This is a genomic window from Fictibacillus sp. 23RED33 (assembly GCF_015903925.1).
Lineage (GTDB): Bacteria > Bacillota > Bacilli > Bacillales > Fictibacillaceae > Fictibacillus > Fictibacillus phosphorivorans.
On the sequence record NZ_JACZDX010000006.1, the window covers coordinates 115,343 to 219,052 of the forward strand.

Genomic DNA, 103,710 nt, shown 5'->3' on the forward strand with positions numbered 1-103,710 from the left:
AAAACTTCCATGCACCAAACGAACACTTCCATCTCGAAAACTTCGACAAAGGCATGGAAACCCTAGCAGACTACTGGTTCGAACTCGAAAAATCCATTCAAAAACAAACAACAACAAGATAAAGCAGAAGAAGCTGACAAGAAAGTTACTTAGGTAACCTTTTCTTGTCAGTTTTTTATTTTATACGTGTGACTGAAACAGTCATCTCTTGAATTTGTTTTTTGATTGTTAGACACCTTTGCTAGTTGATTGGAGTGTAGGGTGCGAGACTCCTGCGGGACAAGCGGTCAGGTGAGACCCTTAGGGCGCAAAGCGGCAAGGGGCTCACCGCCTGCCCCGCGGAAAGCGAAGCACCCGAAACGGAGATCAACTACTTACAAAACAACCTGTTTATTCATATAACCATTTTTCCCCTAACAGTTTCCCCTGAGACCTTTTCGTTTTCACCTCTCAGTATGATATAATCAACCAATCACAACAAAGAAACGGAGAGTATAAACCATGCTTTCATTTGAAGATAAAATTGCTTTAATCGAAGAAAACTTCCCAGAGCTCGACATGCACGAGGTATCCCTCGGCCGCTTGAACTTCCACTTCGAGGAAAGTGTACAAGACAAGAAAATCGTCGTGTACCACCTTCACCCGAACGGAAACGGCTTCGTTTATGGCGGACACCTGCCACAGAGCGTAAAAAACGACAAAGGCTATGTGAACATCCGTGACTACGAAGCAGAAGAACTAATCGCTCTGATCCAAGAATCTATGGAGTTTCTATCGAAAAAACATGGTTGGCAACAGCCAAAGAAAGATCGTTCTGATGAAGAAGAAGAACGTAAAGAAGAACACTGGTACAGCCACAGCCACGAGGAAATTCGTCTCGTAGGAGAAGATGGCATGTGGTTCATATTTGATGAAGATGATGCACTAGAAGCTGCATTTGAAACATATGCAGAAGCAGAAGGTTATTTAAAAGAAGCAGATTTTAAAAAGAAAAAATAGAGGTGACTAAGATGGCTGAGGAGAAAAAGAAATTAAGCTTTCAAGAAATCGCGAAGCAGCGCTTAGCTGAAAAGAAAGCACAGCAATCAGGCGGATCATTTAGCAAGGGGCCAGTGAAAGTGGCGAACCAGCTAAAAAACCAGCAAACCAAAAAAGCAAACAACCAGGCACGGAGAACAGGTGTTTAATGCATCGTAAGCGAGCAAATATCACCCCTGGTCTTCCTGTGAACGTAATCTTAAAAGCAGATCAGCGTTCTGGCAAGAAAACTAAAGGTATTGTAAAAGATATCTTAACGAACTCACCTACACATCCACACGGCATTAAAGTACGCCTTGAAGACGGTCAAGTTGGACGAGTTATTGACATATTGAATGCCTAACACAAAAACGGTCACCTCCTCGGGACCGTTTTTTCTGTACATGGAATACATTGGATATCCGTATACTAGTTGATAGATTTTTTTTAAAGGAGTTCACTTCATGAACATAGATGCTCTAAAAAAACGAATTGATGTTAGTACAAAAAGAATTCCAGCAGATGTTGTAATAAAAAACGGAAAAATCATTGATGTGTTTAATCTTCGAGTTATGGAAGGCGATGTTGCGATCGTTGATGGCTATATTGCCGGTATTGGGGAGTACGAAGGACTTGAAATCATTGATGCAACGGGCAAATTTATATCCCCTGCCTTCATTGACGGCCATGTTCACATCGAGTCATCTATGGTGACGCCGGCAGAGTTCAGCAAAGTGCTGCTCGCCCATGGTGTTACAACGGTCATAACGGATCCTCATGAGATTGGCAACGTTTCTGGAGCTGATGGGATCTCTTTTATGCTGGATCAGTCTGAAGGGCTTCCTCTGGACGTTAGAGTGATGTTACCTTCATCTGTTCCTGCTACTCCTTTTGAGAATGCAGGAGCTGTCTTAAAAGCATCTGACCTAGAACCCTTTTTAGCCCATCCCCGTGTTCTCGGTTTAGCAGAAGTGATGGATTTTCCTGCTGTTTTTAGAGGAGATGAGGATATGCTGCAAAAAATCGTTGCAACAGCTGATCAAAACGGAATGATCGATGGCCACGCTGCAGGTTTAGACGCTAATGGCATCAACGTCTATCGCTCCTCACTGATTACGACGGACCACGAATGTACAACAAAGGATGAAGCACTAGATCGGATTTCTCGAGGGATGAACGTGTTAATACGTGAGGGATCTGTAGCCAAAAATTTAAAAGCGCTCATAAAAGCTGTAACACCAAATAACGCTCGTCGCTTTTTATTTTGTACAGATGATAAGCACCTGGATGATTTGGTAGCAGAAGGAAGCGTAGATCATAACGTGAGGCTCGCAATTCAAGAAGGTATGGATTCTCTTCAAGCAATCCAACTCGCAACCTTGAACGCAGCTGAATGTTACGGTTTAAAAGAAAAAGGTGCTATCGCTCCAGGTTATAAAGCAGACTTTCTTTTGCTTGATAATTTGAATTCCATAGCCATTTCAGATGTTTTTGTAGGAGGAAAATGGGTTGCTAAGGATGGAAAGATTGTTGGGTCGTGGTCTCAAAGCTCACAGCCTCCAGCCTCTTTAACACAGTCAGTAAACATGACGAAGATAGATTCAGAAAAGCTTTCTATTCCTATAATCGATGATAAGCCCATCCATGTGATTGAAATCATCCCGAACCAAATTGTTACCAAGAAGAAAATTCTTGCGGCAACGGCAGAAAACGGAAAATTCATACCCTCTATCACGAACGATTTATTGAAGATGGCTGTGATCGAACGTCACAATAAGACTGAAAACATTGGGCTAGGCGTGGTAAATGGACTTCTTATCCAGAATGGTGCGATTGCTTCAACTGTTGCACATGATTCACATAATCTAGTCGTTGCCGGAACAAATGATGAGGATATGTTGGTCGCGATCGAGGCGATACGCGAGATGCAAGGTGGCTATGTAATCGTGAAGGACGGAGCAGTGCTCGCATCTGTCCCGCTTCCGATCTCAGGGTTGATGTCAGACAGACCATTTACAGAAGTCAATCAACAGATCATCCACTTAAAAGAAAAATTAAAGGAGATTGGATTCAACGGGGATTTTGATCCGTTCCTGACCCTATCCTTCTTAACTCTTCCTGTAATTCCAGAGATAAAGCTTACAGACCTAGGTCTCTTTGATTTCAAAACCTTTCAGCATATCTCTGTGCAGGCAGAATAAGCGTTACACGAGTGAGTGGTTGAACGCATAGATAACAGCTTGCGTACGATCTTGTACATCCAGCTTGCTCAATATATTACTCACATGTACTTTGACTGTTTTTAATGCGATGAACAGATCATCAGCAATCTCTTGGTTCGTCTTCCCTTTCGTCATCAATAAAAGGATCTCCATCTCGCGCGCAGTCAGCTCTTCATGTGGCTCGCGCGTCTGTTTTTTCCGCATCTTGCTCATCATCTTCCCTGTTACTTCCGGTTCAAGAACGGATTTCCCATGATACGTATCGCGAACAGCTTGAGCGATATCACTCGCTTTTGACGTTTTTAACATATAACTAGAAGCCCCCGCCTCGAGTGCCGGATATACCTTTTCATCATCAAGAAAACTTGTTACCACAATGATTTTCGCTTCTGGCCATGCCGATGTGATCTCTCTTGTTGCTTCAATCCCGTCCATCTCATCCATAACAAGATCCATTAAGATGATATCCGGTTTCAGCGCTAGTGCCTTCTCAATCGCTACTTTTCCGTTCTCTGCTTCTGCCGTTACTTCGATATCAGGCTGTGCAGAAAGGTAAGCCGAAACCCCGATACGCACCATCTCATGATCATCCACTAATAATACTTTGATCATTGCTGTCATCTCCCGCTTTTAAAATAGGTACTTTCACTTCAAGCCGCGTTCCTTCGCCTGGCAAACTCACAATCTTAAGTGTTCCTCCAATTTCTGCTGCCCGTTCATGCATGTTCTGCAGACCGTAAGAACCTGTTTTTTCCTGATCCATCTTAAAGCCAACACCATCATCTTCAATGCGAAGGATAATCAGATCGTCTCTTTGGACCAGTAAGATTTGAGCTTTATTGGCCTGTGCGTGCCTTAAGATGTTAGACACCGATTCTTGAAGAATACGAAACAGGTGATCTTCGACTCCTTTAGCAAGAGGAATCGTTTCAATCTTCCATTTCAGTTCGATCGGCACTTTTTGCAGAAGCTCCTGTAAAAGCTCTTCCATTCCCTTCTGCAATGATTTTCCGTTTAATGCAGCAGGACGAAGGTGCAGCAGAAGTGCTCTCATCTCCAGCTGTGTCTGATGGATCGTTTCTTCAACAAGTTTTAACTGTTTGGTTTCACGAGTGTCTTCTTCTCTGCGCGTTTCATTTACAGCAGACATGATCATACTAGCAGCAAAAAGTTGCTGCGAAACAGAGTCATGAAGTTCCCTCGCCAAACGGTTTCTTTCTTGGGAAATAATCTCCTGTATTCGCTTCTCTTGATCGACCGCTTTTTCGGTAGCCATCTTTTGGGACTGACGAATCTTTTCCCCTAGCTGCTTTTGAATGCCTTCCATCCGCTTCGCTATCGTTCGCAACTCAAGACTGCTCACTTCTTTCATGTCTACTTGCCTACCGTCTTCAATCGATTTCAGTGTACGATTGATGGAGTTTAATTGTTTACGAGATGTGATGCCCGAATTCAAACCAAAGAACGCGCCCATGATGAATACTAAAAAAGGCAAGACGAAAGCAACAGGGATATCAAGCAAGTGTTTCTGTAATAAAAAATCCCAGTTATCGATCGGAAATATCGTGTAAACGATAGACCCTAGCACGATCGCTACAGCAAATGCAGCTACGATACCGGAGAACATATGGCGTAAAACAGTACTCATACCCGTTTCACCTCCAGACTTCCGGCAAACATACTTGTCACGATTTTTATTTTTTTATTCGCCTCTCCATACCCTTTCGTTCGATAAAAGAGCGTCTGGTTGAAAAGCTTAGATTCACTTCGGTCAAAAATCCTTGAATTCCCCATAATCATAGAATGGCTGACAGCGGCCTCCATCTCATAAGGAACATAGATCGTAATATTTCCGATCGTACCGCGAACCAGAATAACCGATTCCCCATCAGGTAAAATCGTTTGATTCAAGTCAATGATCGTATCACCAGGGCCACACTGGATGTTAATATCGTTCCATTCATACACATGCTCTGGGGTTTGCTGAGTGCCTAAAAGGATGTTTTTTAATAGCGTTTCTTTTTTGTATACATCATCTTGTGTCATAGTCGGAACCTGTTCGAACTGAGGCGTAACGAAAACAGGATTTTGTTTAGATTGATAAAATTCATAAATCACATAAATAACGAACGCTACTAGTAAGAGCTTAAAGGTGAACATGCTTAATACGTTCATGACAGCGATGAAAACACCGAGCCAGAACATAATTTTACCGGAGCGCCTCGGCATTCGTTTTCGTCCAAAAAACAGGAGTGCAGCACTAAACAAGAGAGAAAATAAGATTCCTCCTCCGTTTAAGGTAGCTTCTAATAACACCAAAACAACCGCTAGTAAAAGCCCCCAACTTATGAAATCACTTCTTTTCCGATTCAGCATCTGCACTCACTCACTTTCTGTCATAAACGAGGTAAAAGGCGCAGCAATTTGCGCCTTGTATCTTATTTTATCGTATCACATACTGTCTTAAACGGTAGTAGATGATTCTTCCTTTTTCCAATCTTTTTCAAGTTTCGCTAGCTTCGCTTCCATCGAGCTGGCATGATAATCAGCGTTTACTTTCTGCTCAAGACGATCCATATAGCTTTCAAGCTCATCAAAACGGAATGCCGATTTTTTTATGGAGTGAGACGGATCGATCACACGGTCCATCTTCTGGTGAGCGCGTGCTACATTTTCACGACCCATCAATTCCATACGTTTGATCTGCATATCTTTGAGCTTATGTTTCATCTGCTCATATTTTTGCTCGAGCTCTACAAGATCTTTTTCTGCTTGCAGCGTAGATTCTTTTAAGTGGGCTGCTCGTAGCGCATGCTGTTCTTTTTCTTGAAGTGCGAACTGATACAGCTCTTGTTCGTTCGCTTGTTGAGCGATTTCAGCTTGATGAGCACGCTTCGCTGCTTTTGCCTCTGCTTCTTCCATCTCGCGTACGAACTGGTCTTTTAACAGCTGCTGACGCTCGACTAACTTACGTGCTTTATTGACTTCTAACTCACATTGTCTTAAATATTGGTTCAGAAGAGATAACGGATTTTTTTCCTCTTTTTGATCTAAAAGCTCATGTACATCTGCCGAGATTGAGTTTTTGATGCGTTCAAATAAATTCATAATGATTCGCTCCTTTTTAGCGTTTGTTTTTAGCTATTTTTAAGTTTTGCCCATTCTCTTTCAAAATTGGTGAAAGGGTCATTACTGTCGTTCTCTTCTACCGATGCTGATTGATTCCATTTCTTATAAACCACGTAGAGAACATAGATCGCGACAGCACCTAATATCGCAGGCAGATTGCTAACGGACACACAAAGTCCTACGACCGATAGAGCACCCCACCAAAATTTCTTTCCTCCATTGTTTGCAGCCATCGCCTTCTTAAATGCGTAATACATGACTGCCAGACCGATTGCAAGACCTACCATCGGGCCAAGATTTGCGATCAAAACGATTGCTGCAATTCCTCCAACTACAAGCAAGCCTAATTTTTTCATATTGGCTTCCTCCTTTCGTATCTTTAGCTTACCTCCCTCAGCATTTTCTCAAAACTGGCCGTAGCTGTATCTTTACATAAGCCTCAAGGCGTAGTGGGGTCTGACCCCATACAAATACAAAAACCCCACTTTGTACAAGTGGGGTGGACACAGACTATTATTTGCGCGGTAACATCACATAGGACGAGTACAATTGATTAGACGGGTTTCCACTTCTTTCTTCTCTGCATACGCTGAGAAGATAAAATGTAAGGGGTGGGTAGTTTTGAAACATAATGATTGCGGAGATGGCTTTCAACCGTTTGTTAGCCCTAATCCTAAGACGACATTTAATCCAATTCAGATCGCACCAACCATTGATCAAAGTTCATTTTTAAGTCCATTTACTAGCGTAATCGGTGATGTAAGAATACAAGAGAACGTATATGTCGCACCACTCGTGAGTATTCGGGCAGATGAAGGAACGCCATTTTATATCGGCTCTAATACCAACCTTCAGGATGGCGTCATTCTTCATGGATTAACGAATCAATTCGTCAGAGTTGATGGCAGAAAGTATTCCATCTACATCGACAATGAAGTCTCTGTCGCACACGGCGCTCTCGTTCACGGGCCTTGTTTTATCGGAGAAAAAGTATTCGTAGGCTTTAAGGCGATCGTTTATAACGCTACTGTGGAGAAAGGGAGCTTTATTTCCTACAATGCCGTAGTGACGAACGGAGTGCGTATTCGAAAGAATCGTTTTGTCCCACCTGGAGCTTATATCGATTCTCAAAAGAAAGCTGACGCGCTCTCCCGCGTACCAACGGATGTAAAAGAGTTTGCACGTGGCGTACAGTTAGTCAATCAAGAGTTCCCTGCTGCTTATCATCTCTTATTCGGTGATTGTCGTTGCTCTTGTGGATTGGCTTACAACAATAACAGCAGTGAAGAAGAATCTGATTAAACAGGCGTAATAAAGAAAGGTAAGCAGCAAAACAGCTAAACACTCGTTAACCTCGCTACTTACCTTTTTCATTATTCTCGTACCTGTTGAGTTTGCATTATTACTCGTTATGATTGGTCTACTAAGAAATAATCCGGCTCAAAAGAACCTTCTATCAGCTTTTGCTTCACCACTTGGGGATGCAGCACATACTCATTCAAATCCTCTAATGATACCCATTTAAAAACAAGCCGATCTGCTTCTAACACGGTAAATTCTTCACCATCATGAAGTGGCAACGGGTTTTCAGCTGTGATCTTAAAATATAATCCAACCTCGTGTATCTCTTTTTCTGCATATGTAAAAAAGTTTTCAACTGTCCATAAGAAACCATCAACCGTCACGTTCAAATCCAGTTCTTCTCTCATCTCACGCTGCAAACTTGTCTGCGCATCTTCTCCAAGCTTCACCCGTCCACCTGGCAATGACCAGTTTGTCTCCGTTTTTGCTCGATGCATGAGGACTCGACCTTCTTTAATCATTACGGCAGCCACACGATAATTAAAAACTTGATGTTCCACATGAAACACTGCGTCCATTTTTATCTTCCCCCTTTTAAGCCAGCTCCTTATTTTACCACTTCGAGCATTTTTAGTGAAAGCCGTACCATTTACCGTTACACTAAAAAAAATACAAAAATAAGGAGCTTGAGAAAATGTCTGTATACGATTTTTCAGTTGAAACGATCAAAGGCGAGGAAACAAACCTAGACACTTACAAAGGCGATGTGCTCTTAATTGTAAATACAGCAAGTAAATGCGGTTTTACCCCTCAGTACAAAGGTCTTCAATCCATTTACGAAAGCCATAAAGAACAAGGATTATCCGTGCTTGGATTTCCATGTAACCAATTCGGAGCTCAAGAACCAGGATCAAGTGATGAGATCATGGAGTTCTGCGAGTTGAACTATGGCGTTAACTTTCCGATGTTCGCAAAAGTAGACGTAAACGGTGATGGAGCGCATCCCCTATTTAAATACTTAGCTGCCGAAGCACCAGGAATCTTGGGGTCTAAAGCGATCAAATGGAACTTCACAAAATTTTTAGTAGACCGAAACGGACAAGTTGTTAAGCGCTTTGCCCCAACGGACAAGCCTGAAACGATTGAAAAACATATACAAGAGCTTCTATAACACACAAAAATAGCTGCTTAGAGGAACATTCCTCTGAGCAGCTTTTTTTTTAAAACATAAGATGTGCCATTCCCACAACAATCGGAAGTGAGATGAAAGTACGTAAGAAAAAGATGATAACTAGTTCTTTAAAGTTAACAGGAATCTTAGAAGCTAATAGCAGACCGCCAACTTCAGACATATAGATCAATTGAATAACTGACATTGCCGCGATTACGAATCGAGTCAACTCACTTTCAATACCTGCTCCAATGATAGAAGGAAGGAACATATCCGCAAATCCGATTACAATTGTCTGTGCTGCATCTGATGCATAAGGAACTTGCAGCAACTCTAAGATTGGTACAAAAGGTGCTCCAAGGTACGTGAAGAAAGGTGTGAACTCTGCGACCATCAATGCAGATGTTCCGATTGCCATTACGATCGGTACAACGCCCATCCACATATCAAGTACGTTTTGAATTCCTTCTTTCACTAACGGTGCAGCTTTTTTATTTTGATCAGCGCGTTCAACCGCCTTTTTAAGACCAAATCGAAAAGGTGTCTGACCTTCAGGAATCACTTCATCTGCCACGTTTTCTTTTGCGCCCTCATAATACGTATCAGGCTTTCTGGACAAAGGCGGGATGCGTGGGATAATAATCGCACAAACTAACCCTGCTAAAACGACCGTTAAATAATACGGAACAATCATATGAGCCAAATCTACTTGAGCAAGAACAACAATCGCGAATGTAATAGATACGACAGAAAATGTTGTACCGATTACTGCTGCCTCACGCTTCGTATAATATCCCTCTTCATACTGTTTGTTCGTTAATAGAACACCGATCGTTCCATCCCCAAGCCATGATGCTAAGCAATCGATTGAAGATCGCCCAGGCAGTTTGAAAACGGGACGCATCACCTTAACGAGCATAGCTCCACAAAGCTCTAACAAGCCGAAGTTGAATAACAAAGGTAAGAACAGTCCTGCAAATAAGAACACAGAAAACAATACAGGAATCAAATCAAAAAGCAGAAGCTGCCCTGTATTTTCGGACCATACCGCTTCCGGCCCAAGCTTGAACAACGTCATCACAGCAAAAATCAATCCTACTAAACGAATCAATTGCCATACGATATTCACATTGAACAATGTATTTAAAAACGGTTTATTTACGATTGCTTTAGGCTTAAACAAGAATGTTCCTAAAGATCCAATGACCGTAATCGCTATGATAGCCGTCATGATCTTCGGAATATGTGGACCTATTCCATCCTGCAACATCCCTGCTAAAATCGCTACAGGAATGGTAATTTCCCCATCATATGAGATAGGAATCATAAATAAAAATATTCCAACCAGTGATGGTACTATAAATTTCATTAATCGACTAGAACTTGTTTGTTTCATTTGATCATCAATCTGTTGTTTTGGTAAACCCATAATCTTATGCCTCTCTTCCTACGATGTAAAGCGCTTTCATACACTTTCCATTTCCAAGTATATGTTGATTCTACAATTTTCGCAATATTGTAAGAAATGCTAGTTTTATTATAAAATACTAGTGTTTCTTTCCTTTTTCACTAAATCTCTAAACCTTTTTTTAGGTCACTAAGCTCGTCACCCCTTAAGTACCGCCACTTCCCAGTTTCCAATGCATGAAGGTGTATATTCATAATGCGTATACGCTCTAATTTCTCTACTTCGTATCCTAGCGTTTTACACATACGTCGAATCTGCCTGTTTAATCCTTGGGTAAGCGTGATTCTAAAAACAAACTTGCTTACAAGTTCTGTTTTCGCAGGTTTGGTTACAGCATTTAAGATGAGAACACCTTGAGCCATTTTTTGAAGAAACAATTCGGTAACAGGTTGATCGACTGTCACTTCATATTCTTTCTCATGGCCATAATCAGATTGTGAAATCCGATTTGCCAGCTCTCCATCATTCGTTAATAGAATCAAACCTTGGGAGGCTTTATCTAACCTACCAACAGCAAAAACACGCTCCGACATATCGATATATTCTAGAATGTTTCCATCAATATCAGGATTTGATGTGGTCGTGACTCCAACTGGTTTGTTAAAAGCGAGGTAGATTGCTGACGCTTTTTGAGGAATTACTTTACCATCAATAAGGACAGTATCCATCTCATGTACAAAACTATCTTTATTTGCAATCTCACCATTTATAGAAATCCGGCCACTCTTCAATAGCCGATTCGTCTCTCTTCTAGAACAAAAACCCGTTAAACTTATATATTTATGAATGCGCATGCTGATCCTCGCTTCAACGTTGTGATTATGCACAACAGTTTATAATTATAACTCCAAATGAATATAATTTCGATAGTTTTTATAAATATCCATTATTTTTCACTTCTATATACATACTAACATTTTTATTTACTGCGATTTATTGATGCTCTTAGTGTTAAAAACAATGACCAAAAATTTTTTCATCGAAATTCTTTTCAACCCTCTTATCTAACTTGTACTATGAAGGAGGAAAGGGAGGTCATCAAAATGGAACGTAGAGTATTGTCAGAAACAGAATTTGAAAAATCCATACAGCTTTCTCAATATGCTTTTCAGTACATCGTAAAGAAAGAGGATCTGCCAAAACGTTTTGAAATGATGAAAAGACAAGAAATTTGGGGAGAGTTTGAAAACGAAGAGCTTATTTCTAAACTTCACATTCATTCTCTAGAAATCTCTATTGAAAACCAGCGCTTTTCAATGGGTGGAATTGCAGGTGTAGCTACATGGCCAGAGCATCGCAGAAAAGGGTCAGTCACCCGCCTATTACAACAAGCGCTTATTAGGATGAAAGAAAATGGCCAAAGTATCAGCTTTCTGCATCCTTTCAATATTCAATTCTATCGTCGGTTCGGCTGGGAGCTTACTGCCTCATTGAACAAATATACACTAAATAAGAGCGATCTCGTCCGTTATGAAGATGTTTCTGGAACGATTTCCAGGTTATCTGAAGAAGACGGAAATGAATTACTGAATACGGTTTATGAAGGATGGTTCCATTCATACAATCATCTGCTTGTGCGCTCAGACTATTGGTGGAACAATCATGTGTTCACAGAAGGCTACAACCGTATCCTGTATAAGGATGAAAACGGAGTACCAAAGGGATATTTATGCTGCAAGGTAGCAGATAAATTGCTTGATGTTCAAGAGTTTATCTATGTAAACGATGATGCGCGTCGAGCTTTATGGAATTTTATCTGTCAGCATGATTCGATGGTGGACAAGGTAAAGATAGTAGCGCCATCGGATGATCAGCTTCCGTTTTTACTGAACAATCCACGGATTCACCAAGAGCACTATCCATACTTCATGGCACGAATTGTAGATGTTGAAAGCTTTTTAAAGCAATATCCGTTTAAAAACATGGAAGGTAGACTCACTCTATCCATAACGGATGAAAAAGCTGAATGGAACAACGGTACGTTCACTATCGATGAAGATGGTGTTACAAGAGATTCAAAAACGGGAGCAGAAGCATTAGTTATGGATGTACAAACGTTAGCAGCAGCTCTTTTAGGCTCACAAAAGCCTCAGTTTTTATTTTCATGCGGCAAAATCAAAGGAAAACAAGAAGACGTTGAATGTTTTGAAAAAATTATTACAAACAAGCCCGCAGCTTTCCTTGATTTCTTTTAATAGGTTACTGCTAAAAGTCAGTAGCTTATAAATGTTTTTTCTAATCTTTTGCAAGTTGATTGTAGCATAAGGTTGCCGACTCCTACGGGACGAGCGGTCAGGTGGAGACTCCTAATGGCGCAACGCGGCAGTCCGAAAAGTGGAAGTGACTCGTTCAGCCCCGACAAGCAAAAGGGAAATGGGCTTGGAAGGCGCACTTTGCCTTCTTGACCGTTTACCTTTTGACCTCGAGGGGCTAGTCACTGCAACTAGACAGGAGGCTCACCGTTCGCCCCGTGGAAAGCGTGCAACCTGGAGCGGAAATCAACCACTTTCAAGGACTAAAATATACGCTTAAGCAGCCTCGTCAAGCCTTATCCCTCATTGGATAAGGCTTATTTTAATTCAGCATGTTTCAGGGAAAACTGAGGGGGAAAAGGATAAGTAGACCCTTTTTCTAAAATAGGAGGTATTCATTCATGAGCGACAAGACAGATAAACAAAAGCAATCCGAGGACATCGCAGAGAAAAACTTTGAACTCGACAAGAAAAACAAATCAAAAACAGATAAGGAATTAGAAACCGTTCACGAGCAGATCAACGATACGTTCAATCAAGGTACTATTGATCAAAAAGAGATCAATAAAAAGGACAAAAACAAGGATAAATAGCGAAAAGCCTCTCAATCTCGAGAGGCTTTTTCTTATGACGTTCTAAATGAGTCTGGAAACTGCTTCATGATGCCATTCGTTATTTCATCGGCAAACATCACCATATGATTTTTGTTCTTATCAAAGATCACGATCTCGCCAGCATAATCTTTTTTAAGCCTTGCTGCAGCTTCGTCTGTCACATATTTCAGATGTGTGTATAGCATTTCTTTTACTTGTTGTTCTGACCAGTTTGGATTCGCTTTACTCATGAATTTAGCGATATCATCAGCGTTTCGATACCAATCTTTATTGATTTTCGCCGCTTTCGCCGTATCGCCTTTTTTCACTGCATCTACTAACTGCCCCGCGATGACAATATGCTCTGTTAATAATTTCCCGAGTTCGTTCCCGGCTTTATCTCCGTAATAGGGCTTGATGGAGTTACCGATATCGGTTTGATTCTGCAACAGTCTCTTTAATACAGCGTCTTGATCCTTAGCTCCTTCAGTCGCGCTAACAATGTAGGATCTCGTCCAATAAACATGGTCTTTCCACAGCCTTCTTTGCAAAGAATACAAATCAATCGCGTTCTGGCTATAACACGGTCCTTGAACTCTTTGCTTTGATTTGGCTTCTGCTGTTAATGGTGTTGTAAAAATAGGAACCGTTATTGCAAGCACCATAATCATACTTAGCATTTTTTTATACATATGAACTCTCCTTCATGTTCGATTCATATGTAGTTTGTATCGTTGCCATTTTTTCATTCTTAGAACATTAAAAAAGAACAGTGAACACTTTGCCCACTGTTCTTTAAAACCTTATACTTGGCGATTCCAATGACGATGTACGGAAATAGCTTCAGTAAAGTTTTTTACAAACTCATCTTTTCCTTCACCACTTACAACACCCGGTTCTCCAGCTAGTTCTGCTTCTTTTAGCCACTGAAGACCTTCATGAGTACCACCAATCGGTTTAAAATGCGCGAAGGCTTCATTAACGAAGTGCAAGGCATTTTTCTTAAACGTAGCACCATCACTTCCACCTACCACATAAATAGCATCAAAGGTAACGGAAGTCGCCGTTAAGAACGTATGCATGACCTCTAGCTCAGACCCATCATCCGCCGTTCGTTTTCCTAACTTATCACTGATACATTCACCTTGAATACCACTGCTCTTTAAAGATTGCAGGATTTCTGCTACTTCACCACTCACAGTTGACCCAACAATGACCCCTACTTTTCTTGTTTTTGGGCTTTTAACCGTATTCAGCTGGCTTAGAGCAGGTGAAGACTTCGTTACGGAAGATTCTTCTCCTTGAGGAGGTACAGCATCAATCGCTTCGGCAAAAGCAGTCGCAAGCTCCAAGCTCACGTTTGCAAACATATCAACGACTTGCTGTTGAACGGATTTACTCTTCACTTTACCGAGTTCAAAGCTAAAAGCATTCTTTAGATGCTGTTTTTCCGGCTCGCTCATACTGTTCCAGAAAAGAGTGGCTTGAGAGAAGTGATCTTTAAAGCTCTCGCTTCGGCCTCTGATCTTTCTTCCGTCCACTTTCTCTTGGTAATGAACATATCCGCCTTCTTCTTCTGGAGTAGGTGAAGGTGTGTTCGCTGCAAGTGAATTCTTATGATAGCTCACTTGCCCTCTGTTGATCGTCTGTCGTGATATTCCATCACGCTGATTGTTATGAAACGGACAAACAGGTCGATTGATCGGAAGCTCGTGGAAGTTCGGTCCTCCAAGACGAGACAGTTGTGTATCTGTATAGGAGAATAAGCGTCCTTGTAGAAGAGGATCGTTTGAAAAATCGATTCCCGGTACAACATGACCAGGATGAAAAGCGACCTGCTCCGTTTCGGCAAACACGTTATCCACGTTACGGTTTAACGTCATCTTGCCGACAAGTTTTACCGGCACATCTTCTTCTGGCCACAATTTCGTCGGATCTAAGATATCAAAATCAAAGTTAAATTCATCTTCTTCTGCAATGATTTGAAGTCCTAGTTCATACTCAGGGTAATCCCCATTTTCAATGGATTCCCAAAGGTCTCTGCGGTGAAAATCCGGATCTTTCCCGGAAATCTTTTGCGCCTCATCCCACACGAGTGAATGTGTTCCTAAGACTGGCTTCCAGTGAAACTTCACGAAATGTGCTTTTCCTTCGTCGTTCACAAGTCTGAACGTATGAACGCCGAACCCTTCCATCATACGAAAGCTTCGTGGAATCGCTCGGTCTGACATTGCCCACATTACCATATGAGCTGATTCTTGGTTGTTGGCTACAAAGTCCCAAAACGTATCATGCGCGCTTGCTGCTTGCGGCATCTCGTTATGAGGTTCAGGTTTTAACGCATGAACCAGATCGGGGAACTTGATCGCATCTTGAATGAAGAATACCGGAATATTGTTTCCAACAAGATCGTAGTTTCCTTCTTCTGTATAAAACTTTGTTGCAAAACCGCGCGCGTCACGCACCGTTTCAGCAGATCCACGTGAACCAGCTACGGTCGAAAAACGTACGAACGTTGGTGTTTTTTTAGAGGTGTCATTTAAGAAATCCGCTTTTGTAAATTCTCCTAAAGACTCATATAATTCAAACTCACCATGAGCCGCGAACCCACGAGCATGTACGATACGCTCTGGAATTCTTTCATGGTCAAAGTGAGTCATTTTTTCCCGAAAATGAAAATCTTCCATAAGTGTTGGACCACGTTCTCCCGCTTTTAGCGAGAACTCGTCTTCAGCAACTTTTAACCCTTGATTGGTCGTTAATTTTTTGCCTTTGTCATCTGCACGATACTGTTCCAGCTGTTCGTTCTTGCTGTTGCCGTTCACTTTATTCTGATCGCTCATATAACTAATCCTCTCTTTATGTATTTTCACATCACAAAGAGACCTTTCCCTACCTGTGTTGGAAGCAAACTGATATTTTATAAAAGTTCTACTCCTTTAAAATCAAAATAGTTACTGTTTCGTGTACCGAAACTGATCGTTTCATATACCTAGATGGGTATTATTTTATTTCAATCCAGAAGTTTAGCGACCCAATCCAGAAATTTCGGCTGTTTATCCACGAGATTAGTCGCTCAATCCAAAAGTTTTAGTCGTTTATCCGCAAGTTTACAATCCTCGACAAATTACGCACTCTCTATTCTTCTCACATACCCCGAATAACTACTAAAAGCTCATCATCATAAAAAAACGCAGCTGAGGATTCAGCTGCGCTCTCTAGTTACTTATTCATATGTGCAAGGAAATCCCCTAGCAGATCTTCCATTTCCTGCTCAGGACTTTGTGTTTCTTCTTTTTCTTCAGGCTCATCTCGCTTTGCACTGTTCCAATCGAATTGACTAAGGTCATCATCGTCAAAATCATCAGTTGAGTGTTCGGTTTCAAGTGGATTTTCATACTGCTCCAATGAATCCTCTTCACGCTCTACATCTTCCTGCAGATATAAGGCCTGGTCTATATCGGTTGAGTTGCTGTTTAAAGCCGCCAGTAAAGATGCTGTTCTTACAGGATTGGAAATGAGCTGATACAAAATATTACCTAACAAGGCCTCTGAATGCTCATGCTTCAACCAATCACGCTGCATCTTACTTAAATTTTTCGGCAACGGTATTGTAATCGTCTCTCGATCTCTTTGGATGTCTTGTCCAACACCTTGAAGAACATACTCTGAGATCTTGCTCGAAAAATTGCGCCTCTCCGTCTCTTTCAGCTTTTGAAGCTGCTTGATGACGTGATCTGGGGTGTCAGAGGGGATACGAAAAGCAATCGTTTTTCCTCTTGTAATCTCATTGGATGCTTTCTTGTCCATTTCATCACCCTTGTTTAAGCTTTAACGGCTTTTTTGTCTTTATCCTCGCTCTTTTTCTCTTTAGGCGCAGTTCTTTTTAAGTGATCAGAGATCAGCTTATAATAAGCGTTTGCCATCATCCAGATGCTTTCTTTTTCATCTTCAAAAAAGTCGATGTTGTAGCCATCCAGGTTATTGTTTAGCGTCTTGATATAATCTTTAAGTACGGCAGATCCTCCACCTACAAAATAGCAGATTTCAGTTTGCGAATTCTTTTGCCACACGTTGCGAAGAAGACGGTATTGCTTTTTCGCTAGGTCTACTAAAATACGATCTGTAATGTCATGAACACTCGTACGGCTACCACGAACCATGATGTGGTTGCGGTTCGTCTTTTTCGTAATGATATCGACTACATCACGTCGGCTGTCTAATTCCACGCCATGCTTAGAGCGGATTTCTTCTCTAATTTGTTCTAGCGCTTCAGAAACACCAAGGTTAAAGCCTTGAGCTTTATCATCATCAACGTTTCTATTCTTGATAACTGCGATATCTGTAGACAGACCGCCGATATCTTGAATAAGAATAGGTTTGTCGATCAGATCTTTGTTAGTAATGTTTAAATCGTTATCCATCACAAGGTTAATAAAAGCTGCGAATCCTTCTGGATACACTTTTACTTCTTCAAACTTTAAGTTTACTTTAATTCCTTGGTACTTAGGCGTTACTAAGAATTCTACTTGGTGAACAGATCCTAGTAGTTTTGAACGGTAACCCGCGTCCTTACCTTCTTTTACTTCACGTAGAGGAAGGCCAGTTCCTAAAATATAGCTTGTATCAATCACATTGTTGTTTTTCGTAAATGTTTTAGCATTATCTTCATTTACAGCATCAAGAGCCAATGCTGCGAAAAGCATGATCAATGTTTGATCTTCTTCTGATTTACTGCTTCCTGGATCTAGTTCAGTAGAGTTATCGCTCTTAGCAGCAAGCTGACCAACACGATAAATCACATTGTTTTCTTTTAGGGCAGGGGAGTGAACTCGAATATGTATGCCTTCTAAAGGATCTTTGCTGTCTAACTCCTCAATCCCGATTACAGGACGATCCTCAATATCTCTAGCAATTACGTTAGGGATGTTTAATTCATGTTCTAATGTACCGAAAATTCCTTTTAGTGAATCGTTACCTACATCAACTGCAGCAATTCTAGAATTACTCATGGGCGTACATCCTTTCTTTTTTCAAATCTTTATTTTGTTGCTATATAAATAGATTAGAGGGTTATTTAAAATTAAACAATGCCTATTTTTCTATTTAATACATTTGTAAACACGCAAACATTTTCTGTAAACTTGCAAACATAGTTGCAAACAATATACATTAATTGCATTAAACCCTTATACACCAACAAGTAAACAGTTTTGTAAACTTGCAAACAAATAAGCAAACAAATGCAAACGTATTTGTAAACTTGCAAACATTTTTGTTTGCATCCAAAAAACAGGTTATTAAATCGACTCTCCCCTACTCTTTTGACATGCTGATTATTTTATTTTAGATAGGGAAATCATGAATTATATTCTATTATTTGAAGGCCGAGGTGATCATTTAATGATTTCACTTGATAAACAACATGATCCACTCACTAACAAAAACTTGATAGCACACCTGAGAAAAAAGCACGCTCGTACAGAATCTATTGATTTAAAATCTTCAGAGAATCTGTTCAAAGATTCACTAAAAAAACATAGAAAACAGAATAGAAATTCTTTTGAATGGATCAAATATGCAACAAAAAGTATGGTTATAAAGAAAGTTCGCTACAAAGACGTCGAAACAACCGATTGGGATAAAGATGAACAAGATCGCATTTATCCTAGGTGGATCTCGAAGTTAAATGACCAGTACGAGATGCTTTATCGTTATATAAAAGAGGAAGTAAACGTAGCAGACTATGGAGCAGTTGGAGACGGAATAACCGATAATACGGAGGCTATTAAAAAAGCAATCGGCAAAGGAAGAGTAATTGTACGTATTCCAGCAGGAAAATTCATTACAAAAGGCATCAAATTGCCTTCGTGGACGATTCTAATAGGGGAAGGAAAAGGTAAAACGACCCTTCAACTGCATGATGATTGTCCTAAAGCAGAATGGTTGATTACAAATAAGAACCATTTCAAAGGGAACCGAAACATAGCTGTTAAAGGAATGACGTTAGATTGGAACATCCAAAGGTTAGATTCAGAAGAAAAAACAAGTGCAGGGAACAATCGATCGAGCTGTTTAACCTTCGCAAACGTCACTTATGGCTGGATGTTTGACATAGAAGCTGTTAATCCAGGTCTACACGGGTTTGATGTGTCCTCTTCCCTATATACTTACCTTGGGGACGGGACTCGCTCAAGAGGAGGAAGTAAATACATCTGGTTAGACAATCTCAACGGTTACGGTTTTGGTGATGATGGGATTACGACACACCATAGCGAATATATCTTTATCTCCAATTCCCATATGAGTGATCCGAGCGGCAGGTCTCATAGAAAAGGATTCTCGAACTCTAATGGCATTGAAATCGATGACGGTTCTCATAATGTTTGGCTTTTGAACAATTCAACAGCGCGCTGCTTTGGAGGTGTTGAGATTAAAGCACATCATAACGCTTCTGCTGCTACAAATGTACACATCTATGGTCATCTATCTGTGAACGATAACCGGTCCTACAATTTTCGTCATATCGGCCATCATAAGGATATAGATCCTGCGTCGAAAACAGCTCATCATATCTCAGCAACGAATCTCTTTAGCATTGCTCCTATATATACAGAGCTCTACGAAGATTCAACACCTCGCAGCCTTGTGATATCAGGATATAACCATGTTGTTATCAATGGTTTAACCGTAATCGGTGATCGCACATATAACTATGATGGACACCCGCTAATCGCCATTCAATATCGCGCTCGTAACGTAATCTTAAACGATGTTGTCGTAAAAGATTTTACAACCTCTGGACCTGCAGTAAAAGTATACGGAGGACCTCATCGTGCCAATGATGTAACATTAAAAGGCATTCGTTGCGATCATCATTTTGTAAAAGCGATAGATATTGCTTCAGACATCGAGGAAGCTGTAACTGAAGAGATTGTAATTGAAAAAGAGACATCTAGCACTACTTAGATGTCTCTTTCCCTTTGTTATAGGACTTTTTCAAGTTGAATGTCTAATGGTTCTCTTTTGAAAATACGCTCATTCACTTCTTCTGCCGGTGAACACCCTACAGCGCGATAAAACGATTGTGATTCAATAGACGGATGCGATGCAATATAGAGTTTCTTACCACCTAGCCTCTTTGCTTCATGACAGCATGAAGCAAAAAGCTTTCTCCCTATCCCCGTACCCCGTATGTCTTTTGAGACATGTAGGTATGGAAGCTCTACGTATTGCGCATCGGAACCAAAGCGTTCACTTTCAACATTCGCAAATCCTACTAACTGCTTCTCTAGCCATGCTGCAACAACTACTCCCCCGCTGCTTACACATTTTCTTAACTCCTGAATGATCTGTAACTTCCTTTCGTGAGACCAGTCATCAATAAAATAATCATCCTTCATTTTGTAGATTTTATCCTCTACATACCAAACCTGCTTTGTTTGCTGATATCGGTTAAATCCATTTAGGAAATCCTCGGTTAGTTCGATTAGGCTTACTACGCTACACGTTACAAGATTCTTCATATAGCTCCCTCACTTAATGATCATCCCTTTCGATAGAAAGTCCTTCAACATGACGCTTTTTCATAGCGTTATCCTTTTTTCTATTTTCCTTTGACTCAAAAACGATGTCCATATCATAATTGTCTGGATACAGCATTTTACTCTCAATATGAAGTTTTAGACGCTTTTTGTGAATGATATGTTTACTCTCTCCAACTAAAACACCTAGTTCACCGTGATCATTCTCTAATTTGTACACAATTCCTGCCGCTTTAAGACTTGATACAAAAACACGATCACCGATATGAAAAACGTCCTCAGGATGCACTGTGTTTTTTTGTATATTTACATGCTGTTTTTTAACATTTGCTTTTGCCTTTTCTCTCAAACTAGCTAGCTCTCCATATTGTGCTGTGGAAAACTTAACATCTCTATCTTTGTCCACATGTGGATAACTATTATTTTGGGTCACCTGTTGTGCACGGTGGATAATTTCATCGTCCATCCCCAACTTTTTTGCGATCGAGAAAGCCTGACTCTTCCCTGCTTTACCTATAATTAAAGAATACGTAGGCTGAAGCGTCTCAAGATTAAATTCCATCGATCCATTTTCAAATCCAGGTGTAACGGCAGCAAATTCTTTTATTTCACTATAATGAGTGGTGGCTAAGATCATACTTCCTTTGCTGTACAATCTTTCAAGGATAGCAACGGCAAGCCCCATTCCTTCAGAAGGATCTGTTCCAGCACCTAGTTCATCTAAGATGACTAGATCCTGTGGTCCTGCATCTTTTAAAATGGAGATGATTGTCGTCATATGAGAAGAAAACGTACTTAAGGATTGTTCGATACTTTGCCCGTCTCCAATATCAACAAAAACGTCTCTGAATACGGCAAATTCACTATCTTCATCAACAGGTACATGGAGCCCTGTTTGAACCATTAACGTTAATAAACCTACTGTTTTAATGGCTACCGTTTTTCCTCCTGTATTAGGACCAGTGATCACCAGTGACTGATAACTTTTTCCTAAATTAAAATGTAATGGAACACATTTTTCACCGATCAACGGATGTTTGCCGTTTATGATACTTATCACGTTTTCTTGGTTCCACTGAACTCCATTAGCATCTAATGTCCTGCTGTACTTCGCTTTTGCAAAAATAAAATCGTAATGAATCATCGCTTCAATCGTAATGTGCAATTCTCTCTCATACCCCGCTACCATACCTGTGAGCACGCCTAGAATCATAGAGATCTCAATCTCTTCTTCTGCTCTAAGCATACTGATTTCGGTTTGAAGTTTTCGGATATCATGAGGCTCTATAAATACTGTAGCACCGCTTGAAGAACTATCCAGCACTTGGCCGTCAATATTTCGCTTGTACTTACTCTTAACCGGAATGACATAACGACCATCTCTCATGGAAACGATCTGATCTTGTAACATATCACGATAAGCAGAGGACTTCATCATGTTATCGAGCTTCGACTTAATTCTTTCTTCGACAACAATAATCTTTTTTCTAACTTTTAATAAAGCTTTGCTAGCATGGTCATCGACTCCACCGTTACGAATACAGCGATAGATCTCCTCTTTTAAATCACTTAGGTCAAACATAGAATACGCATAAGAAGATACGCTAGGTCCTACAGAAGTTTTGTCTCTCATGAATCGCTGCATTCGGCTTACGTTTTCTAAAAGTCCAAAAATTAATGTGAGCTGTTCAGGGGTTAGGTTCAATCCTTTCTTTGGTATCTCTAGAACTTGCTCCAAACCGTTGAGATTAGCGATAGGAACACTGGCACTCTTCTCTAAAATACGTTTTGCCTCTGTCGTATCGAGCATCCATGATTGAATCACAGACAGGTTTGAAGATGGTTGAAGCTTTTCAATATGTTCTTTTGTAGCTCTATTTAATGCAAAAGACGCAAGTTGTTCTTTAATTTTGTTATATTCAAGCATGTTCATTGTTTGTGTATTCAATGGATCTACCTCCAAAATTTTTAATAGCATAAAACAAGTTACTTTATAAGTCTGTTTGTTATCCCCTCCTCTTAACAGAGGCCAGGAAACGTGCCAATAAAAAAAGACAGAAATGAACATGTCATTTCTGCCTCATAGATAGACTTCACCCTTAAAAAACGCATAAAAAAATCGGCTCATAAGAAGAGTCCGCAGCATCAAGGGTTTGAGTATGATGGCTTGTATCTGACCGCTGTTCTTAACTATTGGTGGCAAACAAAAGACATAGCAAATAAACCGGACAATCCGTTTCATTTTTTCTTTTGTAGACCGATATCCAAATTGTTTTAGTTAAGAACGACAACGCTCACAAACACACCATCCCTTCCATTGAATTACCAATATCATATGTAATTGTTTTACAGTTGTCAACTTAATAAAAAGAGACCAGTTTTTCAACTGGTCTCTTTCCATTAGGCTGTTTTCGAATTCAATGCTGCTTTTGAAATATATAATTGGACAGATTATTGGCTGAAATGGACAGATTACGGTGCAGATTGGACAGATTATGTGGCCAATCGGACAGATTAATCTTTGAATTGGACAGATTAATCTACGAATCAGACAGATTACCGTCACCATCAACAAAACTACCTCTACACAGGGGCAGTTTTAAAGCGTAGACAGGCATGTGGGTAGCGCGCAAACACCTCAAAGTGTGCTTACTGTCGACTTTTTAGAAAATACTGTCCACTTTTTGAGTTTTACTGTCCACTTTCGATGAAATACTGTCCACTTTTACACATTTACTGTCTACTTGGCCATTTTTACTGTCCACTTCCATTCACCACGCACTTTTAGGAGTAAACAGTCTTCCATTACGACGTAATCGATCGATCTTTATCCTTCTTGATCTGTTTACTTCTCAACTGACCGCAAGCCGCATCGATGTCTGTACCGTGCTCTTGACGAATCTTACAGTTGATTCCGTTCTTCTTGAGCGTATCGTAAAACGCGAGAACCGATTCTTGGTCACTTCGCTGATACTGGCTGTGTTCATCAACTGGGTTATAAGGGATCAAATTGATATACGTTTTTTTCTTTTTATCTTGGAAAAGAGCTGCGAGTTCCACGGCTTCTTCTACATGATCATTTACATCTTTTAATAAAATATATTCTATTGTAATCCTGCGATTTGTTTTCTCGATATAATAGTTGATCGCATCCATCAGCTTTTCAACAGGGAAAGCTCGGTTGATCTTCATAATTTTCGTACGCAGTTCATTGTTTGGTGCATGAAGGGATAATGCGAGATTTACGGGAATGTTCACATCTGCAAACTCGTACATTTTATTTACGATTCCACTCGTAGACACTGTAATATGTCTCGATCCAATCGCTAGACCTTTTTGGTCGATCATAATTTTAAGAAAATCAATCATGTTCTCGAAGTTATCAAAAGGCTCACCGATTCCCATTACAACGATATGACTTACCTTTTCTCCTTCACCTGCAGCGTCCAAATGATGCTGCACGTTCATGATTTGCTCAACGATTTCCCCACTTGAAAGATCTCGTGTTTTGGTTAACAAACCACTTGCGCAAAAACTGCAGCCGATGTTGCAACCGACTTGAGTGGTTACACATACCGATAAACCGTATTTGTGTCTCATCAGTACAGTTTCGATCAAGTTGCCATCATTTAATTTAAAGAGAAATTTTACCGTTCCATCAGATGCTTCCTGCTTAACGTGCTCCTGAAGCGTTTGAATGGTAAAGTTTTCGGTTAATAAATCAATACAATCTGCTTTGATATCGACCATGTCCGAAAACGTGGTTACTCGCTCTCTATATAAATAGTTCCAAACTTGTGAAGCGCGATATGGTTTATAGCCATGTTGCCCGAGCCATTCAGTTAGTTGTTCTATTGTTAATCCATAAATGGAATTTTTGTTCATGTAAAAAGACCTCTTTTCACTACCTGTAAACTTATTCTTCTATAGTACTAAACATTTCACTATGTACACAATGGTTGAGCCTCTTTCCCAGCACCTTACAATTTTTTTATTTTTTTTGAGCATACTACGTAAGTAAATTTCCGCACTACTTTTATACACTTTTTATACCCTATTTATGCATAGATATAAGCCATTATGCCCATATAGGGTGTAATTTCCATTTACGTATGCATAAGAACCTGTAATAATAGATAAGCCGAAAACTTTTGACAATAATAAATATTTCAAAGTATTATATTTAATGTACTAAGAGGAGGTTGTCATATGTCAGACATCAATAGACAGAAAATTGTGGATAGTGTCCCGCAAAAAGGATTCTTTGGACACCCTAAAGGTTTGTTCACTCTTTTCTTCACAGAGTTTTGGGAGCGCTTTTCTTACTACGGAATGCGTGCAATCCTAATTTACTACATGTACTATGAAGTTTCAAAAGGTGGTCTAGGGATTGAAGAGTCCACTGCACTAGCAATCATGTCCATTTATGGTTCACTTGTATATATGTCCGGTGTAATCGGTGGTTGGTTAGCAGACAGAGTTTTTGGTACTTCTAGAGCTTTATTCTATGGTGGTATTTTGATCATGATTGGTCATATCGTCCTAGCTGTATTACCAGGCGATCTGACTATGCTGTTTATTTCCATGGTCTTCATCGTTTTAGGTACAGGTTTACTTAAACCTAACGTATCCAGTGTTGTTGGTGATATTTATGCTCCTGGCGATACTCGTCGCGATGCAGGTTTCAGTATCTTCTACATGGGGATCAACCTTGGTGCCTTCATATCTCCATTAATCGTTGGGGAAGTTGCTAAAAAGAGTTTCCACTTAGGTTTCGGTATCGCAGCTGTTGGTATGTTATTAGGACTAATCGTATTTGCTGTAACAAAGAAAAAGAATCTTGGGCTTGCAGGTACGTATGTGCCTAATCCATTAACTCCAGCTGAGAAGAAGAAAGTATCAATTATCGTTGGTATTTCTGCAGTTGTACTAGCTGTTATTTTAGGTACAACCATCCCAGCAGGTATTTTCACACTTGAAGTATTCATTACACTAGTTGGTATTTTTGGTATCGCGATTCCTACTATCTATTTTGTGGTTATGTATCGCAGTCCAAAAACAACGTCAGACGAGCGTTCAAGAATTATCGCGTACATCCCGCTATTCATCGCTGCTGTTATGTTCTGGGCGATCCAAGAACAAGGTTCGACGATTCTTGCAGCTTATGCGGACAAGCGTACAGATTTAACATTTGCAGGACTTGAGATTTCACCAGCTTGGTTCCAATCTCTAAATCCACTATTCATCATTACACTTGCTCCATTATTCGCATGGATGTGGGTAAAGCTTGGTACACGTCAACCGTCAGTACCTAAGAAGTTTGCACTCAGCTTGTTATTTGCTGGATTATCTTTCTTAGTCATTCTTCTTCCTGCTTACTTTGGTGGAGAAGATTCACTAGTAAGTCCATTATGGTTAGTGCTTAGTTACTTTATCGTTGTTATCGGTGAGCTTCTATTGTCTCCAGTAGGACTTTCTGCAACAACGAAGCTTGCTCCAGCAGCGTTCTCTGCACAAACAATGAGCTTATGGTTCTTAGCAAGTGCAGCTGCACAAGCGATCAACGCACAAATCGTTAAGTTCTATTCTGCAGAAACAGAAATGATGTACTTCGGTACGATCGGTGGAGCTGCGATTGTGTTATCACTTATCCTATTCGTCATCTCACCTAAGATTCAAGAGAAGATGAAAGGTATCCGTTAATCTTAAAATTTGAAACCACTGATGTGATGGTCCACCATTATGTCAGTGGTTTTTTTATATTTAAAACGCTCTTTTTAGATAGTTGCAAGCAGAAACTTCCAGAGGCATCCTTGAAAGATGATTGGAACGCAAGGTGCGAGACTCCTGGGGGATCAGCGGGACAGGTGAGACTCTTAATAGCGCTATGCGCTAAGAGGCTCACCGCACGCCCCCCCGGAAAGCGAGCATCCTGGAGTGGAAATTATCTACCTTCTTAACTTAATTTTAGATTGGACAAACATAAAAAAGAAGCTTATCAACTAAGCTTCTTCATCCTTAATTCATCCATCCATGCAACAATCCAAGTAGTGTGAAAATCACTAGGTGGTCTCCGATTGCAATGATAAAAGACTTCCCTGTCAGTAAACCGAAAAGTGTGTTTTTATAATAGACCATCGTAATCAAGATCCCTATGATGAACCCAACCATGAGTCCTTCTGCTGCACTATCAGCTCCAAATAATCCGATAAGATAAGACATAAGAAATGAACTAATAAAGGCAACGATTACGGAAAAAATGTATTTAAAAGGTCCTGTCTCACCATTTTCCTTTTTCTTTCCGAGTATCGTTGAGTAGTAGATGCCTCCGTAGATCATATATAAAAGTCCCCCAGCGATAATCGCTGTCGTGTTTAATAACACTCCGTTTAGTTCCATAATGGCCCCCTCGTTATTTTGGTTCAATGGCTAGGGCAATCGCTTTAATCTTACTTTCCCTTTTTAACGTGTCTCCGTCCTGTTGGATCTCTATGACTTCTACTGGATTACTTAAATATTTAAACCCGCTTCTTGGCAGCCAATAGCTATACAGTTCAGAGTAGCAGTCAATTATCAGATTGCGTTCTGAATAATCGACAGGTTCATCAAATTCATATACTACATGCTTTCCACCAACAAACTTAGATGTATCATCAGACGCGATCGAATCAGCTATAGATTCACTGATCGTAATATGACAATCATAACGGCATTTGTCAGGAGGCGTGATGTATGGATTGTTTCGCGGTACGCCGAGAAACAACGTATGTGAATTAATCAAATTTCTTGATTCACACCATTTATGAACTTCTTCCCAAGCTTCAGAAACCCCACTCGTGTACATCCCAAAGTGGTGACCTTTAATCGTAGCGCTGTTTGGAAAAGTTTCAATTCTTATTTTAGATAAATCTAGCCATTTAAACTCATTATAAGGAGCATTCTCCTCTTTTTCTTTCGATGGGTTGCGAACTTGTTTAGATTTCTTGCTATCTTCATATTCCCGAGGAAATTGCTGGAGATAAGCTCCTTCTCTCCAGTTTTTCGGGCTCGTTTTGAAATAAGATTGGAAAGAATACGTAAAATACGATAAGGAAGAGAATCCACACAACATCGCAATCTGCGTGATGGGGATATAGGATTCATAGATCAATCGATGTGCCGCGTTCTCCAATCGAAATCTTTTCACATAGGCAGCTGGTGTTTCACCAACGATACTTTTAAAAATCCGTTGAAAGTGAAAAGGAGAATAAGTAGAGATGCCAGCCAGTTTTTCTAAAGATAAAGAATCCTCTACATGCTCTTCAATATATTCCAAAACTCTGAATATCTGTTTTCGTTGCTCACGCTCAACATTCATAAACTGTACTCCTTTTTCATGCTAGTTCTTAAATTATAAACGAATCTCTGTATGTATTTGTAAATGTATTTTTTTTAGCATCCATTTTTTAGAATCGTCCAAACCATTGAGACAAGCTTGCGTAAGATAGAGTAGAGAAGAAAACATGACTGATTGTTCTTTTTCTCAACAGTTCGCTTATAGAAGGGGGTGTCTATAGTGAGCTTAATCGGTAGCCTATTAGGATTTAAGAAAAGAAAAAAAGGTAAGAAACAAGCAGCATAAGTAAGTAAAAAGCCGGAGACTCTCTTCGGCTTTTATATGTTTTAAGAACACTATGTTACATAGAGCCTTTTTCACCAGAATTAGGACGGTATCCAGACCCCTTTCAAGGACAAGCACATATAGTACAAGCAAGGGGGATTTTTAATAAATAATAGTTATGTTCTAATGTAACCTATGTGTTTCTGAAGTGAATCATCTTCTATTTATTTCTTTATATCTTCCCTTCGTAAAGTAATATAAGGGGGAATATAATTGTATATTCGCAAACGGGTACCTGGTAAGGATGATCCTTTTTTAGTTGATATGGTAGTAAGTAACTTTCAAGTCCGTAAAAACGTGATTGAAATGATTATAAAAATGGCCAACGAGGTCATGATTGTCTGTGATAGCAATGACACGATTATTGGTTTTGTATGTTATCGATTCAGAATCGGCCCTACGATTTTTGTGGATTATGTTGTGTTAGATACTAAGCATCAAGGAAAAGGGATCGCTACCTCATTTCTTCCCGTATTTGAGAGTCACCTTATGAAACAAGGGATTCGTACTGTTTTTGGTACCGTTGATGAAGAGAACACGGATGCACTAAAAACCTTCCAGCATTGGGGCTTTAAGGTACAAGGTCAACTTGGTTCTAGTATCGTCATTCAAAAGGATCTTTCAATGCCTACTTCTAACCAAACAAATGGAGTTTATTCTAATTCGAGTGTTAGAAAGCTCGCTACTCCTCCATCGCTTCGCTAAGTAATGGATAATAATTAAGCAGATCTTCTTTGTAAGGTCTGCTTTTTGTATTGTTATCGTATTCTTGGATGCTCGTTGACAGTAATTGATTTACGCTCCAGGTTGCTCGCTTTCCATGGGCCGAACGGTGAGCCTCCTGCCTAGTTGCAGTGACTAGCCCCTCGAGGAAAAGTGAATAGAAGGTGCTCTTTACCTTCATGCTCTATTTAAAAAAGCCAACTTATGATTTAACGAAGCGAAAATCATAAGTCGGCTTTTTAACGTTTATAGTAAGAATAAATAAGTCTTATTGTTCTTACAGATCTAAGAGATTCTGACGTCTCGTCTTTTTAGATCCATTCACCTGATTGTTGTTTGGATTGAAAATTTCTTCAATGTATCTTTGATTCCAATCACTATTAAAATCTTTATCAGAGCAGATACAGCCACTTAAATCATATCGGAAAAGGCCACAGTGCGGGCAGTTACTCATATTAATCCCCCCTTGAGTCAACATAACGTATTCTATGAGCATTTAAGAGAGTTGGTAACGGCTTTCGTACAGCTTTTCCACGAAATAATAAGCTGATTTTTTATGGAGTTACTTGTTCATCCAATCTGGCTTATGAAACTCTTCAAAATCACTTTGTATGACTTTTTTGAACGAATCTGACTCTACCGCCGCTTTAAGATCTTTTGCCAGCTGTGAATTCTTATCTTTCTCTAGCACAACGAATCGATTGATGATCTCCTCTGGAAGTTTATCTTTTACAAGCGCATCCTTTAGATCTAGACCCGATGAAATTGCAAAGTTTCCGTTTACAGCAGCTATATCTACCGAGTCTAGCGTTCTTGGAGTTTGAGCAGCTTCAACAGGCTGGAACTTCAAGTTCTTTGGATTTTTTGTCACATCTTTTTCTGAGACTCTTAACGGGTTTGCTGAAGAATCGATTTCAATTAGTCCATTGTCTCTCAAAACAGTAAGTCCTCTTGCTAAATTCGTAGGATCATTGGCTAGTGAAACCGTACTTCCATGCTTGATCTCGTCTATAGACTTGAATTTTTTAGAATAGATACCGATTGGTGCAGTGGGTACGGTAACAACTGAAGCTAGTTTCATATCATTCTCTTCTGAAAAAGCGTCCATGTACACTTTATGCTGAAACAGGTTTGCATCTAGCGAACCGCTCTTTAAAGAGATGTTCGGTTGTACATAATCATTAAACTCTTTCACTTCAACGCTGTATCCTTTTTTCTCTAGGTATGGCTTCACGCCTTTTTCAAGCATGTCGCTGTAAGGCACGGTTGCGCCGAGCGTGATCTCTTTACTTTCTTTTTCACCCGAAGCGCCACATCCCGCTAAAACGCCGATTAATAAAGCTGCTGTAAGAAATATGTTAAATCGTTTCATATGTTTTCTCTCCTCACTCACTCTCTATTTATTTACTTTCCGTTAGCACCGGTCTAAATCTAGCTGCAGGATGATCGTTTGGCAGCAGCGGCTGTCCGGGTGAGAATAGTTTCTCACGAAGCGTGCCACTGTTGTACTCTTTTTTATAGAGTCCTCTTTCTTGAAGAACAGGTACAACAAGCTCCACGAAAGCTTCTAAGTCTCCTGGTGTTACGAGGTGATTAAGGTTGAAACCATCCACCCCAGACTCTTCAAACTGCTTTTGTATCCCATCCGCTACCTCTTCTGGATTGCCGACTATAAAACTACCTTTGTCAGGTGACTCGAAGCGATTCAATACCTCTCCTACTGTTAACGGTTTAGGAGCATCCGTAGTGAGGGTAGCGGCCTTATAATGTCCGCCTTCTGTTGATTTATTGTACGAGAATGGAAGTTCCGGATCTAAATCTTCATATTCCGCGATATCATATCCACTTGCTCCATATTGAGCTTTTGCAGCATCGGCACTCCAAACACTTGCATACTCATTGAATTTTTCCTCGGCTTCCTCTGTCGTTCTTCCTACCACCACGTTTAAAAAAGAAAAGATCTTAATGTTTTCTGGATTTCGGCCTTGTTTTGCAGCGAGCTTACGGATATCGTCAGCATAAAATCGAATTCTCTCTGGCGTTGGACCACCTACAAAAATACATTCAGCATGCTTGGCCGCAAAGTCTCGTCCACGCTCAGACGTTCCCGCTTGGTAGATCACAGGTGTCCGCTGGAAAGAAGGCTCGCTCAAGTGAGGTCCTTCAACGCTGAAGTATTGCCCCTCATGATTGATCTCATGTACCTTACCGGGATCCACTAATTTATTGTTTTCAACATCTTCTACAACTGCTCCATCTTCCCAGCTGCTCTCCCAAAGCTTATACGAAACATCCAGATATTCATCCGCGATGTTATACCGTTCATCGTGCTTGATCATATTCTGCAATCCAAAATTCCTCGCTGCGTTCGGCAAGTAAGAAGTGACTACATTCCATGCGATTCGCCCATTCGTTAGGTGATCTAGCGTAGAAAAACGACGTGCGTTGCCAAATGGCTGCTCATAGGTTGTGCTCACCGTCACAGCAAAAGACAGGTTCTCTGTTACGCTTGCCATGGCCGACACGAGAAGTGCCGGATCGTTTAATGGAACTTGAAGCCCATCACGAATAGAAGGAGCTTTACTTTGTTTATAAACGTCATAAATCCCTAACACATCCGCAAAAAATACAGCGTCAAACTTTCCTCTTTCTAAAAGCTTCGCATAGTCGATCCAGTAATTCAGATCTTTATAGCTTCTATGTCTCTTGTTCTCCGGATGCTTCCAAAGACCATGAGAATTGTGCATGGCACTTGTCATCTCAAACGCGTTTAACAAAATTTCTTTACCCAAAATAATTTCCTCCATCCGATTTTTTTGTACCCGCTCCAAGAGAAAATAAAAAAACCTCTTCAGCGATGAGAAGAGGTTGAAAAAATACGCGAAATAAAACATACGTATATAGATCTCCTCTTATCTTTCAAGCTTTCGCCTGCTGGAATTGGCACAATCCTAAAAATAGTTGTTGCCGAGGCTTCAAAGGGCCAGTCCCTCCACCTCTCTCGATAAGGAATCGATATTATTCAATTTAGTAACGAAATATACAGGAATAAAAATAGACTGTCAATGGAATTTAGAGAAATAAAATAATTTTCTTAACAATCAGTTTTTAGTTGACAGTGGTTTGCTTTATCCTCTATAGTGATGACTAATAATTAAATAATGTATCTTATCAAGAGTCAGGGGAGGAACTGGTCCTACGATCCTGCAGCAACCGCTTTTTATAAAGAAAGGTGCTATTTCCAGCAGATGTTTTTTGAATGTCTGATAGATGAGAGAGCGTGTTAGCATATGGAATCTACGTCCTCTTTCGTCTTTGAAAGAGGGCTTTTTTATTTTTGGTGTCCTTCGCTGTACTTGTGAGCGTATGATTTTCGCTCCAGGTGCTCGCTTTCCGTGGGGCAATCGGTGAGCCCCTTGCCGCTTCGCGCCCTTAAGGGTCTCACCTGACCGCTTGTCCCACAGGAGTCTCGCACCTTGCGCTCCAATCAACCTATCTAAGATGTCTAATAACAAAACCAATCTACTAAAACCTTACTGAAAAAAATTTAGGAGGGAACTATGAGCTTACCTTTGAGAAAAGCCACTGAGATAGATCATTTTGAAGAAGCGATTAATACTGCTCTAGCACTGAAAGAAGCGTTTAAGAAACGCGCAGATTATGTAGATCAAGAAGGCATTTTTCCTTATGAGAACTTTCAAGATTTAAAGAATCATGATTTTCTTTCTCTTACCATCCCAAAAGAATTTGGTGGTAAAGGATTAAATCTAGTTGAATTCTTAACCATTCAAGAGCATTTAGCCGAGGGAGATGCTCCTACTGCTCTTTCTCTTGGCTGGCATCTCGGTACTCTTTTAGATGCGGCTGAAAATCGTCACTGGAACGGAGATGCATTCGCTGATCTCAGCCGAAAAGTTGTTGAACAGAAAGCACTCATTAACTTGGCACAAACAGAGCGTGCGACGGGAAGTCCGTCTCGAGGCGGTATTCCTACTACAACTGCAGACAAGAAAGCAGATGGATGGCTGATCAACGGAAGTAAAGCTTTTACTTCTATGGCAGAAGCACTTGATTACTCAGTCATTACAGCTACCATCTCAGAAACCAATCATAAAGGATTTTTCTTAGTGAATCACCGTGATAAAGGGGTTTTTGTAAAAGAAACATGGGACAGCATCTCGATGAGAGGAACAAAAAGTGATGACCTTCTTTTGAAAGACGTTTATGTACGAAAAGAAAATCTTCTAGGCGTAGAGGATGGGAAGAACCTCATACCTAAAGGCTGGTATCTTCAGGTGCCTGCTGTGTACCTAGGTATCGCAAGAGCAGCGCGGAATTACGCGATTGAATTTGCGTCAGAGTATAGCCCTAACACTTTATCAGGACCGATCTCAGACGTACCAGAGGTGAGAAGAAAGATTGGTAAGATAGAACTTGAGCTATTCCAAGCAAGAACGATCCTTCATGCCGTTGCTGAAAAATGGGTAAACCACCCTGAACAACGTCAAAATCTAGGTACAGAACTCGCTGCCGTTAAACATTCTGTAACAAATAGTGCGAACAAGGTCGTTGATCTCGCGATGAGAATCGTTGGGGCTCGTAGTCTTTCTGTACAAAATCCGCTTCAGCGGCATTTTCGAGATGTAAGAGCCGGCCTTCATAATCCACCAACAGATGATGCGATCGTTTATTCGTTAGCGGATGCAGCGCTTAAGTAAAAGAAGTCAACTGACAGATTCATGTTAAACTAAACATTTTTTTATATGATGAGATTTAGATCACCATAGGTTATTATGGATACAATATATTTCCATATCAACTCATAAAAGGGTGGTTTAATTTGAGAGCGCTTCTTACATTCACTTATTTACAAGCACTTTCTTGCATCTTTCCAGTCATCATCTTTGGTGCGTTAGCTCTTTCAAAATTCGTCAGCATTCCGTTCATCCCTCGATACGATTTCATACTCCTTCTTTGTCTCCTTACACAAGTTGCCATGATCGTAACGAAACTTGAAACGATAGATGAACTTAAAGTCATCTGTGTCTTTCACTTGATTGGACTTGCTCTAGAGCTATTTAAAGTTCACATGGGGTCTTGGAGCTATCCTGAAGAGGCTTATTCTAAGATCTACGGTGTACCTCTTTACAGCGGTTTTATGTATGCAAGTGTTGCGAGCTATATTTGCCAAAGCTGGCGGAGGTTAGACCTTCAGATTAAGGGCTGGCCGAATCCCCTCTTTTCTTTTGGGATATGCGTACTGATTTATTTTAACTTTTTTACTCATCATTATTTGTTTGATGCCAGATGGATTCTAATCCTGCTCTTATTTCCTATCTTTTATAAGACTGTTGTTCATTATACGATCAACGAACGTGTTTATAAAATGCCGATCCTTCTTTCGTTTTTGTTGATCGGATTTTTTATCTGGATCGCTGAAAACATTACAACGTTTCTCGGAGCCTGGCAGTATCCCAATCAAGAAGCCTCTTGGTCACTCGTGCATATTGGTAAGATCAGCTCCTGGTTCTTGCTCGTGATCATCAGCATCATTATCGTGGCACAATTAAAGCGCATTAAAAGCCACCAAGACGATATTTTCACACATACGAAACACCTATAAGCTGCGGCAAGCTTATTAGGTGTTTTTTCTTTGTTAAGATCCTCCTCAAGTAATCTGCATGTATAAGATGTCCTCTCCATATGAATACAGAGATGACGATTGAACCTTCTTATAGAGAGGAGCTCATCACATGGATAACGACAAAAAAGAGCACAAGCAACGAAGACCAATGCAGATTCCTCAGCCGATTCGCAGTGATGGTGCGGGCGCGACCGATTTAGGACCTCGCGACATTATGCGTGATATACAAAATCCGGATATGTTAGTTTCACCTGCAACAGATGCAGGAACTGTCCCAAATTTACGGTTTTCCTATTCTGATACACATATGCAATTAAATTTTGGAGGCTGGTCGAGAGAGATTACGGTTCGTGAGCTTCCTGTCGCAAAGACGCTTGCTGGAGTAAACATGCGTCTGACCCCAGGTGGTGTAAGGGAGCTTCATTGGCATCAAGAAGCGGAATGGGCTTATATGATATTAGGCCGTGCTCGAATTACCTCGGTTGACCAAAACGGCAGAAATTTCATCGCCGATGTAGGTGAAGGTGATCTTTGGTACTTCCCTCCCGGCATTCCGCATTCGATTCAAGGACTTGAAGAAGGTTGTGAGTTTTTACTCGTATTCGATGATGGAAATTTCTCCGATCTGAGCACATTCTCTATTTCAGATTGGTTTGCACATACACCGAAAGAGGTGCTTTCAGCAAATTTCGGTATACCGGAAAGCGCATTCGCAAACATTCCGACTGAACAACGTTATATTTATCAGTCTACGGTTCCCGGTCCGATTGAAACACAAGCCGTACCTGATCCATATGGAACTGTACCGTTGAGCTTCACGCACCGTTTAATGGCTCAAAAACCACTCGTTACACCCGGTGGTACCGTTCGTATCGTAGATTCTACGAACTTTCCGATCTCACAGAGAATTGCTGCCGCTTTAGTAGAAATAAAACCCGGCGGAATGAGAGAGTTGCATTGGCATCCGAATAATGATGAGTGGCAATATTATTTAGCCGGTCAAGGGCGGATGACCGCTTTCGCTGGAAATGGAACGGCACGAACTTTTGACGTACGAGCCGGAGATGTAGGATATGTTCCGTTCGCATTTGGTCATTATGTGCAGAATACCGGAAATAAGAGTTTATGGTTTTTAGAGATTTTTAAAAGTGACCGTTTTGCAGATGTTTCATTGAACCAATGGATGGCTTTAACACCTAAAGAAATCGTGCAGAGTAATTTAAATGCTAGTCCTGAACTCATGAATTCCCTTCGAAAAGAAAAATGGCCAGTTGTAAAATATGATTAATGCATGATACAGAAAGTCACCTTTTAACAGCGGTTAGGACACTCTAATCGCTTTCTTTCATTCTTTCTAGTAAATTACCTTCCCCTACCTCTATTCATACACACCACTTACAACTTGTCCGCATAATCTACTAGTAATAATCTATTAGATTATTCTCTAATTTATTTTCTAGATTAGAGTGAAAATAGGAGGGAAAGTTTGTATGTACTACCATTATGATCAGAATCCGTACGCACATATGAAAAGAGATTGTGAGTGCAAGCATAGAAAGGTTCAGCCTTGTCAAAAGGTTTCTGCCTTTAAAGCGGTTAAAGATCTGTTTCAATTTATTTTAGGATCTACACCAAATCAAGTGATATATCCGGTAGAGGTCTTTGATAGCAACAATGAATACAATCCAGATACATCAACGTTTGTTCCAAAGAGCCATGGCATCTATACGTTCACAGCAAGTATCTTTTTGCCGATTTATACTGGAACACCCTATTCTGCATTCGTTGGCATCCGTGTAAACGGCGAGATTGTTGCAGGAAATCAAGAAATGATTACATCGCCAAACGCGATTGTCGCTACGTCATCTCTCGTCGAGTTAAGAAGAGGCGATGAAGTTCAAGTAGTCGCTTCGAGTCCATCAGGTGCAACGATAGAAATAGAAGTAAATCCAATTGCCACTCGTTTTGAGGGTGCGAAGATAGGTTAAGCAGGTTTTAAATACAGACAGGCAAAATAAACCGCAACGAACCTTGTTACGGTTTATTTTGCCTAAATTTAATCAATGTCTATTAATTTTTATTAAAGCTTTTGCTGGAGTAATGTATTCCGTAGCATCAATCGAAAAATCCGATTGGTTACGTTTTATATCCGCATACTGTACAACCTTTTCGTTATTAACAAAGACTAATAGATAGATGTCATCTCTGCTATAAATATTACTTCGGTCTTTAAAATTCACGCCCATCTGTTTCTCCATACTTTCTTCTGCTGTATATGGTGGAAATAAATATCCCTTGTCCCATTCAAAATTTGCTAAAGAGTCTATGTTTATCTGACTTTTATTTTTGTCTTTTACAATAGACAGAATGGAATTCTCCAAATCCGTATTATGCGTTACTTCGCTACACCCTGTTAATAATAAGAATAGAGATAAAAACGCAAATGTAATATTCCTCATTTTTTTCCCACCCTATCAGAATTTCTTTGGATTTACTTTACCATGATTTAGAATATTTTTATTGTTTCATGTGGAACATTAATTTAAAACTCTCTCTCAAGACTTTTCCTAGACTCCCCTCATATTGTCGCTAAGATGGAGCATACGGAGACATGGATGGTATTTTATAAGGATTCAGAAGGAAATACCCATGCTTTGATGAGTGAGGTAATACCTTCATAAGTTATTTCAGAAACGGTGCCTAAATTGGGCATCTTTTTTTGATAACGATATTATACAGACGAGTTGGTTGCGGAGTGAAAAAAATGCACATCCTAGAAAATATCCAAGTTTTGCTATAGACTGAAAAACATATCAAGTAATGATGTGGTGATAAATGATGTTTAAGATTTTGCTTATCGAAGATGATTCGACACTGTTCAGCGAGATAAAAGAGCGATTGTCCCAATGGTCGTATGAAGTGTATGGCATTACTGACTTTGGACGAGTGATGCAGGAGTTTACAGAGGTTAAACCTGACCTTGTTGTAATCGATATACAGCTACCAAAGTTTGACGGATTTCATTGGTGCCGAAATATTCGATCGCATTCTAATGTACCGATCATCTTTCTGTCTTCGCGTGATCATCCGAGCGATATGGTTCTATCCATGCAGCTTGGAGCAGACGACTTTGTCCAAAAACCGTTTCATTTTGAAGTATTGATCGCAAAGATTCATGCGATTCTTCGGCGTGTTTATAATTACAATACAGACACCGTTAGTCTCAAAACGTGGTGTGGCGCTCAAATTGATTATGAAAAGAATATCGTAACGAACGAAAAAGGTTCCGTCGAACTGACTAAGAATGAAGTGTTCATTCTGAAACTCTTAATCGAGCAAAAGAATAAGATTGTAAGTCGTGATAATCTCATCAACAGCTTATGGGATGATAAAAAGTTTATTAGTGACAATACCCTCACCGTAAATGTGAATCGTTTAAGAAAACGTCTAGAGGAAATCGAACTCGGACAATTCATCGAGACGAAAGTCGGACAAGGCTATCGTGCAATAGAAGAGGATTCTATATGATCAAACGCTATTTGATCGAACGCAGCAGCTGGATATTTTTGTTTTTATTACAACAGCTGATCCTTCTCTTGATTGCCTATCTAGATCCAGCAATCCCCCTTTCTGCTGTTGGCTATATCGTTTTTATTTCACTTATTGTCTTTGTCCTCTTTCTTTTTTATCGGTATCAGAAGGAAACAGCTTTTTTCCAACAGCTTGAGGAAAGAGAAAATGATTTTGATCTTTCTAATATGTCATCACCTTCTACACCTTTTGAAAAAATCGTTAAAAACAGCATTACCGAACAAACAAAGCATTTAAAACAAACAGCTTCTGAGAACCGTTTACTCATCGAACAGGAAAAGGACGATCTCCTAGCCTGGATTCATGAGGTGAAAACGCCTCTGACAGCGATGCACCTTATGATACAGCGAATGGACGATACGCCACTAAAAGGAGATCTGACCTACGAATGGCTTCGTATCCACCTTCTGCTCGATCAACAGCTTCATCAAAAGAGAATTCCTTTTATTAAGAACGATCTTTATATGGAAGTGACTGATCTTGAGACGCTGCTTTTTTCCGAACTTAAAACGCTGCAGTCATGGTGCATTCAAAAAGGAATCGGCTTTGATTTTAACCTTGAAGTCACCCATGTCTTAAGTGATACCAAATGGCTAGCATTTATCATTCGCCAGATCTTAACGAATGCTGTGAAATACAGCCATTCATCAGAGATTATCATCAACTCTTATAACATGAACGACAGAAACTATTTATCGATTCAAGACTTTGGTCGCGGAATTGATACAAAGGATATGCCTCGTATCTTTGAGAAAGGGTTCACGTCTACGACAGACCATCAGGATCAAGCTTCCACCGGCATGGGGTTATATTTAGCCAAAAAAGCGGCAGACTCTTTACATATTCAACTCTCTGTAGGGTCAAAACGGAATGAAGGAACAACGGTCACGCTCGCTTTCCCAAAAAGAAATGAATTTGATGAAACGATGGGCATGTGACGAAAGTGTCACATGCTTTTCTGTTTTGTTCGTTGAATAGAAGGAAAAGAGCTGAAATGCTTTCTATAATGAAACTATCAGAGAGGGGTAAATAAAATCATGAGTATATTGAAAGCCGTTAAGCTTCATAAGAGCTATGGAAATAAAAATAATAAACAGCACGTCCTTAAAGGCATCGATCTTTCTGTTGAAAAAGGTGAGTTCATCAGTATTATGGGAGCATCTGGCTCTGGTAAAACGACATTGTTGAACGTCCTATCCTCTATCGATCAAGTGAGCGAAGGTACGATTCATATCAACTCATTTGAGATGACAGCTATGAAAGAAAAACAGCTGGCAGAGTTCAGAAAGAACCACCTTGGTTTCATCTTCCAAGATTACAACCTTTTAGATACATTAACCGTTAAAGAAAATATTCTGCTGCCGCTTTCGATAACGAAAACACCGAAAAAGGAAGCTGAAAAGAAATTTGAGCAAGTCGCAACCGAGCTTGGTATTTCTGAGATAAAAGATAAATATCCGAACGAGATCTCAGGTGGGCAGAAGCAGCGAACATCTGCAGCGCGTGCATTCATTCATGAGCCAAGTATCATCTTCGCGGATGAACCAACCGGAGCTCTCGATTCCAAGTCTGCGTCTGACCTTCTCAACAAATTAAGCGGTCTTAACGAGAACAGACAAGCGACGATTCTTATGGTGACCCATGATCCTGTAGCAGCAAGCTATTGTAGTCGTGTGGTGTTTATAAAAGACGGACAGATCTACACGCAGCTTATGAAAGGAGAACAAGATCGACAGAGTTTCTTTAAGGATATTATGAAGACGCAAGGTGTTTTAGGTGGTGTTCAACATGAACATTAATCAATTGATCTTTCGCAATTTAAAGAAAAACTTAAGAAACTATTACCTTTATGTTTTTGCTCTAGTATTTAGTTCTGCTCTTTACTTTGCATTTGTAACGCTTCAATATGATCCGTCTATGGATTCTGTTGAAGGTTCAGTAAAAGGTGAAGCCGCGATTCGAGCCGCTTCTATTTTATTGGTCGTAATCGTATCGGTTTTTTTACTTTACGCGAACAACATCTTCATCAAACGGCGCAGCAAAGAAATCGGGTTGTTCCAATTGATCGGGATGACGAAAAGTAAGATCTTTCGCATTCTTTCTATTGAAAACTTATTCCTCTACTTTGGTTCTCTTTTGATCGGAATCTTTGCAGGCTTTTCGTTTTCAAAATTAATGATTCTCGTTTTGTTCAAGACGACTGGTGTAGATTCGATCGCATCTCTAAGGTTTTCACCACAAGCACTCCTACAAACGGTTCTTGTTTTTACAGCGATCTATCTGTTAATCATGATCATGAACTACACGTTCATTAAAAGGCAGACCATACTATCTCTATTCCGTGTCACCTCTTCTACAGAAATCACAGTGAAAAAACTATCTCGCTTTGAGATGGTGATGGGAATCGTGGGTCTCGTTCTAATCACGACAGGTTATATCGTATCTTCCAAACTGTTTGGCGGCGATTTTACAACGATGCCTCAATTATTTGGAGCAATGATCTTTATTTTGACAGCCGTCATTTTAGGTACGTATTTCTTTTACAAAGGCTCTGTCAGTTTTCTGCTTAACCTAATAAGAAAACGAAAAGGTGGCTACCTATCGATCAACGAAGTAATGTCACTCGCATCCGTTATGTTCCGCATGAAGTCGAACGCACTTCTGCTTATGATCATCACCACCGTTTCAGCGCTCTCGATTGCTTTGTTGTGCCTTGCATATATCTCGTATTATTCGGCAGAGAAAACGGCTGAAAAAAATGTTCCGCATGACTTTTCAATCATTGATAGAGAATCCGCTGATACGTTCCAATCCGCTTTAAAGAAGAACAATATTCCGTATTCGGAAAAATCGATTGAAGTGGTCCAGGTGACGGTGAATGCTTCACAGCTTATTGATCGAAGCTTAGAAGAACTCGTGATCGATCCGAAAGCGATGCCACTTCCTTTAATCAGTGAAAAGTCAGTATCTGGCATGGAAGTTTCACGGGATGAAGTGGTCTTTACTGGCTATGACGATCTGCTTCAAAAGTTTATGCCATTAAAGAATTCTGGAACCATCAAAATAAAAGGAAAGACCGAAACGCTCACTCAACGTTATGTAGGCTTAGAAGATATTTATCCCGTATCCTGGTATTTCACAGCCGGAGGCGTTCCAACCGCAATCGTTGATGATGCTATTTTTAAGAAGATGAAAAAAGATATCGATCCTAAGGTACAAAAAGAATCCAGCCTCTATATTGGGGTCGACATTAAAAATAAAGAACAACTGGAAGAGGCAGATAAACTGTTTAAATCAACTGAAACGTATAAAAAGCTATACAATGAATCTCGTCATGAGATCAGCACGAACCAAAAGAAAAACATGGGACTCATGATGTTTATCGTAGGTTTCCTAGGACTGACTTTCCTCGTCACCTCTGGATGTATCCTCTACTTCAAACAGATGGATGAAGGAGAAAGTGAGAAGCCAAACTATATGATTCTGCGAAAACTAGGTTACACGCAGAGTGACCTGTTAAAGGGTATTCAGTATAAACAGCTCTTTAACTTTGGAATTCCACTAGTGGTCGGCTTGCTTCACAGTTATTTCGCCGTACAATCCGGTTGGTTCCTGTTCGGAGCTGAACTCTGGACACCTATGATCATCGTCATGGTCATGTATACGATCCTCTATTCGATCTTTGGTGTGCTATCTGTTCTTCATTATAAGAAAGTGGTTAGAGAAGCACTTTAGGGTGATGCTTGCTTTTATATAGGTGATAAATTGAATAAAAAGAACAAAACCGACTAAAACATGATGATCTAGTCGGTTTTTTCTATGGTATACAAATCTTAAGCTTCATTTCGTGTCTCATAGGTGATTTTAATTGATACCATAAGGGGTATATGGCAAGATCATTCCGGAAAATCCGGTCCTGATTCGTAAAATATTAGGATTAAATCCGCTAGTTTCGTCTATAATTCCACAAGTTTTGCTCATATATCGACGAGTCGACATTAATCGACTGCTATCCCCTATCCATATACCCTTAATCCTGATAAACAATGGCCCGCCTCTTACAACACCCAAAAAGAAAACCCCAGCCAATTAAATGGCTGAGGTTCATCAAAACTAAGATTATTGAGCTGTATAACCACCATCAATAACGATTGCTTGTCCAGTTACACTTTTCGCTTTGTCGCTTGATAGGAACATCGCATAGTCTGCGATCTCGCTAACTTCCATCAGACGTTTTTGAGGAACTAATGGATAGATAACTTCTTCAAGTACTTTATCTAATGATACGTTTCTTGTTTTCGCTAAATCTTCCATCTGACCACGAACAAGTGGTGTGTCCACGTAACCTGGGCAAAGCGCGTTAACTGTAACACCTTCTGCTGCTGATTCTAATGCTGCTACTTTTGTAAGACCGATTACACCATGTTTCGCACTGTTATAAGCCGCTTTTCCAGCAAATCCAATCAAACCATTGATAGAGGAGATGTTGATGATACGTCCGAAACCTTGTTGCTTCATGATCGGCATTACATGCTTTGTTGCGATGAATGGCGCTGTTAGCATAATTTTGATCATGAGTTCGAATTTAGCTGTTGGAAACTCTTCGATTGGTGAAACGTGCTGAAGACCAGCGTTGTTGATCAGAACGTCAACACGGCCATACTCTTTGTGTGCTGTTTCGATCATGCTCTTGATGTCTTCTTCACTTGTAACGTCAGCTTTTAGGCCGATTGCTTCAAGTCCAAGACCTTTTAACTCTTCTGCAGCCTTTTTAACGCCTTCTTCATTAAGGTCTGTTAAGACTACTTTGCTTCCGTTCTCTGCGAATGTTTTTCCGATTTCAAATCCGATTCCACTTGCAGAACCTGTAATAACGACTACTTTATTTTCTACCATACTACTCACTCCTAAAAAGTTTTTATATAATACCCATGCTTGCCATAATGATTCCTACGATTACGGCAATGGTAGGGATAATTAAAGCGACTACAAATACATCTTTGTACGTTTCCTTATGCGTTAACTGTGTTACCGCAAGAAGGGTTAACAATGCTCCGTTATGAGGCAGGATCGATGCTCCAGAGGCAATAGATGCCATTCTATGGAACGCTTCAGGACTCATGCCTGTTGACTGAGACAAATCATAATACGTTCCGCCAAGAGCTTGTAACGCGATTCCCATACCACCTGATGCTGAACCTGTGATCATCGCTAAAAGCTGTACGACTAAGGATTCAGATACGAGCGGGTTGCTTGAGATTCCTAATAGCATATCTGTAATTTTGTCAAAGTCAGGCACACTCGTTACAACCGCACCGAACCCAACCGCAGCACTCGTGTTGATGATCGCCATAACAGAACCTTTAGCACCTTCATTCATAGAAGGAATGAACGTTTTGTATTGCTTGATATTGATAAGAAGAATGGCTAGAATTCCAGCTAATAACGAAGGAATTGGAGCGATTTTTAAGAAATTAAGTAAAATAACAACAACGATTAAAGGGACTAATGAAAGAATCCAGTTTGGAAGGTTCTCCTCATTTTCATCTTCATTCTCTTTTGATTTATTTGGTTCTGTATACTTTTCACCAGCTGCTGTTAAACGGTTCTCTCTGAACTTCAGCCAGAAATAGCCGCCAACTGCCATGATCAGCGTAGCTACAATACCGATAATGGTACCCGCCATAGGGGTTGTCTTAAACGTATTCATCGGAATTAAGTTTTGAATCTGTGGTGTACCTGGTACAGCAGTCATCGTAAACGTGAATGCCCCAAGAACGATCGTAGGTGCGATCAATCTTCTAGAGATATCTGCTTTTTTAAACAATGCCAATGCGATCGGATAGATAGCGAACACAACAACAAACAGACTCACACCACCGTAAGTTAAGACAGCTGATGCTACCAAAACTCCGAGAATCGCACGTTTTTCACCAATAAACTTCGTGAACTGAATCGCAACCGATTTAGCAGCTCCCGTATCTTCCATCAACTTACCGAGTACAGCTCCTAATAAGAAGATCGGAAACCATGCTTTTGCGAAATCTACAAAGCCGGTCATATACGTATTGGTATACGCGTCCATCAAGTCTAAACCACTCATTAGAGCAACAATACCCGCTACGATTGGAGCAACCCAGATGATCGACCAGCCGAGGTACGCAAAAAACATGAGTAGAGCCAGACCTATTATGATACTAATCAAAATCTTTCCTCCTTTTTTATATAGAAAGAGTGCGCTTTCATCTATTAGCACTTACTTTTCAAAAGTTTTCTTTGCACGAAGGACATTTTACTCCTGTGTATTTATTAAGTAAAATGAATTATAACTATAGATAGTATGCACAAAAGTTATAGAATGGAGTTCTCTCTATGGATATTCGACAATTGACCTATTTTCATGCTGTGGCCAAGCACAAAAGCTTCACGAAAGCTTCTACCGTACTGCATTTATCTCAGCCTAGTCTTAGTAAAATGGTAAAAAGTTTAGAAGACGAACTTGAGATGGAACTAATCGATCGTTCTTCCAGGCAGATCGAACTAACAGAAGCCGGCGAGATCGTGTTTGAACAGAGCAAGATGATTCTAGAGTCTTTGGACAACCTATCATCAAACCTTTACGACTTAATGAACTTAAAAAAAGGGAAGATCAAAATTGGAATTCCCCCGCTTATCGGCTTTTTATTTTTCCCTAAAATCATCAAGAAATTCAAAGCTTCTTATCCGGAAATACAGATTCAGCTCGTCGAACATGGCGCGAACCGTGTTCAGCGAGAAGTGAATGACGGACTCTTAGATCTCGGGGTTGTCGTCATGCCCTTAAATGAAGATAAACTTGAGATTGTTTCTTTCTTAACGGAGCAGCTCATGTTGTTTGTTCATCACTCACATCCGCTCGCGAATAGAGAAAAAGTAATGATGAAAGAATTGGAGAATGAATCTTTTATTATTTTTAAAGAAGGCTTTACCTTACATGATCGTGTAATCGAAGAGTGTATTACAGCTGGTTTTCATCCGAAGATATCCTATGAAAGCTCACAATGGGACTTTATCAGCGGTATGATCGGGGAGAACTTGGGGGTTTCGATCTTTCCAGAGTCAATTGCAAAAAAGGTAGATCAAACATTGGTTAAAGCCATTCCGATCGTTGATCCTTCACTGCCTTATAAGCTAGGTATAATAAAAAAGAAAGATAAATACGTTACGTATGCGACTCGAGAATTTATTAATATGCTTTCACCATTTAGCGAATAAGATCTAAAATTATAACAATAATGCATACTTTAGATATATTATATGTATTTTACGAATAATTTTAAGTGAGATAAAGTAGTTCCTATACAGATTATAGGAGGCACTACTCATGGAAAAAGATCGTTTTCAAAATGGATTAGATAAGTTAATGGAGTATACGTTAACGGATAACAAAGACATTTCAACGCACTTAAAAATCTCAGATGACCTGCAAGATATCGCGCCAGATGTAGGGAAATACATTATTGAATTTGCGTACGGCGAGATTTATTCACGAGCAGGACTCACGAACAAACAGAGAGCGCTTGTAACGATTTCTTCTCTAGTGACACAAGGAACGGAGCCTCAATTGGAGCTTCATATCAATACGGGGCTGACGGCGGGACTGACAAAAGAAGAGATCGTGGAGAGCATCACGCACTTGATCCCATATACAGGTTTTCCTCGTGTGTTGAACGCGTTAACGGTTGCTAAGAAAGTTTTTGCAGTGCGTGATGAAGAAGCGAGTGAATCACAGGCACATTAAGAAAAAGTAGCTATCCTTTTTTATAGGGTAGCTACTTTTTTTTGTAAAATTTGCAGGTGTTTTGGTGAGAGTTGATTTCCGTTTCAGGTGCTCGCTTTCCGGGGGGTGTGCGATGAGCCATCTCGACGCTTTGCGCCCTGAGCTGTCTCATCTGTCTAGTTGCAGTGGCTAGCCCCTCGAGGTCAAAAGTTAAATGGCTAAGAAGGCAAAGTGCGCCTTCAAACCCATTCATCTTTTGCTTGTCGGGGCTGAACAAGCCACTTCCACTTTTCGAACTGTCCCGCTGATCCCCCAGGAGTCTCCCACCTTCCACTCCAATCAACTTGTCCAGGGTGTCTTATTAAGTCTATGTTCTCGCAATAACCGAATTTAGATTAACATAGCCTTTACAAGAAATCGCCTTCTTCTGTTTGCTCCAATTGCTCTGATTGACTTGGAGCATCTTTATACTCGATGTCGTATTTTTTACTCAACAACTCCATCTCTGCATGATAAGTATCTACCAACTGAAAGTATTCTTTTAATTTCAGATTAGACTGTGTCATCAGATTTTCATCTTGTTGTTCTAACGCTTGTCTTTGAAGAATTAAGCCTTCGTAAAATGTTTCGGTAGCTTTTACGATTTGCCTTTTCATACCCACTAATTCTTCTCCTTGAACATCGATGGTTTTTGCTTGGGAAACTGCTTTTTCATAGGCAGGAATCGTCGTTTCCACTAACTCCAAATACATCGTTTCGTCGTCTGTATAGTTTGCACCTGAAACGCTAGCTAAAGAATCAAAGGCTTGTACTTCGTAGGTAGATACTGCTGCCACGTCCACATTGATGAATTTTAATACAGCCTCTTGCTGTTCTTCCGTATTGATAGGCTCAGAAAAGCTCTGTGTTTCCTCTTCGTTCTGGGTTACGTCATTGCTCGTCCGATTTAAAGCCATTTCGCTCGAGTTCGCACCTGTCACAATAGAACTCACTAAAAAAGAAACTAAGAAAAGTGTATTCACGCTGTCAGCTCCCTCAACATTTTGTAAGTATTAACCAATACCCGGGTTGTTCAGGGGTTATGCGTTCAAACTGCATTTTGCACGTATAAGTATTCAATAAATAGTCTTACTTACTCATATCCGAATATATTATTATGATAAGATTACATTAGAGAGGTGGTTATTTGATGAAGAAACGAAAATTTTTGATTCTCTTTCCTCCATTTGTAATCATCGGATTTTTGCTGCTACTCTATCTACCAAAAGATTTAAAACCATTTTCATTACTTACTGCGCTTTTTTTCTGGACGACGTACGAAAGCTGGACCTTAATCGAGAAAAAGAAAAAATCCAGTTGAAAACCCCTGCTAATCTACAGCAGGGGTTCGTTTTATAGCTTTTATAGTACATTCTTTTTTTGTGTCTGCACCCATCTTATCTTAGAAGAAGCAAACATTCTCCCACTCTTCGCCACTTTTTTACTTCTAAAAAAGTCAGCAATGATGTCTTTGTCAGAGTGAGGGATCTTCTCACCTTTTACAATTTGAGCCCCATTGATGCAGCCGCTCGTGAGGAGAACAATGTCATTTTCTTCACTCAGAGACAATGCCTTAATCACTGCATCATGACGCGTAAGTTCTGAATGAATGTTAGGTGCGTCTGGATTTTTGAACCCTTTCATCACGTGGCCGACAATCTCACTCGGATCGTTGTATCCTGGATGATCGACAGACACGACGATTTCATCCGCTTGGTTCTCAATCGTTTCTGCCATTTTTGGCATCTTCTCTTTATCTCTTATTCCGATACCCATGACTAACACAATCAGTCGACTGTATGGCAGCTTTTTCACTTCTGTTACAAGGTTTTGTAACGCAACCGGTGTGTGCGCGTAATCCAAAATGATCTTTCGCTTTTGCTTATGGATGATTTCAAATCTTCCTTCTGGTCCTGTCATTTCAGGTAGAACTTGAAGCATTTTTTCTAGTGGTATTCCAATATGCATGCCTGTACAGATTGCAGAAAGCAGATTCGCGATATTATAAGATCCGTAAAAAGGTGTTATGACAGAATAACGTTTTCCGTGAACAGATAAGGTAAATGAAGTACCGTTCGAAACCTGCTTAACATCCGTAGCGATCACATCCGCATCGCTCTCTTCATTCATGCTGTACGTTAGCAAAGGACCTGTAAACAACTCTACGATTTCTTTACCCATACCTTCGTCATCTATGTTCACAACCGCTTTTTTGGCTTGTTTGAACAACTTTAGCTTCGCTTGTTTGTAGTTTTCAAACGTATGGTGAAACTCTAAATGTTCTGGTGACAAGTTTGTGTGAATGGCAACATCAAAATGGATACCTGCTGTTCGTTTTTGTTCAATTCCAACAGAAGTAACTTCCATCGCAGCGAGCTGATCACCATTCTCTACAAACTGTTTGAAAATGTGATGAAGATCAGGCGCTTCAGGCGTTGTTGGCGTTGACTGTTTTATGTCCAGATTTCCTGTAGAGGAAATCATACCGGTAGTTCCGATCGAACCGGATTTTACATCACAAAGGTTCATCAACGATCTAACATAAGCTGCAACCGTCGTTTTACCATTCGTACCAGTAATACCAACTGTTATTAATTGTTCATGTATACGTTCGTTAAATAGGATAGATAATTGAGCCATAAATACGCGAGCATCCTCAACGAGTAAGAATGTAAGATCTCTATAAACTTCGCTCGCCTCTTTTAAAATCTTCTTATTTTCACCGGCCACCACAATTGCACCGTTCTGGATAGCACTTTCAATAAAGGTGTGACCGTCAAATTGTTCTCCAGTTATGCAGACAAAGGAAGAGTTATTGGTTACGTTTCTGGAATCAAAGCAGACAGAAGAAATGGTTTGCTGTTTGCTTCCCCAAATTTCCCGAATACCTAATTGCTGCTTTTTTTGTTCAAAATGTATATTCATTCTGCCTCTCCTTTTGCGATCAATCTATAAATAATTACTATATTAGAATATAAAGGTTTGTATTTAAAATTTTTATGCACACATACTTTCTTTAAATACCCTAAGTATTCGATTGTTAACCTTTTTTTATTTATGTTTCTTCAGCTTTTTTTGAGAGAAAATAAGCGTTAAATACTGGAAGGACAAGGATTAACTAATTACGATCTTGAGGAGTAGGATTATTTTACGAAAAAAATAACCACCGGAGAATGGTGGTTATTCTGAATCTCTATATCTTTTTTACAAATTCGGACTTCAATTTCATCGCGCCAAATCCGTCGATCTTACAATCAATATCATGATCGCCTTCAACGAGACGAATGCCTTTTACTTTCGTGCCGATCTTAATAACAGAAGATGTACCTTTGACTTTAAGGTCTTTAATAACAGATACAGAGTCACCATCTTGAAGGATGTTTCCGTTGAAATCTTTTACAACCTTTTCGTCAGATTCACTCTCTGTTTCCGGAGACCATTCATGAGCACATTCAGGGCAAATGAGAAAAGCTCCGTCCTCATACACATAAGCAGAGCTGCATTTTGGGCAGTTTGGTAGGTTAGACATTCCGGTGTTCCTCATTTCTTATAGTTATTATTCATTCTACCATACTTATTTGTAGCTCAAGATTGCTTTCAAAGCGGTCGTTTCATACATAATCCTTTATGTGAACATCAAAAGTGCATTACGCTTTGAATACACATACCTGTCCTCTATAATTGAGTTATCATAATTATCAAATATTTAACATCATGGCTTTTCGTGTTTTGCAATTTTAAGTTCCAAAAAAGGAAGGGGAAATTGTAATGGAAAACAACAACAAGCCCGATCAAAAAGAACACACATCAGCAGGTCAATGTCCTGTCACACACCACAAGGATAGTGCAATTACGACTTCTAGAGCTCCACATGGTACGACGAATAAGGATTGGTGGCCGAATCAACTCAACCTGAATGTTCTTCGTCAACATGACAAAAAATCGAACCCGTTGGGAGACGATTTTAATTATCGTGAAGAGTTCTCTAAGTTGGATTACGACGCACTGAAAAAAGATCTTCATGCGTTGATGACCGACAGCCAAGATTGGTGGCCAGCGGATTATGGTCACTATGGTCCTTTCTTCATCCGTATGTCTTGGCATGCGGCAGGTACATACCGTACGGCTGATGGACGCGGTGGGGGTGGATCAGGTTCTCAACGCTTCGCACCTCTAAATAGCTGGCCAGATAACGTAAACCTTGATAAAGCTCGCCGTCTGTTATGGCCGATCAAACAAAAATACGGCAACAAGATCTCATGGGCAGATCTTCTTGTTTTCACCGGTAACGTAGCGATTGAATCCATGGGGTTAAAAACGTTTGGTTTTGCTGGTGGACGTGAAGATATTTGGCATGCAGAAGAAGATGTTTATTGGGGAACGGAAAAAGAATGGTTAGCGGACAACCGTTATTCGAGTGACCGTGAGCTTGAAGACCCGCTCGCTGCAGTTCAGATGGGTCTGATCTATGTGAATCCTGAAGGGCCGAACGGAAAGCCTGATCCACTTGCAAGTGCTCGTGATATTCGTGATACGTTCAGCCGTATGGCGATGAATGACGAAGAAACCGTTGCACTTATCGCTGGTGGTCATACGTTCGGAAAAGCGCATGGCGCAGGGGACCCTTCTCTTGTAGGAGACGATCCTGAAGCAGCAGACATTGAAACACAAGGACTTGGTTGGCTGAGCCGTCACGGCAGCGGAAAAGGCCGCGACACCATTTCGAGTGGTATTGATGGAGCTTGGACGTCGAACCCAACACAATGGGATAACGGATACTTTAACCTTCTGTTCGGTTACGAATGGGAGTTAACGAAGAGTAGAGCAGGCGCTTACCAATGGACACCTGTCGATATGACGGAAGAGCATATGGCTCCTGATGCCGAAGATCCATCCATCAAAGTGAAAACGATGATGACAACCGCTGATATGGCATTGCGTATGGATCCGGACTATGAAAAAATTTCTCGCCGTTATTACGAGAATCCAGATGAATTCGCTGATGCTTTTGCACGAGCGTGGTTCAAGCTTCTTCACCGTGACATGGGGCCGAAAGTGCGTTATCTCGGTCCAGAGGTTCCAGACGAAGAGCTCATCTGGCAAGACCCTGTTCCAAGTATAGATTATGATCTATCACCATCTGACATCGCTCAGTTAAAAGAAAAGATTCTAAATACAGGGTTATCCGTGAGTGAGCTCGTCAAAACGGCATGGGCTTCAGCTAGCACGTACCGTGTCTCTGATATGCGCGGAGGTGCGAATGGTTCACGCATCCGCCTAGCTCCTCAGAAAGGTTGGGAAGCGAACGAACCCCAACAGCTGGAGAAAGTGCTAGGAATCTATCAAGATCTACAAAACCAGCTCGACACGAAGGTGAGCCTAGCCGATTTAATCGTTCTTGGCGGAAGCGCAGCCGTTGAAAAAGCAGCAAAAGATGCAGGCTTTGATGTTACCGTTCCATTTACACCTGGACGCGGTGATGCAACGCCTGAACAAACGGACGATGTTTCGTTTGATGTACTTGAGCCGGTATCAGACGGGTTCCGAAACTATCAAAAGAAAGAATATAGTACAAGCCCTGAAGAGATGTTTGTAGACAAAGCGCAGCTACTAGGTCTGTCTGCTCCTGAAATGACTGTACTCGTCGGAGGTCTGCGTGTTCTTGGAACAAACTATAAGAATACGAAACACGGCGTATTCACAGACCGCGTTGGCACGTTAACGAACGACTTTTTCGTAAACCTGCTCGACATGGGTGTAGAGTGGAAATCAACAGGCTTTAACGAGTACGAAGGTCGCGACCGTAAATCAGGAGAAGTAAAGCGAACGGCTTCCCGCTTTGATCTCGTGTTCGGATCCAACTCAGAACTTCGTGCACTCGCTGAAGTGTATGCGCAGAATGACAATCAAGAAAAATTCGTACGCGACTTTATCGCAGCATGGGTAAAAGTGATGGACGCAGATCGATTTGATGTTAAATTAAAATAATAAATAATGAACGCACTTAATCACAATGCTGATGCAGAATTTGCTGCTTCAAAGCTCTTGAGATTAGGTGCGTTTTTTTGCCCATAAAAAAGACAGGGTAGCTCCCCGTCTTAAATGTCTTGCATATGTTTTTGTACTATTTACCAAAACGCTTACGATAACCACATTTTCTGCAAAGTTCCTCAACCGCTTCTCTTCGCGAAAAACCATCTACAAGATTGTTAGCTCGGTCACCTTCAATAATAGTTGAGAAGTCTGTTTCATTAATATTTCCTAAGTTAATGACCCCTTCTCCATCTAGGCAGCATGGAATGACTGTACCGTTCGCCAAAATGCCCGCTTGATTGCGAAGACCGTAGCAGAATCCTTTTCCGTCGTCCTCTTCCTCATGCAGTGCCGGCCATTTAAACTCGTAATCTTGATTGATGAAAATTTGATCCGCTAGTTTGATACCTTTACCCGGCGTGAGCTTTTCTTCAATTCTAAATGCGAGATTAAATTCGTTCTCAATAATTTCAAGCAGCTGACGGTTACGCTGTTTCTCCAAGTTCGTCGCATTGTCTTGCGTCAGGTTCCAAAGCCTCAACGAAACAAATAACGGAGATTCCTTCGTTGCTTCTTGTACAAAAGAAAGAATCGTTCTTACGTATTCTTCTTTATCCGTCATACTCTGGCCAACGTGGCCATCAAAGCTATGAAGGGAGAAATTCATCTGTCTGAGCGCAGGCTTATTAATGAGCTTGTCCCAATTCTTTTTAATGAGCGTCCCATTCGTCGTGATGTTAACTTTAAATCCTCTTTCATGGGCCAAGTCCAATAACTGATCAATTTTAGGATGAAGCAGCGGCTCACCTTTTACATGTAGATAGATGAAATCAGTATAAGGCTTGATCTGGTCTAAACGTTTCTTAAAATCATCAATGGAGATGAACTGTTTAGCTCGTTCCGTTGGAGGACAAAAATGACACGCCAAATTACAGATGCTCGTAATCTCTATATAAAACTTCTTAAATCTTTTCATGGGTATTCCTCATTTCGCAAACTCTTGATACATACACTAATGCTCATTTAAGCCATAGTGCACATAAACTACCTGCTTTTTTAACTCTTTCTTATTAGAGCACAATTCATTAAAAAGATAAACGTGTTATGAGGAAATTAACAGATGAAAACGAAAGGTTGGTCGTTCGGTTGTTCTTTAACTATCTAAACGTAAACGCAAAAAAGAAGAGAAATCATCTCGTTTCCCTTCTCCGTCAGTCACTAGTTTATCATCTTTGCAAGCAAAGGGACGGTTCTGCCGCTTCCTTCCCCTCTTTTCACAAGAACTTTCTTGACCCTAGCTAAGCTTCTCATCCTCATGTTTTTTCGAGGACAAGCATAAGATGGTAGAACAATTGACTGGGAAAGGAAAGCCTATCTATGATTTCATTTCGAAAAATGCTAGGAGCCTCATTGTATGCCACCATGTCCATCAGCCTTTGGGGAATATCCTTTGTCTCGACTAAAGCGGTACTGGACAAGCTTGATCCCTTTACTCTTCTTGTCATCCGTTTTGGTATAGGTGCATTATTTTTATTAGTACTTATCCTTGTAAAAAAGGAACATTCCATGAAGCTGCCGATACAGTATATCCCTCACTTAATCGTATTAGGAATTCTTGGTGTTTTTCTTCATCAAGTTATTCAGGCAAGCGCGCTTTTATCCATTGATGCATCCTCTGCAGGCTGGCTCATTACGTTATCCCCGATTTTCACCGTCGTTCTTTCCATGGTCTTTCTGCATGAAAAGATGACATTTCCAAAGGCTATTGGAATTATTTTGGCCATTAGTGGTGTATTGCTGGTCACAACAGCAGGTGGAGACAGGTCATTAGGATTCTCGATCAACATCGGGTATCTACTGATGGTTCTCAGTACCTTAAATTGGGCCATTTATTCAGTTTTACTAAAAAGCCTAAAAGTGCCATTGCCTGCATTGGTCCTCACCTTTTACATGAGTACTTTGGGACTTTTGCTTACTCTCCCATTCATCTTTCAGAACAAAAGTTGGGAAAAGCTTACTCTTCTAGATGGAGTAGAATGGGCTCATCTTATCTTCCTTGGAGTCTTTGTATCCGGTATTGCCTACTGGTACTGGGCAAAAGCATTAGAGGTGTTGGAGGCCACTCAAGTATCTGTTTTCTTATACCTTGAACCAGTCTCTACACTGATAGCAGCCGTGCTACTTCTACATGAAAAGGTTATTTATACCAGTATTTTAGGTGGAGCAATCATTATCCTTGGGGTTATTTTCGTAAATGGTCATCTAGTTGGACTCATAAATCGATGGAGTGCGAGGAGGTAGGGAAAGCAAAGGGACGGTTCTGCTGCTTCCTAACTTACAACTACAAGAAGCACGAGAACCGTCCTCGCGCCCCTAAACTAAAAAACTAAAAGATACGCGCTAATCAATAAAATAACTGAAACAAGCCAGAGATTTTAAAAAATCTCTGGCTTGTTCATCAGATAAATTCCATGTATCTATTTACAATTTCTCAGTAAAAGCAGCAAGATTTTCTAGCGTGGACCTTAGTCCAGTGTCGTGATCTTCCTTACGAATACCTTCTGGTACGTTTTCACAAATGATTGTAACATTAGTGCCTCCCAAAACATCTTCCAATATCCATTTCTGTATCATCTCACCCGAGAAAGCAGGATCTTCGGAATTGAAGTTAACGGATTGGACAATTCGCTGGTTTGGGACCAGCTCCAAAAATGTTCCTTCCGCCACATCGGTGTTATCCGACGTTTTGCCAAGAATCAACTCATCCAATTCATACGTAAGCGTCATTTTATAAGCTCCTCCTTCACGGCAATCATAGGTATCAATTTTACCCGACATCCCTTCAGGCGGAAGCCATTGAATTAGTGAATCCGGATTTATAATAGCTAGATAGACGATTTGAGGTGGAACTGGGATCACTTTTGAAGCAGTATCTGTTCTCCGGTTTCTTGACAAATTCACCCTAAAAACCTCCTTGTAATTAACTCTAAAGGAAAATTCGTCGCTTCCTGCTTATCACCTGCTTAAAGATGCTACTTATAAAATGTAGATGTCTCTAAAGATCCAGATCAATGATGCATTCCAAATAACCAATCCTTTTATTTCAGCATAGGTTTTTTAAAAGCATACAAGAAAAATAATAAAATAAACCAAATGGGTGTCAGCAATAACGCCGGACGTGTAGCTTCTGCCACAAATAAGACGATTAATATTAACCCGAACAAGGCGAGCACCACATAATTAATGAATGGAGCAAAAGGTGCTTTGAACGTCGACTTATTGTGCAGGTCAGATCGTGTTTTACGGTATTTAATATGACTGATCAAGATCACGCTCCATACCCAGATGAAACAGATGGCACTGATTGTTGTTACGATGCCAAAAGCTTGCTCTGGAATCAGCTTGCTGAGGAGCGCTCCCACTGAAACAACAACAGTCGAAACCCAAAGCGCGTTTCCAGGCACAGCATTTTTCGTTAGTTTCTTAAAAGAACGAGGAGCCTGCTCACTCTTGCTTAACGTAAAAAGAATACGACTCGTTGAGAACAACCCGCTGTTGCAGGCAGATGCCGCTGAAGTCAGTACAACGAAATTGATAATCCCAGCTGCAAGCGGAATCCCTATTATGCTAAACGTTTTAACGAATGGACTTTCCGACGCGTTTAACTCTGTCCACGGATTGATGCAAAGTAGCACAATCAATGCGCCAACATAGAAAAATAGAATTCGAAGTGGAATTTTATTGATCGCAGACGGGATATTCTTTCTTGGATTAGACGTTTCTGCTGCCGCTACACCGACTAACTCCACTCCCACAAACGCGAACACAACCATTTGAAACGAGAGTAGAAACCCAGTCACACCATTAGGAAACAGACCTCCATGATTCCACAGGTTATTCACTGAGACCGTTCCCGCATCCGTCTGATACCCGATTACGAGTAGGACAACCCCAATCACAATTAATGCTAGAATCGTAATCACCTTGATTAATGCGAACCAAAACTCCAATTCACCGAAAAGCTTTACCGTTAATAGATTTAGCCCTAGTAAAAGAAGTAAACAAACAATCGCCGGAGCCCACTGCGGTATGTCAAACCAATATTGAACATAGACACCGACCGCGATCACATCAGCCATCGCTGTCATAATCCAGCAGAACCAATACGTCCAGCCTGTGATGAAAGCAGCTCGCGGACCAAGATAGTTCTCCGCAATATCAGTAAACGACTCATAGCCTGCGTTCGAAAGCAGCAGTTCCCCTAACGCTCTCATCATAAAAAACAACGCGATTCCCACGATCAAATAAGCAAAAATAACAGACGGTCCGGCAAGCTGAATCGCTTTTCCTGAACCTAAAAACAACCCCGTACCAATCGTTCCGCCAATGGCAATCAACTGCACATGACGGTTAGCTAAATCTCTCTTCAACTCTTGCTGTGACACGTATGAATCCTCCTTCTAAGATGCAAATCAAACAAAAAAAGAGACTGGAGGAATCTCCAATCTCTTGTACATTAGAATATGAAAAAAGCATTTACTGCGCTAGATATGACAGGCACAACAATGTCAAAATTCAATACTCTTCTGTCCGTTTGCCTGAGATTGTGAACCCTTCGGCGCCGCTTTTATAGCGGTCTCTCCAGAAGCTGCTCCTGCTGTAGTACGACCTGCAGCAATCATAGCTTGCTATCTATAAATATTTTTTAGTTATGAATATAATTTTCAATACTATTATGGAGTTGGGGTTTTGTCAACTGTACAATACTGGTATTGCATTGAACATAACTGCTTTACGAGTTTATCCTCTACTACCTGCACTAAAGTGATAAAATTATATGAACTAGATTTTAACCCAAAAAAGACTATGACTAAGGATGAGCATACATGAATGAAATTAAACAGCTAATAAACGCTATCAATGAATTTCGAGATGAAAGAGGCTGGAAACCTCACCATAATCCAAAAGATCTTGCCATTTCTCTTTCAATTGAAGCTGCTGAACTATTAGAAGATTTTCAATGGAGAAGCAGTGAAGAGGCTGTAGAACAAAACATAGAAAATATTAAAGAAGAAATCGCTGATGTTTTCATTTACGGACTCATGCTATGTAGTGAACTTGATCTGGATGTTGAGACAATTATTAAAGATAAGATTAAGAAAAAGGGGTTGAAGTATCCTGTGTCGAATAGTTAGATACCCAATACAAACTGCAAAAAGAAACAGCACCTTTATAAGATAGGTGCTGTTTCTTATTAAAAGAATTATTATTTATGGTACGGTTCTCCTCTATTAATCCTGAAAGCTCTATAAATCTGCTCAACCAACACCAACTTCATCAACTGATGCGGATACGTAATCTTTCCAAATGAAATCTTCTCATTCGCCCGCTCCATTACAGCGTCACTTAACCCTAGGGATCCTCCAATGACAAATGCCACTTTGCTTTTCCCATAAGTCGCTAGCTGATCTAAATTCTTAGCCAAATCTTCCGATGAAACAGCCTTTCCTTCGATCGCCATTGCAATCACATGAACATCTTGGCCGATCTTTGCCAGAATTCTTTCACCTTCAGCGTTTTTAACCATGATCATCTCTTGATCACTTAATGTTTCAGGTGCTTTTTCATCAGGAACCTCGATAATTTCTACTTTTGCATAAGGTCCTAATCTTTTTAAGTATTCATCTATACCTAGTTTTAAGTATTTTTCTTTTAATTTCCCTACGGAAACGATTGAAATATTCACTTGTTGAAAACTTCCTTTCAAATAAGTTATCCCCAGAACTTATCCACATATGCACAATTAGTGCTATATCTTGTAGGCGTTCATATGTTCGATACTTTATATACACCTTTGTTATCACAGTATTCACAACCTGTTGATAACTCATCATTCTCTGTTAGTAACTCTACAACTGGTGGCGTTTCAAATTCATCCACAATGATGTCAATCGCAAGCTCAGCATGGTCTTTGCAGCAAATAATAACCAAATCTTTTCACTCCTAACTTATCCACAATTCTTCTTATTACACTAACGAATATACAGCTGTGTGTAAACAATCCGCTAAAATAAAGTTGTCCACATGTGGAATCAACATTAGATTTTTCTTAAATGGTAGGGGTATTTGTATTTCTTATCTTTTGTCTTTTATTTTCATTCTTCACCGTCAAGTTGATTGTAGTGGAAGGTGCGAGACTCCTGTGGGACAGGTGAGACACTTATACGTGAAACGTACGAATGTGGCTCACCGCCTGCCCCGCGGAAAGCGAGCAACCTGAAACGGAAGTCAACTCACTCCCAAAAGACACCTTAGCACCAACAAACAAAAAAACAGGAGACCCTAAAGCCCCCTGTTTCCCTTTTATTGAGATTGATTACCACCGCTCAATTCAACTTTCACGGTCTTCTTCTTCCCATCACGATAGAACGTCACATCCACCTCATCACCAATCTTCGCCTTTGTATAAAGGAACTTACGAAGAGCGATAGGGTCTTTGATCTTCTCTCCACCCATCTCGACAATTACGTCCATTTCCTTAATACCTGCACGAGCTGCTGGTGAGGCTGACGTGATCTCCATAACAACAACACCTTCTTGTACGCTGTCTGGAATCTTCAGTGTTTGCTCACGTTGATACGTGTTCACTTGAGAAAGCGGAATGATGTTAACGCCTAAGAACGGTCTGCGTGTCTCACCATATTTCTCAAGGTCTTCAATGATCGGTTTTGCTACATCAGATGGAATAGCGAATCCGATTCCTTCTACTTCGTTCTGCGCGATTTTAGAAGAGTTAATCCCTATCACCTGACCGGAGATATTAATTAAAGCACCTCCGCTGTTACCAGGGTTGATCGCTGCATCCGTTTGAATAACTTCAGCTTGCCAATCTGGGTTTCCGTCTTGATCCAGATCAACTGGAATCGAACGGTCTGCACTAGAAACAATACCTTGTGTAACAGATCCAGGGAAGTTTCCGAGCGGGTTACCGATTGCAATTGCCGGTTCTCCACGTTTTAAGTCACCTGACACTCCAAATTCCGCTACACTGTCCACTTTGCTGCCATCGATTTCAACAACAGCTAAGTCCATGAGAGGATCTGTTCCGCGTAAAGTACCTTTAAGCTTCGTGCCGTTGCTAAGCGTGATCTCAATCTGGTTTGCGTCCGCAACAACGTGATCATTCGTTACCACATACGCCTTATTGCCTTCTTTTTTATAAATAACACCTGATCCTGTGCCCGCTGGCTGCTGGCTCCAAAAATCAGTCTGTTGAATGTTGATGACTTCGACTACGGCTCCAGATGCTTTATCAACCGCATCCGTTACATTCGTAGTCAGATCGACATCCACTTTTCGCTGTTCCACATTTTCGTCAGTACCTAACCCATTTTCCTCTTCGTTCGAAGGATACAGATTATCTGGTAAAAGACCAGCTCCTCCTAGTGCAGGTACTGTAAATAAGACAAGCAATCCGCCTAGAATGGCTCCTAGCAACGCTGGTAGAAACTTTCCTCCGCGGTTTCCTTTTTGTCGAGATGGTGATTCATAATCATCATCGTAATAGCCCATATGCTCCTCACCGTTCCTTTCAACAATAAAATGGATGAATTCATAACCTAGTATAAGCAATTAGTCCTGAAATTATGGACATTTTGGGTTATTTTTCATAATTTCCCACACTTATTGTTATTTCCGGAAACGGCTTACTTTAAACAAGTAAGTATTTTAGACTAAAGCCAATTTTGTTGGCTGACTCGCATCTGTATCGTGAAGGATTACTTGTTCACCCGCTGAGATATCATACGTTTTTAACGTCTGCTCAACGGCTAAACGAGCAATATCCTTCATATTGTTATCTTTACTCAAGTGAGCAAGATAGATATGTTTTGTACCGTCACCGATTACATCAGCGAGAGCATGTCCACAATCTTCGTTCGAAATGTGACCATGGTCCCCTAGAATACGGCGTTTAATATTCCACGGATAACGTCCCATCATGAGCATGTTGATATCATGGTTAGACTCAATCACAAGCGAGTGGCTGTCACGGATGATTCCTTTCATACGATCGCTCACATAGCCCGTATCCGTCATGAGCGCAAGCTTGCGACCGTTGTGATGAAACACGTAGAACATTGGCTCTGCCGCATCATGTGACACGCCAAAGGATTCAACTTCTAAATCGTTGAACGTTTTCACACTTTCCATCTCAAACTCAAACTTTTGCTCGGTCGCCACTTCACCAATCAAACCGTTCATGGCATTCCACGTATTTTTGTTCGCATAGATCGGCAGCTTAAATTTCCGAGCCAGCACACCGAGTCCCTTTATGTGATCGCTATGTTCATGCGTGACGAGGATTCCATCAATGTCAGCCACCTCACCGCATGCTGCTTTTTCAAATAATATTTGAATCTGTTTGGCACTTAAGCCCGCATCCACGAGCAAGCGTGTTTGTTCGGTTTCAACGTAAACAGCGTTTCCCGAACTGCCGCTTGCAAGAACGCTAAATTTTAAACTCATAACCGCATGTTCCTCTCTACTCTGCCTTTTCCGTCAAAACTTGAATGGAACTGTCAGTCGCATTAACTAAATACTGGCCGTCCTTGGTTTCTATGAACCATGTAGGTGTATAAACCTGAACTTCCCCTTCACCTACAAGGCTATAGTGGCCAAGCTCCACTTTTTGTATATGATCACCTTTTTGAAGGTTCGTTTCTAATAGTTTCTCAAGCGCCTTACTAGGTGAGATGATCTGTTGAAAAGCACCCTGTCTTGTAATAAATAGATAGGTCTGCGTTAAACTAGTAAGATTTCCTTTGTCATCAAGCTTAAACTTAATCATTCCGTTCGGCACATCGAAATCTTTTCCGTCAGAAACAATGCCAAAATTAGTAGGATTATAAAAGACCTTTTTCTCTTGATAGACTTGCGTAAACCAGACGATATTGCTCTTTTTATCCCATTCATAAAATGCGTATTCTTTACCGCGGGTTATGTTATCTTCTGCAAATTGATTAAGCTCTGAGATCAAATCTTTTGTATCCTTCTTCGGAAGATCCATCGGTTTACTAAGATCATATTGAAGGGTGATGTCAGTGCTCGCTTCCTTATCCAGCGATACATTTTTTTCAGGAGACTTCTTTTCTTCTTCTGAAAACTTGTAACGCTGGGCACTGATTAAAGTTTGTTTTTCTCTATATTTCGGCAGCTTTTCGGATAGTGAGATTTCGTTATTCGCTAACCGCTCTTCTAAAGGCTGATCTGTAAGTCTCGAGATGTTGTTAATGTCATTCTTTTGATAGAGTTGGTAACCCAAGAATAGGTTTAAGACAAGAAAGGTAAGGATAAAAATGCTTTTTGTTCTTTGCCAATTCAATTAAATCCTTCCTTTCCAGTCTGTGAAAATAACGGTTGCCATCCTTTAGCATCATAATTAATAAACCATTGTGGCTCTAATTTATAGACATGTGGTTCTTTTTGCTTTTTCATCGTGAATCCAATTCGTACATCTTGTACATAGTTCTGGTTGTAATCTTTTTCTTCAAGCTCTTTAATAACATCTAGCCCTGATTGGATGTTTACCTTCTGTGAAAGATAAGACTGTTGGTCGAGTTGTAACTGAACGAGTGAGCGCTGATATTCCTTAAGCTCGTTTTCATACCACACTAGGCTCATCTGCATCTCCGGATCCAACACAGGCAAATTCTCAACAAACAGCCAGAAATTTGCGGAATACGTTGATAGACCGGAAAGAATATACGGATTTCCCCACCCTGCGTGCGTATTGATGTAGTCTAAGGATTGATAGAGTGGTGAAATATTTGGTGTTGTATTTGGATTTCGATTTCCTGCAAAGTTAGTAAACGTGAAACGATTTTGCAATTCGTTCACAACCATTGCCGCTGTTCCATCAGCATATGTGATCTGGTTTTTATCAGAAGCACTTTTTACCGCTAACGGATCTTTAAACAGCGCTTTTTTATACATTTCATACGTATCTTCGCCTGTTGCTTTTGAAAAGTACGTATAACGGGTCAAGGACAGAGACTCCTTAGGAAAATAAAATCTTCTTAAGATCTCTGCTTGTCCTTCTTTTCCGTCATCCTCAATATCATATTGGATATAAGGGATTAAGTTTCCTGTATCGACCCACTTATCCATATCTCTTATTAAAGGATTTAGCTGATTATTCGTTGCCCTTATCCTTTGCATCTTCTTTTGTTGATAAGAAACTAGATAGCCTTCGATACTATCTGTCATTTTATTTTGATATAAAAAGATTCGGTCTACATTTTGTGGTTTAGTTGCTTGTATCTCGGATTCAAACGAGAAGATTTCTTTATAGATATCCTGACTCATGCCTGCTGGAAAAATAATCTCCACATACTTGTTGTCACGTAAAAACTTTTCATCTGGATCAAAAGCACGATTATTTCTAGAACCTGTATCAAACGTAAATTTCGTTTCGTTCAAGCCCATATGAAATTCTTTCATTAAATTACTTGCTTCAAGTCCGTACAACTCATCCCCACTATGGTAAATCACCTGTGTAGGGTATACAAGTTGCTTAACGCTTGCTTCGATATCAACTTCCTGTTTTTTAACGATTCGAGCTCCTTCTAACGATGGATAGCTTGGCTTGAATGTCCACAAGCTCCATGTAAGAACAAGGCTCATACCGATCAAGACAGTGAGCGCGATAGACTTGATATGTTCGTAATTCTTCTTGAAAAAGGTGATCACTTCTTTTGCATGTGTAATCCACTTTAACCAGTTCATTGCAGCCCCTCCTTAACCTTTTTTAAAGGAAGAGTAAAGTGGATGGTCGTTCCTTGGCCCCACTCACTTTCTGCCCAGATGTCTCCGCCATGCGCAAGTACGATTTCTTTTGCGATCGCGAGACCTAGGCCTGTGCCTCCGATATCTCGAGAACGAGCACGGTCTACCCTAAAGAATCGATCAAAGATCTTAGAAACGTTATTCTTCGGAATTCCAACACCTTGATCTGAAATACTTACCTTCACCTTGCGGCCGATCACGGAAGCGTTAAAGGTGATTGTTCCACCTTCAGGCGAATATTTCATCGCGTTCGAGATGATATTATCAAGCACTTGTGTCATCTTATCGGTATCCAACTGAACGTTGATCTTGTGCTTAGGCAGGGACCTAGAAAGTTCAATGTTTTCCTTTTCAAGCATCTCAAAACGATCGATGATGCCGTTCAAGAATTCGACCAGATCAATTTCAAAAAAGTTAAATCGGTAATCTTTGCTGTCCATTTTCGATAATTGAAGCAAATCAGTTACGAGTCTGATCATACGTTCAGTCTCATTCTGAGTAACCTCTAAAAAACGCGGAGCGATGTTCTCATCTTGCCACGCCCCTTCAGCCAGCGCCTCCAGATAACTTCTCATCGTCGTCAGCGGTGTTCTTAATTCGTGCGAAACGTTGAACACAAACTCACGTCGCTCGTTATCGATCTGTTCCTGCTCAGTAACATCATGAAGAACACAAATAAGACCATTGATTGGCCCGTCATCTTTTTGTATCGTGGAGAAGTTTGCTCGCACCACATAATGCAAATCGTTCGTACTAAAATCAAGCAGCATAGATTCGTATTCGTTATAAAGTTCTTCCCACGTGTATTCCGTATTTAAGCGCAATAGCTCCATAAGAGGCGTTCCTAGCGCGTTCTGTCTAGAGATGTTCAGCATCTCTTCAGACCGGTCGTTCATCAGGATAATTGCTCCGTCACGATCTGTCGCAATCACGCCATCTGTCATATACGTAAGAACGGAACGCAGCTTTCTTCGTTCGCTCTCTGTGATAGCTGTTGCCTCTTGCAGCTTTGTTGTTAGATTGTTAAAGGTCATAGCAAGCTGACCGATCTCATCGTCTCCATACAGCTGAACTTTTCGAGAAAAGTCCCCTCTTGCCATAACAAGGGCTTGCTTTCTCATATCAGCCATAGGCCTTGTGATCGTACGTGCCAAAAAGACCCCTAGCAGTCCGGTTATAATAAGTGCGATTACGGTTCCGGTCACTAGAATGCTATTGATTCGAGAAATCTGTTTAAAAATACCTTCAATAGAAGCTACTAAATAGATGGCGCCAATGTTCTCTCCTGTAGCATCAATCTTGATCGGTTTGGCGAGTACCATCACCCGCTCACCTTCATGAAGCATGATCTCATCATCAACCGTTCCTTCAAGAGCAAGCTTAATCTTAGGATTGAAGCTAATCTGCCCCACCAACTGCGGTTTATTGCTCGCAAGCACCATACCGTCTTCATTAAGTACCTGGATCTCTTTCTCTTCGAACTCCTCGTCAATTAGTGCTTGAATGTCTTTTCTAAGCAATAACGCTGGTTCACCATCTATATCATTTTCAGACTTGTATCTACCCTTATCTTTATCCTTCATCTTTTGCTCAACGTTAAACTCTAATAAATTCACTCTATCGTAAAGTGATTTAGAGAAGCTCTGCCGAAGATCAGATTCTAAGTTGTTGATAAAATAAACGCTGATCACTTGCATGGCTATTAAAATGAGCAATACATAAATCAATACAAACTTAACGTGTATTGATTTAAAAAAATTGACTTTATCCATCATGATTACTCCTGATCAGGATTTCTTAAGTAATACCCCACTCCGCGTCTTGTAATGATCCATAATGGGTGACTTGGGTTATCTTCAACTTTTTCGCGCAGACGACGAACCGTTACATCGACCGTTCTTACATCACCAAAGTAGTCGTATCCCCATACGGTTTGGAGTAAGTGTTCACGCGTCATCACTTGTCCGATATGTTTTGCTAAATAATGCAGCAGTTCAAATTCACGATGTGTTAACTCGATCGTTTCGCCACGTTTGGTCACGATATAAGCATCAGGATGAATCGTGAGAGAACCGATCGTGATCTCATTGTTCTCGTCTACTTCACGCTCTGATTCCTGCTGATGACGGCGCAGGTTAGCCTTAACACGTGCAATTAATTCACGCGTGCTGAACGGCTTCGTCACGTAATCATCGGCCCCAAGCTCTAAACCTAATACTTTATCAATTTCAGAGTCTTTTGCTGTAAGCATGATGATCGGCATATCGTACTTTTTACGGATCTCACGGCATACTTCCATACCGTCTTTTAGTGGAAGCATGATATCTAGTAAAATCATATCCGGCTTCTCTTTTTCTACCTTTTCTAACGCATTAATGCCATCATATGCGCAACTTACAGTAAAACCTTCTTTTTCAAGATTAAACTGCAGAATATCTGCAATGGGTTTTTCATCATCCACAACGAGAATTTTCTTATCCATGAGAACGCTCCTTCTTTCGGAAACTCTATTTTATATATAGCAGAATATTTTGTAGTATCGATTATATGGTATCTCTACTATTTTATCACAGTTGAAACTTTCTCCATACTACTAGCAAAACCTTCTAATTTTAGACAAAGAAAAGTTGGGTTCACATAAGATCACCGTCGAAAGTTCGCTGTGTGGAATACATCCTGAAAGTAATTCAATTCGTTTTGAGCATGAAAAACCTCCCAGGATGCTATAGATCCTAAGAGGTTTGTTTGTTACTTATCTTCATTTCAAGGTTGGTTGTAGTGTAGGATGCGAGACTCCTGTGGGACAGGTGGGCAGTCCGAAGAGTGAAGTGGCTCGTTCAGATCCGACAAGCAAAAGATGAATGGATTAGAAGGCGCACTTTGCCTTCTGAGCCATTTAACTTTTGACCTCGAGGGTCTAGCCACTGCAACTTGACAGGTGAGACACTTAAAAGTGAAACGTACGAATGTGGCTCACCGCCTGCCCCACGGAAAGCGAGCATCTGAAACGGAAATCAACCTACTTTCACATTATTTTAATTTTCACTTACAAAATCAGCTGGATCTTTAAGAACACCATTCTCATACACTTCAAAATGCAAATGCACACCAGTCGATTGACCCGTTGTACCCATCACACCAATCTTTGATCCTTTCTGCACTACATCACCTGTTGTAACAGACATCGAATCAAGATGAGCATAAATGGTTCTCATGCCATTGTTGTGATCAATAATGATCTTGTTTCCGTAATCTCCATCCCACCCAGCAGAAACAACTTTACCGTTGTCTGCAGCTAAGATTGAACGTTCTGAAGGTCGAGCAATATCCATTCCTTTATGCTCTTTACCCCAGCGCGTGCCTTTATGGCTAGAAATATATCCACCTACAGCCGGCCATGAAAGAGTTCCTGTCCCTTTAGAAGGAATCACTTTCGTACCAATCTTTTGAATTTCTGTAACCGGAGTCTTCACTTGCTTTTTCTCTAAAATTTCTTTTTGTAGCACTTTGTTGTCGGCTTTTCTTGTTGTATACGTAATATCTTCTAATCCAACTTGTCCTTTTTGAACGGTTTTGATCTGTCCTTTTTCCAACGTACTGTCTTCTTGTTTCTCAACCTGGAAAGGAAGTTCATTCTGAACACGTGTAGCTTCGTACACAAGGACCTCGGTATAAGGCTCTTTTTCAGTAACGGTTACTGCCTGTCCTGTACGAACAACGGGTACTAACATAAGCCTTGGGTTTAACGTGAATAACTGATCCATCGTTAAGTGATATTTTTCTAGGATAGATTGAACCGTTTCTCCTTTTTGAACCACATGCTCTTTTTTGTGCAGACTGCCTTCTTTCAAAGAAGAAATGGCATCATCTACCGTAACGAGCTTACTGATAGATGTTTGCGCTTTTTGAATAAGAACTGGCGCTGAAAAGTCGATATCAACCACTTTACGTTCTCCCGGTTTTAAGTCCGGTACTTCAAGCTTTTCGTTCTCAGCTTTCTTTTTTTCGATGTCATCTAGCTCGGCTTTTGAAACATGTTCGAGCTTTAGCTTCAGCAACGTATCTTTCGCTTCTTTTTTGCTAGAAACATACGCAACAGTTTGTCCGCCAACGACTAAACGATAAGCCTCAACTTCAACCGTTAGCTGCTTCTTCAAGTTCTCTCTTACTTCTTCGTTATCAAACTCTGGTCTGAACATTTTTTCAGGCTTAAGCTCGATAGACTCTCTCACCGCAAAAGCAAAGTTATTCTTTCTACCTTTTGCCTGTTGGAGAATTTGGTCGACTGTCTCGTCGACAACACTTTCTTCACGAACCGTTCCAACCTTCTTTCCATCTACATAAACGTGATAAACCGTCTTGATCAACTGGTTATCGTCGCTACTCGCAGATGTGTTCGATGGATTCATCGTGAATGCTGACACTATTAAAATCACTGCAACGAACGGCAGTGCGATATATTTAATAAATCTTTCAGTGGTTTTTCGACTGTTCACTTTTTCTATTTCCCCCTAAAGATTCTCTCTATGATCTCTAAAATATGCCTAAAGACCTACTACTCTTTATGCCTTTAGCACCTCTAGTATCCTATCACAAGGAATTTCGCTTTGTCAGAATTTCAGGGATTTTGTAATGCAACTGTAAATAAACGACATAAAAAAGAGTATAAATTCACCGATTTATACCCTTTTTTAACACCTATTCCGTTAATTTGATGCGCTCTTTTATATCTTCTTTTTGAACATACACAACAAGGAAGCTGATCGGAATCAGAAGCAACGTCTCTAGCCACTGCTTTTCAAACAGCCAGTAGAAGAAAGGAGTGAGTGCAAAAGCAAAGAGTCCCGCTACGGTTAGACTTCTTTTAATTCCATAAAAGAGCAGAAATGCAGTTGCTACAAGAACAGCAGATATGGGGTGAAAAATAATCATTCCTCCGATAAAAGAAGCCACTCCCTTCCCGCCATGAAAACGAAGAAAGACGGGATAGAGATGTCCGAGAATCACCGCTAGAAAACCAAGAAGCTGTATATGTGGGGGATATTGAAATTGTATGCCTGCCCAAACGACCGCAGCCGCTTTTAAGATGTCGCCAGCTAACGTGAGTACGAATCCTGATGGCCCTAATACTCTTCCAGCATTCCGTGCTCCTATATTTCCGCTGCCTAACAATCGTAAATCAACGCCTTTTATAAGCTTTGCTACAAGAAACCCTGTCATGATGCAACCAACAAGGTAACTCGCGATCAAATACAGCGCCCATTCAAATTCCATCTGTATGATCACTACCTTCCTCATCCCAATTGATACACTATATTCGAACGATTGAGTACTTATCCCTCTTTATCAGCATTAAAAGTATATGGTTGGTGTGAAAATGATATAAATCTTAGTGTGGATAAGCTGATTTGTGCTGTGCATGTCTCTGTGCATGCTTTTTTGGAGGTGTATCGGTGTTGTTTCTGCTGCCGGAAGGGGTTAGTGTTGATACCCCACGGGGTACTTGAGCTGTTAATTAAGTCTAATCTTGATGCAATTAAGTCGAAATAATAAAAATTAAGTCAAAATCGATAGCAATTAAGTCTAAGAAACAAAATAAAGGCCATTCGATCATTCTCGACAAAGACGTCCTTGCTATATACCCTCCACTAACGGCGACCGACCGTACGCAAAAAAAAAAAGCATGCTCCCTTTTCAAGGAACATGCAACATGTTTTAGGATTTAAAGTAAAATGGTGGCTCGAGACGGAATCGAACCGCCGACACGAGGATTTTCAGTCCTCTGCTCTACCATCTGAGCTATCGAGCCATAAAAGTGGCGGACCCGACCGGGGTCGAACCGGCGATCTCCTGCGTGACAGGCAGGCATGTTAACCACTACACCACGAGTCCACTTTTAAATGCTTTTATTTACTTTACTTAAAGAAAAAATGGTGACCCGTACGGGATTCGAACCCGTGTTACCGCCGTGAAAGGGCGGTGTCTTAACCGCTTGACCAACGGGCCACTTTTTTTAAAAAAAGTGGTGAGCCATGAAGGATTCGAACCTTCGACCCTCTGATTAAAAGTCAGATGCTCTACCAACTGAGCTAATGGCTCGTGCTTTGTTTTAAAACGTTTGTCGTTTTTTCACGACAAGTGTTACTTTATCACGATATTGAAGCTTTGGCAATATGTTTTCTGTATATTTTTCAAAAAAACTTTGGAATCCTTAAAAATACTCACGAAAGCATTTCTAATTTATCAAAAATAAAGCCCCTCGTTTCACCAAGGGGCCACAAATTTTTAAGCGAATACGCCTCGTACCATGTTTGTTTGGTTACGGTCTGGTCCAACTGAGAAGATAGAAAGTGGAATACCAGTTACTTGAGAGATACGCTCTACATAATGACGCGCGTTCTCTGGAAGCTCTCCAAGATCTTTCACACCTGTAATATCTTCTGTCCAGCCTGGCATTTCTTCGAATACAGGCTCACATTGAGCAAGCTCTTTAAGGCTCGCTGGGAATTCATACGTTAGTTCACCTTTGTATTTGTACGCTACACAGATTTTCAACGTTTCAATACCTGTTAGAACGTCGATTGAGTTCAAAGAAAGATCCGTGATCCCTGAAACACGGCGAGCATGACGAACTACTACTGCGTCAAACCAACCTACACGACGCGGACGTCCTGTCGTTGTACCGTACTCACGGCCAACTTCACGAATTTGGTTACCGATCTCATCATGAAGCTCAGTTGGGAACGGACCATCTCCAACACGTGTTGTATACGCTTTTGAAACACCTACAACATGGTTGATCTTAGAAGGACCAACACCAGAACCAATTGTTACTCCCCCTGCGATAGGGTTTGAAGACGTAACGAATGGATATGTTCCTTGGTCGATATCAAGCATAACACCTTGTGCGCCTTCAAAAAGAACACGACGTCCATCGTCCAATGCATCGTTAAGAACAACTGATGTGTCGACTACATATTTTTTAATTTGTTGACCGTATTCATAATACTCATCTAAGATCTGCTCTTTCGTGAAGCCTTCTGATTCATAGATGCGTTCGAATAAACGATTCTTTTCCGCTAAGTTGCGCTCTAACTTCTCTTCAAATTCTTCACGATCTAAAAGGTCAGCGATACGGATTCCGATACGAGCTGCTTTATCCATGTATGCAGGACCGATTCCTTTTTTCGTTGTACCGATCTTGTTAACACCCTTGCTCTCTTCCTCTAAGATATCTTGACGAAGGTGATAAGGAAGAATCACGTGGGCACGGTTAGAAATACGAAGGTTGTCCGTACTTACTCCGTGGCCGTGAAGATAAGCAAGCTCTTCAAGAACTGCTTTCGGATCGACAACCATTCCGTTTCCGATCACGCAGATTTTATCTTTATAAAAGATTCCAGATGGAATAAGGTGAAGCTTATACTTCTTACCTTCAAATACGATTGTATGACCAGCGTTATTACCACCTTGGTATCTAGCTACTACTTCTGCTTTTTCTGAGAGATAATCGGTAATCTTACCTTTTCCTTCATCTCCCCATTGTGTTCCTACTACTACTACTGATGACATGGTTGCACCTCCATGAAATTAACGATTGACGAATTTATCATCTAATCTTGAAAACCAAGCTTAGTTTAGCAATATATCTGATAGAAGTCAATCAAAAACACGAACATTAAAAGATAAATTAATATTTTCGTTCGTAATAATTTTACATTTCTATAGCCAAAAGATCGAAAACCTTATCGTATCCTTTAGTATTCACCTTTTTTAGGAGGTACAATTACTTGCTTATCGAAAAATTAATGGTGGCTTATATGGATACAAAAGCAAACCACATCTATTATTTAGACAAAAATGAACAAACGATACTGCTTGATGCGATCGAAACCGGTGGCCTTCCCAACCTAGAATTTCTAGATACCGAAGAACCAGACCGATTTATTGAGATTCCAAAGGTGATGAACGTTGAATCCTTCAGCTGGATGGTTGAATTTGAGAGCTTTCATCAAGACAGCGAACTGCTTCACGCTTTAAATGAGGATGAGCCTTTCAAACGTTTTACAGATAAAGTGATTGAGCTCGGTTTACATGAAAAATGGCAGACGTTTCAAAAAGATAAAGTGAAAAACAGAATAGAAATGTGGTTAATAGAAAATAAAGTAATAGAAATGCAAAAGCAGCCGGAATAAATTCCAGCTGCTTTTTTTATGCGCCCGGCGGTATGGCACTCTCATCGTGCCGCCTATCCAGGTTAACGAACTTATTATATTCTTTTACGAAAGCGAGCTCTACCGTTCCTGTTGGACCGTTACGCTGCTTAGCGATGATGATCTCAATGATGTTCTTCGCTTCTGATTCTTTATCGTAATAATCGTCACGATATAGAAAGGCAACGATATCGGCATCCTGCTCGATGGAACCTGATTCACGGATATCGGACATCATCGGCCGCTTGTCCTGACGGGATTCAACACCACGAGATAGCTGAGAAAGGGCGATAACCGGCACTTCCAGCTCACGAGCAAGTGCTTTTAGTGAACGAGAGATCTCAGAAACCTCCTGTTGGCGGTTTTCGCCTGATTTCCCGCTACCCATAATAAGCTGCAAGTAATCGATCAAAATCATACCAAGACCCTTCTCCTGCTTCAGGCGACGGCATTTAGCACGAATATCATTAATACGAATACCCGGCGTATCATCGATGTAGATACCAGCTGCTGACAGGCTTCCCATAGCCATCGTAAGCTTTTGCCAGTCTTCGGGTAACAAAGACCCTGTACGAAGTCGCTGTGCATCTAGATTACCCTCTGCACAAAGCATACGCATGACAAGCTGTTCAGCACCCATCTCTAGACTGAATATGGCCACATTCTCCTCTGTCTTTGTTGCAACGTTCTGCGCGATGTTCAGAGCAAACGCGGTTTTACCTACGGATGGACGAGCGGCAACGATGATTAGATCGTTTCGCTGAAAGCCAGCCGTCATTCGGTCCAAGTCATTAAACCCGGTCGGTATCCCCGTAATATCACCTTTACGGTTATGAAGAGCTTCAATGTTATCGTAAGCGTGAACCAAGACATCCTTAATCGCTGTAAAAGCACTCGTGTTCTTCCGGTTCGCTACTTCTAAGATCGACTTTTCCGCTTCGTTTAAGATCGCCTCTACTTCTTCTTCACGCGCATAGCTGTTAGCTGTAATATCAGTCGCTGTACGAATCAACCGGCGAAGAAGAGATTTCTCTTCAACGATCTTGCTGTAATACTCAATGTTCGCAGCCGTCGGAGAACTATCGGCTAACTCCGTTAAAAAAGACAAGCCGCCGACTTCATCCAGCTGGTTCTTATCCTGAAGCTCTGACGTAACAGTGATAAGATCGACCGGCTCGCCTTTTGCGTTAAGATCGAGCATCACGCGATAGATTCTTTGATGAGTAGCACGGTAAAAATCTTCCGGAAGCAGAATCTCAGATGCCGTAATAAGAGCTTCGGGCTCTAAAAAGATCGCACCAAGAACAGCCTGCTCCGCTTCAATATTCTGCGGCGGTATACGGTCAGCAAATAAATCACTCATGTTAGTTCCTCCTTTCCTTAATTCTTTTCGATATTTAACAGTTTTGCTATATTAAAGTATTGGTTTTTAGCTTTTTCTTCTTTGAAAAGTTGATTGGAGCGCAAGGTGCGAGACTCCTGCGGGACAAGCGGTCAGGTGAGACACTTAACGGCACGAAGTGGCAAGTGGCTCACCGATTGCCCCGCGGAAAGCGAGCAACCTGGAGCGGAGATCAACAACTTTCAAAACCCCGCAAAAAAACCGGGAAAACCCGGCTCTTTTATTCTTCTGTTACGTGTACTTTTACAGTTGCCGTAACCTGTTGATGCACTTTAATCGAAACATTCGTATACCCAAGTGCTTTAATCGGCTCAGCAAGCTCAATCTTACGCTTATCAATCTTGATACCTTGCTCTTTCAAGCCATCAGCGATCTGTTTACTTGTCACAGAACCAAAAACGCGGCCACCTTCACCTGTTTTCGTTTTGATCGTAACCGTCATCTCAGCAAGCTTTGCTTTTAAAGCTTCAGCCTCTTCTAATTGAGCTTGTTGTTTCTTCTCTTCGCTCTTCTGTTGGCCTTGAAGTGTTGCCATAGCGCCTGATGTAGCTTCTGAAGCTAAGTTCTTCGGAAATAAGAAGTTTCGTGCATAGCCTTCAGAAACGTTCTTAACCTCGCCTTTTTTGCCTTTACCCTTTACATCTTGAAGAAAAATTACTTTCATTCCTCTTCTCCCCCTTCAATATACTCATCAATAATACGTTTTAAATGTATCTCTGCTTCATCAATCGAGCTGTTCTCAATCTGGCAGGCAGCGTTCGTAAGATGTCCTCCGCCTTCCAGTCTCTCCATGATCATCTGCACGTTGATGTCCCCAAGCGAACGAGCACTGATGCTTACTTTGCCGTCAATGCGATTTGCAATAACAAAGGATGCTTGAATGCCGTTCATAGTTAATAGTATATCTGCCGCCTGAGCGATCACGACTTGATTGTACGCATCCTCAGGAGAGCTCTTGGCAATGACGATGCCTTTTTTATAAACATCCGAACTCTCAATGAGCTTGGAACGTCTTGTATACGTGTTTAAATCTTCTTTTAAAAACTTTTGAACAAGAATCGTGTCCGCACCATGCGCTCTTAAATAAGATGCAGCATCAAACGTACGAGATCCTGTTCTGAGGGTGAAACTCTTCGTATCAACGATAATACCTGCAAGAAGGGCTGTTGCTTCTAGCATACGCATCTTCAGTCTCTTCGGCTGGTATTCGAGAAGTTCTGTTACGAGTTCTGCTGTAGATGAAGCATACGGCTCCATGTATACAAGCACCGGATCTTTAATAAACTCCTCACCACGGCGATGGTGATCGATGACCACGACATGATCAAGCTTGGATAACAGTTTCTCTTCAATAACCATCGTCGGTTTATGTGTATCAACTACGACTAGAAGCGTGTCTCTCGATGCGAGCTCGAGCGCTTCTTCGGGCGAGATGAAAAACTTCCAAATCGATTCTGTTTCTTTCAGCTCATCCATCAAGCGCTGAACGCCGATATCGATATTGGCTTGGTCAAGTACGATATACCCGTCTTTTCCATTCACTTGCGCGACCTTCAAAATCCCGATTGCAGAACCGATTGAGTCCATATCTGGGTTCTTATGCCCCATGATGATGACCTTGTCACTATCTGCCACCAATTCACTCAGAGCATGTGAGATGACGCGGGCACGGACGCGCGTACGTTTTTCAACAGGATTTGTTTTTCCTCCATAGAAACGTACTTTTCCGTTCGTCTGTTTGATCGCAACCTGGTCGCCTCCGCGTCCAAGAGCAAGATCCAGACTCGATTGAGATAGCTGTCCGAGCTCAGGCAGTGACGATGTCCCAGCTGCAACCCCGATACTGAGCGTAAGGGAGATATTCTGCTTAGCTGTAGATTCTCTCACCTCATCAAGAACGCTGAATTTATTTTTCTCCAACTCATAAAGGATCCGTTGGTTGAATACAGCTAAAAATCGCTCAGAAGATGTTCGTTTTAAGAAGATGCCGTGTACGTTCGCCCATTCATTCAACACAGACGTAACTTTTGAGTTGATTGTTGATCGAAACTGGTCATCTAGTCCTTGCGTTACTTCTTCATAGTTATCGAGATAGATAATCGCCATGACCGTTTGTTCTTCATCATACAAACGTTCAAGATCTAACTGCTCGGTCACATCAAAAAAGTAAAGCAGTCTATCTTCTTTTTTGAAGTTCACTTGAAATCTATGTGTATTAATCTTTATAACTTCTTCCTTCGCATCACTCTTGATATGAGGAATCAGTTCTTCTGAAACATGGTTTAGAGAATGGCCGATAAAGGACTCTTCTTCAATAAGGGCTCCCATGTATGGATTCGCCCATTCGATCTTAAAATCCTCATCATACAAAATAATCCCGATCGGCATTTCCATCAACGCTTCTTCTCCCACCTTCTTCAAGCGGTGAGAAAGCGTCGAAATATAATCGCCCAGCTCCTCCTGAAAACTAGCTTCGGCTTTCATGGCATAATAAAACAAACCGCCTAGCAGCACGAAGCCTGCCATTCCAATCATCCAATGAAAATACGTGATGATACTTACCAGAACAACAGAAGTTACAAATAAGGCGATGACGGGATAACCATGCCACCGTTTTAGTAAAAACTTTGGCATACTTTCAGCTCCTACTGTTTTGGTTTCAACCGTTTTTTGATCATAAACCCTAAATCAATTATACCTAAGAATTTAACGACTTCCAGAGGAATCGGCAGGAAAGAGTTCAGCAAAAACAAGAGTATAATCAACAATATGATTCTTTTTCTCTTCCAATTCTTTATCCAGGCATAATAAAAAATAACTGTGAAACCTTGTATTATAAGTACAAACGATAATATCATATACAAATTTATCGTTACAATATATAAAGACGTACCCTTTTCAGGCATACTGAATGTTAAAACAATCGCTATAATATAATACCACAAAAACGATTTTGGCAGGTTCCACTCACGAAACGGAGGGAACGACGGAACATCATAACGCATTCTTTTCATCAGCATTCTTGCAGCGATATGCGTTAAAAAGGCAAGGATGACAGCTCCTCCGATAATATATGTCGGAAGCATCATCGGAATTAATTCCGCTTGCTCTTTAAATTTCTCAATCTGGGTAGGATCTTGTCCACCGGATTTATATAAATCCTCCGCTGTTCCTATCGCACTTTGAAACTGAGTCTCTAATTCTTTTACAAAATTGATGCCCATGAATACTTGAGCGATAGCGAGCGTTCCTAACATGTTCACGATGTTCGACAAACTCGCCCCAAGCAGAACAGCAAACGCAGGTTTTTTTCTTCTATAAAGTTCCCCCATCACGATTCCTGTCAAACCAGCAAAGAGGGTAACAATGATACCGTTAAGCCCCGCAAACGCCAGCGACACACCAAATGTGACCGCCCATAGGAGTAATCCCGCTTTAAGATCTTGCCGGTACAGATAAATGATAAACGGGAGCGGCAAAATAAATAACGAGACCAAGCTAAACAACGGTATGTACATACTGATCAAAAAAAGAAGCGTATAAATGCCCGAAACAACGGCACCTTCCACCAATACTTTAGTATTGCGCATGATTCACCTCATAAAATTCTTCATATGTTCTAATTGTAGTGACATAACCGCTGTAATTCAACTTAAACGATAATTCTAGCATAGACGTACTTGAAGAGAAGTAAACAAATTATGGAAGGTTTGCTTGAGCAGGGTCAGAAATAGGTGATATTCACCTGTTTTCATGGAAATGATGTGTGAAAATGTTATGAGATGGTGTGGGAAGCTACTACGATGGTTCAATAGAGGCTGACTCGGCCATTTCAAAGCCGTTTTTTCATGAGTATAAATGAGAAATCCAAAAGTTTTGAGCTCCAATCCACATATTTCATGCCTGAATCCTAAAGTTTTAGCGGTTTATCCACGAGTTTTAGGCTTTTATCCGCGAGTCTACAATCCTCGACAAAATCAGACACTCACTACTATCTTTGAACACAAAAAACGCAGCCAGGAAACCCAGCTGCGTTCTTTAAACGATCTTATTCAGATACATATGGTAACAATGCCATGTGACGAGAGCGTTTGATCGCACGAGTCAATTGACGTTGATATTTAGCAGATGTACCAGTTACACGACGAGGAAGAATCTTACCGCGCTCAGAAACGAAACGCTTTAAAAGATCAGTGTCCTTGTAGTCGATGTAAGTGATTTTGTTTACAGTGAAGAAACAAACCTTACGACGCTTTTGGCGTCCACCACGACGTCCAGCCATAGTTGGTCCCCTCCTTTAGTTTTATTTTATATATTCCGATTCATAGTTTACGTTAGTTTAAAATGGCAAATCGTCATCAGAGATGTCGATCGGCGTGCCATCATTTGCAAACGGGTCATCGTTGAAGTTATTACGTTTTGGATTCTGCTGTTGTTGCTGTCCTCCAAAGCCGTTGTCACTTCCATAGCTGCGGTTCTGATTTTGCTGCCCAAATCCGCGGTCATTTGATGGTCCACCAAAGTTGTTGCTGTTGCCTTGATATTGCTGGCCTCCAGCATTAGCGTTTTTAGGTTCAAGGAATTGAACACTTTCTGCCATTACTTCAGTAACATACACTCTTTGACCCTGCTGGTTCTCGTAAGAACGAGTTTGCAAACGTCCATCCACTCCTGCAAGCGATCCCTTTTTCAAGAAGTTCGCTACATTTTCAGCGGGCTTACGCCATACGACACAGTTAATGAAATCTGCTTCGCGCTCACCTTGCTGATTCGAAAAAGGTCGATTGACAGCAAGTGTGAAGTTAGCAACTGCCACACCGTTTGGAGTGTACTTTAATTCTGGGTCTTTTGTTAAACGTCCCACCAGTACTACTCGATTTAGCATTCAGAACCACTCCTTAAAGGATTAATTTCTTTCGTCTACGATTGTCATGAAACGAAGAACATCTTCGTTGATCTTCATAAGACGGTCGAATTCATTAATCGCTTCGTTTGGAGCGTTAACTTCCAATAGCGTGTAATATCCATCGCGGAAGTCATTGATTTCGTAAGCTAAACGCTTTTTACCCATTTCCTTTTCGTTCGCGATCTCCGCACCGTTGTCAGTTAGGATGCTTTTCGCACGCTCTTTCGTTGCCTTAAGAGCTTCCTCTTCGATATTCGGACGGACGATGTACATAATTTCGTACTTTTTCATTCCGTTCACCTCCTTTTGGTCTAAGCGGCCCAAAACATTTATTTCGGGCAAGGAGAAAATCATCATAACAGTATTTGTTGACAATTAACTCACAATAAAGAATTATATCAAAACATCCTGTATAAAACAAGCATCTCTCGAAAAAAGCATAAAAAAGAGGAAAAGCGATTGCTTTTCCTTCGATTTTTTAAATTTCTTAGACGTTACTCTAAAATGGTTTTGGATTAGTTTTGTAAAAAACTTCACTGACAAGTTGGTTGGAGCGTAAGGTGCGAGACTCCTGGGGGATCAGCGGGACAGGTGAGACTCTTAACAGCGCAAAGCGCTAAGAGGCTCACCTCACGCCCCCCGGAAAGCGAGCATCCTGGAGCGGAAACTAACTGCTTCTCAGTTTTTTTTATTAAACATTAAAACGGAAATGAACAACATCTCCATCTTTCATCTCATATTCCTTACCTTCAAGACGAACTTTACCTTTTTCTTTAGCAGCTGCCATGTTGCCAGCAGCCATCAGATCATCATAAGCTACGATCTCTGCACGGATAAATCCTCTTTCAAAGTCCGTGTGAATGATTCCTGCACATGCAGGAGCCTTCATCCCTTTACGGAACGTCCATGCGCGTACTTCTTGAACTCCCGCTGTAAAGTAAGTAGCTAGACCAAGAAGAGAATATGAAGCACGGATCAGCTTATCAAGACCTGCTTCTTCAATGCCTAGTTCTCCTAAGAATGCCATCTTTTCGTCGCCATCAAGCTCAGCGATTTCTTCTTCCACTTTTGCACAGATTACGATAACTTCAGCATTTTCACGTGCCGCATATTCTTTAACTGCTTCAACATGCTCGTTCGTGCCTTCTAAAAGCTCATCTTCGCTTACGTTAGCAACGTAAAGAATCGGCTTCATTGTAAGAAGGTGCATCGTGTGAACAATCTTCTTCTCTTCAGGTGTTAGATCAACACTTCGTGCAGGAAGTTCTTGCATAAGAGCTTCTTTGATCTTTGAAAGAACAGCAAACTCAGCTACAGCTTCTTTGTCTTTAGACTTTGCAAGCTTTTCAACACGTGCAACACGCTTGTCGATAGACTCAAGATCTGCAAAGATAAGCTCTAGGTTGATAACTTCAATATCATCGATCGGATTAACTTTTCCGTGAACGTGCGTGATGTTTTCATCATCAAAACAACGAACAACTTGAAGGATCGCATCTGTTTGACGGATGTGAGATAAGAATTTGTTTCCTAACCCTTCTCCTTTACTCGCACCTTTTACGATTCCAGCGATGTCTGTAAACTCAAAAGTTGTAGGTACTACTTTTTTCGGCTGTACCATCTCTGTTAATTTTTGAAGACGGTGGTCAGGTACTTCAACGATTCCAACGTTCGGATCGATCGTACAGAACGGATAGTTAGCAGATTCAGCACCTGCTTGTGTAATAGCATTAAACAATGTAGATTTACCAACGTTCGGTAAACCAACGATTCCAGTTGTAAGAGCCACTGTTCATTCACTCCTCTGTTTTATATAAAGCTTAGAAATCCTAAGGCTTTTCATCGTAATAAAAAAATATCCTTCCCAATTATAGGTTTTATCATCTTAAAAAACAAGAAGAACCGGGTCGTGTAACCCGGTTCGAACGTTTAATCATTTTATAAAATTATATCGCGTGTTTTTTGTTTCACGTGAAACAAGAGTTGTTACTCGCCTGGAGAGGATAAGACTTTCTTAATTTTCTTAGCGAACTCCGCTCTTGGCAGCATCACGCTATGTTGACATCCCATGCATTTAATCCTTATATCCGCACCCATACGAATCACTTTCCAACGATTCGTTCCACATGGATGCTGCTTCTTCATTTCTACTTCATCGTGAAGTTGAAATTCTTTTTGCTGCATACTTCAGCTCTCCCTTATTTATTTTCTTTTGGCACCGGTTCTTTTTGATACGTGACCATTTTAGGATAAGGAATCTCAATTCCTGCTCTTTCAAGCTCGTGTTTTAACGTTTTACGGAGTTCACGTGCGATCTTGAAGTGTGTCATCGGAAGTACCTCTGCTGTAACACGGATTACAACTTCTGATGCACCAAGCATCTGAACACCTAATACTTCTGGTTCTTTAACCATCTCAGGATAGTTTGGTTTAGCGTTCTTCACGACATCCTGGATAATGTTTTGCGCTTTATCGATATCCTCTTCATAAGCAATACTCAAGTCAACGACCGCAATACTGTTATGAACAGAAAAATTCGTAACTTCTGTGATAGACGAATTCGGCAGGATATGCAATTCTCCTGTCCAGCTTTTAATTTTTGTCGTCCTTAATCCAATTTCTTCAACGGTTCCTTCAAAGTTCGTGATCCGTACCGTATCTCCAACAGAGAACTGGTTCTCGAAAATGATGAAAAATCCTGTAATGATATCTTTCACAAGACTTTGGGCACCAAAACCAATCGCTAGACCAACCACTCCAGCACCAGCAAGAATCGCTTTAATATCTACACCGAACTCCGTTAATATGGTTAAGATCGCCACAAAATAAATAACATAAGAAGCAACATTATCTAACAGTCTAAATAGGGTGTTCTCTCTTCTCTCACTTAAACGTAGAGGAGATTTCAGCCGAACTTTAAAAACATTAGCGATCGCTGCTTTTACGATGTATTTGAAAATAATAGCGAGTAATATAATTCCTACGATCTTTAAGCTCGTCGTAGCAATGCCTGTCCACCATTCTTTATCGGAAAAAATCGTGACAGCTTTTTCTGCTGTTTCTGGTAAGTTAGCACCTGCCAATGGGTCATCTTCCTCTCTTTGATTATGAAATTATTTAATCAGCTTTTGCTAAGAATATCAAATGTAAATATGTGATCTACTGTTAAGAAAAACTTCTAGAGTTACGAGTGCATAGGAAACGGGTATAGACTTTAAACAAAAGTCTGTGATTATTGTATTCTACCATGTATAAGAAAAGGATTTCTTCCGTATACTAGTAGAACCATTATAAAGGAGAGGATGTCATGTTCCTCAAACGGAAGCTGGGATTAGGGAAACCCATTCAATATAAATTGCACCACGAAGACAAGGAAGCTATGCTCAGAATCACCGAACAAATATTACCTATGCTTCCGGAATCAACTCATCAGCCAGTTGTCGTTGTCTGTATAGGAACAGACAGATCGACAGGCGATGCATTAGGCCCGCTTGTTGGTACAAAATTGCATAATAAAGATACTTTCCCGTTCTTTGTTTACGGCACACTAGATGACCCCGTTCACGCGGTTAATTTAGAAGAAAAGCTAAAGATGATTGCGATTGAGCATCCAGGTGCTTTTGTTATAGGAATTGATGCTTGCTTAGGTCGATTAAACCACGTAGGCATGGTCTCGATCAACGATGGTCCTGTTAAACCAGGAGCTGGCGTTAACAAACAGCTGCCTCCAGTGGGTGATATGCACATTACAGGTATCGTAAACGTGAGTGGGTTTATGGAGTATTTTGTCCTTCAAAACACACGACTCAGCATTGTGATGAAGATGGCTGATCTGATCGCTGATTCTCTTCATATGGCTTGTTTACGCAAAAAGATTCAACAAAAAAACATGATAGCAAGCACCGAATCTCGTTCACAAGACATTTATAAAATTCAATAACAAAAGCCGCTTCTACGTTCAAATAGAAGCGGCTTTTTTTAAATCAATCCTTGCGAGAACGCTAAAATACTTTCCCATTTTTCAACGATACAAACTAAAATCGTTGCGATGAGTAGACCTGGCAGAAGGTTCGCGACACGAATCTTAGCAATGCCAAGCAAATTCAGTCCGATCGCGACGATCATGATTCCACCCGTTCCCGTTATCTCTACAATCAAGGCGTCCATCAATTCTTGAGAAACGAAGCGATCGATCTGTGTAGCCATCAAGGCGATTATTCCTTGGTATAAAACGACGGGTATGGCAGAGAACATGACTCCGATGCCAAGCGTTGAAGTAAATAGGATCGCACAGAATCCGTCGATCAATGCCTTTGTATATAGAACATCATGCTGTTGTCTTAGCCCGCTATCGAGAGCACCTACGATCGACATCGCTCCAACAACAAAAACAAGTGTGGCTGTCACAAAACCGGTGGCAACCGAGCCCTTATCTTGTTTTCCTACCTTAGTTTCTAGCCACTTGCCGATCGCGTTCAACCGCTCTTCAAGATTCCACCACTCTCCTAGAGCGCCGCCGACCGCCAAACTTGCGATCACGATTAAGAACTGTTCACTCTTCAGCCCCATTCCGATTCCCAAAATCGTAACAGCCAAAGCCATCGCTTGTAAGATCGTATCTTTATAACGATCAGAAATATTTGTCCAAAATAATCCTAAAAAGCTTCCTGCAATAATGGCAATACCGTTTACTATCGTTCCTAACAGTGACATTTTTTTATGCTCTCCTATCTAAGCAGTTCCTCTTTGATTACTATAACGAAAGAATCAAGGTGCATACTTTCAATTGAATCAATAGTGCTAAGCTGTTAATCAAAACTCTTTTAGAAATAGCAAAAAAGAAAACCACCTCAGCGATGGTTTTCTGCTTACTTTTCTAACAGTTCTAAAATGCGTTCTAGATCATCTTGTGAAAAGAACTCGATCTCGATCTTACCTTTTCGTTTTGATTTCTTAATCGAAACAGAAGTACCAAAACGATCTCGTAATGAAGATTCTTTTTCTTGGAAGAAAACGTTCGCTGGTACTGTTTTTTTCTTTGTTCCACGTGAAACATTCATATTAATATCAGAGATTAATTTTTCAAGCTGTCTCACGTTTAAGTTTTCATTCATTACCCGTTCAACGACTGGCTGCATCTTCGTCTTTTTCTTAAGACCGAGCAATGCTCGTCCATGCCCCATTGATAGTTGTCCGTTGGATAAAAGTTCAAGAACAGGTTTTGGAAGCTGAAGCAAACGTATATGGTTTGCGATATGAGGACGGCTCTTCCCAACGCGAGAAGCTAACTCTTCTTGCGTGAGTTTTAAGTGTTCCATCAGCTTCTGATACGCTTGAGCCTCTTCAACAGGATTCAAATCTTCACGTTGCAAGTTCTCGATAAGAGCAACTTCCATCATTTTTTGTTCGTCATAATCTTTTACGATTACTGGGATCTCTTTTAATCCGGCTTCTGAAGCTGCGCGGAATCGTCTTTCCCCTAGAACGATTTCAAATCCTTTAATACTTTTCCGTACAACAATTGGTTGAAGAATACCATGTTCGATAATGGATTCTTTTAGTTCTTCAATGGCTTTTTGGTCAAAAACTTTTCGGGGCTGATACGGATTTGGCCTTAGCTCTGATATACTGACTTCTTTTATCTGCTCTTCTTCTCCTGCCTCTGTTGGAGGAAAGAAGGCATGCAGCCCTTTACCTAACCCTTTCACCAATGCCGATCACTTCCTTCGCAAAATCTAAATAAACATCAGCACCTCGGGATTTTGGATCGTAGATAATAATCGGTTTCCCGTGACTCGGCGCTTCTGATAGTCTAACGTTTCTTGGTATGATTGTTTCATACACTTTATCTTGAAAATATTTTTTTACTTCTTCAATAACTTGAATACCTAAGTTTGTACGTGCATCGAGCATAGTAAGCAGTACACCATCAATCATCAAGTCGGTATTTAAGTGTTTTTGAACAAGTCGTACTGTGTTTAAAAGCTGGCTTAATCCTTCTAGTGCGTAATATTCACACTGTACAGGTATGATGACTGAGTCAGAAGCCGTTAATGAATTAATGGTAAGCAGCCCTAATGATGGCGGGCAATCAATAATAATAAAATCATAATTGGAACTTACCTTCTCTAACGCTCTTTTTAACCGAACTTCACGAGAGATCGTCGGTACGAGTTCGATCTCGGCTCCAGCAAGCTGTATCGTCGACGGGAGGATATGTAAACCTTCACAGATGGTCTCGACGATCACATCTTTTACTTCTACATCCTCGACGAGAACGTTGTAGATACACTGGTCGATATCCCCTTTATCTACCCCTACGCCACTTGTTGCGTTCCCTTGAGGATCTATGTCTACGAGCAATACTTTTTTACCGAAATATGCTAAGCATGCACCAAGGTTGACCGACGTAGTCGTTTTTCCGACTCCGCCTTTCTGGTTGGCTACTGCAATGGTCTTGGCCACGTTGTCACCTACCTCACTTAAAAACATTCATTATCTATTATTCTATCACGAAGAAAATAAAATGACGTACGGAATTATAGAAAAAGAAGGATTTATTTTGTCCGGTTCTCAACTTATTACTTCTAAAATCCGGCCACTTCAGGAATTTAAGTTAGAAAGAATTGAAGAAATGGCTTTTTAGGCTTCAGAAGCTGATTACCACCTATACGGAGAGGGGTATTCCACCTAAAAACCCCTCAAATTCTAGCATCTATTCAAGAATTTTTCGACTTAATTCCGCGAGTTTTGGCGATAATTTCGCGAATTTTTCCTGTTTATCCGCGAGTCTACATCAATCGACAATCACAGAATGCCAGATACCCCACACCCATCCCATTTGAGCGTTACTTCGTCCGGCCCTCAGCACTCAAAAAGCCAACAAAAAAACCACCAGCTCCCATTCAAGCTGATGGCCTTCTCTTTTTATTTTTTCGGAATGCGAATCGTGAACTGATAGAACTCCTCGTGCTCTTCTTCTTCTGTGTCGATCGATAGCCCGCTTTGCACGACCATGTCTACCGATTGTCTGACCGTATTGATTGCTAGTCGCATATCTTTGCTATAGGATTTACGACGCGACTGAGGCTTCTTTTCTGCTGTTTCAGATTCGATCATTCGTTTCACACGTTCTTCTGTTTGCTTCACGTTCAATTGCTTTTCGATGATTTCTTGGAGAACGGCCTCCATCTTTTCAGGAGATTTCAAAACGATCAATGCCCGAGCATGACGTTCTGTCACTTTTTTCTGCAAAAGTGCATCTTGAATAGACTGCGGAAGCTTTAACAGACGCAGCTTATTTGCAATGGTAGACTGACCTTTCCCTAACTTTTGAGCAAGGCCTTCTTGTGTAAGTCCGTGCAATTCTAGAAGCTTAGCATATGCCATCGCTTCTTCAATAGCGGTTAACTCTTCTCGCTGAAGGTTCTCGATAAGTGCTACAGAAGCCGTTTGCGAGTCGTCCATCTCTTTAATGATTGCAGGAATCTTTTCCCACCCGAGCTTTTGGACAGCACGCCACCTACGTTCGCCCGCGATCAGCTCGTATTTGTCGTCGCCGATACCTCGAACGACGATGGGTTGAATGATTCCGTGAGCTTCGATCGTCTGTGATAACTCTTCAATTCGTTCATCTATAAAAACCGTACGAGGCTGAAACCGGTTGGGTATGATTCTTTGAACCGGAAGTTGAAGTACTTCTTCGTTGTCGTTTTTTTCAGCTGGTTCTGGATCTAAGGTTTGCTGGCTCTTTTCGCCGATGCCGAATAAACGTGAAAAAGGATGCTTCATGCGAATACACCACCTTTTGTAATCTGCCTGTTAACTAATTCTTCTCTCTAGTTCAATAATCCTGCAAGTCTGTAAAAATCTTTCTTTTATGTAACAGCTGTGTTTCACATAGAAACACAGCATCAGATTATGAAATAGGAGATTTGTTTGGCGTTCCTGGTTTACGAGGAAACTTCTTTGGTGTTTCTTTTACTTTATCAATCACAATGATATTGCGTTCGCTCTCCTCGATCGGCAATACGAACGAATGAATATCTTTAACTCTGCCGCCTAAAAGTTTGACTGCTTTTTCTCCGTCTCTCACTTCTTCAGGAAGGTTAGCACCTTTCATTCCCAAGAAGTGCCCACCAATTTTCACGAGTGGTAAACAAAGTTCAGATAGAACAGACAGTCTAGCAACCGCACGAGCCGTCACAAGATCGAACGTCTGTCTAAACTCTGGACGGTGCGCAAATGTTTCTGCACGGTCATGATACAGAGAAACATCCTCCAAACCAAGTTCATCTACTACGTGCTGTAAAAAACCAATGCGTTTATTCAGAGAATCAACGACTGTTAGCTTGATCTCTGGAAATGCAATCTTTAGTGGTATGGCTGGAAACCCAGCTCCAGCTCCAACGTCACACACCGTAATGTCTTGCTTGAAATTAAAATAAAAACCTGCCGTCACAGAATCATAAAAGTGTTTCAAATACACTTCTTCTTTTTCTGTGATCGCTGTAAGATTCATTTTTTCGTTCCACTCAACGAGCAGGTTATAATACGTTTCGAACTGTGATAGCTGCTTTTCTGATAATTCGACTCCCTTTTCTTTTAAGGAAGTTTGAAACAATTCTATATTCATGATTTTCACGTTCCTCCCCCTCAACGGGCGATCTTCGCCAGTTTACCTTGTTCGAGATAAATCAACAGAATAGAGATATCTGCTGGGTTTACCCCTGATACACGTGATGCCTGCCCGACAGAAAGAGGCCGAACTTCGTGAAGTTTTTGTTTTGCTTCTGTAGCTAGTCCGTTGATCGCCATGTAATCAAGATCTACAGGAAGCTTTTTATTTTCCATCTTGCGCATCTTTTCTACTTGCGCGAGCTGTTTATCGATATATCCTGCATATTTCACCTGAATCTCAACCTGCTCCATCACCGTCTCCGGTAAGGCAGTTTCTGCTGGTACGAGTTTATGAATGACCGGATATGTGATCTCAGGGCGCTTTAACAAGCTAGCTGCCGACATTGGTTCTTTTAACGGAGTCGATTGTGACTCTGCAAGAACTTGCTGCACGATTTCGTTCGGTTTGATCGAAACATGCTCGAGTCGGTCTATTTCCTGCGCAATTAATGCTTTCTTCTCTACAAAGCGTTCGTAACGATCTTCTGGTATCAGTCCGATTTCATGACCTTTTTTCGTTAAGCGCAGATCTGCGTTGTCGTGTCTAAGCAGTAAACGGTACTCCGCACGTGATGTTAGAAGGCGATACGGTTCGTTCGTTCCTTTTGTGATCAAATCGTCGATCAATACTCCGATGTACGCTTCAGAACGATCAAGCACAAGTGGCTCTTTATCTTGAACTTTTAACGCAGCATTGATTCCCGCCATGAGTCCTTGTCCCGCTGCTTCTTCATATCCGCTCGTTCCGTTCAGCTGCCCTGCTGTAAACAAACCGTTCACGCGCTTCGTCTCAAGAGATGGCCAAAGTTGTGTGGGAACGATCGCGTCATACTCAATCGCATATCCTGCACGCATCAATTCTGCTTTTTCAAGACCAGGAATCGTTGCTAAAATTCGCTTCTGTACATCTTCCGGAAGACTTGTTGAAAGACCTTGAACGTATACTTCTTCCGTGTTGCGTCCTTCTGGCTCTAAGAAGATCTGATGTCTTGGCTTATCATTGAACCGTACAATTTTATCCTCGATGGAAGGACAATATCTTGGTCCAGTACCTTCGATCATTCCTGAATACATCGGTGAACGATGAAGGTTTCCGTTGATCAACTGATGCGTTTCGTCACCTGTATACGTTAACCAGCAAGGAAGCTGATCTGTGATGTACTCGGTTGTTTCATAAGAAAAAGCACGAGGTACATCGTCACCAGGCTGAATTTCTGTTTTTGAATAATCAATCGTCTTGCTATTAACGCGCGGCGGTGTTCCTGTTTTAAAACGCACCATATCAAAGCCTAACTCTTGCAGATGATAAGACAAGTTGATTGAAGGAGCCATATTGTTCGGTCCGCTCTCATATGCGAGCTCTCCGATGATGATCTTCCCTCTTAAGTACGTTCCGGTTGTTAGTACGACCGCTTTTGCCGCATACTCCGCTCCGGTTTTTGTGATAACACCTCTACATACGCCGTCTTCGATGATCAGACGCTCTACCATCCCTTGACGTAACGTAAGGTTCTCTGTGTTTTCCATCGTTTTTTTCATTTCATGCTGATACAGGTATTTATCTGCTTGCGCGCGCAGTGCACGTACCGCTGGCCCTTTACCTGTGTTCAGCATACGCATTTGAATGTGTGTTTTGTCGATGTTGCGTGCCATCTCTCCGCCAAGTGCGTCAACTTCACGAACGACGATCCCTTTAGCTGGTCCGCCTACTGACGGATTACACGGCATATAGGCGACTGTATCTAGATTCAATGTTAGACATAAGGTTTTAGCGCCCATACGAGCAGAAGCTAGTGCAGCTTCAACCCCGGCATGTCCAGCACCAACAACGATCACATCAAACGTATCTGCTTTATATCCCATCGTTTTTTCCTCCTTTTTTTATTTTCCTAAACAGAATTGAGAGAACAATTGGTCGATCAGACTCTCTGAAACCGTGTCTCCTATGATTTCTCCGAGTATCTCCCAAGCTCTTGTTATATCGATCTGTACCATATCAATAGGTAGATCCGCCTCAATGCCGCCGAGCGCCTCATCAATATGATGAATCGTCTGCTGCAGAAGTGCGATGTGCCTTGAGTTGGATACGTATGTTAAGTCATTAGCTTCAATTCCGCCTGCAAAGAACAGGTTTGCGATCGCTTGCTCTAATTCATCGATTCCCTCTTCTTTTACTAAAGATGTTGAGATAACGGGTGAATTCTCTGATAGTTCCTTTATTCGATTCATATCTGCTTTCAGTTCAAGATCTGTTTTATTGATAATGACGATCTTATCGAGTCCTGCAGCTGCACGGAACAAGTTCTCATCTTCAAGTGAGAGCTCTTCATTCCCATTGATAACTAGCAGAATGAGATCTGCTTCTTTTAATACTTTACGTGATTTTTCAACACCGATCTTTTCAACGATGTCTTCCGTCTCACGAATCCCTGCTGTGTCAACGAGTCTTAAAGGAACACCTCTAACGTTCACGTACTCTTCAATAACGTCACGTGTTGTTCCCGCAATATCGGTTACGATCGCTTTATTCTCATGAACGAGTGCGTTCATGAGTGAGGACTTACCTACGTTCGGTCTTCCGATGATCGCCGTAGACAACCCTTCACGAAGGATCTTCCCTTGACTTGCCGTCTGCAGTATCGATTCCACTTCTTTTTTTACAGTCAAAAGGTTGTTGTTCAATAAAGAATGAGTCATCTCTTCTGCATCATACTCTGGATAATCGATGTTCACTTCTACATGGGCGATTGTTTCTAATAACGTTTGTCGAAGACGCATAACGAGTGAAGATAAACGGCCTTCCATCTGGTTGAGGGCTACGTTCATCGCACGGTCTGTCTTCGCACGGATCAAATCCATGACCGCTTCCGCTTGAGATAGATCAATCCTGCCGTTTAAGAATGCTCGCTTCGTGAATTCTCCTGGTTCAGCTAAGCGCGCTCCCTGCTGAAGAATCAATTGAAGAACTCTGTTCACAGAAACTAACCCTCCATGACAGTTGATCTCAACAACATCTTCCCGCGTAAACGTTCGTGGTGCACGCATGACGCTGATCATCACTTCTTCTACCGCTTGATCGAGTTTCGGATCAATCAATTTTCCGTAATGAATCGTATGTGTATCAACTTCAGAGAGACGTTTTGTCCCGCTGTACACTTTATCTGCAATGGCTACTGCGTCAGGTCCGCTCAAACGAACGATCGCAATCGCACCTTCTCCCATCGGAGTAGAGATCGCTGTGATCGTATCAAATTCCATTGTTGTTTCACCTCGGCTTTCCTCTTTACTTTCGCTCTATATAAATTACCTTTAGTATGGCCTTAAATACTTACTGTGATAAGGTTTTAGTAAAAATGGACATAAATATCCACAATAAAAAATAGTGTATCGCATAATGTGCTCACAGTAAAGAAAACGTGGCTGAAATCAAGCCTTAAAACGAGTTTAAATGTGCTCGTGCCATTAACTTAAGATTAGTAGCTATTAGATGACGCAAACAAAAAGCTCCAGAGGATAAACCTCTGAAGCTTTTTTATCTTTTGCTTGAGGATGTTGGACGGATAACGACTTTACGAAAAGGTTCTACCCCTTCAGACGTAGTCTCAACATCTCTGTTTTCTTTGAGTGCTAAATGAATCACTTTTCGTTCATTAGCAGGCATCGGCTCAAAAGCAAAGCTTTTCTTCGTAAAAAATACCTTTTGTGCAGAATGCTCAGCTAATCGCTCGAGTGATTCCTGTCTTCTGGTACGATAGTTTTCAGCATCAAGCACAATTTTCACATGCTTGCTTGCAGGATCAGAATTTGCAACCATATTCGTTAAAAGCTGAAGCGCATTAAGCGTTTGTCCACGTTTTCCAATTAAAATCGCAATTTTGTCACCGGATAAATCCAGCACAAGATGATCATTTTCCTGTCGCTGTGTGATGGTAACGGGCACTCCCATTTTGGATGTAACATCCTTAAGGTAGTCGATCGCGGATTTAACAGGATCAGCTTTCACTGTTACTTCAACAACTGCTGGCTTCCCGCCAAGTCCAAAGAAACCTTTTTTGGAATCTTCAAGAACGGATATCTCTACTTGATCTTTTGAAGTCTGAAGTTGTTCTAGTGCTGCTGCTACTGCTTCTTCAACCGTTTTCCCTGTTACCTGTACCTTTTTCACTTTTTAGCTCCCCCATCAACTTGGTTTTCTTTCTTTTTCATTGGGGTCGTAATGAAATATGTCTGTCCGATCATGAATATGTTACCGATCACCCAATATAGAGATAGTGCAGCTGGGAAATTAATCGCAAATACAACGATCATAACTGGCATGATGTATAAAAGCATCTTCATCTGCGGATTTGGGTTGTCCATGCCGCCCATCATGATCTTCTGTTGTAAGAATGTCGTTATACCGGCTACTAACGGTAAGATATAAAATGGATCCGGATCTCCTAAGTCAAACCAAAGGAAATTATGGTTTGCGATTTCACCCGTACGCATAATCGCATGGTAAAAACCTAAAAGAATCGGCATTTGAATCAATAAAGGTAAACATCCAGCAAGCGGGTTAACTCCGTTCTTCTGGAATAACGCCATTGTTTCTTGCTGTAACTTCTGTTGAGTGTTCGCATCTTTCGACTTGTACTTTTCACGAAGCTTTTGAATTTCAGGTTGGATCTCTTGCATCGCTTTAGAACTGCGTGTTTGCTTAATCATTAATGGAAGAAGCGCTGTACGGATGATCAATGTTACGATAATGATCGCTAATCCGTAGTTGTCACCAGTTAAGGTCGCAAAGTATGTGATCAACCATGATAACGGATATACAAAATATGTGTCCCAAATTCCAGTGCTGTCACTAGTAATGGGATCATTCATCGATCCACATCCAGATAGGACAGCCATGAGTGCGAAAAGGGCAATCAGTAAACCTATTTTCTTACGCACACTCTTATCCTCCTTAAAATCATAAATCTTATCTCAATTATTTATTGTCCCTTTTTTCAGGCACGAGGTCAACGCCTCCGGGATGAAAAGGATGGCACTTTGAAATTCTGACAAAAGTTAGCCACATTCCTTTAAATACACCGTGACGCCTGAAAGCTTCTATACCGTAATGCGAGCAGGTCGGATAAAAGCGGCATGAAGGCGGTGTTAGCGGGGAAATCCATAGCTGGTAAAAACGAATAATCCCTATAAATAAGGATCTCATTTTTTTACACCCTCTTTTTTAAAACGTTCGCTCTGTTCAAAACATGAAGCAGACTTTTTTCCATCTCGTGAAAGTCCATATTAGCAGTAGGTATTCTCGCGATAACCACGTAATCCCTGCCTGAAAGTAGCTGTTCACTATATTTATGGAAGATTTCTTTAACCGATCGTTTAATTCTGTTTCTCGTAACAGCTTTTCCAACTTTCTTGCTGACAGAAAGACCGATGCGAAAAACAGGCTGATCTTCTTTTCTTAAACTGTATATTACAAATTGGCGATTAGCCGTTGATTTTCCTTTTTTGAAGACTTCTTGAAATTCCTCATTTTTTTTGATGCGTTGTTCTTTCTTCATTCATTTAACACTCCATCAATTATGCAATCTCATTCCAAAGTCTTTTTGTTTCGATCATCACCCAGTATCGGCCTGTTTCGTTCATATAAAACCTTTTACTTCGAAAAAACGACATCGTACAGAAAATACGGACTCGGAGTGAGCAAAATTCTCTCTATAAAAGTAAAAAAAGACCACTGATGTCAGTGGCCTATGCGGATAACACTTTTCTTCCCTTTTGACGACGGCGAGCTAGAACTTTACGACCGTTCTTAGTAGCCATACGTGCACGGAAACCATGTACCTTCTTACGCTTACGGTTGTTTGGTTGAAATGTAGGTTTCATGTATATTACACCTCCCTGAGGATATCTCTTATAAAAGACAGTCTAATAAAGTATAATGACTGACCCATAAATTTGTCAAGCTGGATTTTAAGTTTGTGTTTTTTTGCAAGTTTTTTGCCCTTGAAAGTGATGATCTCTGTTTCGAAATGCTAGTGAAGTTCTTGAAAGTAGTTGATTTCCATTCCAGGCTGCTCGCTTTCCGCGGGGCAGGCGGTGAGCCACTTGCCGCTTTGCGCCCTTAAGTGTCTCACCTGACCGCTTGTCCCGCAGGAGTCTCGCACCTTCCATTCCAATCAACAAACCAACGAAGTAAATAGAAACAAAACACTCTTTTAGAATCAAACCAAAGTTTGCAGAGCTAACGATTCACCGCAGCTTCCCAATTATCACAGGACAACTATATCTCCATATGATCCTTCTACAAGCTTCACCAAAATCTTCATGACCTAACCTGTGGACATTTTTTCGACATACTTTTCATTATCCACACCAATTATCGACACGTTTTACACAAAATCTAGTGTTGTGGACAACTTTTCTACACAAGGTATGGGCGTTGTGGATAAGTAACAATAACTCGTTGCCAAGCCTGATTATTTTTGATATGCTTGTTGTGTTTTAACTCGTTAACAACCTGCACTGCTAATAAAGTTATTCACAACCTGTGGATAAACTTGTGGACAGTTATCAAAAGCTGTTATAAAGGTTGTCCACAGACATGGTTTTACTGTTCATAATCCTATTATCTACTATATTAATTATCATTCACATAAGGTGTGGACTTTTTATTTTTATTCATAGGTATTCACTGGGTGTACAATTCTTATACAACAGGGAAATGACTGCTGAAATAGGATGATTCGAAAGAGATAAGGGGGGTAAATTGGTTGGAAAACATAAACGACCTATGGTCCAAAGCACTTGCTGCGATCGAAACAAAAGTCAGTAAGCCTAGCTTTGAGACTTGGTTAAAATCAACAACGGCACATGCTTTACAAAATGATACGCTCGTCATTACTGCGCCAAATGAGTTTGCCCGTGACTGGCTGGAATCCAGATATGCAGGTATCATTTCTGAAACGCTGCTGGACGTAACAGGAGCAGCACTTGACGTAAAGTTCATCATTCCACAAAATCAGACAGAACTAGACTTAGATCTGGAACTTTCCATGAAAAAAGCCCCAAAAGCAGCAAACGAGCCTCACGAAGAAGTTTCTCAAAGTATGTTGAATCCAAAATATACATTTGACCGATTCGTTATCGGTTCAGGAAACCGTTTTGCTCATGCCGCATCATTAGCTGTTGCTGAAGCACCAGCAAAAGCTTATAACCCGCTATTTATTTATGGGGGCGTTGGATTAGGAAAAACGCATTTAATGCATGCGATCGGCCATTATGTATTGGAACATAATCCTGGGGCGAAGGTCGTATACCTATCCTCCGAAAAATTTACGAACGAGTTCATCAACTCGATTCGTGACAATAAAACGGTTGAGTTCCGCAACAAATTTCGCAGTGTGGACGTGCTTTTAATAGATGATATTCAGTTCCTTGCAGGAAAAGAACAAACGCAAGAGGAATTTTTCCATACGTTTAATGCACTTCATGAAGAAAGTAAGCAGATTGTCATCTCTAGTGATCGACCTCCAAAAGAGATTCCGACATTAGAAGACAGACTTCGTTCCCGCTTTGAATGGGGACTTATTACGGATATCACACCTCCTGACTTAGAAACGCGTATCGCAATCTTGCGGAAAAAAGCAAAAGCAGAAGGCCTTGATATTCCAAACGAAGTGATGCTTTATATAGCGAATCAGATCGATACGAACATTAGAGAGTTAGAAGGAGCACTCATTCGCGTTGTCGCTTATTCATCTCTCATTAACCAAGATATGAATGCAGATCTTGCAGCAGAAGCACTTCGCGATATTATTCCTTCTGCAAAGCCAAGAACATTGACCATTCATCATATACAAGAAGTAGTTGGCAAGCATTACAATGTGAAGTTAGAAGATTTCACAGCGAAGAAACGAACAAAGTCTGTAGCTTTTCCTAGACAGATCGCGATGTATCTTTCACGTGAACTAACAGATAATTCTTTACCTAAGATTGGTGAAGAATTTGGTGGTCGAGACCATACAACGGTTCTTCATGCTCATGAAAAGATCTCTACTATGCTGATTACAGATCATGTTTTGCAAAGAAAAGTGCAAGAAATTCACGATCAGCTTAAATCGAATTAAATAAGCGCACTGAATACTGTGAATAACTGCAGTTACTTTATACACAGTCTGTCCACATGTGGATAGGCTGTTCTATCTTTGTTTTCTAGGGTTATCCACACATTCACAGCGCCTAGTACTATTACTACTATTTTTTTAAAAGATTTTAATAAATATCAGGGGGGCAAAATAATGAAAGTTAAGATTCAATTAAACCAGTTGATCGAAGCTGTTCAAGATGTAATGAAAGCTGTATCTTCAAGAACAACAATTCCGATTCTTACGGGAATCAAGATGGAAGTAACATATGACGGTGTTCATCTGACTGGTAGTGATTCTGATATTTCAATTGAACGACTGATACCGGTTGAAGAAGGAGATCTTGTACATATCGAAGTGAAGCAAGAAGGAAGTGTTGTACTTCCAGCTCGTTATTTTTCAGAGATCGTTAAAAAACTTCCGAACGATTCTGTTGAGATTGAAGTAGGTGAGCGATTTGAAACGACTCTTCGTTCAGGCGCTTCTGAATTCAGCCTTTTAGGATTAGATCCTGAAGAATACCCTAGATTACCGCAGATCGAAGAGAACTTAGTCTTTGAGATCCAAAGTGATCTGTTGAGAGCAATGATTCGCCAAACTGTCTTCGCGGTGTCCACCTCAGAAACACGCCCTATCCTAACAGGTGTTAACTGGACGTTAACTGACGGTGTTCTAAACTGTATTGCAACAGATAGTCATCGCTTGGCTGAACGAAAAATGCCGATCGATTCTCAAAGTGAAGAGCTTTCCTTCCAGAACGTCGTGATTCCTGGAAAGAGCTTGAACGAACTTTCAAAGATTCTTGATGAGAATGCTGAAAAGGTTCAAATCGTTGTAACGAACAATCAGATCTTGTTCAAAGCTAAAAACATCTTATTGTTCTCAAGATTATTAGACGGTAACTATCCGGATACTTCAAAACTGATTCCTTCAGAGAGCAAGACTACATTCGTGTTGAAGACGAAGGAATTCTTACAAGCGATCGACCGTGCTTCTTTATTAGCTAGAGAAGGAAGAAACAACGTCGTGAAACTAGCAACACTCGATAACCAAACAATCGAACTTTCTTCAAATTCTCCAGAAATCGGTAAAGTATTTGAACACATGATCGCAGAGGAGATTGAGGGAGAAGAGCTGAAAATCTCATTCAACGCAAAATATGTGATGGAAGCTCTAAAAGTGATGGATTGCACGGAGATCAGCATCCTGTTTACAGGTGCGATGAGACCGTTTCTTATCCAACCCGTATCAGACGATTCGATCCGCCAATTAATCTTGCCTGTAAGAACTTACTAAAATATAAAGCTGCCGGAATCACCGGTGGCTTTCTTTTCTTTCTAAGTCCAACGTTTTTTGGAGAAACTAGTAAGAGTGAGATGTTTTTACTAATATTTTCACAACAGATTTTATGAATTTTATTTTTGAATTTTGTTTATTTCACATCATCGAGTATTGATCGTAGTGGAAGGTGCGAGACTCCTGCGGGACAAGCGGTCAGGTGAGACACTTAATGTCGCATAGCGGCAAGTGGCTCACCGCCTGCCCCGCGGAAAGCGAGCAACCTGGAACGCAGATCAACTTTTCATATACAACCAGGAGGTTTTTTTAAAATGGAAAACGTAAAGATCAACACTGAATTCATCACCCTTCAACAACTGTTGAAAACTACCGATGTCATCCAATCGGGAGGAATGGTAAAATGGTATTTAGCAGAACATGAAGTTCTTGTGAACGGAGAACATGAAACACGCCGAGGTAAGAAACTATATGCGGGTGATGTCGTGTCCATTCCAGAAGTAGGAGAGTTCAAGGTAACAACGGAATAGGGGGTATCCCTTTGCATATTGAAAAGCTTCAGCTTAGGAATTACAGAAACTATAAAGAACAATCTCTGGAATTCGAGAATAAGGTCAATGTTTTTCTAGGTGAGAATGCACAAGGAAAAACAAATGTCATGGAATCCATCTATGTTTTGGCCATGGCAAGATCATATCGAACAGCAAAAGATAAAGAGTTGATATCTTGGGACGAAGAATATGCTAAAATAGAGGGTAGCATCAAAAAGAGAAACAGTTCTTTTGATTTAAGTCTCGTCATCTCACAAAAAGGAAAAAAAGCGAAAATCAGCCGCATTGAACAACGACGGTTAACCGATTACGTTGGACATCTAAATGTGGTTATGTTTGCACCTGAGGATCTTAATCTTGTAAAAGGCAGTCCACAGGTGCGTCGTCGTTTTATTGACATGGAAATCGGACAGGTTAACGCGGTTTATTTAAATGACCTTTCTGTGTACCAAAAGATTTTATCTCAGCGAAACTCTTTATTAAGAGAGATGTATCGCAACAAAAGTCAGCAAAACATGACGATGCTCGAGATCTTAACAGAACAGCTTATTGATAAAGCAGCCAGAGTGACGTTGAAACGTATGAAATACATGGAAAAGCTTCAAAGTTGGGCAGAACCGATCCACCACGGGATATCGAGAGGATTGGAAACTCTAAAAATTCATTACAAACCAACTATAGAGGTATGCGATGAGCTCGACTTGTCGAAAATGATAGAAGCGTTTCATCTAAAGTTTGGTAAAATAAAAGAAAAAGAGATTGACCGAGGAACTTCTTTATTTGGTCCTCATCGGGACGATCTGCTTTTTTCAGTGAACGGAAAAGACGTGCAGACATTCGGATCTCAAGGACAACAAAGAACGACTGCTCTTTCTTTAAAGCTCGCTGAAATTGATCTGATTCATTCAGAAGTCGGAGAATACCCGATACTATTGTTGGACGATGTGTTATCTGAACTAGACGATTTCAGACAATCGCATCTTTTAAATACGATTCAAGGTAAAGTACAAACCTTTGTTACAACGACTAGTGTGGAAGGGATACACCACGAAACACTTGAGAAAGCCGCAACATACAAAGTTCACGCAGGCTCTATAGAACGTTTGAAATGAGGTGAGGACATTGCTTCTGCATTTAGGTGATGAAGAAGTTATTCATTCAAAAGATGTGCTGGCGATATTGGATATCAATGCGTTAAAGGCTTCTGAGTTAGCTTTAGAGTTTCTTAAAAAGCATGAGAACAATCAGACACTGACCGATTTAAGCGGAAATGCTGCAAAATCTGTAATCATTACAGATAAAACGATCTATCTATCTCCTCTTTCTGCCTCTACGTTAAAAAAGAGAGCCTCTGATCGCCTCGAACTTGAAAATGGCTGGAATATAAAATAAAGGTTTTATAAATAAAGCGTTTTTAAACCGGAATGAAGGTGAACGAATTGACGACTGAACAACAGTTAGAACAACAGCAAAATTATGATGAAAGTAATATCCAGGTACTTGAAGGTCTTGAAGCCGTCCGTAAACGTCCAGGGATGTATATCGGTGCTACGAACGTACGCGGTCTTCACCATCTTGTATGGGAAATCGTCGATAACTCGATCGATGAAGCCTTAGCGGGTCATTGTGACACGATTCGAATTACGATTGAAGAAGACAACAGCATCACGGTAGTAGATAACGGACGTGGTATCCCAGTAGGTATGCATGAAAAAATGGGAAGACCTGCTCTAGAAGTTATCATGACGGTTCTCCATGCCGGAGGAAAGTTTGGCGGTGGAGGTTATAAAGTATCAGGCGGACTGCATGGTGTTGGTGCCTCAGTTGTTAATGCCTTGTCTACGATGCTTGAAGTTACCGTATCTCGTGACGGGAAACTGCATTATCAGTCTTATGAGCGCGGCGTGCCGACTGCAGATCTCAAAGTTATCGGCGAAACTGACAAAACAGGTACTCGTACTCACTTCAAACCAGATCCTGAAATTTTTACTGAATCATTAGAATATGATTTCCCTACTCTTTCAAACCGTATTCGTGAACTGGCATACTTAAACCGTGGTCTTCGTATCATTGCTGAAGACAAACGTGGTGAAGAGCCAGTTGTAAAGGAATACCACTATGAAGGCGGGATTAAATCTTATGTAGAGCACATCAACCGTACACGTGAAGTGCTGCATGAAGAACCGATCTTCGTTGAAGGGGAAAAGGACGGCATCTCGGTTGAGATCGCATTCCAATACAACGACAGCTACGCAAGCAACATCTATTCGTTCGCGAACAACATCAATACACATGAAGGCGGTACGCACGAGTCAGGGTTTAAGACAGCACTAACACGTGTGATTAATGATTATGGACGCAAGAACAATCTGTTCAAAGACAATGATACGAACTTAACAGGTGAAGACGTTCGTGAAGGACTAACAGCGATCATCTCGATCAAACACCCTGATCCTCAGTTCGAAGGGCAAACGAAAACGAAGCTCGGAAACTCTGAAGCAAGACAGATTACAGAATCTATCTTCTCAGAGACGTTTTCATCCTTCATGCTCGAGAATCCGGTCGTTGCGAAATCAATCGTTGAAAAAGGGATGATGGCACTACGTGCCCGTGTTGCTGCTAAAAAAGCACGTGAACTAACACGACGTAAGAGTGCGTTAGAAGTATCGTCACTGCCTGGTAAACTGGCAGACTGTTCTTCTAAAGATGCAAGCATCTCTGAGATCTATGTGGTTGAGGGTGACTCTGCCGGTGGATCGGCAAAGCAAGGACGTGACCGTCATTTCCAAGCGATCTTGCCACTTCGCGGTAAGATTATCAACGTTGAAAAAGCACGACTAGATAAGATCCTTTCCAATAACGAGGTACGTGCAATCATCACGGCTTTAGGAACAGGAATCGGTGATGAGTTTGATATAACAAAAGCACGTTATCACAAGATCATCATCATGACAGATGCCGATGTCGATGGTGCACATATCCGTACGTTGCTTCTAACGTTCTTTTTCAGATATATGCGTCCGATTATTGAACACGGCTATATCTATATCGCACAGCCTCCGCTTTATAAGATACAGCAAGGTAAACGTATAGAGTATGCCTACAACGATAAAGAACTTGAAAAGTTGCTAGCTGAACTTCCGCAAGTGCCTAAGCCTCAGCTTCAGCGTTATAAAGGTCTAGGTGAGATGAATCCATCTCAGTTATGGGAAACGACAATGGACCCAGAGACACGTACATTGCTGCAAGTGGAAATGAAAGATGCGATGGCAGCTGATGAAACGTTCGATATCTTAATGGGTGACAAAGTTGAACCGCGCCGTGACTTTATCCAAGAAAACGCACAATATGTGACGAACTTAGATATATAAGTGAGGCACGCTTGCGGTAAGCAGTTACTTTAAAGTAAATAATCATATAAAATGCTTAGCGGTAAACATTGCAAAAGCTGAACATAAGAGATACTGAAGCTGGACAAGGTCCAGTTTCGGTGCGTTTAAGAGCCGAATTAGGGGGCTTTAAAAACCTGTTCTAAAGAGGTTATGGAGGTAAAATGAATGTCTGAAATGGAACGTTCCCGGATTAAAGAAATTAATATTAGTACGGAAATGAAAGCATCGTTCATGGATTATGCCATGAGTGTTATTGTCAGCCGAGCTTTGCCAGATGTGCGTGACGGATTAAAGCCTGTTCACAGACGTATCCTTTATGCGATGAACGATCTTGGCATGACGGCTGATAAAGCGTACAAAAAGTCTGCTCGTATCGTTGGTGAAGTAATCGGTAAGTACCACCCTCACGGTGACTCTGCTGTATACGATACGATGGTACGTATGGCACAGGATTTCAACTTCCGCCACATGCTGATCGATGGTCACGGTAACTTTGGTTCAGTCGACGGCGATGCAGCGGCAGCGATGCGTTATACAGAAGCACGTATGTCTAAGATCGCCATGGAAATGGTACGAGACATCAACAAAGATACGATCGGCTACAAAGATAACTATGATGGATCTGAACAAGAACCGGTTGTATTACCTGCTCGTTTTCCGAACTTGCTCGTTAACGGTGCTGCAGGGATCGCGGTTGGTATGGCAACGAACATTCCGCCGCATCAATTAGGTGAAGTCATCGATGGAATTTTAGCAGTAAGTGAAAATCCGGATATCACGATTCCTGAACTGATGGAAATTATTCCAGGCCCAGACTTTCCAACGGCAGGTGAAATCCTAGGACGTGAAGGAATTCGCAAAGCTTACACAACTGGAAGAGGTTCTATCATTATCCGCGCAAAAGCTGAAATCGAAGAGATGCCTAGCGGAAAACAAGCGATTATCGTAACGGAACTTCCTTATCAAGTAAACAAAGCTCGTTTGATCGAAAAGATCGCTGAGCTCGTTCGTGATAAAAAGATTGAAGGAATCACGGATCTTCGTGATGAGTCTGACCGTAACGGTATGCGCATCGTGATGGAGATACGCCGTGATGCGAATGCAAATGTTATTTTAAATAATTTATATAAACAGACAGCACTACAGACAAGCTTTGGTATCAATATGCTTGCACTTGTTGATGGACATCCAAAAGTTCTTAACATCAAAGAATGTTTGTACCATTATCTGAAGCATCAGCAAGTCATCATCCGTCGCCGTACGGAATTTGATCTTAAAAAAGCAGAAGCAAGAGCTCATATCCTAGAAGGTCTTCGTATCGCACTGGATCATCTAGATGAAGTAATTGCACTTATCCGTGCTTCAAGAACAACGGACCTTGCACGTGAAGGCTTAATGGAGAAGTTTGAATTAAGCTACGAGCAGTCTCAAGCTATCTTAGATATGCGATTGCAGCGTTTGACAGGTTTAGAGCGAGACAAGATCGAGAACGAATACAATGATCTTGTTGCTTTAATCACGGAATTGAGAGCGATTCTTGCAGATGAACAAAGAATTCTTGAGATCATTCGTACAGAGCTTATCGAGATCAAAGAGAAGTACGACAACCCTAGACGCACGATCATCTCTGTAGGATTTAATAGTATTGAAGACGAAGATCTGATTCCTCGTTCAAATATCGTAATTACATTAACGAACAAAGGCTACATCAAGCGCCTTCCTATCTCTACTTACCGCTCACAGCGTCGTGGTGGTAAAGGGATCCAAGGAATGGGCACGAGTGAGGATGACTTTGTTGAACAGTTGTTTACGACAAATACGCACAACTACATCCTGTTCTTCACGAATAAAGGGAAGGCTTATAGGCTAAAAGGCTACGAGATTCCTGAATACGGCAGAACAGCAAAAGGAATTCCGATCATCAACTTGCTGCAGATCGAGCAAGGTGAAACGATCTCTGCTGTAATACCTGTAGAAGACATGGAAAGTGATGAGATCTACCTTAACTTCATGACGAAGCAAGGAATCACGAAACGATCTCCGTTATCAGCTTATAGCAACATCCGTAAAGGTGGTCTTTTTGCGATAAACCTTCGTGAAGAAGATGAGCTGATGGGCGTTCGTTTAACAGATGGAACAAAAGATATCATCGTCGGAACGAAACAAGGAATGTCGATCCGTTATCAAGAGACAGATGTTCGATCAATGGGTAGAACAGCAACGGGTGTTAAAGCGATCACTCTTGGTGATGACGATGCGGTTGTAGGTATGGAAGTCTTAGATGAGACGCAAGATATCTTGATCGTTACAGATAGAGGTTATGGAAAACGTACACCTATGAGTGAATACCGTCTTCAGTCACGTGGTGGTAAAGGGATCAAAACGGTAAACATCACTGAAAAGAACGGTCCGGTTGTTACGCTTAAAACTGTAACGGACGAAGAAGACCTTATGATCATTACAGCAAAAGGAATCATCATTCGAATGAACATCTCAGGCATCTCCCAAATGGGACGAAACACTCAAGGTGTTAGATTGATGACTATGAATGATACGAATCACGTAGCAACAGTAGCTGTTGTAGAACGTGAAGAAGAAACCGATGAGTTGCTGGATGAAGAAGGTAACCCAATCATTACAGAAGGTGAAGAAGGAATAGCACCTGCTGAAGAAACAACAGCTCCAGAAACAGATACAAACGAAGAGAATAACGAATAATTTCTAAAAAGAGGAAAATGTATCTACATTTTCCTCTTTTTTATATGTAAAATAAAATTATGACCTTCCAAATAAAAGGAGCTTTTTTGTATGAAGATAAAAACGAGTCAAGCTAAGGCCGGGCAGATGCTGGTTCAGGATGTCTTCTCGATGACTAATCAGCCGATCGTCAATAAAAACACGAGATTGAATGTTGAGCATCTGCGCGTACTTACTCGTTTTCAGATCGAAGAGATAGATGTGTTGAATGAGTCAACTTTCGGTGTGAACACAACACGTGGAGTAAAAGATTCACTGAATCATAGAAGTGATGCGACGATATCTGAAGAACAAATACATACCCAAGTGGCTCAAAAAGAAGAGCTTTCTTTTCCAGCGCTATACATGCAAACGGTAAAACGTTATAAGCAATTGTTTACAAACTGGCAATCTGGCAGTGGGGTCGATATGCTCGAAGTACGTCAAAGTGTTCTTCCTGTATTAGAGAAAGGATCGAGTGTACCGAAAGAGATCCTCTTGCTACACCACTACGCTACGAGTGCTGATTATATGTACCACCATTCAATAGCAGTAGGCATCCTTAGCACGTTCCTGGCTAAAAAGTTAAACTTCTCTAGCGGAGATTGCATACAGATCGGCCTAGCAGGCGTGTTGTCCGATTGCGGCATGGCAAAAGTCCAGCCTACGTTATTAAAAAAGAGCGGGTCATTAACGACAGCTGAATTTGATGAAGTGAAGAAACACACGATTCAAGGCTACAACATGTTGAAAAAGATTCCCTCTATTAAAGAAGGTGTTCTTCTCGGTGTCCTTCAACATCACGAACGAACAGATGGGTCAGGCTATCCTTTAAAAGTACAAGGAAACAAGCTTCATCCATTTAGTAAAGTTCTAGCAGTTGCTGATGTTTACTTAGCCATGACTGCCGAACGACCATATCGAAGCAAGCAGTCTCCTTTTAAAGTGCTTGAGATGATGATGAAAGATCAGTTTGGGAAATTTGATCATCAAGTTATGCAAGCTATGATAGCGGGTCTTTCCACCTTATCAGTGGGCAGCCGTGTTAGACTTACAAACTATGATATCGGTGAGATCGTCTTTATAGAAGAAAGCCAACCGACACGACCAATGATCAAGTTAGAAACAAACGGTGATATCATCGCACTAAAAAACCGCAACGATCTCTTTATAGAAGAGCTTTTATCTTAGGATAGAAGCTTTTTAAATTTAGGTATTGCCATGGGTTGGTAACCGTGGTAAACTAATCAAGCTGTCTCAGAAACAGCACAATATAAACTGTTAGCACGATGAAATGTTTCACAATGAAATGTTTTTAAAAAAAGTTAAAGAAAGCTATTGACTCTAGTGCTTCAGCGTGATATATTATTAAAGTCGCCAAAACAAAACGGCGCACGAAACACAC

The 103,710-nt window shown here is 40.9% G+C and carries 98 protein-coding genes, 4 tRNA genes, 1 pseudogene and 3 riboswitches (1 of these 106 running past the window's edge); of the genes and pseudogenes, 37 read left to right on the forward strand and 66 right to left on the reverse strand.

The window, feature by feature from the left end; translation table 11 throughout:
* From IHV09_RS17640 to ade, 5 genes are all read left to right on the forward strand, one after another.
* Positions 1-122 carry the final stretch of a dipeptidase gene (locus IHV09_RS17640; RefSeq protein WP_197265094.1) on the forward strand. Its footprint begins 1,273 nt before the window's first position, so the window shows 122 of its 1,395 coding nt (coding positions 1,274-1,395); the start codon falls outside the window, past its left edge; its stop codon occupies positions 120-122.
* Between the two features lie 379 nt (positions 123-501).
* Positions 502-999, forward strand: a complete 498-nt coding sequence (locus tag IHV09_RS17645; protein WP_197190264.1) for a hypothetical protein — start codon at positions 502-504, stop codon at positions 997-999.
* An 11-nt stretch (positions 1,000-1,010) separates the two neighbouring features.
* Positions 1,011-1,187, forward strand: a complete 177-nt coding sequence (locus tag IHV09_RS17650) for a hypothetical protein (RefSeq protein ID WP_171005587.1) — start codon at positions 1,011-1,013, stop codon at positions 1,185-1,187.
* On the forward strand, positions 1,187-1,381 hold the full coding sequence (locus tag IHV09_RS17655) for a YwbE family protein (RefSeq protein WP_066399319.1): 195 nt from the start codon (positions 1,187-1,189) through the stop codon (positions 1,379-1,381). Before IHV09_RS17650 ends, IHV09_RS17655 begins: the two co-directional genes overlap by 1 nt.
* Positions 1,382-1,481: 100 nt before the next feature.
* On the forward strand, positions 1,482-3,218 hold the full coding sequence (ade, locus tag IHV09_RS17660) for an adenine deaminase (protein ID WP_197265095.1): 1,737 nt from the start codon (positions 1,482-1,484) through the stop codon (positions 3,216-3,218).
* Between the two features lie 3 nt (positions 3,219-3,221).
* Here ade and IHV09_RS17665 read toward each other — a convergent pair whose 3' ends face one another.
* The 5 genes from IHV09_RS17665 to IHV09_RS17685 all read right to left on the reverse strand — a co-directional run bounded on the left by IHV09_RS17665 (position 3,222) and on the right by IHV09_RS17685 (position 6,724).
* Positions 3,222-3,851 carry a response regulator transcription factor gene (locus IHV09_RS17665; RefSeq protein ID WP_197132895.1) on the reverse strand — a complete coding sequence of 210 codons (630 nt, stop codon included), beginning with the start codon at positions 3,849-3,851 and terminating at the stop codon, positions 3,222-3,224.
* Positions 3,826-4,887, reverse strand: coding sequence for a sensor histidine kinase (locus IHV09_RS17670; RefSeq protein ID WP_197190266.1), 1,062 nt, complete (start codon positions 4,885-4,887; stop codon positions 3,826-3,828). Before IHV09_RS17670 ends, IHV09_RS17665 begins: the two co-directional genes overlap by 26 nt.
* Positions 4,884-5,615, reverse strand: coding sequence for a cell wall-active antibiotics response protein LiaF (gene liaF / locus IHV09_RS17675; RefSeq protein ID WP_197132891.1), 732 nt, complete (start codon positions 5,613-5,615; stop codon positions 4,884-4,886). Before liaF ends, IHV09_RS17670 begins: the two co-directional genes overlap by 4 nt.
* An 87-nt stretch (positions 5,616-5,702) precedes the next feature.
* On the reverse strand, positions 5,703-6,347 hold the full coding sequence (locus IHV09_RS17680; protein WP_231618385.1) for a PspA/IM30 family protein: 645 nt from the start codon (positions 6,345-6,347) through the stop codon (positions 5,703-5,705).
* Positions 6,348-6,376: 29 nt separating this feature from the next.
* Positions 6,377-6,724, reverse strand: a complete 348-nt coding sequence (locus IHV09_RS17685; RefSeq protein WP_197265096.1) for a flagellar basal body rod protein — start codon at positions 6,722-6,724, stop codon at positions 6,377-6,379.
* Positions 6,725-6,989: 265 nt separating this feature from the next.
* On the opposite strand from IHV09_RS17685, the gene IHV09_RS17690 reads away from it, so the two are divergent.
* Positions 6,990-7,670: a carbonate dehydratase gene (locus IHV09_RS17690; RefSeq protein ID WP_197265097.1), complete on the forward strand. Its 681-nt coding sequence runs from the start codon at positions 6,990-6,992 to the stop codon at positions 7,668-7,670.
* A 107-nt stretch (positions 7,671-7,777) separates the two neighbouring features.
* On the opposite strand, the gene IHV09_RS17695 is transcribed toward IHV09_RS17690, so the two are convergent.
* A complete protein-coding gene (locus IHV09_RS17695) occupies positions 7,778-8,248 on the reverse strand; it encodes an NUDIX hydrolase (protein WP_197132885.1) in 471 nt (156 codons plus the stop codon).
* Positions 8,249-8,364: 116 nt separating this feature from the next.
* On the opposite strand from IHV09_RS17695, the gene IHV09_RS17700 reads away from it, so the two are divergent.
* Positions 8,365-8,841: a glutathione peroxidase gene (locus IHV09_RS17700; RefSeq protein WP_197132883.1), complete on the forward strand. Its 477-nt coding sequence runs from the start codon at positions 8,365-8,367 to the stop codon at positions 8,839-8,841.
* A 49-nt stretch (positions 8,842-8,890) separates the two neighbouring features.
* Here IHV09_RS17700 and IHV09_RS17705 read toward each other — a convergent pair whose 3' ends face one another.
* Together IHV09_RS17705 and IHV09_RS17710 are read right to left on the reverse strand one after the other, a co-directional pair.
* Entirely contained in the window at positions 8,891-10,270 is a 1,380-nt protein-coding gene (locus tag IHV09_RS17705) for a YjiH family protein (protein WP_231618386.1), read from the reverse strand.
* A 140-nt stretch (positions 10,271-10,410) separates the two neighbouring features.
* Positions 10,411-11,103 carry a pseudouridine synthase gene (locus IHV09_RS17710; RefSeq protein WP_197265098.1) on the reverse strand — a complete coding sequence of 231 codons (693 nt, stop codon included), beginning with the start codon at positions 11,101-11,103 and terminating at the stop codon, positions 10,411-10,413.
* A 249-nt stretch (positions 11,104-11,352) separates the two neighbouring features.
* Between IHV09_RS17710 and IHV09_RS17715 the strand changes: the two genes are divergently transcribed.
* Complete coding sequence (locus tag IHV09_RS17715) at positions 11,353-12,504, forward strand: GNAT family N-acetyltransferase (protein ID WP_197265099.1); 1,152 nt, start codon at positions 11,353-11,355, stop codon at positions 12,502-12,504.
* 458 nt (positions 12,505-12,962) lie between these two features.
* Positions 12,963-13,154 carry a YozQ family protein gene (locus IHV09_RS17720; RefSeq protein ID WP_197190271.1) on the forward strand — a complete coding sequence of 64 codons (192 nt, stop codon included), beginning with the start codon at positions 12,963-12,965 and terminating at the stop codon, positions 13,152-13,154.
* A 32-nt stretch (positions 13,155-13,186) separates the two neighbouring features.
* Here the strand turns inward: IHV09_RS17720 and IHV09_RS17725 are convergent, their stop codons facing one another.
* The 4 genes from IHV09_RS17725 to IHV09_RS17740 all read right to left on the reverse strand — a co-directional run bounded on the left by IHV09_RS17725 (position 13,187) and on the right by IHV09_RS17740 (position 18,166).
* Positions 13,187-13,846 carry a glycosyltransferase gene (locus tag IHV09_RS17725; RefSeq protein WP_197265100.1) on the reverse strand — a complete coding sequence of 220 codons (660 nt, stop codon included), beginning with the start codon at positions 13,844-13,846 and terminating at the stop codon, positions 13,187-13,189.
* 111 nt (positions 13,847-13,957) lie between these two features.
* Positions 13,958-15,997, reverse strand: a complete 2,040-nt coding sequence (locus IHV09_RS17730; protein WP_197265101.1) for a catalase — start codon at positions 15,995-15,997, stop codon at positions 13,958-13,960.
* A gap of 379 nt (positions 15,998-16,376) precedes the next feature.
* The gene (locus tag IHV09_RS17735) at positions 16,377-16,964 is read right to left on the reverse strand and encodes a hypothetical protein (RefSeq protein WP_197265102.1); all 588 of its coding nucleotides are present in this window, start codon (positions 16,962-16,964) and stop codon (positions 16,377-16,379) included.
* Between the two features lie 14 nt (positions 16,965-16,978).
* Positions 16,979-18,166, reverse strand: a complete 1,188-nt coding sequence (locus IHV09_RS17740) for a ParM/StbA family protein (RefSeq protein ID WP_197265103.1) — start codon at positions 18,164-18,166, stop codon at positions 16,979-16,981.
* A 391-nt stretch (positions 18,167-18,557) separates the two neighbouring features.
* Here IHV09_RS17740 and IHV09_RS17745 point away from each other — a divergent pair, with 391 nt between their 5' ends.
* Complete coding sequence (locus tag IHV09_RS17745; RefSeq protein WP_197265104.1) at positions 18,558-20,123, forward strand: glycosyl hydrolase family 28-related protein; 1,566 nt, start codon at positions 18,558-18,560, stop codon at positions 20,121-20,123.
* 17 nt (positions 20,124-20,140) lie between these two features.
* Here the strand turns inward: IHV09_RS17745 and IHV09_RS17750 are convergent, their stop codons facing one another.
* The 3 genes from IHV09_RS17750 to rlmN all read right to left on the reverse strand — a co-directional run bounded on the left by IHV09_RS17750 (position 20,141) and on the right by rlmN (position 24,583).
* Positions 20,141-20,680: a GNAT family N-acetyltransferase gene (locus tag IHV09_RS17750; RefSeq protein ID WP_197265105.1), complete on the reverse strand. Its 540-nt coding sequence runs from the start codon at positions 20,678-20,680 to the stop codon at positions 20,141-20,143.
* A gap of 13 nt (positions 20,681-20,693) precedes the next feature.
* Complete coding sequence (locus IHV09_RS17755) at positions 20,694-22,646, reverse strand: endonuclease MutS2 (RefSeq protein ID WP_197265106.1); 1,953 nt, start codon at positions 22,644-22,646, stop codon at positions 20,694-20,696.
* A gap of 857 nt (positions 22,647-23,503) precedes the next feature.
* Positions 23,504-24,583, reverse strand: a complete 1,080-nt coding sequence (gene rlmN, locus IHV09_RS17760; protein WP_197265107.1) for a 23S rRNA (adenine(2503)-C(2))-methyltransferase RlmN — start codon at positions 24,581-24,583, stop codon at positions 23,504-23,506.
* 324 nt (positions 24,584-24,907) lie between these two features.
* Here rlmN and IHV09_RS17765 point away from each other — a divergent pair, with 324 nt between their 5' ends.
* Positions 24,908-26,401, forward strand: a complete 1,494-nt coding sequence (locus IHV09_RS17765) for a peptide MFS transporter (RefSeq protein ID WP_197190279.1) — start codon at positions 24,908-24,910, stop codon at positions 26,399-26,401.
* A 315-nt stretch (positions 26,402-26,716) separates the two neighbouring features.
* Here the strand turns inward: IHV09_RS17765 and IHV09_RS17770 are convergent, their stop codons facing one another.
* Together IHV09_RS17770 and IHV09_RS17775 are read right to left on the reverse strand one after the other, a co-directional pair.
* A complete protein-coding gene (locus tag IHV09_RS17770; RefSeq protein WP_197265108.1) occupies positions 26,717-27,097 on the reverse strand; it encodes a DUF1761 domain-containing protein in 381 nt (126 codons plus the stop codon).
* A gap of 13 nt (positions 27,098-27,110) precedes the next feature.
* Complete coding sequence (locus IHV09_RS17775) at positions 27,111-28,055, reverse strand: AraC family transcriptional regulator (protein ID WP_197190281.1); 945 nt, start codon at positions 28,053-28,055, stop codon at positions 27,111-27,113.
* Between the two features lie 516 nt (positions 28,056-28,571).
* Between IHV09_RS17775 and IHV09_RS17780 the strand changes: the two genes are divergently transcribed.
* On the forward strand, positions 28,572-29,063 hold the full coding sequence (locus tag IHV09_RS17780) for a GNAT family N-acetyltransferase (RefSeq protein ID WP_197132848.1): 492 nt from the start codon (positions 28,572-28,574) through the stop codon (positions 29,061-29,063).
* 295 nt (positions 29,064-29,358) lie between these two features.
* Here the strand turns inward: IHV09_RS17780 and IHV09_RS17785 are convergent, their stop codons facing one another.
* The 3 genes from IHV09_RS17785 to IHV09_RS17795 all read right to left on the reverse strand — a co-directional run bounded on the left by IHV09_RS17785 (position 29,359) and on the right by IHV09_RS17795 (position 31,873).
* Entirely contained in the window at positions 29,359-29,535 is a 177-nt protein-coding gene (locus tag IHV09_RS17785) for a hypothetical protein (protein ID WP_197132846.1), read from the reverse strand.
* A 108-nt stretch (positions 29,536-29,643) separates the two neighbouring features.
* Positions 29,644-30,453: a MetQ/NlpA family ABC transporter substrate-binding protein gene (locus IHV09_RS17790; protein WP_197265109.1), complete on the reverse strand. Its 810-nt coding sequence runs from the start codon at positions 30,451-30,453 to the stop codon at positions 29,644-29,646.
* Positions 30,454-30,481: 28 nt separating this feature from the next.
* The gene (locus IHV09_RS17795) at positions 30,482-31,873 is read right to left on the reverse strand and encodes an LLM class flavin-dependent oxidoreductase (protein WP_197265110.1); all 1,392 of its coding nucleotides are present in this window, start codon (positions 31,871-31,873) and stop codon (positions 30,482-30,484) included.
* A 117-nt stretch (positions 31,874-31,990) separates the two neighbouring features.
* Positions 31,991-32,092: riboswitch (SAM riboswitch) on the reverse strand.
* A gap of 154 nt (positions 32,093-32,246) precedes the next feature.
* Positions 32,247-32,358: riboswitch (SAM riboswitch) on the forward strand.
* Between the two features lie 283 nt (positions 32,359-32,641).
* On the opposite strand from IHV09_RS17795, the gene IHV09_RS17800 reads away from it, so the two are divergent.
* From IHV09_RS17800 to IHV09_RS17815, 4 genes are all read left to right on the forward strand, one after another.
* Positions 32,642-33,799 carry an acyl-CoA dehydrogenase family protein gene (locus tag IHV09_RS17800; protein WP_197265111.1) on the forward strand — a complete coding sequence of 386 codons (1,158 nt, stop codon included), beginning with the start codon at positions 32,642-32,644 and terminating at the stop codon, positions 33,797-33,799.
* 122 nt (positions 33,800-33,921) lie between these two features.
* Entirely contained in the window at positions 33,922-34,704 is a 783-nt protein-coding gene (locus tag IHV09_RS17805; protein ID WP_231618387.1) for a DUF817 domain-containing protein, read from the forward strand.
* A 130-nt stretch (positions 34,705-34,834) separates the two neighbouring features.
* Complete coding sequence (locus tag IHV09_RS17810; RefSeq protein WP_305069423.1) at positions 34,835-36,013, forward strand: oxalate decarboxylase family bicupin; 1,179 nt, start codon at positions 34,835-34,837, stop codon at positions 36,011-36,013.
* Positions 36,014-36,215: 202 nt separating this feature from the next.
* A complete protein-coding gene (locus IHV09_RS17815) occupies positions 36,216-36,713 on the forward strand; it encodes a C1q-like domain-containing protein (protein WP_197190286.1) in 498 nt (165 codons plus the stop codon).
* A 72-nt stretch (positions 36,714-36,785) separates the two neighbouring features.
* Here the strand turns inward: IHV09_RS17815 and IHV09_RS17820 are convergent, their stop codons facing one another.
* Positions 36,786-37,184: a hypothetical protein gene (locus tag IHV09_RS17820; protein ID WP_197265112.1), complete on the reverse strand. Its 399-nt coding sequence runs from the start codon at positions 37,182-37,184 to the stop codon at positions 36,786-36,788.
* A 105-nt stretch (positions 37,185-37,289) separates the two neighbouring features.
* On the opposite strand from IHV09_RS17820, the pseudogene IHV09_RS22845 reads away from it, so the two are divergent.
* From IHV09_RS22845 to IHV09_RS17840, 5 genes and pseudogenes are all read left to right on the forward strand, one after another.
* A pseudogene (locus IHV09_RS22845) lies at positions 37,290-37,406 on the forward strand (VOC family protein); the annotation flags it as partial.
* 157 nt (positions 37,407-37,563) lie between these two features.
* Complete coding sequence (locus tag IHV09_RS17825; protein ID WP_197190386.1) at positions 37,564-38,253, forward strand: response regulator transcription factor; 690 nt, start codon at positions 37,564-37,566, stop codon at positions 38,251-38,253.
* Positions 38,250-39,254, forward strand: coding sequence for a sensor histidine kinase (locus IHV09_RS17830; protein ID WP_197265113.1), 1,005 nt, complete (start codon positions 38,250-38,252; stop codon positions 39,252-39,254). Before IHV09_RS17825 ends, IHV09_RS17830 begins: the two co-directional genes overlap by 4 nt.
* 99 nt (positions 39,255-39,353) lie before the next feature.
* Positions 39,354-40,115, forward strand: a complete 762-nt coding sequence (locus tag IHV09_RS17835) for an ABC transporter ATP-binding protein (protein WP_197190289.1) — start codon at positions 39,354-39,356, stop codon at positions 40,113-40,115.
* The gene (locus tag IHV09_RS17840; protein ID WP_197265114.1) at positions 40,105-42,051 is read left to right on the forward strand and encodes an ABC transporter permease; all 1,947 of its coding nucleotides are present in this window, start codon (positions 40,105-40,107) and stop codon (positions 42,049-42,051) included. Before IHV09_RS17835 ends, IHV09_RS17840 begins: the two co-directional genes overlap by 11 nt.
* Positions 42,052-42,435: 384 nt before the next feature.
* Here IHV09_RS17840 and IHV09_RS17845 read toward each other — a convergent pair whose 3' ends face one another.
* Both IHV09_RS17845 and IHV09_RS17850 read right to left on the reverse strand, forming a co-directional pair.
* Positions 42,436-43,212, reverse strand: a complete 777-nt coding sequence (locus IHV09_RS17845) for a 3-hydroxybutyrate dehydrogenase (protein WP_137791278.1) — start codon at positions 43,210-43,212, stop codon at positions 42,436-42,438.
* 22 nt (positions 43,213-43,234) lie between these two features.
* Positions 43,235-44,521 (reverse strand): GntP family permease, encoded by a 1,287-nt coding sequence (locus IHV09_RS17850; protein ID WP_197190291.1) that lies wholly within the window; start codon positions 44,519-44,521, stop codon positions 43,235-43,237.
* Positions 44,522-44,688: 167 nt separating this feature from the next.
* Here IHV09_RS17850 and IHV09_RS17855 point away from each other — a divergent pair, with 167 nt between their 5' ends.
* On the forward strand, positions 44,689-45,570 hold the full coding sequence (locus IHV09_RS17855) for a LysR family transcriptional regulator (protein ID WP_197265115.1): 882 nt from the start codon (positions 44,689-44,691) through the stop codon (positions 45,568-45,570).
* 109 nt (positions 45,571-45,679) lie between these two features.
* Positions 45,680-46,096 carry a carboxymuconolactone decarboxylase family protein gene (locus tag IHV09_RS17860; protein ID WP_197265116.1) on the forward strand — a complete coding sequence of 139 codons (417 nt, stop codon included), beginning with the start codon at positions 45,680-45,682 and terminating at the stop codon, positions 46,094-46,096.
* Positions 46,097-46,482: 386 nt separating this feature from the next.
* Here IHV09_RS17860 and IHV09_RS17865 read toward each other — a convergent pair whose 3' ends face one another.
* Complete coding sequence (locus IHV09_RS17865; protein WP_197190294.1) at positions 46,483-47,097, reverse strand: hypothetical protein; 615 nt, start codon at positions 47,095-47,097, stop codon at positions 46,483-46,485.
* Positions 47,098-47,264: 167 nt separating this feature from the next.
* Between IHV09_RS17865 and IHV09_RS17870 the strand changes: the two genes are divergently transcribed.
* Entirely contained in the window at positions 47,265-47,435 is a 171-nt protein-coding gene (locus IHV09_RS17870; protein ID WP_197190295.1) for a hypothetical protein, read from the forward strand.
* Positions 47,436-47,476: 41 nt separating this feature from the next.
* On the opposite strand, the gene IHV09_RS17875 is transcribed toward IHV09_RS17870, so the two are convergent.
* Complete coding sequence (locus tag IHV09_RS17875) at positions 47,477-49,039, reverse strand: UDP-N-acetylmuramoyl-L-alanyl-D-glutamate--2,6-diaminopimelate ligase (RefSeq protein WP_197265117.1); 1,563 nt, start codon at positions 49,037-49,039, stop codon at positions 47,477-47,479.
* Between the two features lie 268 nt (positions 49,040-49,307).
* The gene (locus tag IHV09_RS17880; RefSeq protein ID WP_197190297.1) at positions 49,308-49,643 is read right to left on the reverse strand and encodes a zinc ribbon domain-containing protein YjdM; all 336 of its coding nucleotides are present in this window, start codon (positions 49,641-49,643) and stop codon (positions 49,308-49,310) included.
* Between the two features lie 239 nt (positions 49,644-49,882).
* Here IHV09_RS17880 and katG point away from each other — a divergent pair, with 239 nt between their 5' ends.
* A complete protein-coding gene (gene katG / locus IHV09_RS17885) occupies positions 49,883-52,102 on the forward strand; it encodes a catalase/peroxidase HPI (protein WP_197265118.1) in 2,220 nt (739 codons plus the stop codon).
* 136 nt (positions 52,103-52,238) lie between these two features.
* Here katG and IHV09_RS17890 read toward each other — a convergent pair whose 3' ends face one another.
* Complete coding sequence (locus tag IHV09_RS17890; protein WP_197265119.1) at positions 52,239-53,123, reverse strand: radical SAM/SPASM domain-containing protein; 885 nt, start codon at positions 53,121-53,123, stop codon at positions 52,239-52,241.
* A 401-nt stretch (positions 53,124-53,524) separates the two neighbouring features.
* Between IHV09_RS17890 and IHV09_RS17895 the strand changes: the two genes are divergently transcribed.
* Entirely contained in the window at positions 53,525-54,448 is a 924-nt protein-coding gene (locus IHV09_RS17895; protein ID WP_197132801.1) for a DMT family transporter, read from the forward strand.
* A gap of 180 nt (positions 54,449-54,628) precedes the next feature.
* Here IHV09_RS17895 and IHV09_RS17900 read toward each other — a convergent pair whose 3' ends face one another.
* Entirely contained in the window at positions 54,629-55,108 is a 480-nt protein-coding gene (locus tag IHV09_RS17900; protein WP_197265120.1) for an SRPBCC family protein, read from the reverse strand.
* Positions 55,109-55,245: 137 nt separating this feature from the next.
* On the reverse strand, positions 55,246-56,592 hold the full coding sequence (locus IHV09_RS17905) for an amino acid permease (RefSeq protein WP_197265121.1): 1,347 nt from the start codon (positions 56,590-56,592) through the stop codon (positions 55,246-55,248).
* 131 nt (positions 56,593-56,723) lie between these two features.
* A riboswitch (glycine riboswitch) is annotated at positions 56,724-56,802 on the reverse strand.
* 231 nt (positions 56,803-57,033) lie between these two features.
* On the opposite strand from IHV09_RS17905, the gene IHV09_RS17910 reads away from it, so the two are divergent.
* Complete coding sequence (locus IHV09_RS17910) at positions 57,034-57,342, forward strand: nucleotide pyrophosphohydrolase (RefSeq protein WP_197265122.1); 309 nt, start codon at positions 57,034-57,036, stop codon at positions 57,340-57,342.
* 71 nt (positions 57,343-57,413) lie between these two features.
* Here the strand turns inward: IHV09_RS17910 and rlmH are convergent, their stop codons facing one another.
* From rlmH to IHV09_RS17985, 15 genes are all read right to left on the reverse strand, one after another.
* A complete protein-coding gene (gene rlmH, locus IHV09_RS17915) occupies positions 57,414-57,893 on the reverse strand; it encodes a 23S rRNA (pseudouridine(1915)-N(3))-methyltransferase RlmH (protein WP_197133090.1) in 480 nt (159 codons plus the stop codon).
* An 80-nt stretch (positions 57,894-57,973) separates the two neighbouring features.
* Positions 57,974-58,138 (reverse strand): CxxH/CxxC protein, encoded by a 165-nt coding sequence (locus IHV09_RS17920; RefSeq protein WP_066399497.1) that lies wholly within the window; start codon positions 58,136-58,138, stop codon positions 57,974-57,976.
* A gap of 372 nt (positions 58,139-58,510) precedes the next feature.
* A complete protein-coding gene (locus IHV09_RS17925; protein ID WP_197265123.1) occupies positions 58,511-59,719 on the reverse strand; it encodes a S1C family serine protease in 1,209 nt (402 codons plus the stop codon).
* A 156-nt stretch (positions 59,720-59,875) separates the two neighbouring features.
* The gene (locus tag IHV09_RS17930) at positions 59,876-60,673 is read right to left on the reverse strand and encodes an MBL fold metallo-hydrolase (RefSeq protein WP_197132778.1); all 798 of its coding nucleotides are present in this window, start codon (positions 60,671-60,673) and stop codon (positions 59,876-59,878) included.
* Between the two features lie 16 nt (positions 60,674-60,689).
* Complete coding sequence (locus tag IHV09_RS17935; protein WP_197265124.1) at positions 60,690-61,529, reverse strand: two-component system regulatory protein YycI; 840 nt, start codon at positions 61,527-61,529, stop codon at positions 60,690-60,692.
* Positions 61,526-62,932 (reverse strand): YycH family regulatory protein, encoded by a 1,407-nt coding sequence (locus tag IHV09_RS17940; RefSeq protein ID WP_197265125.1) that lies wholly within the window; start codon positions 62,930-62,932, stop codon positions 61,526-61,528. The genes IHV09_RS17935 and IHV09_RS17940 overlap by 4 nt, the downstream gene beginning before the upstream one ends.
* Positions 62,929-64,764, reverse strand: a complete 1,836-nt coding sequence (walK, locus tag IHV09_RS17945; protein ID WP_197190389.1) for a cell wall metabolism sensor histidine kinase WalK — start codon at positions 64,762-64,764, stop codon at positions 62,929-62,931. Before walK ends, IHV09_RS17940 begins: the two co-directional genes overlap by 4 nt.
* A 5-nt stretch (positions 64,765-64,769) precedes the next feature.
* Positions 64,770-65,474, reverse strand: a complete 705-nt coding sequence (gene yycF / locus IHV09_RS17950; RefSeq protein WP_066244253.1) for a response regulator YycF — start codon at positions 65,472-65,474, stop codon at positions 64,770-64,772.
* A gap of 553 nt (positions 65,475-66,027) precedes the next feature.
* Positions 66,028-67,488, reverse strand: coding sequence for a peptidoglycan DD-metalloendopeptidase family protein (locus IHV09_RS17955; RefSeq protein ID WP_197265126.1), 1,461 nt, complete (start codon positions 67,486-67,488; stop codon positions 66,028-66,030).
* Between the two features lie 202 nt (positions 67,489-67,690).
* Complete coding sequence (locus IHV09_RS17960; protein ID WP_197265127.1) at positions 67,691-68,278, reverse strand: glycerol-3-phosphate acyltransferase; 588 nt, start codon at positions 68,276-68,278, stop codon at positions 67,691-67,693.
* Between the two features lie 447 nt (positions 68,279-68,725).
* Positions 68,726-68,801: transfer RNA gene (locus IHV09_RS17965), tRNA-Phe, on the reverse strand.
* Positions 68,802-68,808: 7 nt separating this feature from the next.
* Positions 68,809-68,884, reverse strand: a tRNA-Asp gene (locus tag IHV09_RS17970).
* Positions 68,885-68,923: 39 nt separating this feature from the next.
* Positions 68,924-68,998, reverse strand: a tRNA-Glu gene (locus IHV09_RS17975).
* A 17-nt stretch (positions 68,999-69,015) separates the two neighbouring features.
* Positions 69,016-69,091: transfer RNA gene (locus tag IHV09_RS17980), tRNA-Lys, on the reverse strand.
* Positions 69,092-69,277: 186 nt separating this feature from the next.
* Positions 69,278-70,564: an adenylosuccinate synthase gene (locus IHV09_RS17985; protein ID WP_197265128.1), complete on the reverse strand. Its 1,287-nt coding sequence runs from the start codon at positions 70,562-70,564 to the stop codon at positions 69,278-69,280.
* A 218-nt stretch (positions 70,565-70,782) separates the two neighbouring features.
* Between IHV09_RS17985 and IHV09_RS17990 the strand changes: the two genes are divergently transcribed.
* Complete coding sequence (locus IHV09_RS17990; RefSeq protein WP_197132757.1) at positions 70,783-71,187, forward strand: UPF0158 family protein; 405 nt, start codon at positions 70,783-70,785, stop codon at positions 71,185-71,187.
* A gap of 16 nt (positions 71,188-71,203) precedes the next feature.
* On the opposite strand, the gene dnaB is transcribed toward IHV09_RS17990, so the two are convergent.
* The 10 genes from dnaB to IHV09_RS18040 form a co-directional block, all read right to left on the reverse strand.
* Positions 71,204-72,568 (reverse strand): replicative DNA helicase, encoded by a 1,365-nt coding sequence (dnaB, locus tag IHV09_RS17995; RefSeq protein ID WP_144696584.1) that lies wholly within the window; start codon positions 72,566-72,568, stop codon positions 71,204-71,206.
* 259 nt (positions 72,569-72,827) lie between these two features.
* Positions 72,828-73,271, reverse strand: coding sequence for a 50S ribosomal protein L9 (gene rplI / locus IHV09_RS18000; protein ID WP_197132754.1), 444 nt, complete (start codon positions 73,269-73,271; stop codon positions 72,828-72,830).
* Positions 73,268-75,241 carry a DHH family phosphoesterase gene (locus IHV09_RS18005; RefSeq protein WP_197132751.1) on the reverse strand — a complete coding sequence of 658 codons (1,974 nt, stop codon included), beginning with the start codon at positions 75,239-75,241 and terminating at the stop codon, positions 73,268-73,270. Before IHV09_RS18005 ends, rplI begins: the two co-directional genes overlap by 4 nt.
* A gap of 11 nt (positions 75,242-75,252) precedes the next feature.
* Positions 75,253-76,197 (reverse strand): YybS family protein, encoded by a 945-nt coding sequence (locus tag IHV09_RS18010; RefSeq protein WP_197132749.1) that lies wholly within the window; start codon positions 76,195-76,197, stop codon positions 75,253-75,255.
* A 458-nt stretch (positions 76,198-76,655) separates the two neighbouring features.
* On the reverse strand, positions 76,656-76,889 hold the full coding sequence (rpsR, locus tag IHV09_RS18015; RefSeq protein WP_066399523.1) for a 30S ribosomal protein S18: 234 nt from the start codon (positions 76,887-76,889) through the stop codon (positions 76,656-76,658).
* A gap of 57 nt (positions 76,890-76,946) precedes the next feature.
* A complete protein-coding gene (gene ssb, locus IHV09_RS18020) occupies positions 76,947-77,492 on the reverse strand; it encodes a single-stranded DNA-binding protein (protein WP_066399530.1) in 546 nt (181 codons plus the stop codon).
* 21 nt (positions 77,493-77,513) lie between these two features.
* The gene (gene rpsF, locus IHV09_RS18025) at positions 77,514-77,804 is read right to left on the reverse strand and encodes a 30S ribosomal protein S6 (protein ID WP_066399533.1); all 291 of its coding nucleotides are present in this window, start codon (positions 77,802-77,804) and stop codon (positions 77,514-77,516) included.
* Positions 77,805-78,204: 400 nt separating this feature from the next.
* Positions 78,205-79,302, reverse strand: a complete 1,098-nt coding sequence (ychF, locus tag IHV09_RS18030) for a redox-regulated ATPase YchF (RefSeq protein WP_137791310.1) — start codon at positions 79,300-79,302, stop codon at positions 78,205-78,207.
* Positions 79,303-79,499: 197 nt separating this feature from the next.
* Positions 79,500-79,697, reverse strand: a complete 198-nt coding sequence (locus IHV09_RS18035; protein ID WP_066244210.1) for a DUF951 domain-containing protein — start codon at positions 79,695-79,697, stop codon at positions 79,500-79,502.
* A gap of 14 nt (positions 79,698-79,711) precedes the next feature.
* Entirely contained in the window at positions 79,712-80,596 is an 885-nt protein-coding gene (locus tag IHV09_RS18040) for a mechanosensitive ion channel family protein (protein WP_231618389.1), read from the reverse strand.
* Between the two features lie 224 nt (positions 80,597-80,820).
* On the opposite strand from IHV09_RS18040, the gene yyaC reads away from it, so the two are divergent.
* Positions 80,821-81,453, forward strand: coding sequence for a spore protease YyaC (gene yyaC, locus IHV09_RS18045; protein WP_197132746.1), 633 nt, complete (start codon positions 80,821-80,823; stop codon positions 81,451-81,453).
* Between the two features lie 38 nt (positions 81,454-81,491).
* Here the strand turns inward: yyaC and IHV09_RS18050 are convergent, their stop codons facing one another.
* From IHV09_RS18050 to rpmH, 12 genes are all read right to left on the reverse strand, one after another.
* The gene (locus IHV09_RS18050) at positions 81,492-82,226 is read right to left on the reverse strand and encodes a DUF554 domain-containing protein (RefSeq protein ID WP_197265129.1); all 735 of its coding nucleotides are present in this window, start codon (positions 82,224-82,226) and stop codon (positions 81,492-81,494) included.
* Positions 82,227-82,381: 155 nt separating this feature from the next.
* Positions 82,382-83,224: a ParB/RepB/Spo0J family partition protein gene (locus IHV09_RS18055; protein WP_197132744.1), complete on the reverse strand. Its 843-nt coding sequence runs from the start codon at positions 83,222-83,224 to the stop codon at positions 82,382-82,384.
* Complete coding sequence (locus IHV09_RS18060; RefSeq protein ID WP_191755486.1) at positions 83,205-83,978, reverse strand: ParA family protein; 774 nt, start codon at positions 83,976-83,978, stop codon at positions 83,205-83,207. The genes IHV09_RS18055 and IHV09_RS18060 overlap by 20 nt, the downstream gene beginning before the upstream one ends.
* 462 nt (positions 83,979-84,440) lie before the next feature.
* Positions 84,441-85,304 carry a nucleoid occlusion protein gene (noc, locus tag IHV09_RS18065; protein WP_066399545.1) on the reverse strand — a complete coding sequence of 288 codons (864 nt, stop codon included), beginning with the start codon at positions 85,302-85,304 and terminating at the stop codon, positions 84,441-84,443.
* A 127-nt stretch (positions 85,305-85,431) separates the two neighbouring features.
* The gene (gene rsmG / locus IHV09_RS18070; RefSeq protein ID WP_197132740.1) at positions 85,432-86,148 is read right to left on the reverse strand and encodes a 16S rRNA (guanine(527)-N(7))-methyltransferase RsmG; all 717 of its coding nucleotides are present in this window, start codon (positions 86,146-86,148) and stop codon (positions 85,432-85,434) included.
* A gap of 20 nt (positions 86,149-86,168) precedes the next feature.
* Positions 86,169-88,055, reverse strand: coding sequence for a tRNA uridine-5-carboxymethylaminomethyl(34) synthesis enzyme MnmG (mnmG, locus tag IHV09_RS18075; RefSeq protein WP_197132739.1), 1,887 nt, complete (start codon positions 88,053-88,055; stop codon positions 86,169-86,171).
* An 18-nt stretch (positions 88,056-88,073) separates the two neighbouring features.
* The gene (mnmE, locus tag IHV09_RS18080; RefSeq protein WP_197265130.1) at positions 88,074-89,450 is read right to left on the reverse strand and encodes a tRNA uridine-5-carboxymethylaminomethyl(34) synthesis GTPase MnmE; all 1,377 of its coding nucleotides are present in this window, start codon (positions 89,448-89,450) and stop codon (positions 88,074-88,076) included.
* Positions 89,451-89,724: 274 nt separating this feature from the next.
* Positions 89,725-90,357: an RNA-binding cell elongation regulator Jag/EloR gene (jag, locus tag IHV09_RS18085; protein WP_197132735.1), complete on the reverse strand. Its 633-nt coding sequence runs from the start codon at positions 90,355-90,357 to the stop codon at positions 89,725-89,727.
* Complete coding sequence (gene spoIIIJ / locus IHV09_RS18090) at positions 90,354-91,127, reverse strand: YidC family membrane integrase SpoIIIJ (RefSeq protein WP_197190316.1); 774 nt, start codon at positions 91,125-91,127, stop codon at positions 90,354-90,356. Before spoIIIJ ends, jag begins: the two co-directional genes overlap by 4 nt.
* Before the next feature lie 37 nt (positions 91,128-91,164).
* On the reverse strand, positions 91,165-91,392 hold the full coding sequence (gene yidD, locus IHV09_RS18095; RefSeq protein ID WP_082861542.1) for a membrane protein insertion efficiency factor YidD: 228 nt from the start codon (positions 91,390-91,392) through the stop codon (positions 91,165-91,167).
* Positions 91,393-91,396: 4 nt separating this feature from the next.
* On the reverse strand, positions 91,397-91,744 hold the full coding sequence (gene rnpA / locus IHV09_RS18100) for a ribonuclease P protein component (RefSeq protein WP_066399560.1): 348 nt from the start codon (positions 91,742-91,744) through the stop codon (positions 91,397-91,399).
* Positions 91,745-91,934: 190 nt separating this feature from the next.
* On the reverse strand, positions 91,935-92,069 hold the full coding sequence (gene rpmH, locus IHV09_RS18105) for a 50S ribosomal protein L34 (protein WP_007201576.1): 135 nt from the start codon (positions 92,067-92,069) through the stop codon (positions 91,935-91,937).
* An 887-nt stretch (positions 92,070-92,956) separates the two neighbouring features.
* Between rpmH and dnaA the strand changes: the two genes are divergently transcribed.
* The 8 genes from dnaA (at position 92,957) to IHV09_RS18145 (ending at position 103,496) form a co-directional block, all read left to right on the forward strand.
* Positions 92,957-94,312 carry a chromosomal replication initiator protein DnaA gene (gene dnaA, locus IHV09_RS18110; RefSeq protein WP_066399562.1) on the forward strand — a complete coding sequence of 452 codons (1,356 nt, stop codon included), beginning with the start codon at positions 92,957-92,959 and terminating at the stop codon, positions 94,310-94,312.
* Positions 94,313-94,483: 171 nt separating this feature from the next.
* Positions 94,484-95,626: a DNA polymerase III subunit beta gene (dnaN, locus tag IHV09_RS18115; protein WP_197190318.1), complete on the forward strand. Its 1,143-nt coding sequence runs from the start codon at positions 94,484-94,486 to the stop codon at positions 95,624-95,626.
* Between the two features lie 314 nt (positions 95,627-95,940).
* On the forward strand, positions 95,941-96,156 hold the full coding sequence (gene yaaA / locus IHV09_RS18120) for a S4 domain-containing protein YaaA (protein WP_066399568.1): 216 nt from the start codon (positions 95,941-95,943) through the stop codon (positions 96,154-96,156).
* Between the two features lie 11 nt (positions 96,157-96,167).
* Positions 96,168-97,289: a DNA replication/repair protein RecF gene (gene recF / locus IHV09_RS18125; RefSeq protein WP_191755494.1), complete on the forward strand. Its 1,122-nt coding sequence runs from the start codon at positions 96,168-96,170 to the stop codon at positions 97,287-97,289.
* A gap of 10 nt (positions 97,290-97,299) precedes the next feature.
* The gene (gene remB / locus IHV09_RS18130; protein ID WP_066399572.1) at positions 97,300-97,569 is read left to right on the forward strand and encodes an extracellular matrix regulator RemB; all 270 of its coding nucleotides are present in this window, start codon (positions 97,300-97,302) and stop codon (positions 97,567-97,569) included.
* 32 nt (positions 97,570-97,601) lie between these two features.
* Entirely contained in the window at positions 97,602-99,548 is a 1,947-nt protein-coding gene (gene gyrB, locus IHV09_RS18135; protein WP_197132725.1) for a DNA topoisomerase (ATP-hydrolyzing) subunit B, read from the forward strand.
* Positions 99,549-99,734: 186 nt separating this feature from the next.
* Positions 99,735-102,287, forward strand: a complete 2,553-nt coding sequence (gene gyrA / locus IHV09_RS18140) for a DNA gyrase subunit A (protein ID WP_197132722.1) — start codon at positions 99,735-99,737, stop codon at positions 102,285-102,287.
* 90 nt (positions 102,288-102,377) lie between these two features.
* Positions 102,378-103,496 (forward strand): HD-GYP domain-containing protein, encoded by a 1,119-nt coding sequence (locus IHV09_RS18145; RefSeq protein ID WP_197265131.1) that lies wholly within the window; start codon positions 102,378-102,380, stop codon positions 103,494-103,496.
* The last annotated feature ends 214 nt before the right edge of the window (positions 103,497-103,710 follow it).

Coding starts and splice junctions, on each gene's coding strand:
- IHV09_RS17910 (WP_197265122.1), top strand. CDS start 57,034: ATGAATGAAATTAAACAGCTAATAAACGCTATCAATGAATTTCGAGAT.
- IHV09_RS17670 (WP_197190266.1), bottom strand. CDS start 4,887: ATGAGTACTGTTTTACGCCATATGTTCTCCGGTATCGTAGCTGCATTT.
- rpsR (WP_066399523.1), bottom strand. CDS start 76,889: ATGGCTGGACGTCGTGGTGGACGCCAAAAGCGTCGTAAGGTTTGTTTC.
- IHV09_RS17790 (WP_197265109.1), bottom strand. CDS start 30,453: ATGAAACGATTTAACATATTTCTTACAGCAGCTTTATTAATCGGCGTT.
- IHV09_RS17685 (WP_197265096.1), bottom strand. CDS start 6,724: ATGAAAAAATTAGGCTTGCTTGTAGTTGGAGGAATTGCAGCAATCGTT.
- gyrB (WP_197132725.1), top strand. CDS start 97,602: ATGAAGGTGAACGAATTGACGACTGAACAACAGTTAGAACAACAGCAA.
- IHV09_RS17825 (WP_197190386.1), top strand. CDS start 37,564: ATGTTTAAGATTTTGCTTATCGAAGATGATTCGACACTGTTCAGCGAG.
- yyaC (WP_197132746.1), top strand. CDS start 80,821: ATGTTCCTCAAACGGAAGCTGGGATTAGGGAAACCCATTCAATATAAA.
- IHV09_RS17740 (WP_197265103.1), bottom strand. CDS start 18,166: ATGAGTAATTCTAGAATTGCTGCAGTTGATGTAGGTAACGATTCACTA.
- rpmH (WP_007201576.1), bottom strand. CDS start 92,069: ATGAAACCTACATTTCAACCAAACAACCGTAAGCGTAAGAAGGTACAT.
- IHV09_RS17770 (WP_197265108.1), bottom strand. CDS start 27,097: ATGGAACTAAACGGAGTGTTATTAAACACGACAGCGATTATCGCTGGG.
- IHV09_RS17815 (WP_197190286.1), top strand. CDS start 36,216: ATGTACTACCATTATGATCAGAATCCGTACGCACATATGAAAAGAGAT.
- rplI (WP_197132754.1), bottom strand. CDS start 73,271: ATGAAAGTAATTTTTCTTCAAGATGTAAAGGGTAAAGGCAAAAAAGGC.
- IHV09_RS17655 (WP_066399319.1), top strand. CDS start 1,187: ATGCATCGTAAGCGAGCAAATATCACCCCTGGTCTTCCTGTGAACGTA.
- rsmG (WP_197132740.1), bottom strand. CDS start 86,148: ATGAATATAGAATTGTTTCAAACTTCCTTAAAAGAAAAGGGAGTCGAA.
- IHV09_RS17775 (WP_197190281.1), bottom strand. CDS start 28,055: ATGAATGTTGAGCGTGAGCAACGAAAACAGATATTCAGAGTTTTGGAA.
- rnpA (WP_066399560.1), bottom strand. CDS start 91,744: ATGAAGAAAGAACAACGCATCAAAAAAAATGAGGAATTTCAAGAAGTC.
- IHV09_RS17720 (WP_197190271.1), top strand. CDS start 12,963: ATGAGCGACAAGACAGATAAACAAAAGCAATCCGAGGACATCGCAGAG.
- IHV09_RS17700 (WP_197132883.1), top strand. CDS start 8,365: ATGTCTGTATACGATTTTTCAGTTGAAACGATCAAAGGCGAGGAAACA.
- IHV09_RS17835 (WP_197190289.1), top strand. CDS start 39,354: ATGAGTATATTGAAAGCCGTTAAGCTTCATAAGAGCTATGGAAATAAA.
- IHV09_RS17925 (WP_197265123.1), bottom strand. CDS start 59,719: ATGGGCTATTACGATGATGATTATGAATCACCATCTCGACAAAAAGGA.
- IHV09_RS17665 (WP_197132895.1), bottom strand. CDS start 3,851: ATGATCAAAGTATTATTAGTGGATGATCATGAGATGGTGCGTATCGGG.
- IHV09_RS17890 (WP_197265119.1), bottom strand. CDS start 53,123: ATGAAAAGATTTAAGAAGTTTTATATAGAGATTACGAGCATCTGTAAT.
- IHV09_RS17750 (WP_197265105.1), bottom strand. CDS start 20,680: ATGAAGAATCTTGTAACGTGTAGCGTAGTAAGCCTAATCGAACTAACC.
- IHV09_RS18005 (WP_197132751.1), bottom strand. CDS start 75,241: ATGCCAAAGTTTTTACTAAAACGGTGGCATGGTTATCCCGTCATCGCC.
- rlmN (WP_197265107.1), bottom strand. CDS start 24,583: ATGAACAAAAATTCCATTTATGGATTAACAATAGAACAACTAACTGAA.
- IHV09_RS17860 (WP_197265116.1), top strand. CDS start 45,680: ATGGAAAAAGATCGTTTTCAAAATGGATTAGATAAGTTAATGGAGTAT.
- IHV09_RS17820 (WP_197265112.1), bottom strand. CDS start 37,184: ATGAGGAATATTACATTTGCGTTTTTATCTCTATTCTTATTATTAACA.
- IHV09_RS17930 (WP_197132778.1), bottom strand. CDS start 60,673: ATGAGTTTAAAATTTAGCGTTCTTGCAAGCGGCAGTTCGGGAAACGCT.
- IHV09_RS17985 (WP_197265128.1), bottom strand. CDS start 70,564: ATGTCATCAGTAGTAGTAGTAGGAACACAATGGGGAGATGAAGGAAAA.
- ade (WP_197265095.1), top strand. CDS start 1,482: ATGAACATAGATGCTCTAAAAAAACGAATTGATGTTAGTACAAAAAGA.
- IHV09_RS17800 (WP_197265111.1), top strand. CDS start 32,642: ATGAGCTTACCTTTGAGAAAAGCCACTGAGATAGATCATTTTGAAGAA.
- mnmG (WP_197132739.1), bottom strand. CDS start 88,055: ATGGGATATAAAGCAGATACGTTTGATGTGATCGTTGTTGGTGCTGGA.
- IHV09_RS17725 (WP_197265100.1), bottom strand. CDS start 13,846: ATGTATAAAAAAATGCTAAGTATGATTATGGTGCTTGCAATAACGGTT.
- IHV09_RS17880 (WP_197190297.1), bottom strand. CDS start 49,643: ATGTCTAACCTACCAAACTGCCCAAAATGCAGCTCTGCTTATGTGTAT.
- IHV09_RS17875 (WP_197265117.1), bottom strand. CDS start 49,039: ATGAATATACATTTTGAACAAAAAAAGCAGCAATTAGGTATTCGGGAA.
- IHV09_RS17650 (WP_171005587.1), top strand. CDS start 1,011: ATGGCTGAGGAGAAAAAGAAATTAAGCTTTCAAGAAATCGCGAAGCAG.
- liaF (WP_197132891.1), bottom strand. CDS start 5,615: ATGCTGAATCGGAAAAGAAGTGATTTCATAAGTTGGGGGCTTTTACTA.
- IHV09_RS17705 (WP_231618386.1), bottom strand. CDS start 10,270: ATGGGTTTACCAAAACAACAGATTGATGATCAAATGAAACAAACAAGT.
- IHV09_RS17765 (WP_197190279.1), top strand. CDS start 24,908: ATGTCAGACATCAATAGACAGAAAATTGTGGATAGTGTCCCGCAAAAA.
- yidD (WP_082861542.1), bottom strand. CDS start 91,392: ATGAGATCCTTATTTATAGGGATTATTCGTTTTTACCAGCTATGGATT.
- noc (WP_066399545.1), bottom strand. CDS start 85,304: ATGAAGCATCCTTTTTCACGTTTATTCGGCATCGGCGAAAAGAGCCAG.
- rpsF (WP_066399533.1), bottom strand. CDS start 77,804: ATGAAAAAGTACGAAATTATGTACATCGTCCGTCCGAATATCGAAGAG.
- ssb (WP_066399530.1), bottom strand. CDS start 77,492: ATGCTAAATCGAGTAGTACTGGTGGGACGTTTAACAAAAGACCCAGAA.
- IHV09_RS17830 (WP_197265113.1), top strand. CDS start 38,250: ATGATCAAACGCTATTTGATCGAACGCAGCAGCTGGATATTTTTGTTT.
- IHV09_RS17810 (WP_305069423.1), top strand. CDS start 34,835: ATGGATAACGACAAAAAAGAGCACAAGCAACGAAGACCAATGCAGATT.
- IHV09_RS18035 (WP_066244210.1), bottom strand. CDS start 79,697: ATGCAGCAAAAAGAATTTCAACTTCACGATGAAGTAGAAATGAAGAAG.
- IHV09_RS17715 (WP_197265099.1), top strand. CDS start 11,353: ATGGAACGTAGAGTATTGTCAGAAACAGAATTTGAAAAATCCATACAG.
- IHV09_RS17870 (WP_197190295.1), top strand. CDS start 47,265: ATGAAGAAACGAAAATTTTTGATTCTCTTTCCTCCATTTGTAATCATC.
- dnaB (WP_144696584.1), bottom strand. CDS start 72,568: ATGAGTGATTTATTTGCTGACCGTATACCGCCGCAGAATATTGAAGCG.
- IHV09_RS17895 (WP_197132801.1), top strand. CDS start 53,525: ATGATTTCATTTCGAAAAATGCTAGGAGCCTCATTGTATGCCACCATG.
- walK (WP_197190389.1), bottom strand. CDS start 64,764: ATGGATAAAGTCAATTTTTTTAAATCAATACACGTTAAGTTTGTATTG.
- IHV09_RS17840 (WP_197265114.1), top strand. CDS start 40,105: ATGAACATTAATCAATTGATCTTTCGCAATTTAAAGAAAAACTTAAGA.
- IHV09_RS17940 (WP_197265125.1), bottom strand. CDS start 62,932: ATGAACTGGTTAAAGTGGATTACACATGCAAAAGAAGTGATCACCTTT.
- IHV09_RS17710 (WP_197265098.1), bottom strand. CDS start 11,103: ATGCGCATTCATAAATATATAAGTTTAACGGGTTTTTGTTCTAGAAGA.
- gyrA (WP_197132722.1), top strand. CDS start 99,735: ATGTCTGAAATGGAACGTTCCCGGATTAAAGAAATTAATATTAGTACG.
- katG (WP_197265118.1), top strand. CDS start 49,883: ATGGAAAACAACAACAAGCCCGATCAAAAAGAACACACATCAGCAGGT.
- IHV09_RS17735 (WP_197265102.1), bottom strand. CDS start 16,964: ATGGACAAGAAAGCATCCAATGAGATTACAAGAGGAAAAACGATTGCT.
- IHV09_RS17730 (WP_197265101.1), bottom strand. CDS start 15,997: ATGAGCGATCAGAATAAAGTGAACGGCAACAGCAAGAACGAACAGCTG.
- IHV09_RS18145 (WP_197265131.1), top strand. CDS start 102,378: ATGAAGATAAAAACGAGTCAAGCTAAGGCCGGGCAGATGCTGGTTCAG.
- IHV09_RS17855 (WP_197265115.1), top strand. CDS start 44,689: ATGGATATTCGACAATTGACCTATTTTCATGCTGTGGCCAAGCACAAA.
- IHV09_RS17645 (WP_197190264.1), top strand. CDS start 502: ATGCTTTCATTTGAAGATAAAATTGCTTTAATCGAAGAAAACTTCCCA.
- IHV09_RS18010 (WP_197132749.1), bottom strand. CDS start 76,197: ATGCGCAATACTAAAGTATTGGTGGAAGGTGCCGTTGTTTCGGGCATT.
- yaaA (WP_066399568.1), top strand. CDS start 95,941: ATGGAAAACGTAAAGATCAACACTGAATTCATCACCCTTCAACAACTG.
- IHV09_RS17785 (WP_197132846.1), bottom strand. CDS start 29,535: ATGAGTAACTGCCCGCACTGTGGCCTTTTCCGATATGATTTAAGTGGC.
- IHV09_RS17680 (WP_231618385.1), bottom strand. CDS start 6,347: ATGAATTTATTTGAACGCATCAAAAACTCAATCTCGGCAGATGTACAT.
- IHV09_RS17695 (WP_197132885.1), bottom strand. CDS start 8,248: ATGGACGCAGTGTTTCATGTGGAACATCAAGTTTTTAATTATCGTGTG.
- yycF (WP_066244253.1), bottom strand. CDS start 65,474: ATGGATAAGAAAATTCTCGTTGTGGATGATGAAAAACCCATTGCAGAT.
- IHV09_RS18050 (WP_197265129.1), bottom strand. CDS start 82,226: ATGTCACTGTTAGGAACGATAGTAAACGGTATTGCCATTATTGCAGGA.
- mnmE (WP_197265130.1), bottom strand. CDS start 89,450: ATGGAATTTGATACGATCACAGCGATCTCTACTCCGATGGGAGAAGGT.
- IHV09_RS17745 (WP_197265104.1), top strand. CDS start 18,558: ATGATTTCACTTGATAAACAACATGATCCACTCACTAACAAAAACTTG.
- IHV09_RS17845 (WP_137791278.1), bottom strand. CDS start 43,212: ATGGTAGAAAATAAAGTAGTCGTTATTACAGGTTCTGCAAGTGGAATC.
- dnaN (WP_197190318.1), top strand. CDS start 94,484: ATGAAAGTTAAGATTCAATTAAACCAGTTGATCGAAGCTGTTCAAGAT.